Origin of the sequence: Amycolatopsis samaneae (assembly GCF_039541975.1) — a bacterium.
In the GTDB taxonomy this organism is placed as follows: Bacteria; Actinomycetota; Actinomycetes; order Mycobacteriales; family Pseudonocardiaceae; genus Amycolatopsis; species Amycolatopsis samaneae.
This window is the reverse complement of sequence record NZ_BAABHG010000013.1, coordinates 57,672-171,481: the sequence shown is the minus strand read 5'-3', so window position 1 is coordinate 171,481 and position 113,810 is coordinate 57,672. Positions and strand designations below refer to the sequence as shown.

Below are 113,810 nucleotides of genomic sequence, written 5' to 3'. Positions count from 1 at the left end.
GGTCACCCAGCCGATGAGCACGTCCGCGGCCGGAACCGCGAGCGGCAGGCCAATCGCCAGTGCGAGCAGGGAGACACCCAGCGCCTCCCCACCGACCAGCCATCGCACCTGCCGCGCGCTCGCGCCGATCGCACGCAACAGCGCGAACTCACGCCGTCTCCTGCTCACCGCCAGCGCGAGTATCGCGCTCACAACGAAAACCGCGGCGACAAGCGCGAAGCCACCCAGGCTGCTGGCCAACCCACCTACCGCGTCGGCCGGCTTCGCGCTCATCCCGGCCAGCACCCGATCCTTGGCCAGGCCGGTGAGTACTTCGGCGTGCGCGCCGCGCACTCGTTCGGCGATCCGCTCGGCCACCCCCGGATCCGCGGCGCGCACCGCCAGCCGATCGATCCATCGGGGGCCGAGGAGGCGTTCGACCTCAGGCGGGGTGAAGAGCAACTTCGGCCCCTTGTCCGAGGTCAGCCCGACCACCCGGAACCGCTTCGCCTGGTCGCGTGCCGCGACCACGTCCAGGAAGCCGCCCGCCCCGGCACCGAGCCGGGTCGCCGAACCGACATCCGCCACCAGCTCGTCGGGAGCCACTGGTGCCCGACCGGACACGAGGTGCCCCGAGTCCGCCGGTGCCCAGACACCCCCCAGGTCAGCGGGTAGCCGCCCGGCCGGCGCTCCCACCGGCACCGCGGTGAAACCCGTTTCGGCCGTCACCGACAGCACCCCGGAAACCCCGGCCACGGCGGCCAGGACGTCCGCGCCCAGCCTCGGCGGAGACGCCAGCGGGAGCGTCGCCACGCCGTTCGGCGTGTCGGGGACGGGCAGGCTCAACTCGCTTTTCGCCTGCACGACCAGATCCGCCGCCTCACCGCGGGAAGGCCCCGCCGGCTGCCGAAACGTGGACTCGAACAGGATGCCGCACGCGCCGACCAGGACGGTCGCCAGTACCGCCGTGCACAACGCTCCCACCGTCGCCGGGAGGCGGCTCCGCAGCGAGGCCAGCACCAGCCGCAGCATCAGGTGCCCAGACGGGTGAGCCACGAGCTCACCCGTTCGGTGTCCGGGGCCCGCTCGTCACCGGCGATCCGGCCGTCGGCGAGGAACACCACACGATCGGCGTACGCGGCGGCACGCGGGTCGTGGGTGACCATGACCACGGTTTGCCTGCGGGAGTCGACGGCCGCGCGGAGCAACGCGAGTACCTGCCCGCCGCCGCGGGTGTCGAGGGCGCCGGTCGGCTCGTCCGCGAAGAGGACGTCCGGCCGGTGCATCAGCGCCCTGGCGATGGCGACCCGTTGCTGCTGCCCACCGGACAGTTCGCCGGGCCGATGGCCGATCCGATCGGCGAGCCCCACGTCGGCGAGCAGTTCCCGGGCCCGGTCACCGTCCGTACGGCGACCGGCGAGCCTGCCGGGCAGGAGAACGTTGTCCAGCGCGGTCAACGCGGGAACGAGGTTGAAGTCCTGGAAGATCACCGCGGTCCTGGCGCGGCGCACGGCCAGCAGCGCCCGGTCGCTGAGCGCGGTGAATTCGGCGTCGCCGAGTCGCACCGTACCGCTGTCCGGCCGGTCCAATCCGGCCGCACAGTGCAGCAGGGTGCTCTTGCCGGAGCCGGACGGGCCCATGAGCGCGGTGAAACTCGCCGCCGCGAACTCCACGGTCACCCCGTCCAACGCGTGAACCGCGGCGTTGCCGCGCCCGTAGGTCCGAGTGACTCCGATCAGTGAGACCAGTGACCCACCACCGCGCTGTCCGGAAATGACCGTGGCCGGATTTCCCCCTGAACTACGCACCGGCCCAGATTAGCAAGAATCTTTTCGAGATGTCTATCTCCGTTCCGCCGATCACGGTTCAAGAGAAATGCAGAAACTAAATGCCCGTAGACGATCCGAAAGAATCTGAAACGCGAAACTTTCGATTCATCATCCCGTCGAAAAGGTAGCGATCCCCGACTCGTAGGCGACGATCGCCGCCTGCACCCGGTTGTTCAGGCCGAGCTTGCCCAGCAGCCGGGCGACCCGGCTCTTCACCGCCGGTTCGCTGAGCCCGAGCCGCGTCGCGATTTCCTGGTTCGACTGACCCAGCGCGATCAGGTGCAGCACCGCCAGCTCGCGCTCGGTCAGTTCGGTCAGCCGTTCACGGGCCGCCGTGACGGCCGAGTCGGAGTGCTTCTCGCCGCCCGCGGCCGCGGTGTAGGAACCCGCGACCGGTGGCGCCGCGCCGACGTACTGCCGGATGACCCGCCGGGTAATGCGTGGCGTGAGAATGGATTCGCCGGCGGCGACCACGCGGATACCCGTCGCGAGCTCGTCCGGGGTACTCGTCTTCAGGAGAAACCCGTCTGCGCCGGCGCGCAGTGCCGCGGACACGTAGGAATCGAGGTCGAACGCCGTGAGCACGAGGACGGCGGGACACGGCCCGAGATCGCCCGGCCACCGGGTTCGCAGTCTGCCGATCGCGTCCACACCGTCGATCGCCGGCATCCGGACATCCATCACGATCACGTCCGGCCGGTGCCGGATCGCGGTCTCGAGCACCTCCTGGCCGTCCGTCGCCTCGGCGACGACCTCCAACTCTCCCCTGCCGTTCAGCAGCAGGCGCAGTCCCGCGCGCACCACGTCCTGGTCATCGACGAGCATCACGCGCACAGTCACGGTTCCTCCACCTCCAGGACGGCTTTGACCCGGTACCCGCCGTCGGGCAGCGGGCCGGCGTCGAGCGTGCCGGAGAAGAGCGCCGCGCGTTCTCGCATCCCGACCAGCCCGCGCCCCGCTTTCGCATCCCGGCGCGCCCGGGTCGCGCCCCGGGCGTTGACGACTTCGACACGCAACTCGCCGCCCGACCGCTCCACCGTGACGCGCACCCGCACCGGGCCGACGTGCTTGACGACGTTCGTCAACGCCTCCTGCAGGATGCGGTACACCGCGGTCTGCGCCGTTTCCGGCAGGCGCAGCGCGGCCGGGGCGACCGTGATCGTGACCTCACCGCCGATAGCGCGGATCGGCTCGGTCAGCCGGTCGACCTCGCGCAGGGACGGCTGAACACGATGGTCGTCCTCGCTGTCGAGCAACCCGACTATCCATCTGGCTTCCGAAATCACGGCCCTGCTCGCGGCGCCGACATGTCCGAGACTGGCCTTGGCGACCGCCGAGTCACGGTCGAGCGCCTCGCTCGCCGCGTAGGCGTGCACACTGATCGCGCTGATGTGATGTGCCACCGCGTCGTGCAGGTCCCTGGCAATGCGGCTGCGCTCGGAGATGACCGCTCGTTGTGCGTTCATCTCCTGCTCGAGCCGCAATTGGCCGGTCAACTGGCGAGTACGGCGGTGCTGCGCGCCGAGCAGCCAGGCGGTACCGAACAACAGCAGACCACCGACGAACGGACTCGCGGTCCCGGTCTGCCCCTGCAGGAGCGGGATCGACTGGCTCCATGCCAAAGTGAGCAGCCCGGTAGCGGCCTGAGGACGCCCCGCGAGATGGTTACCCGCGCTGTACACCGCGAGCAAGGTGGGGATGTCGCCCACCGCGTTCGACACGTTCCACCAGGCCACGACCATCGCCGCCACCAGAACCACCGCCCACGACAGCAGCGGCGCGCGGCGGCGGAGAGCCAGCGGCAACGTGCAGGCCCCGGCGACGGCCATCCTCAAGGGCAGGTCGTTCTCCGCGTGGCCGGACAGCAGCCAGACCCACCACGCCGCGCACAGCAGCGCGGCGAGCATGCTGTCCTGCACCAAGGGCACGCTCAGTGGCCCCGGCACCCGGGGCCACGACCACCGTCTGTTGGGCGCAGTCACCTTCCACCCCCTTCCCACCAGCATATTGCGCGGGCAGGGGGAATGGGTGCCCGGATTCCGGCGACGGGTCCGCCAGGGGAACCGGGTGACCGGCGGTCGTCGCGCGGGGCTACCGCCGGTCGGCGGAGGCGATCAGGGCGCGGTCCCGTGCCGAGCGGCCCGCCCTGCGGTCGAACCCGACCTTGTGCAGGGGCAGGGCGACGAGCACCACCACGACGACCGCCGACACCGCGGCGAGCACCATCGCGGCCACGAACCGGGCGGATTCGGAGGTCGCGCTGCTCAGCACGGCGTAGCCGCCGAGCACCAGCAGTACCGGGGTGACGAGCCCGAGCGCCACCGGGACGACGGGGATCCGGCTGCCGTCCGGGCGGCGCGAGGAGATCAGCGCGCCCCCGGCGCAGAAGGCGGTGGCGACGAGCGCGCAGCCACCGAGCGTGTCGCTGAGCCGGTGCCAGCCCAGCGCGATCGTCGCCGCGGCGACCCAGCCGACGCCGAGCGCGCCGGTCAGCAGCATCGGGAGCCGGGCCCGGCGCGGCAGCACGACGGCGACCGCGAGGAGCACGGCCATGGCGGCGCTGACGTGCCCGCTCGGGAAGCTGTTGTGCCCGGCGACGCCGAACCCGTCGCGGATCTCCGGCCGTTCGAGCACGTACAGCTTGAGCAGCTGGGCCACCATCAACGGGGCGGAGAGCAGGAGCAGCGCGGACACCCCGAGGGTGAACCGGCCGCGCGCCAGCGCCGCCACGACGAGGACGATGGCGGCGGCCCCCAGCCCCACGACGAGGTCGGCCGACCGCAGCGGCGCCGCCCAGTCCACAGTGGACTTGACGACGGACTGCGCGCTGTGCACGACGCCGTTCTCGGCGCGTTGCCCGGCGTCGGTGCGGACGAACAGCAGGTACGCCACCACGAAGGCGGCGGCGAACCCGACCGCGTTCGCCACGAGCACGGCGGTGCGTGACGCGGCACGCACCGCCAGTGCGTGCCGCGCCGCCGCGGGCCGGGTGGTCGGGAGGGCCTCGAAGAACGTCACTGCCATGTCCCCGAGTCTCGGCGCGGCTTTTCGTGGTTTCGTCAGCGTGATGTCATGGTTTCGCTACAAGATCCCGCGCGGTCGCGCACCCGGCGCGTTTTCCGAATAATGGCCGGGGTGGCGAAGGTGTTGGTGATCGAGGACGACGCGTCCGTCCGGGAAGGACTGGAGCTCGCCCTGCGCAGGCAGGGACACGAGGTGCGCACCGGCGAGTCCGGTGAGCGCGGGCTCGAGGTGCTCACGCAGTGGCGGCCGGATCTGGTGGTCCTCGACCTCATGCTGCCCGGGATGGACGGTTTCGAGACCTGCCGCCGGATCCGCGCGGTGGGTGAGCTCCCGATCATCATGCTCACCGCGCGCAGCGACGACATCGACATCGTCGCCGGGCTGGAGGCGGGCGCGGACGACTACGTGACCAAGCCGGTCGAACCGCGGGTGCTCGACGCGCGGATCCGCGCGGTGCTGCGCCGCGTGGCAGGCGAGCGGACCGGCGGCGGATCCGCCGAGCGCCACGGTGACCTGGTGATCGACCGCGCCGCCATGGAGGTCACCAAGCGCGGCGAGCGGGTCTCGCTGACCCCGACCGAGCTGAAGCTGCTGCTGGAGCTGTCCCGCACCCCCGGCCAGGTGTACAGCCGCCAGCAGATCCTCTCCGCGGTGTGGGACCACGACTACCTCGGCGACTCGCGGCTGGTCGACGCGTGTGTGCAACGGCTGCGCGCCAAGATCGAGGACGTGCCGGCCAGGCCCGATCACGTGCAGACCGTGCGCGGGTTCGGCTACCGGTTCGGCCGTACGTGAAACGGCCGCCGCTCCCGACCTGGCTGGCCGGGCTCCGGCCACGGCTGGCCGCCGCGTTCGCGCTGGTGACCATCCTCGGCGCGGCGGCGGCGTCCGGCGCGACCTACGTCACGAGCCGCACCACGATCCTCGGGGGAGTGCAGAACCCGGCCATGGACACCCTGGTCGAGCGGGTCAAGGCGAACATGGTCCTGCTGGCCACACCGCCGACGCAGTCCTCGCTGGACACGTTCGCGTCCGCGCTGGACGGCGCAGTGGTGGTGTACGGGCAGATGCGCTCCTCGACCGGCACCTCCCTGAGCCAGATCCCGCCGGAGTTGCGCACCGCGGTCGCCGGCGCGGACTCCGTCCAGTTCCAGCGGGTCGTCGACGACGGCATCCCACGGTTCGCGTTCGGGCTGCCGTTGCTGACGAGGACCGCCGACGGCCGGACCACGCACAGCGGCGTCGAGGTCTACGCGACGGTGTCGCTGTACCAGCAGCAGGCCGCCATCGACGAACTCGCGAAGTCGGCCTGGCAGACCACCCTGCTGGCCCTGCCGTTCGCGATCGCGCTGGCCCTGCTCGCCGCGCGCCAGGTGCTCCGGCCGGTCCGCGCGCTGAACACGGCCGCGAGCCAGCTCGGGCACGGCCAGCTCGACGTCCGGCTGAAGGCCAAGGGCTCCGACGAGCTGGCCCAGCTGGTCACCACCTTCAACAACACCGCGGCGGAACTGGAGCGCACGGTCGGCACGCTGCGGGAGATGGAGGCCGACGCGCGCCGCTTCGTCGCGGACGTCTCCCACGAACTGCGGACGCCCCTGGCGGCGATGAACGCGGTGACCGATGTGCTCGACGAGGACGCCGGTCAGCTGCCCGCCGACACCGCGGTGGCCGCCCGGCTGGTCTCCGCGGAGACCAAGCGGCTGACCCGGCTGGTGCAGGACCTGGTCGAGATCTCCCGGTTCGACGCGGGCCGCGCGGAACTGCGGCTGGAGGAGTGGGATCTGGCCACCGCGGTCACCGACTGCCTGGCCGCGCGCGGCTGGCGGGTGGGCGAGGGCCTGGCCGTCGACCTGCCCGAAGGGCGTACGGCGATCTTCGACCGGCGGCGGTTCGACATCGTCGTGGCGAACCTCGTGGGCAACGCGCTGCGGCACGGGGCGCCGCCGGTCGAGGTGCGCGTGCGCACCGGGGAGGACACAGTGGACGGTGCGGGGCGCGAGGTCGTCGTGCTCACCGTCGAGGACCACGGCCCTGGCATCCCCGAGGAGACGCTGCCCCGGGTGTTCGACCGGTTCACCAAGGCGGACACCTCCCGCGCGCGTTCGGAGGGCAGCGGGCTCGGGCTGGCCATCGCCCGCGAGAACGCCCGGCTGCACGGTGGCGACCTCACCGCGTCGAACACCCCGGACGGCGCCCGGTTCACCTTCTCGCTCCCCCGGTACCCGGCGGCGGGGGCGCGGCCGTGAAGCGCTTGGCGAAACTGGGCGCGCTCGCCGCCCTGCTGTCGGTCGGCGCGTGTGGCGTACAGCCGACCGAGGGCGCGGTACCGGCGGGGACCGCACCGTTCCTGCCCGCCACGGGCACCGAGTCCGACACCCTGGTCCTGTACTTCGTCCTCGACGGCCGGGTGACCTCGGTGACGCGCCCGGCGAGCGGCCCGGTGCCGGTCGGCAAGGCGTTGTCGGTCCTGTTGCGGGGCCCCGATTTCGAGGCCCGTGCCAACGGGTACGGCACCGAGCTGCCCTGGGCGAACGGCCAGATCGGCAGCGACGACCAGGACCCCCGCCGGATGGCGATCAGCGTCCCCTTCCCGGTGCGGACGCTGTCGGCCAACGCGGTCAACCAGCTCACCTGTACCGCCACGACCGCGGCGACCCGGCTCAACCGGGTCAGCTATTACGTGGCCGATTTCCGGCTGAACGGTTCCGACGGCTCGATCGCCTCGAAGGGCTGTCTGACGAACTGAGCGGGAAACCGGCCACGACGTACTCCGCCGCGCGGGTCACGACGTCGGCCAGCGGTTCCCCGCCGGAATAGGCGCCGAACCCGCCCTGCAGGGCACCCATCACCGCGCCGGTCAGCGTCGCGGCGGTGGCCTCGGTGAGCACACCGGGGTAGGTCTCGCACAGCGCGCGGGCCCAGCTGTCGGCGAAGACGGCGTTGCGGAGCAGGAATCCCGCCCGCAGCGCGGGGACCGACGCGATGAGCCGGGCGCGGACGGCGGTCAGCGGGTCGTCGAGCGGGAAGCTCCACGCCGGGGCCGTCGCCAGCGCCCGCACCGTGCGCGGTACGAACTCGGCGATCGGCTCGGTGCCGTCCGCGGCCGCGAAGACCTCGCGCAGTATCTCGTCGTAGAGGTGCTGGTCGGCGAATACGACGTCCTCCTTCGTGGCGAAGTAGTTGAAGAAGGTCGCGGGCGAAACCCCCGCCTGTTCGGCGATTTCGGCGACCGTGGTCCGTTCGTAGCCGTGCTCGCCGAACAGCTCCAACGCCGCCCCGACGAGCGCACGCCGCGTCTGTGCCTTCTTCGCTTCACGCAGTCCCGCCATGTCCGCCAGGTTACTACGGTCACTCTAAACTTAGAGAGACTCTAAGTTTGTGCTAGCGTCGGCGGCATGACGGAACGCGTGCGCTGCTGTGTCGCCGGAGGTGGCCCCGCCGGCGTGATGCTGGGACTGTTGCTCGCCCGCGCGGGCGTCGACGTCGTGGTGCTGGAGAAGCACCGGGACTTCCTGCGCGACTTCCGCGGTGACACCGTGCATCCCTCCACCCTGCGGCTGCTCGACGAGCTGGGCCTCGGCGAGCGGTTCGCCCGGCTGCCCCGCGGCGTCCTCGAACAGATGCACCTGCGGATCGGCGGCACCGAGATCGCCGAGGTCACGATGGCCGACTTCCGCCGGATTCCCGGGCGTCACAAGCACATCGCGATGGTCCCGCAGGCGGACCTGCTCGGGCTGCTCGCCGGCGCCGGGCGCGCCGAGCCCACGTTCGACCTGCGGATGGGCTGCGCGGTGGTGGGCCTGCTGCGCGAGCACGGCCGGGTCACCGGCGTGCGCTACCGCGATCAGCACAGCGGGATCCACGAACTGCGCGCGACGCTCACGGTCGGCTGCGACGGCCGGTGGTCCACCGTGCGCGAGGCGCTGGGCCTGCGGCTGCGCGAGTTCGCCGTGCCGATGGACGTGTGGCAGGTCCGGGTGCCGAAGGGCGCGGACCCGAAGCAGGACAAGGGGGTCTTCGGGCGGTTCGGCGGCGGGCAGGCCGCCGTCACGATGGACCGCGACGACTACTACCAGACCTCGTACCTGATCCCGAAGGGCCAGGACGCCGTGCTGCGCAAGGAAAGCCTGGCGGAGTTCCGGGCCCGGCTCGGCGACCTGTTCGGCTGGGACACGGCGCAACTGGCCGCGATCACCTCGTGGGAGGACGTGAAGTTCCTCGACGTGCGCATGGGGCGGCTGGACCGCTGGCACGCGGACGGGGCGCTGTGCGTCGGCGACGCGGCGCATCCGATGTCACCGGTGGGCGGGGTCGGGGTCAACCTCGCGATCCAGGACGCCGTCGCGACCGCGGCGCTGCTCGCGGAACCGCTGCGACGCGGCCGGGTCACCACCGGCGAACTCGCCGCCGTCCGGCGTCGCCGGTGGCTGCCGATGGCCGCGGTGCAGCGGTCCCAGCTCGGCGAGCACGCGATGCTGATCAAGCCCGCGCTCGAAGGAACCCTGCACGCGGACCGGCTGCCGGTGCCGCTGCGCCTGGTGCGCCGGATGCCGTTCCTGCGCGGGGTCGCGGCCTACCTCGGCGGTGTCGGGCTGCGGCCGGAACACGCCCCGCCGTTCGCCAGGCGGTCACCGTCCTCACTGGACAGTCCACTGTAGATCAGACCGGCTCGGCACCGGTCAGCTCGGCGCTGGCCGCCCACAGCCGGGCCGCGACCGCGGGGTCACCGAGGTTGTCCCAGACGGGTTCGAGCCGCGGCAGGCCGCGCAGCCCGAACACCCGGGGGCCCCACAGCTGCCCGCCGGTGACCGCCGGGTCGAGCACCGCCCTGACCGCGGGCCACGCGCCGGATTCCTTGCCCTGCACCACCGCGGCCAGCGGCAGGCCGCGCAGCCGCTCCCCCGCCGTCCGCGTGTGGACCGGCGGGCGGGACGGGGTGAGCGAGTCGAGCGCGCCGCCGGGATGGCACACCACGCTCGAAACCGTGCTCCCCGCCGCGCGCAGGCGCCGGTCGAGTTCGAGGCCGAAACACATCTGCGCCAGCTTGGACCGCGCGTAGGCGCGTTTCGGCCGGTAGTCCAGGGTGCTCTGCGGGTCGTCGAGGTCCAGGTGCTCGGACTTGGCCGCGAAGCTGCCGGTGGTGACGACCCGGGCGGCCGGCGCGGCCGCCAGCACCGGCAGCAGCAGTCCGGTCAGCGCGAAGTGGCCGAGGTGGTTGGTGCCGAACATCAGCTCGTGCCCGGCCGCGGTTTCCCGGCGCGGCGGTTCGTCGAGCAGCACCCCGGCGTTGAGCACCACGGCGTCGAGCGCGGCCTGTTCCAGCGCGTCCACGGTGGCCTTCAGCGCGGACAGATCGGCCAGGTCCAGCGGGACGTGGCCGACCCGCGCGCCGGGCACCCGGTGCCGGATGGACGCCCGCGCGGCCTCCGCCTTCGCCGCGCTCCGGCAGCCGAGCACCACGGTGGCGCCGGCGCCGGCCAGCTGTTCGGCGACGAAGTACCCGATCCCCGCGTTGCCCCCGGTGATCAGGATGGTCTTCCCCTCGGCGCGGGGCAGCCGATGTACGTCCCATGTCATGACCCCAGATTGCCAGAGTAACTACAAAGTCGCAATGACTCCGATTTCGGAGTGATTTCCGCTCCAGGTAGACTCCCCGGCATGACAACCGGACGGAGGGAGCGCAAGAAGGCCGCCACCCGCAAGGCGCTGTCCGACGCGGCACTGGAGCTCTTCCTGGCGCGCGGGTTCGACAAGGTCACGGTCGCGGAGATCGCCGAAGCCGCGGACACGGCGGTGTCGACCCTGTTCGCGCACTTCCCCGGCGGCAAGGAAGCCCTCGTCCTCGGCGACGGCGGCGAGCGCGGGGCGGCGCTGACCGCGGCGGTACGGGAGCGCGCGGACGGGACGTCGGTCCTCGACGCGCTCCGCGAGTTCCTCGCCACCCGCGGCCCCTTCGCCACCGATCTCCCGCGGGAGTTCCGGCGCCGGACCGAACTCGTGCTCGCCACCCCCGCGCTGCGCGCCCACGCGAGGGCGTTGTGGGCGAGCAACGAATCCGCGCTCGCCCACGCCCTCGCGGAGGAGACCGGACGCGCGGAGGACGACCTCTCGCTGCGGGTACTGGCCCGCTTCGTGCTGGAGATCCCCGACCTCGCGAGCCGGGAGCCGGATCCGCTCGCGGCGCTGGACACCGCCTTCGCGCACCTGCGGCGCGGCTGGCCCGACCTCTGACTCGGGCACCGACGGTCTCTGAAGGCCACCTTGAGGGACCTCAACGCCCTCAAGGTGGCCTTCAGAGACTCCTCAGGCGGGGTAGGCCCGTTCGGCACGGCCCGCCGACAGCGTCCTCGCCCACCACTCCAGCTGGTCGAGAAGAGCCTTCGCGGCCACCGAAGTCGCCTCGGCGTCCTTCGGCTTCCCGTCGGGCCCGAACCGGGTGTGCGCGCCGTGGAAGCTGACGGTTTCGCGGATCGTCATCGCGTTCAGTTCGGCGAAGACGCCACGCAGGTGCTCGACCGCGCGCAACCCGCCGGACATCCCGCCGTAGGAGACGAACCCGACCGGCTTGGCGTGCCATTCGGGGTTGTGCCAGTCGATGGCGTTCTTCAGTGACGCCGGATAACTGTGGTTGTACTCGGGGGTGACGACCACGAACGCGTCCGCCCCGGCGAGCCGGGGCGTCACCTTGGCGACCTCGGCGAGCACCGCCGGGCCGGGCGTGGCGCCGAACGCGGGCAGCACCATGGGCAGCTCCGGCTCGGCCAGGTCGACGACGTCGACCTCGAACCGGCCGTGCGCGGCCGCCTCACCGGCGAACCAGTCGGCGACCACCGGGGCGAACCGTCCTTCCCGGACACTGCCGACGACGACGGCGAGCCGGACGGGAACCTCGGACACACGAACCTCCATAATCTGTGCGGAAATCGATCTGCGTACCAGCGTGGAACTTCAAGCTCGCTTGAAGTCAAGACCCGGTTTCCGGCTATCCTGTCCGCATGGCGACCACGACCACCGAGCTGCCGGACCTCAGCGTCGGCGAGCTCTCCCGGCGCAGCGGCGTCCCGGCGTCCGCGCTGCGGTTCTACGAGGACGAAGGGCTCATCCGCAGCAAGCGGACGGCGGGCAACCAGCGCCGCTACCGCCGGGACACGCTGCGCCGGGTCACCTTCATCCGGATGTCCCAGCGGGTGGGCATGCCACTGTCGGCCATCCGGGAGGTGCTCGGCCTGCTGCCCGAGGACCGCACGCCGAACCGCGCCGACTGGGCGCGGATCTCCCGGTGCTGGCAGAAGGATCTGACCGCGCGGATCCGGGCGATGGAGCAGCTGCGCGACCAGCTGACCGACTGCATCGGCTGCGGCTGCATGTCGCTGAACCGCTGCCGCCTCGCCAACCGCGGCGACGAACTCGGCGTGCGGGGCCCGGGACCGCAGCGGCTGCCCGACCACCGCACCGACGGCTACCCGCGATAGTCCACAGTGGACCGCGAGTCGCGTCGTTGACTTACATAAGCGCGAGCTTTTAGAATTACCGGGTGCACGCGTTCGACGTCCTCGGCGACCCGGTCCGGCGCCGGATCCTCGATCTGCTCGCCGACGGCGAGCGGAGTTCCGGCGACGTCACCGCGGTGGTACGCGCCGAGTTCGGGATCTCCCAGCCCGCGGTGTCGCAGCACCTGCGCGTGCTGCGGGAGAACGGCTTCACCACCGTCCGGGCCGAGGGCACCCGGCGGCTGTACGCGGTCGACCCCGCGCCGCTGCGGGAGATCGACGGCTGGCTGGACCGCTACCGGCGGTTCTGGACCGGCCCGCTCGACGCGCTGGCGACCGAACTGGCCAGGGGCAAACGCGAGCGCAGGCTGGCCGACGAGGCCGGCTGACCCGTCACAACCGGACGAACCGGGTGAGGATCACGTGGTCCTTCGCCGGTCCGGTCACGGTCCACTCCTGCTGCCAGCGCGCGTCGTCGAGGACCCGGAACTCGCCGTGGTAGCGATCAGCCCGGCACGGGTGGTCGGTCGACCACCGGCCCGCGCCCAGGTCGAGGTCGTGGAAGAACCCGCCGTGGTCGAAGTGCACCTCGGCCCGGTCCAGCCCGGTGAGGCGGTAGTGCAGCGTGCGGCTCATCGGGCCGACGTAGCCACCGAGCCGCAGTTCGCCCTCCTCCACGTAGACCAGGACGTCTTCGGCCGGGGTGAACGTCGCCGTGCCGGTGACCGCGCCGGCGTCCCCGCCGCCAGTGGTGACGATGTCCCGCGTCAGCCGCCAGGTACCGGTGAAGTAGGCGGCCAGATCCGGGACCGGGAGATAGGTGTCCACCCGGCCATTGTGCGGGGTGGGCCCGCGCGGCATAGTCGGTGCCCATGCGCAGGGGGCAGGGCAGGGCCGTCGTGGTGGTCGTCGCGAGCCTGGTGATCGCGGGCGGGCTCGGGTACGCGGTGCTACGCCGGGATTCGAGCTGGCACGCGTCCGGGATGACACGGGCGATGCTGGTCCCCGGGGGTTCGTACGCGAGCGCGAGCGCGCGGCCGATGCCACCCTCGCGGTACGCCTCCAGCGGGGTGCCGACGGCGCCGATCCCGGCGCCGCCGAGTGGCGCCCCGGTGGACACCGGCTGCCGTCCGGGGCAGGGCCCGGACCGGCTGCCCGACGTCTCCACCGCGGTGTCGGCACGGGTGGACGCCGCGTGGGCGCGTATCGAACGCTGGCTCGTCGCGCACGCTCCCGGATCCCGGCTCGGCCCGCCCGCCGACCCCGCCCGCGTCGCCGCCGCGCAACGGGAGATCGGGGTGCCGTTCCCCGCGGAACTCGTCGCTTCACTGCGCCGGCACAGCGGTTTCGATCAAATCGGCGGTAACGGCTTCACCTTTCCTCCGTTCTATCAGCCCATTTCGATCGACGGGATCGCCCGCGAGGCGAAATCGCTCTGCACCGTGCTCGGCGAACCGGTCATCGGTTCCGGTACCGGTTCGTGGTGGCACGGCCAATGGCTGCCCTTCGCCGTGGACGGCAGCGGGGAGAACCTGTTCCTCGACCAGCGGCAGGGGCGCGACGGACGGCTCGGCGAACACGACAACGAGGGTGACGCGAACTTCGACCGCTGGCCCACCGGCCTGACCGACCTGCTCGAACAGACCGCCACCGCGCTCGAAACCGGGCGGCCCGCGTTCGGCCGTTACCCGCCGAAAGTGGAAAAAGGCGTGCTGGACTGGGAAATCCGGCGCTGACCGCACCCGGGCGAGCCGCCCTGTCGTACCCCGGGCCTAGAATCTGCCGGGTGGCTCTCCCCGAGACGGCTCCCCCGAGTGAAGCGCTGGACACCCTGCACCGGGTGTTCGGCTACGACGCGTTCCGCGGCGACCAGTCCGCGATCGTCGAGCACGTGGTCGCCGGCGGCGACGCGCTCGTCCTGATGCCCACCGGCGGCGGGAAGTCGCTGTGCTACCAGATCCCCGCGCTGGTGCGTCCCGGGGTCGGCGTGGTGGTCTCCCCGCTCATCGCGCTGATGCAGGACCAGGTCGACGCGCTGCGCAACCTCGGCGTGCGCGCGGGATTCCTCAACTCCACCCAGGACTTCACCCAGCGTCAGCAGGTCGAGGACGCGTTCGTCACCGGCGAGCTCGACCTGCTGTACCTGGCGCCGGAGCGGCTGGCGATGGAGTCGACGGCGCGGCTGTTCGACCGCGGCAAGATCTCGCTGTTCGCCATCGACGAGGCGCACTGCGTGTCCCAGTGGGGCCACGACTTCCGCCCGGAGTACCTGTCGCTCTCGGCGCTGCACGAACGCTGGCCGGACGTGCCGCGCATCGCGCTGACCGCCACCGCGACCGAGGCCACGCACCGGGAGATCTCCACCCGGCTCAAGCTCGACGAGGCTCGGCACTTCGTCGCGAGCTTCGACCGGCCCAACATCCAGTACCGCATCGTCGGGAAGAACTCGCCCCAGCGGCAGCTGCTCGAATTCCTGCGCACCGAGCATCCCGGCGACGCCGGGATCGTGTACTGCCTGTCCCGTAACTCCGTGGAGAAGACCGCGGAATTCCTGTCGGGCAACGGAATTCCCGCGGTCCCCTACCACGCCGGGCTGGACGCGCGCACCCGCGAGCGGCACCAGTCGCGGTTCCTGCGCGAGGACGGGCTGGTCGTGGTCGCGACCATCGCGTTCGGCATGGGGATCGACAAACCGGACGTCCGGTTCGTCGCGCACCTCGACCTGCCGAAGTCGGTCGAGGGCTACTACCAGGAGACCGGCCGCGCCGGGCGCGACGGGCAGCCGTCCACCGCGTGGCTGGCCTACGGCCTGCAGGACGTCGTCCAGCAGCGCAAGATGATCGACACCTCCGAGGGCGACGACGCGCATCGGCGCAAGCTCGGCGCCCACCTCAACGCGATGCTGGCGCTGTGCGAGACGGTGGAATGCCGCCGGACGCAGATCCTCGGCTATTTCGGGGAAAAGGCCGAGCCGTGCGGCAACTGCGACACTTGTCTCGCGCCGCCGGAGAAGTGGGACGGCACGATTCCCGCGCAGAAACTGCTGTCCACGGTGGTGCGGCTGCGCAACGAGCGGCGGCAGAAGTTCGGCGCCGGGCAGATCATCGACATCCTGCTGGGCAAGGAAACCCCGAAGGTCCAGCAGTTCCAGCACAACACCCTGAAGGTGTTCGGGATCGGCACCGAGCTGAAGGAGCCGGAGTGGCGCGCGGTCGTGCGGCAGCTGCTGGCCCAGGGCATGCTCGCGGTCGAGGGCGACTACGGTTCGCTGGTGCTCACCGAGGACAGCGCCTCGGTGCTGAACAGCGAGCGCCAGGTCATGCTGCGCCGGGAACCGGAGCGCGCGGCGAAGGCCGCGAAACCGGCTCGCCGCGCGGCCGCGGCCGTCGAGATGCCCGCCGAGGCCGCTCCGCTGTTCGAGCGGCTGCGGGCCTGGCGGGCCGCGACCGCGAAGGAGCAGGGTGTGCCCGCCTACGTCGTGTTCCACGACGCGACCCTGCGTCAGATCGCCACCGACCGCCCGGCCACCCTCGCCCAGCTCGGCACCGTCAACGGCGTCGGCGAGAACAAGCTCGTCAAATACGGCCAGCAGGTCCTCGACGCCCTCGCCGACTGACCCGGACGGTCGGCTCGCGTACCCCGGCGGTCGGCTCGCCGTCCGACCCTCCGGGTACGCGAGCCGACCCTTCCGGTACGCGAGCCGACGCTCCGGGTACGGCGCTCAGGCCTCGCGCGGGGGTTTGCCGGTGACGTCGCCGACCTTGCGGACGGCGCCGCCGATCTGCTCGCGGTACTTGCCGTTGGTCTTCTTGTCGACGAAACTCGCGGCCTTGCCGACGAACTCGTTCACCTTTTCCGGGTTCTTCTTCGCGTACGCGCGCGCCGCGGTGGCCGCGCCCGCGACCACGGTCAGCTTCTTCAGAAATCCCACTGGACTCGTCTCCTCCTGCATCGCGTCTCACCTCTCCAACGCGAAGCGGGGTGCCCGGGGTTCCCGCCCACCGGGTGACGGGCACTGAAAGCGTCCCTCAGCACCAGCGGCTCAGCCGGACTCGGCGATCCGCTTGATGGCCGCCAACCGGCCCGCCCAGCGCGCGGCGAGGTGGTCGAGCCAGCGGGCGGTGTCCGCGAGCGCCTCCGGCCGCACCCGGTACCGACGTTCCCGGCCGTCGCGCCACCCGCTGACGAGCCCGGCCCGGTCGAGCACCGCCAGGTGCTTGACCACGGCCTGACGGCTCACCGGGAGTTCCCCGGCCAGCTGCGTCGCCGTCGCGGAGGGGTGCGCGGCGAGCCGGTCGAGCAGCTGCCGCCGGGTGGGGTCGGCGAGCGCCGCGAGCACCTCCTCGGCCGGGCCGGGACCAGTCGTCATACCGTCAGTTTCTCGGATCGCTCCCGCACCGCGACGAGGACCTTCGACCAGCCGTCTTCGTGGCTCTCGTAGCTGTCGTCCCGCGACGAGCCCGGCGGCCGGGTGGCGAACCCGCTTTCCACCACGCTCAGCCGGGTCCCGCCGGCCTCCGGCACCAGGGTGAACTCCACGAGCGTCGAGTTCGCCTCGGTCGCCACCTCGCCGGGGAACCCGCTCGCCCACCGGTAGGACAGGTAACGCGGCGGCTCGACCTCGACGAACACCGTCGGGAACTCGCCGTGCTCGCCGTGGTCCAGCCGCATGACGCCGCCGGGGCGCAGGTCGATCGGCGGGGGCTCGCCGTGGCCGAACCACTGTCCGACGTGCTCGGGCTCGGTCAGCACCGCCCACACCCGCTCCACGGGCGCGTCGATGACGATCTCCTGCTCGATCCGGTCCTTCGTCATGGTCGTCCTTCCGTAGCCGGTCGATGTGCAACCCCAGGGTTGCACACAGGTCGATGACGCGCAACTTCCGGGTTGCACCCGAAAACTCCGCGCGCCCGGCCACCCCGGTCCGGCAGGATCACGGTCATGCGGGATCTCACGACCTTGCCCAAGGCTCATCTGCACATCCACCTCGAAAGCACGATCCGGCAGAAGACCCTGCGGGAGATCGGCGAGGCCAACGGGATCGACGTGCCGCCCGGGGCACCGGAGTTCACCGGTTTCCGGGATTTCGCCGACTACAACGCGCTGCTCCGCGAATGCCTGCGCCGCCCGGAGGACTTCGAGCGCGTCGCGCGCGAGTTCTGCGCGGACGAAGTCGCTCAGGGCACCCGCTACGCCGAGGTGACGTTCACCGCCGCCTCGCACGCCGAACGGCTCGGCGAGCCGGACATGCCGCTCGTGTCCGTCCTCAAAGGACTCTCCGAGGGCGGCGCCGAGCACGGCCTGGAGTGGCGGGTCCTGCTGGACCACTCGCGTCGCCGCTCGGTCGAACGCGCCGAACGCACGCTCGGCCTCGCCCTGCGCCACCACGACGAGGGCGTGCTCGGCATCGGCATGGCCGGCGAGGAACGCCATCCCCTCGCCCCGTTCGCCGAGGTGTGTGAACGCGCCCACGCCGCCGGGCTGCACCTGGTGCACCACGCGGGCGAGGACGCCGGGCCGGAGAGCATCCGCGAAGCACTCGACGTCGGCCGCTCCGAACGGCTCGGTCACGGCATCCGGATCCTCGAGGATCCCGAGCTGGTCGCCCGTGTCCGGGACGAGGGCATCGCGCTGGAGGTGTGCCCGTCCTCGAACGTGACGCTCGGGCTCGTCCCGTCGCTGGCCGAGCACCCGCTCCCCCGGCTGATCGACGCCGGTCTCGCGGTCACGCTCAACACCGACGTCCCCTCGGTCACCGGCACCACGCTCACCGACGAGTACGCCCGTGCCCGCGCCACGTTCGGCTACGACGACGTCGCGCTGGCGGACCTGGCACGGGCGAGCGTCGACGCCTCGTTCGCCCCCGCGGCAACGAAAAAGGCCGTCCACGCGGACATCGACGCCTGGCTCGGCGAATAGCCACTCCACCGCATCGGCGACACCGTCCCAGCCGAAGCCCGCGTCCCGAACGGAGTGTGGGGGACGGTGAGCGATGCTGGTGGCTTTCCCGGGGTGGGCGGGGGTGCTGAAGGACGCTTTCAGTGCGTTGGCCGCGCTGAAGGACGCCTTCAGTGCACTGAGCGCACCGAAGGCGTCCTTCAGCACACCCCCACCGCGAGACCACACCGCTCCTAGTGAGGCCCTGAATGTGGCATTCACGGACCGCGCCGCCCCCAGGACGGCGCGGGCGGCGCTACTTGTCCGCGGTGAGCTTCCCGCCGATCCCCCAGCTGTCGGCAGGCACCTCCTGGATCCACACCTGCACGCTGTCGGCCGGGACCTTCAGCGCGTCGACGAACGCGTCGGTGACGCGGCGGACCAGCTCCCGCTTGAGTTCGACGTCGCGGGGTCCCTGCTGCACGGTCACGATGGGCATGATCGGGTCACTTCCTGGTCGTTTCCCCGGTCTCCGCCGGGCTGACCCCAGTCCACCGGAAACCCGGCGCGCGACCAAGATCCGTTCCGTACGCGCAGCGATCAGTGATCGTGATCGTCCAGCGCGGCGCAGGCCGCGAGCAGCACGTCCAGGTGCGGGGTGGGGTCCTCCGCCCGCACCGCCAGCGACGTCGGCAGCACCAGCCGCGCGTCGCGCACCGGCCGGAACGCCACCCGCGCGGTGGCCAGCTGCCGCGCGTGCGCGGCGTAGCTGACCGTCCACAGTGGCTCTCCGGCGCCGATCGCGGCGTGGGTGTCCTGCAGGCTGCCCGTCTTCCCGTCGAAGGCCGGGGTGAACCCGGCTTCGTGGCAGGCGGAAACGACGAGGTCGACGAGCGGGGCGTTGTCCCGCCGCGACACCAGCCGCAGCGGCAGCCCGGCGAGGTCGGCCAGCGCGATGTCCCGCCCCTCGGCGAGGGGATGCCGGGCGGAGATCACCACCACCAGCGGGTCCGCCCACACCGGGAACAGCCGCACCCCGGGGTGTTCCCACGCGCCGCGGACCAGCGCCGCGTCGAGCTGCCCGTTCGCGACCCGGTCGAGACGGGTCCGCGTCGCCGCCGAGACCAGTTCGACGCCGGTGCCCGGCGCCAGCCCGGCGAGCGCGTCCAGCACCCGGTCCAGGTGATCACCGAGTCCGGTGCTCGTGCCGAGCCGGATCGTCGCGATGCGCCCGCCGGTGAACTCCGCGACGACCGCCTTCGCGCGCTCCTCGGCCGCGAGCACCGCCCGCGCCTCGGGCAGGAACACCCGCCCCGCCTCGGTGAGCCGCACGCGCCGCGGCGAGCGGTCCAGCAGCTCGGCGCCGAGTTCCCGTTCCAGCCGCCGGATCTGCTGGCTCACCGCGGGCTGGACGACGTGCAACCGTTCCGCGGCCCGGCCGAAGTGCAGTTCCTCGGCGACCGTGACGAAGTACCTGAGCTGACGCAGCTCCACCGGGCGCCGCCTAGACCGGCAGCAGCCGGGTGACCACAGTGGACAGTTGCCGCACGTTCCGGCACTCGTGCATTTCCACCAGCTCCGCGTACTCCAGCGCCGCCGAGTCCCCGGTGGACCACAGCGCCCGCCGTTCCGGGTTGAGCCAGAACACCTGCCGCGCGCGGCCGCGGATCCGGCGGAGCGCGTCGAGGTTCGGGTCACCGCCGTTGGTGCGGGCGTCACCGAGGATCAGCACCGACGTCCGCGGCCCGACGGCGTCGGCCCAGTCCTCGTCGAACTGTCCCAGCGCGTCGCCGTAGTCACTGTGCCCGTCCCAACGGGACACCTCGGCCTCGGTGAGGATGCGCGCGCCGAGCCGTTCCGGATCGGCGTCGCCGCCGTCGACCAGCCCGGTGACCTCCTCGGTTTGGTTGACGAAGGCGAACACGCGGACCTTGCCGAACTGGTCACGCAGCGCCTGCACGAGCAGCATGGTGAAGTTCGCGAACCCGGCGACCGACCCGGAGATGTCGCACAGCAGCACGATTTCCGGCCGCGACGGGCGCCGGTGCCGGTACGCCGGGCGCACCGGCACTCCCCCGGTCGAGAGCGAACGGCGCAGCGTGCGCCGCAGATCGATCCGGCCCCTGGCGGACGCGCGCCGCCGCGCGGCGAGCCGGGTCGCGAGCTTGCGGGACAACGGCTGGATCGTGCGGCGCAGCTCGGCGAGCTGGCTCCGGCTCGCGATGAGGAAGTCGACGCGGTCGGCGGCGGGCGGGATCGCGTGCTTCGCCACCCGCTCCGCGCCGCGGACCTCCGCCGCGCGCCGCCGCGCCTCGGTGCGGACCCGCCCGCGGAACCCCTCGACCCGCCGCCGGACCTCGTCGCGCTCCAGGCGGTCGGTGAACGCGTCGCCGGGCGGCGTGCCCGCGCGGATCGCGGCGAGCACCCGCACGATCAGGGTCTGCGGCTGGAGCCGGTCCAGCGTCTGGTGCGCCGACCAGCCGCCACCGGGGCCGGAGGCGGTGCCGTAGGAACCCAGCAGGTCGACCGCGACCCCGGCCAGCTGCGCCAGCGCCTGCCGGTCGTCCTCGGCGAGCGCGGCGGCGAGCTGGTCACGCAGCTGTTCGAGGTTCTCCGGCCGGTCCTCCCTTGCCCGCTCGGGCGCGCCGACCCCGGCCGGGAAATAGACGTCGAAGGCCGCGTCGAACACCGAGCGCTGCCCGCCCCGGCGCACCAGCGCGGCCGCGAGGCCCTCCCGCATCAGCTCGCGGTCGGCGAAGCCGAGCACCTCCAGCGCGGCGGCCGCGTCGACCGTCTCGCTGGGCCCCGCCGGGATGCCCTGCACCCGCAGCGCCCGCACGAACGCCGTCAGCCGCTCCGGAACCGCCGAGGTCACGAGGCGTCCAGTACCTCGTCGAGCCGCAGGCCCACCCCCGCCTTCGCGATGTCGTCCTGGTGCTTGAGCACCACACCGAGACTCTCGCGGACGACCTGCTCGTCCAGCACGTCGGCGCCGAGCGCGAGCAGCGTGCGCGCCCAGTCGATCGTCTCGGCCACCGAGGGCAGTTTGCGCAGGTCCATCGCCCGCAGCGCGGCGACGACGCGGACCACCGAGTCCGCGAGGACCGCGTCGATCCCCGGCACCTTGCGCCGGACGATCTCGCGCTCCAGATCCTCGTCCGGGAAGTCGATGTGCAGGAACAGGCACCGCCGCCGCAGCGCCTCGGACAGCTCGCGGGTGGCGTTGGAGGTCAGCACGGCGAACGGGTGCCGGGCCGCGGTGATCGTGCCCAGTTCGGGGACGGTGACCTGGAAGTCGCCCAGCACCTCCAGCAGCAGGCCCTCGACCTCCATGTCGGCCTTGTCGGTCTCGTCGATGAGCAGCACCGTCGGCTCGTCGGAGGAGATCGCGGTCAGCAGCGGGCGGCGGAGCAGGAACTCCTCGCCGAAGATGTCCGTGCGGGCCTGCTCCCAGGTCTCGTCCCGGCCCGCGGTGATCCGCAGCAGCTGCTTGGCGTGGTTCCACTCGTAGAGCGCGCGGGCCTCGTCGATGCCCTCGTAGCACTGCAGCCGCACCAGCCGCGAGCCGCTGACCCGCGCGACGGCCTTGGCCAGCTCCGTCTTGCCCACCCCGGCCGGGCCCTCGACCAGCAACGGCTTGCCGAGCCGGTCGGCGAGGAACACCGTGGTCGCCACGGCGGGCGAGGCCAGGTAGCCCACCTCGGCGAGCTTCGCCGACACGTCGTCGACGGAGGAGAAGAATCCGGTGCCCACGCGACCTCCCTAAGCGCTTGCTCACCCCGGACTGTACCGGACCGCCGGGCAGGCGCCCGCGAGTTAGCATCGGCCGCGTGACCTACGTTGCGGCGGCCAGCCGATACGAGACCATCCCCTACCGACGGTGCGGACGCTCCGGGCTGAAGCTGCCCGCGATCTCGCTCGGCCTGTGGCACAACTTCGGCCACGACCGGCCGCTCCGGGTCCAGCGCGACATCACCCGGCGCGCGTTCGACCTCGGCATCACGCACTTCGACCTGGCGAACAACTACGGCCCGCCCTACGGCTCGGCGGAGGAGAACTTCGGGCGGCTGCTGGCGAGTGACTTCAAGCCGTACCGCGACGAGCTGGTGATCTCCACCAAGGCCGGGTACGACATGTGGCCCGGCCCGTACGGCGAATGGGGTTCGCGCAAGTACCTCCTTGCCTCGCTCGACCAGTCGCTGGGCAGGCTGGGGCTGGACTACGTCGACATCTTCTACTCGCACCGCTTCGACCCGGAAACGCCGCTGGAGGAGACCGTCGGCGCGCTGGACCACGCCGTCCGCTCGGGCAAGGCGCTCTACGTCGGCATCTCCTCCTACAACTCCGAGCGGACCGCCGAGGCCGCGCGGCTGCTGCGCGAGCTGGGCACGCCGCTGCTCATCCACCAGCCCTCGTACTCGATGCTCAACCGCTGGATCGAACGGGACAAGCTGCTCGACACGCTGGAGACCGCGGGCGCCGGGTGCATCGCGTTCTCGCCGCTCGCCCAGGGCGTGCTCACCAGCCGCTACCTCGACGGCGTCCCGGCGGATTCCCGTGCCGCGCAAGGCAAATCCCTCAGGCCGGACACGCTGACCGACGAGTCGCTGGCCAAGGTGCGGGCGCTGCACGAGATCGCCGTCCAACGTGGACAGACGCTCGCCCAGCTCGCGCTGGCCTGGGCGCTGCGGGACCCGCGGCTGACGTCGGTGCTGATCGGCGCGAGCAGCGTCAAGCAGCTGGAGGACAACGTCGGGGCGCTCGCGAACCCGGAGTTCACCGAGGCGGAGCTGGCCGAGATCGACCGCTACGCCACCGAAAGCGGCATCAACCTGTGGAAGCGCTCCAGCGACGCCTGAGAAACCGTTTGCGAGTGATCGCCGGGGCACCGACGATGTCCGGTATGGGTACGACGTTCGACGAACTCCTCGCCGAGGGAGCCGCGCAGCCGACCGAGGGCTGGGACTTCTCCTGGTTCGCCGGCCGGGCCACCGAGGAACGGCCGCCGTGGGGATACTCCCGGCTGCTCGGCGAACGGATGGCCCGCGCCTCGGCGGGGCTCGACCTGCAGACCGGCGGCGGCGAGGTGCTCGCCGGGATCCCGGCGCCACCGCCGGTACTGGCGGCCACCGAGGGCTGGGCGCCGAACATCGCGACGGCCAGGGAGACGCTGGCCCCGCTCGGCGCCGAGGTGCACGAACTCCCCGCCGACGCGCCGCTGCCGTTCCCCGACGCCACCTTCGACCTCGTCACGGCGCGCCATCCGACGTACGTCCCGTGGCCCGAGGTGGCCAGGGCGCTCGCCCCCGGCGGGACCTACCTCGCCCAGCACGTCGGCGGGCCCTCCGCCGCCGAGCTGACGGCGTTCATGATGGGTTCCTGCCCGCCCGCGGACCCCGCCGACCCGACCTTCGGCGCCGAGGGCGCCCGTGCCGCCGCCGAGGCCGCGGGGCTGACCGTGACCGAACTGCGGACCGCGGTCTGCCGCGTGGAGTTCTTCGACGTCGCCGCGGTGGTCCACTACCTGCGCAAGGTGATCTGGATGGTGCCGGACTTCGACGTCGAGCGGTATCGCGAACGGCTCGCCGCGATGCACGAGCTGATCCTCGCCGACGGCGGCTGGTCCATGAACCACCACCGCTTCCTGCTCGAAGCCCGCAGGCCCTGACCCGGGTTCTCCGTCCCGTCACACGAGGTCTCCACGCAATCACGCGAGATCTCCCCACAATCACGCGGGATCTCCGTGCGCGCACACGAGGTCACCGGGATAGGTCGCGCGATCTCACGTGTTCAGGTGGAGACCTCATGTGATCAGGTGGAGATCTCGCGTGATCCGGCGGTCGATCTCACGGATCACGGCCAGCCCGCCGGTGGTGAGGTTCGACAGCATCGCGACGTCGAGGCCCGCCGCCGGGTAGTGCCGCGCGAGCGCACAGGCCCCGGTGTTGCCCCCGTCCTTGTAGTGGTTCCGCACCTCGCCGTCCGCGCCGAGGGTGAACTCCAGGCCGAAGCCGTACCAGACGTCGCCGTCGGCGCTTTCGTGGTGCGGCACCTGCGGAGTGAGGAACCGCGAGGTGCTTTCGGCGGACAGCAGCTCACCGCCGCGTACCGCGCGCAGGAACCGCACCAGATCGTCCACAGTGGAGTGTGCACCGCCGTCGGGTGAGCCGATGGGCGGATAGCTGAAGATGTTCTGCTGCCAGCCGGTGATCCGGCCTTCGGTACCGACAACCGGGTCCCAGCCCTCGGCGACGTCGGGGGCTGGGTCGCGCCGGTCGAAGAAGTCCGAGTCCGCCATGCCCGCGCGGGCGAACACGGCCTCGCGGACGTGGTCCCGGTACCCGGTACCGGTGACCTCCTCGATCGCCATGCCCACGAGCAGATAGCCGGCGTTGCAGTACCGGCAGCCCGTGCCGGGCGCGAACATCGGCTTCTTGTAGGCGAAATTCGGCAGGTGATCACGCGTGCGCGTGACCGAGTACACCGGTTTGGCTTCCCACAGGGCTTCGTAGCTCTCCCCGGCCTCCTCGTCCGCGTCGTCGGCGATGCCCGAGGTGTGCGTGAGCAGGTGCCGCACCGTCACCTCCGGCGAGATCGTGGTGCCACGCAGATCGACGAGCCCGGCGATCGGCGCGTCCAGTTCCAGCCGTCCCTCGTCGGCCAGCCGGAACGCCGCCACGGCGGTGAACAGCTTCGTGACGGACGCGGTGTCGAAGCGCGTGGCAAGCGTGTTCGGCACGCGCCAGCGACGGCTCGCCCACCCGTAGGAACCCGAGAACACCGTCTCGGTACCACGGCGGATCAGCACCACCCCGGAGAACAGGTCCTCGGCGGCGCGGGCGGCGAGCCAGGTGTCGAAACCGGTGAACGACATGAGCCGACGGTAGCCGCGCGCGCTGATCCCGTCCCCTGGAATACGCCGTGCTGACGTTTGACCAAATTTCGCATTTGGTCATATGCTCGTTCGCATGAGCCCTGCCGAGTCCCGGGCGGACCGTGCCGAACGCATCCTCGACGCCGCCGCCGACCTCCTGACGCGCGTCGGCTACCGGCGTACCACCGTGGAAGACGTCGCGGACCACGCCGACGTCGGCAAGGGCACGCTCTATCTGCACTGGAAGACGCGCGAGGCGCTGTTCCTCGCCGTGCTGCGCCGCGAGGGGGCGCGGACGATGGAAGACCTGGTGCACGCGCTCGAAGCCGACCCGCAGGTGGCGCTGCTGCCGCGGCTGACCGAGGTCCAGTTCACCAACGTCGTCAACCGGCCGCTGCTGTACGCGGGCTACGCCGCCGACGCCGACCTGCTCGGCAAGCTGCTGCCCAAGCTCCACGGCGATCTGAACCCGCGTCACGACGAGCTGTTCGAGGACTACCTGCGCCTGCTCGCCGGGCACCGGCTCCTGCGGACGGACCGGCCGGTCGGGGAGATCGCCGTCGCGTACCGCGCGATGATGCACGGTTTCCTGCTCTCCCCGCGGACCGGGGACCCCGCCGCGGCCGCCGCGCTGCTGGCCGACACCGTCGCCCACGCCTTCACCCCGCCGGGCAGGCCCCCGGCGGCGAAGGTCCGCGCGATCGCGCCCCGCGCCGTCGCGATCTTCACCGAAGCCGCCGAACTCGACCGCGCCCACCTGCGGCGTGCCTACAGCTAGGAGAAACGCGATGCGCACCGGAATCCTCCTCGACGAACTCGGCGTGTCCTTCGCGGACCTGCGGACGCAGGCACGCACCGCCGCCGAACTCGGCTACCGCTCGATCTGGCTGGCCCAGCGCGGGAGCTGGGACGCGCTCACCGCGCTGGCCGCGATCGGCACCAGCGTCCCCGGCGTCACGCTGGGCACGTCGGTGGTGCCGACCTACTCCCGGCATCCGCTCACCCTCGCGGCGCAGGCGCGGACGCTCCAGGCCACCACCGGAGCACCGGTCGACCTCGGCGTCGGCGTCAGCCACCGGCCCATCGTCGAGGGCGAGTTCGGCTACTCGTTCGACCGGCCGATCCGGCACCTGCGCGAGTACCTCCAGGCGCTGGATCCGGTGCTGCGCGGGGAAAAGGCGGACTTCCACGGCGAGACACTCACCGCCGCGGGCGAGGTCGGGATCCCGAACGACGAGCCGCCGTCGGTGGTCGTCGGCGCGGTCAGCCCGGTGTCACTGCGGGTCAGCGGCGCGTACGCGGACGGCGCGACCACCGTGTGGGCCGGGCCGCGTTCGCTGGCGGAGTTCGTCGTGCCGACGCTCACGAAGGCGGCGGCCGGGGCCGGACGCCCGGCACCGCGGGTGATCTCCACCCAGCTGATCTGCGTCACGAGCGATCCCGGAGCGCGGCGCGACTGGGTCCAGGACCGCTACGGCCCCGCGGCCGGGGTCCCCGCCTACCGCGCGATCCTGGACCGTGACGGCCATGCCGGGGTGCCCGACGCGGTGCTGGCCGGCGACGAGGAGCACGTGCTGGCTCGCGTTCGCGAGCTGGAAAGCGCTGGTGCCACCGAGCTGCTGGTCATCCCCTTCGGGGAACCGTCCGAACAGGATCGGACGCGCGCGCTGCTCGCCCGCCTCTGACCGTCCGAACAGGACCGGACGCACGCGCTGTTATTCTGCCTCTGACCGTCCGAAAAGGACAGAACTCAGCCGACGTCGTGCCCGCGCTCGCGGGCGGCGTCGAGCAGGTCGTCCCTGGCCCGCGCGACCCGGGAGCGCACGGTGCCGACCGGGCAGCCGCAGACGTCGGCGGCCTCGGCGTAGCTCAGCCCGAGCACCTGGGTCAGCACGAGCACCTCGCGCCGCTCCGGGTCGAGGCCGTCGAGCAGCATCCGCAGTTCGACCAGGTCCTCGAACCCGGCCGCGGCGGCGCGGGTACCCCGGCGTTCGACGGCGCTTTCCCAGTCCGTGTCGGCGATCCGTGGCCGGGCCCCCGCCGAACGCAGCTGGTCGACGACGACGCGGCGGGCGATGGACAGCAGCCAGGTGCGTGAGGACGAGCGGCCGGCGAACCGGCGCAGGCTGCCGAAGGCCCGCAGGTAGGTCTCCTGGGTGAGGTCGTCGGCGGCACCGGCGTCGGCGAGGTGGGCGAGGAAGCGCCACACGTCGGCCTGGGTGGCCCGCACCCACTCCTCCAGCGCGCGCCGGTCGCCGCGGCCGGCGGCCAGCGCCAGCGCGGTGATCCGTTCGTCGTCTTCGCTGCTGCGCGCACCGGGCATGCCCAGAAATGTACAGCGGGAGCGCAGCTCCTCGTTTGAGGGTGGCGGCGGGGGCATGGATGGAGTACAGCGGGAGCGCGGGGAACCGTCCGGCCTCGTCGTCCGACTACTGGGAGGTGAGGTGCGAAGAATGCCGTGAAGGGCTGTCGGCGAGGATCGACGGCGAAACCGAGCCGGGCGCGCCCGGTGCCCTCGACCGTCATCTGTCCGGGTGCGCGGCCTGCCGGACGTGGTTCGCCGCCGCCGAACGGCTGAACCGCGGCCTGCTGCTGCGCCCGGCGCCGCCGGTCCCGGACCTCACCGAGGCGATCCTCGACCGCGCGCCCGCGCCCAGCGCGGAGGGCTGGCCGGTGCGGATCGCGCTGGGCGTGGTGGCGGTCGCCCAACTGGGGCTGGCCTTCGCTCAGCTGCTCGGCAGCGGCGGCGCGCATCATCTGGACCCGGTCGAGCTGGCCGGGCACCTCGCGCACGAAAGCGGCGCGTGGAACCTCGCGGTGGGTGTCGGCCTGTTGTGGGCGACCTTCCGGCCGAAGACGGCGTCGGGCCAGCTGCCGCTGCTCACCGGCTTCGTCCTCGTGCTGTCCGGGGTCTCCGCCGGTGACCTGCTCGGCGGGCAGGTGACCGCGGGCCGGGTGCTCACGCACACGTTGGTGGTCCTCGGTCTGGCCCTGCTCTACGCCGTGCACCGGCAGCACCGCGAGCGGCACAGCCCCTCGCCCACCGTGGTGCGGGACGGCGCGGACGGGGTCACCGCCTCCACCGCGGGGGCCGGGCCGGTGGCACGTCCCCGGCACCGGCCCGGGTCCCGCCGCCGCGCCAGTGGCCGGCACGCCGCCTGAGCGCCGTCAGGCGAGCTGCTCCGGGGCTCCGAAAGTCCGTGAATGCCACATTGAGGGACTCTGAGTCCCTCAATGTGGCATTCACGGACCGCTTGGTGCAGGGGGCGGCACTCAGGCGAACTTCGTCCGAGGCCGTTCCTGGAGAACGCCGTCGACGTGGACGTCCACGCGTTCGTCGGTGAAGGCGATCAGCCCGGCGATCCTGGCACTCTCCGGCAACGGGTCCGGATAGCTCCAGGCGAGGTCGGTGTGCAGCTCGCCACCGGCGCGGACGGACCAGTACCCCGCCGCGCCCTTGTAGGGGCAGTGCGTGACCGTGTCCGTCGGTTCGAGCAGGTCGAGCCGGACGTCGGTGCGCGGCAGGTAGTACCGGGTGGGCAGGCCGGTCTCGAACAGCAGCGAGGGGCGGACGCTGTTCGCGACGGTCACGCCGCCGACCTCGACCCGGACGTGCCGGGAGCTGGGCAGGATGTCCACCCGGACCCCGGGGTCCCGGGGGTGGGTGAAGATCTCCTCGTTCTCCTCGAACCACGCGTCCATCGCCGCGAACTCGATCCGGACGTGGTCCCGGAGCTCGGGGATCGGGGATTCCGGGTACTCCAGCGCGGCGTCCACCGCTTCGGCACCACCGGCCCTTATCGTCGACAGAACGCCTTCCCCCCGGCTCGGCGAGCGCACCGTGTTCCCGGTGGGGGTGAGCGCGGTGGGCACGACGTCGGCGCGAGGGAAGTAATACGTTGGGTAGTAAGGAACTTCCCACACCAGCAACGGGTGGACGGTGTCCGCGACCACCTGCCCGCCGAGGCGGGCCCGGACCCGTTTCGCGCCGCGTGCCACGCGGACCCGGCCGCGTCCCGGAGTACTCATACGGCCTTCAACGACCCGCCGGCGGTGTCTGTTCCCTCACCCGCCGCGGGTCGATAGGAAGGTTTCTTACCCAAGAGGCGGCGCCTCCGGATAACTTGGGAGTACCTATACCTTCGACAGGAAGCGGGCTCTGGTGGTTGGCGTAGACACTCCGCCGGTCGGCACGCCCGCCGGGATGCGCAAGATCAACCAGCGGGCGGTGCTGGATCTGCTGCGCCGCGGCGGTCCGGCGACCCGGCCCCAGGTGGCCAAGGACACCGGGCTGTCCAAGCCGACGGTGAGCCAGGCGCTGCTCGCGCTCGAGGCCGCGGGGCTGGCGCGCCCGACCGGGCACACCTCCACCGGCACCGGCCGGTCCGCGGTGCTCTACGAGGCGGACCCGACCGCGGGCTACGTGCTGGGCGTGGACATCGGCCGCGAGCACCTCCGGGTGGCCGTGTCGGACCTCGGCCGCACGATGGTCGCGCGGCGGGACGAGCGGAACACCGCCCGGTCGGGCAACGCGCTGGTCTCGGCGGTCGGCACGATCGCGGCCGCCACGATCTCCGACGCGGGCCTCGCCCAGGAGGACATCGTGGTGCGCGTGCTCGGCTCGCCCGGCGTCGCCGATCCGGCGCGGCGCTGCTTCCGGCACGCGCCGAACCTGCCCGGCTGGGGACGCGCCGGGCTGCTCGACGACCTGGAGGCCGCGGTCGGCCCCGACCTGATGGTGGAGAACGACGCGAACCTCACCGCCGTCGGCGAATGGGAAAGCGGCGCGGCGCGCGGCGCGTCCGTGTTCGGCTGCATCACGATCGGCACCGGCGTCGGCATGGGCCTGATGGTCGACGGCCGTGTCTTCCGCGGTGCCACCGGCGCCGCCGGGGAGATCGGCTACCTGCCCTACGGACAGCTCCGCTCGGCCGACGAACCGGGCGAGCCACCGGCGCGCGGGCACCTGGAGGAGGCCACCGCGGCCCAGTCCGTCGTCCAGGGGGCGCGGGAACTCGGCCTCGGCTCGGCGAAATCGGCACGCGAGGTGTTCCGTCTCGCCCGCGAGGGCGACGAACTGGCGCAGCGGGCCGTCGAGGCCGAGGCGGACCGGCTGGCCTACACGGTGGCGTCGGTCGCGGCCGTGCTCGACCCCGAGCTGATCGTGCTCGGCGGCGGGATGGGCACGGCGGCGGACCTGCTGCTCGAACCGATCGACCGGGCGCTGCGCGCGTTCACCCCGCTCGTCCCGGCGGTCGTGCAGGGTGAGCTCGGCGAGGACGGTGTGCTGGCCGGCGCGATCAGTGTCGGTCTCCGTGCCGCCGAGGGCCTGGTGTTCGAACGGCGCGTCGGCGCGGCCTGAGCCGCGGCGTTCAGCCCGCCGCCCGCCAGGCCCGGCCGCCGGTGCCTCCCGGGCAGGCGAGCCGCCACGGCGTCAGCCGCAGGACCCGGATCGCCGGGTCCCGGTGGTCCCGCGCGCCGAGGATCTTCGGGTCGTAGCCGAGCGGTTCCGGCGCGGTGGCGAAGAGCTCCCAGACGTGCTCGCGGGCGGGCTCGTCGTCGAGCAGTTCCGCGGCGCATTCGGCGACGGCGACCTCGTGCGCCGGGTCCCAGTAGGTGCAGGAGACGAACGGCGTCCGCGCCAGGTGCGCGAGCTTGAGCGGCGTCGGCCGGGTGAAGACCCAGCCGGTCACGCCGTCACCTGTCCGTTCCCAGATCGGGTGCACGACCCGCGACCGGGGACGTCCGCGCCGGTCCACCGTGGTCAGCGCGCACCACACGATCCGGTGCGCGATCCGGACGAACTCGTCGAGCAGCTCCGCCGGCGCCGTGCGAGAATCCACAACCATGGTTGTGGATAATACGGCACCCGGGCTCGACCTGTCACTCGCCGCGTTGTTCGCCGGCTGGACGATGACCGACGAACTCGGGCGGCGGCTGGCCGCGCGGGGTTTCGGGGAACCGCGGTTCAACGACGGCGTGGTGTTCCAGCACGTGCTCGCCGCTCCCCTGTCGATCTCCGCCCTCGCCGAACGGATGGGCGTGACGCAGCAGGCCGCGTCGAAGGCCGTCGCCGATCTCGAACGGCGCGGGCTGCTGCGCCGGGAGCCCGCGCCAGGGGACGCGCGCACGCGCCTGCTGCACCTCACCGAGCAGGCGCGGAACGCGATCGAGGAGACCCGCGCACTGCGGAAGTCGCTCGAACGCGAACTGATCGACGAGTTCGGGGCGGCTCGCGTCGCCGACGCGCGGGCACTGCTCACGGCGATCATCGGCCGTTTCGGCGGCGACGAGGCCGTCCGCAACCGGCGTGTCCGCCCGCCGCGCTAGTCCCTCACCGTCCGAAGTGGACGCGGATCCCGGCGGCGCCTCAGTTCCCCCCGCGCGCGTTCGTGAGATGGGCGAGGACGAGGTCTTCCAGTGTCACCGGACGCGGGGCCCAGCACGGCTCCGTTTCCGGCGCGACGGTGCCCAGCGGGACCCGGAGCAGGAATTCGGACCGCCCGCCCGCGTGCCGGGCCTCGACGACCTCGCCGGGCACCGGCGCGGTGGCCGACCGGGGACCGGCGTACCGCAGGTGCGCGGCCAGCAGGTCGTCGATGTCGCCCTCGACGCGCAGCCGGCCGCGTTCGAGCAGGAGCAGGTAGTCGGCGACCCCGTCGAGTTCGGCGACGGCGTGGGTGGACACCAGCACGGTCATGCCCGTGTCGGCGACCTCGGTGAGCAGTTCCCTGGTGACCTCGCGCCGGGCCAGCGGGTCCAGTTCGGACAGTGGTTCGTCCAGGAGCAGCACGGAAGGACAGGACCCCGCGGCGAGCGCGAGGGCGACCTGGGCCCGCTCGCCGCCGGACAGCTTCCCGCACGCGCGGCCGAGCGGGACACCGAACCGCTCCAGCCAGCGTTCCGCCCGCCCCTGGTCCCACACCCGGTTCAGGGCCCGCCCCAGCCGCAGCATCTCCCGGACGCTGAAGTGCGGGTAGAGCGGCTTGTCCTGGGCGACGAACGCGACGCGCGCCCCGTCCGCGACCCGCACCTCCCCGGTGTCCGGCGCGAGCACCCCGGCCAGCGCGCCGAGCAGGGTGGACTTGCCCGCGCCGTTGCCGCCCACCAGCGCGGCCACCCGCCCGGCCGGCACCAGGAACGCGCAGTCGCGCAGCACCCACCGGCCGCGGTGGACCTTGCCGAGGCCCCGCGCCGCGAGCGCGACGCCGTCCGGACTCACCTCGTACGGTCCACAGTGGACTCGGCGAGGACGTCGCCGACCAGCGCCTGGATGTCCTCGTCCTCCATCCCGGCCTCCCGCGCGTCGCCGGTCCAGCGCGCGAGCCGCACCCGCAGCCGCGCCATGGCCTCGGGGTCCACCGAGCCGAGCGACCGCTTGACGAAGGTCCCGGACCCCTGCCGCGCCTCGATCAGCCCTTCGAGCTCCAGCTGCCGGTAGGCCTTGAGGACGGTGTTGGGATTCACCCCGCTCGAGGAGACCACGTCCCGCACGGTGGGCAGCCGGTCACCGGGTCGCAGCCAGCCCAGGCGCAGTGCCTCCCGGACCTGGTTGCCCAGCTGCACGTAGGCGGGCACCCCGCCGCCGCGGTCGACGCGGAACTCCACGGCCACACCTCCATTGTGTCACTTGACTAACACAATAGCTGACAAACCCGCCTCGGCACGTGTAACACTTAAGCAGTGTACTAGTTAAGTAGAACACTTGAGAGGCAGCGCGATGCACCGTCTTGCCAGTACCCTCGGCCGCCTGCCGCTTTCGCGGCTCGGCCCGCTCGTGGCGTTGTGCGGCCTCGTCGCGATCGCCGTCGCGGCGTACCCGGTCCACTCCTACGGCGGGTGGGTCGCCGACCTGCAGGCCTACCGCGAGGGCAGCCGGGCCTGGTGGCACGGCGGGGACCTCTACGGCCCGCTGCCGGGCACGCCGGGCGGGGCGACGCCGCCGTTCCTCTACCCGCCGTTCGCGCTGTTCGCGCTGACGCCGTTCACGGTGCCCCCGCTGCCGTCGGCCATCGTCGTGACCGTCGTGGTCACGGTCGCGGCGCTCGCGGTCACCGCCTACGTCGTGGCCCGGTGGGCGTGGCCGGACGCCGGGCGCCGGGGCGCGGCCGGGATCGCGGCGCTCACCACGCCGGTGTTCCTGCTGTTCGATCCCCTGCGCGAGAACCTCGGGCTCGGCCAGGTCAACGTGTGGCTCATGGCGCTCGTCGCGGTGGACTGCCTGAGCCCGCGCACCCGCTGGCCGCGCGGGCTGCTGGTCGGCCTCGCCGCGGCGATCAAGGTGACCCCGGCGGCGTTCCTGCTGTTCTTCTTGCTGCGCAAGGATTTCCGGGCGGCGGGCACCGCCGCGATCGCCGGGTCCCTGGCGACCGGACTCGGCTTTCTCGTGGCCCCGACGGAATCGGCGCGTTTCTTCTTCGGCGGGGTGCTCGCCGACGGCACCCGCGGCAACCTCGGCCGCGAAACCAACCAGTCCCTCACCGGCGCGCTGACGCGGCTCGGCCTGCCGGGCGGCTGGCACTGGGCGCTCCTGATCATCCTGATCGCGGCCGTCCTCGTGGCCGCGGTGCTCGTCACGCGGCGGGCCTCCCCACCGCTCGCCCTCGTCGTCAACGCCGTGGCCGCGCTGCTGTGCTGCCCGCTGTCGTGGTCGGCGCACTGGGTGTGGATCATCCCGGCACTGCTGATTCTCGCGAGCCACGCGACGAACCTCGCGCACCGCCTCGGCGTACTGGGATCGGCCGCGCTCTTCGCCGGCGGACCACAGCGGGCCTTCGCCCCCCGGCGGCACCTGGACCGGCTGGCAGTATGTCGCCGGGAACGCCTACGTGCTCGTCGCCCTGCTCGCGCTGCTCGGCGCCGCGTGCTTCACCCTGGCCCGCACCCGGGTGCGGGCCATCCCCTCACGACGGGATGATCAGGCAGGTGCTGGACGCGGTGGCCAGCACGCGGCCCGCCGCGTCCCGCACGTCGCCTTCGGCGAAGGCCACCCGTGACCCGGCCTTCACGACCCAGCCGTGCGCGCGGATCTCGCCCATGCCGCCGTGGATCGGGCGCACGAAGCTGACCTTCAGCTCGACCGAGGTGTACCCGACCCCGGCGGGCAGCGTCGAGTGCACCGCGCACGCGACGGCGGAGTCCAGCATCGTGGCCGCCACCCCGCCGTGCACCGTGCCGATCGGGTTGTACAGCGACTCGTCCGGCTCGGCCGCCAGCACGACGTCCCCCTCAGTGACGCTGACCCAGCGCAGCCCGAAGTGGGCGGAGATCGGCGGCGGCGGGACGCTCCCGTCGGCGATCCCGCGCAGATAGTCCACACCGGACAGTTTCGCGCCGAGTTCCGCCGTGGGCAACGGATCCCGCCACGAAATGGTCTTCTCACGCAGCTGTCCCACGTGCACGTCTCCGACGGTCATGCCGCCTCCGCTCGCCGAGATACCAGGACGGTCGTCCTAGTGATCAGGATAGGCACAGGACGATCGTCCTAGTCAAGGACTAGACTGGGAACGTGCCCGACACCACCACCCGGGAGCGGATGATCTCCACGGCGATGACCCTGTTCCGCCGCGAGGGCTACCCGGCGACGTCCTGGCGGCGGCTGGTCGAGGAGGCCGGCACGCCATGGGGCTCGGCCTACCACCATTTTCCCGGCGGCAAGGAGCAGCTCGGGGTCGCCGCGATCGAGCTGGGCACCGAACTCGTCGCCAAGACGGTGCGGCGTGCCTTCGAGCGCACCGAGACCGTCGAGGACGCCGTGCGCTGGTGGTACCGCAAGGCGGGCCAGGCGCTCGCCGCCGACGGGTACCGCGGCGGCTGCCCGCTCGCCACGGTTTCGCTGGAGATGGCCAACGTCTCCCCCACGCTGACCGAGGCGTGCCGCACGGCGTTCGCCACCTGGCACCGGCTGCTGGCCGGGCTGATCGCCGGGCGCGGGTACGACGCCGAGCGCGCGGAGGACCTCGCCTTCGCCGCGGTGGAACTCCTGGAGGGCGCGCTGCTGCTCTGCCGCGTCCGCCGGTCCACCGCCCCGCTCGACCGCGCCGCCACGCACTTCGCCCGGCTGGCACGGGAGGAAAGCTGAGCTGGTCCGGCCGCGGCCGGGGTGCCATCATCGGCGCGTGAGCACCGAGCCGGAACCCCGCCTCATCGACCCCGACCGCGCCGCCGCGGCCAGCGCCGGGCTGGGCGACCGCGCGGTGATCGACGAGTGGGCACGGCGGTTCTCCGCCGTCGCCGACCCGTCCCGGCTCGCGCTGCTGGTGTCCATCCACTACGCCCGCGAAATCAGCGTCACCGACCTCGCGGCGGTGACCGGGATGACCGACACCGCCGTGTCCCAGGCGCTGCGGCTGCTGCGCGCGCACGGGCTCGTCGCGGCCAGGCGTGCCGGGCGGGTGGTGCGCTACCGCCTCGCCGACGAGGACGTGCACGAACTGATCCACCGCGTCCGCCCGCATCCGGCGCGCACCGGCGAGGCGGGCTGAGTCCCGGTACCGTCGCAGGCATGCTCGGACTGCCGGAGACCATCACCGCCTGTCTGTTCGACCTCGACGGCGTCCTGACCGGGACGGCCGTGCTCCACCGCGAGGCGTGGAAACGGACCTTCGACGAGTTCCTCCTCGCACGCGACGGCGCGGATTTCACTCCGTTCACCGACCACGACTACGCCGCCTACGTGGACGGCAGGCCACGCGCCGACGGCGTCCGCGAGTTCCTGCGCTCGCGCGGGATCACGCTCCCCGAAGGGGAACCGGACGATCCGGTCGACGCGGCGACGGTCAACGGCGTGGGCAACCGCAAGAACGAACTGGTCCTGAAGATCATCGAGGAACGCGGGGTGAACCCCTATCCCGGTTCGGTGCGGTACCTCGAGGCCGCGCGGGACGCCGGGCTGCGGATCGCGGTCGTGACCTCCTCGGCCAACGGCGCCAAGGTGCTCGACGCCGCGGACCTGACGCGGTTCGTGGAGGCCAGGATCGACGGGCTGGTGATCGGGCGGGACCACCTGAAGGGCAAGCCCGCGCCGGACTCGTTCCTCGCCGGTGCCCGGGCGCTGGACGTCGAACCCGCGCACGCGGCGGTGTTCGAGGACGCGCAGTCCGGGGTCCAGGCCGGCCGGGCCGGGGGCTTCGGGTTCGTCGTCGGCGTCAACCGCGCGCACCAGGCCGGTGAGCTGCGCGCGCACGGCGCCGACGTGGTGGTGGACGATCTCGCCGAACTGCTGGAGGCACCGTGAGCTTTCCTGGCCAGGGCACGATGCCGGGGCACGGGTACGAATGCGCGCCGTGGGAGCTGCGCTGGCGTGGGATGGACATCGGGGCCCTGCAGCGCACCGAATCCGCGTTCGCGTTGTCCAACGGGCACATCGGGCTGCGCGGCACGCTGGAGGAGGCGGAGCCGCGCGGGTTGCCGGGCACCTACCTCAACGGGTTCTACGAGCAGCACGAGCTGCCCTACGCCGAGGGCGGGTACGGCTACCCCGAGGAGGGCCAGACCGTCGTCAACGTGACCGACGGCAAGATCATCCGGCTGCTCGTCGAGGACGAACCGCTCGACATGCGGTACGGCACCGCGACCGCGCACGACCGGGTGCTCGACTTCCGCGCGGGCACGCTGACCCGCGCCACCGAATGGTCCTCGCCGACCGGGCGCCGGGTCCGCGTGCGCACCGAACGGCTGGTGTCGTTCACCCAGCGCGCGGTGGCGGCGATCCGCTACGAGGTCGAGCCGCTCGACGACGACCTCCAGCTGGTGGCGCAGTCGGATCTGCTGGCCAACGAGCCGATCGAGTCCGACACCCGTGACCCGCGTGTCGCCGCGGCGCTGGAGTCCCCGCTGGTCTCGCTGTTCAGCCACGCCGAGCAGTACAACGCCGTGCTGGTGCACCGGACCCGGGTGTCCGGGCTGCGGATGGCCGCGGCGATGGACCACGAGATCGAGGTCGACGACGGCGTCCGCACCCGGATCCACGCCGAGGACGATCTCGCGCGGCTCACCGTGGCCGTCGACGTCCCGAAGGGCGGGCGGCTGCGGATCACGAAGTACCTCGCCTACGGCTGGTCGGCGCAGCGGTCGGTGCCCGCGCTGCGCGCGCAGGTCGACGCCGCGCTCGCCGGGGCTCGGCAGACCGGCTGGGCGGGGCTGCTCGCCGAGCAGCGGGCGTTCCTCGACGACTTCTGGGCCACCTCGGACATCGAGCTCGACGGCGATCCCGAGCTCCAGCAGGCGGTCCGGTTCGCGCTGTTCCACCTGTTGCAGGCCGGGGCCCGCGGGGAGAGCAGGGCGATCGCGGGCAAGGGCCTGACCGGGCCGGGGTATGACGGGCACGCGTTCTGGGACACCGAATCGTTCGTGCTGCCGGTGCTGACCTACACGATGCCGGACGCCGCCCGCGACGCGCTCCGCTGGCGACACTCCACAATGGACAAAGCGAAGGACCGCGCCGGTCAGCTCGGGCTGCGCGGCGCGGCGTTCCCGTGGCGGTCCATCACCGGCGCGGAGTGCTCGGCGTACTGGCCGGCGGGCACCGCCGCGTTCCATGTCAGCGCGGACATCGCGGACGCGGTGCTGCGCTACCTCGGCGCCACCGGCGACGAGGAGTTCGAGCGCGAGTGCGGCGCCGAACTGCTCGTGGAGACCGCGCGGCTGTGGGCCTCGCTCGGCCACCACGACCGGCGTGGCGCGTTCCGCATCGACGGGGTGACCGGGCCGGACGAGTACTCCGCGGTGGCGGACAACAACGTCTACACGAACCTCATGGCCCGGCGGAACCTGCTCGGCGCGGTCTCGACGTGTGAACGGCATCCCGACCTCGCCGAGCGGTTCGGCGTGGACGCCCCAGAACTCGACTCCTGGCGCGCGGCGGCCGCGGCGATGTACCTGCCCTACGACGCCGAACTCGGCGTGCACCCGCAGTCCGAGGGTTTCCTCGACCACGACGAATGGGACTACGCGGGCACCGCCGCCGAGCACTACCCGCTGCTGCTGCATTACCCGTACTTCGACCTCTACCGCAAACAGGTCGTCAAGCAGGCCGACCTCGTGCTGGCACTGCACCTGTGCGGGGATTCGTTCAGCCTCGCGGAAAAGGCCCGCGACTTCGCCTACTACGAGGCGCGGACCGTGCGGGACTCCTCGCTCTCGGCGGGGACGCAGGCCGTCGTCGCGGCCGAGGTCGGGCACCTGGCGCTCGCCTACGACTACCTCGCCGAGGCGGCGCTCACCGACCTGAACGACGTGCACAACAACGTCCGCAACGGCATTCACATGGCGTCGCTGGCCGGGGCGTGGCAGGGCGCGGTCGCCGGGTTCGGCGGGCTGCGCGATCACGGCGGCGAGCTGACGTTCGCGCCCCGGCTGCCGCCCGCGCTGAACCGGCTCACCTTCCGGTTGTGCTTCCGCGGCACGCGGTTCCAGGTCGAGATCGACCGCGACGAGGCCACCTACCACGTGCTGATGGGCGAGCCGCTCGCGCTGCGCCACCACGGCGAGGCGATCACCGTGACCGCCGAACCGGTGCGGCTGCCGATCCCGCCGATCGATCCCGGCGAGGCGCCCGTGCAGCCACTGGGCCGGGAACCCGTGCGACGCGTCCGCGGCCCCGGCGGCTGAGGCCTCAGTCCGGCGGCTCGCCGGGCTGATCCTCGGTGCCGGGCGGCGGATCGACGTCACGGGTCCGGCCCGGAGTCAGGTCCGGGCCCGGCGCGGTGGGGACGTCACCGGGCAGCTGGGGATCGGGCAGCTTCGGCTGCTGCTCGTCCTCTTCCCCGAAAGGCTCGTTCATCCTTTCTGGGTACCCGGTTTTCCGTCCCCGCACCAGGGGCGGGGCTACGCGACGCGGCGCCCGCCGCGCGCGGGCGATCCGCCGAGCCGGTCGAGCAGGGTGAGCAGCAGGCCGTCCCTGGTCGACCACGGGCAGATCGCCACCCGGCCGCCGGACACGGTGAGCAGCGCCTCCGCGACGATCGCGCCGGCCAGCGCCTGCCGGGCGCGGACCCGCGAGATGCCGGGCAGCTCGGCCCGGCGGGCGGACGGGAGCGCGGCCAGCCGGGGGATCCACGCGCGCAGGTCCTCCAGCCGCAGCTCGCGTGCCTTGCCCGGCCGGTCACCCGCGAGCCGGGCGAGCTGGCGCAGCACCTTCGAGCAGCCGACCACCCGGTGGTCGGCGATCTCGGGCAGCACGTCGCCGAGCGCCTCGGTGACCTCTTCGAGCGCGTGTTCGCGCAGCGCGGCGGCCCGCTCGCCCGACACGGGTTCGACGGGCAGCCAGTCCCGGGTCATCGACCGCGCGCCCAGCCGCAGCGACCGCGCGAACGCGGCCCGCTCGCCCCGGCCGGCGGCCAGTTCGACGGTGCCGCCGCCGATGTCGAGCACCAGCAGCGGCCCCGCCCCGGCGCCGTACCAGCGACGGGCACCGAGGTAGGCCAGCTCGGCCTCCCGGCGCCCGGAGAGGAACCGCAGCTCGACGCCGGTTTCGGCGGCGATCCGGTGGACCACCTCCCGCGCGTTGCGCGCGTCCCGGATCGACGAGGTCGCGAGCGGGTACACGTCGGTGACCCCGTGCTTGGCGGCCATGGTCATCCCGGCCGACACCGCGGCGGTCACCGCCGCGATCCCGCGTTCGGTCAGGCGTCCCGCCGGGTCGAGTTCGCGGTCGAGCCGGAGCCGGGTCTGGTGGGACAGGGCCGGGTCGAGCGGTGTCCCGCCGGGCTCCAGCACCACCAGGCGCGCGCTGAACGATCCGACGTCCAGCACGCCCACCGCGGGCTTCTCCGTGGTCGACGCGATCTTCGGCACAGCCGGGCACACCTCACTTCCGCTGCGGATGATCCTCCGGGGTCTTACCGTGTCCGGGATTCAACCCCCTGTTCACCTGATCTTGGCCGAACTCCCCCGTAAGTCACGTGGTTTTGACAACTTCCTGGCGCTTCGCTCACGCCGTGATATCACCACAGATTACCGAAGGTAACCCGACTGAGTGATTCAGGGCGAGTTAAGACTCAATTCGGTAACGACGACGGGGGCCCGGGACGATGTCTGGGCATCAGACCGGGGTGGAGCGGCAGGTGAACGTGATCCGACGACCCGAGCGGCGCGGCGAGCTCGTCCCGCTGCTCGCCGCGGCGACCGCGGTCGTCCTCGGCCTGGGCGGGGTACTGCTGGGTGTCTCGTTCGCGCTCGCGCCCGCCGCGGTCACCCCGGCCACGGCCGGGGCCGCCCCCGTGCCCGCGGGCCGCGGCTCGCCCGCGAGCGGGCACACCACCCCGAAACCGGCGGTGCTCGAAATCCCGACGCTCGGGCTGACCAGCGGAAAGCTCGTCGAACTCGGGCACACCCCGGAGGGCCGCCGGGAGCTGCCCGGCACCGCTACGAGCGTCGGCTGGTTCGCCGACGGCCCCGCGCCCGGCGAGAGCGGGGTCGCCGTCGTGGCCGGGAACGCGGGCTTCGGATACGCGCACGGCGCTTTCGGCAGGCTCGCCGGGTTGCGGCCGGGCGACCAGATCACGGTGCGTGACGCCGCCGGGCTGGCCGGGCGGTTCGTCGTCCGCCGGGTGGCCGTCTTCCCGCCGGACACCCCGGACAACGCCCTCGTCGCGCCGGACGCGGGCGGGCCGGAGCTGCGGCTGATCACCTGCCACGGGACCTACGACGCCACCGCGGGCGTGGGCCACCGGACGGCGGTGTTCGCCGCCCCGGCGCCCTGACACCCCGCCTCAGCCGAGGAGTTCCCGCAACTTGGCCACGGCCTCGACCCGCGCCTCACGGCCGGGCAGCAACGGATTGACGACCAGCGTGGTCGCCCCGGCCTCCTCGAACGCGGCGAGCCGCTCCTTGACGTAGCCCGCGGGGCCCACCAGCGAAATCGCGCGGAGCAGCTCGGCGGGCACGGCGGCCGCGGCCTCCTCCTTCTTGCCGTCCAGGTAGAGGTCCTGGATCTGCTTCGCCTCGGCCTCGTAGCCGTAGCGGCAGGCGAGGTCGTTGTAGAAGTTCTTGCCCCGCGCGCCCATCCCGCCGATGTAGAGGGCCAGCATGCCCCGCAGGTGATCCAGCAGGTGATCGACGTCGTCCCCGATCGCGAGCGCGGCGCCGACGAAGGTGTCCAGCTCCGGCAGCGACGGGTCACGCCTGGCCTTGCCCTCCGCGAGCGACGCGCCCCAGACGTCGGCGGCCTTCTCGGGGTGGAAAAAGATCGGCTCCCAGCCCTCGGCGAGCTCCGCGGTGAGCGCGACGTTCTTCGGGCCGATCGAGGCGAGCAGGATCGGGATGCGCTCGCGGACCGGGTGGTTGATCAGCTTGAGCGGCTTGCCGAGCCCGGTGCCCCGCTCCGGCGGCAACGGGATCGTGTAGTGCTTCCCGTCGTGCACGACGCGCTCGCGGCGCCACACCTGGCGGCAGATGTCGATGATCTCGCGGGTCCGGCCGAGCGGCGCGTCGTACTTCACGCCGTGGAAACCCTCGATCACCTGTGGCCCGGACGCGCCCAGCCCCAGGGTGAACCGGCCGTCGGAGACGAAGTCGAGCCCGGCCGCGGTCATCGCGGTCAGCGTCGGCGTGCGGGTGTAGATCTGGAAGATGCCCGAGGCGATCTCCACCCGTTCGGTCTTCGCGGCGACGTAGCCGAGCTGGCTGACGGCGTCGAACGAGTAGGCCTCCGGCACGAAGACGATGTCGAGCCCGACCTTCTCCAGCTCGACGATGTCCGCGACGCTCTCGGCGAAACCGCCCGCGTAGCTGATCTGGGTCCCGATCCGCATCCGTTACTCCTTCTGCTCGGCTGGCCCCAGTCTACTGAGCGCCCGCTTAGGTCGGCAGCTCAGGGGAGATCGCCCGGCTTGGCTACGATTCACCCAGGACGGTGGGGAGAAGACGTGACACAGGGATCTGAGCGGCCCATACCGGGAGTGGACCTGGAGCGCCCCAGCGTGGCGCGGATCTACGACTGGTACCTCGGCGGTACGGCCAACTGGGCCGTCGATCGTGAGTTCGGCAAGAAGGTTTTGTCGACGTTTCCGGCCGGGGCGCAGTGCGCCAAAGCCAACCGGGCCTTCCTGCACCGCGCGGTGCGGCACCTGGTGCGGCTGGGTGTGCGTCAGTTCGTCGACATCGGCTCCGGTGTCCCCACGATGGGCAACGTGCACCAGGTCGCCGACGAGGTGGCGCCGGACTCCCGCGTGGTCTACATCGACCACGAACCCGTGGCGGTCGCGCACTCCCGGATCCTGCTGGAGCGCCACGGCGATCCCGGCCGCCACGCGGTGATCCACGGCGATCTCCGCGAGCCCGACCGGCTCTGGCACGCCATCGCGGACACCGGCGTGGTCGACCTCGACGCACCGCTGGCCCTGCTGGTCACCGCCGTGATGCACATCCAGCAGCTCGGCCCGGACGGCCGGGACCTGGGGCCGGAGGCCATCGCGCGGTATCGCGGGATGCTCCCCCCGGGTTCCTACCTGGCCCTGTCCCAGCTCACCCACGAGGGACTGCCCGAGGACATCGCCGGGCAGCTGCACGCGGTCATCCGGATGTACGACTCGGACGTCAGCAAGCACGTGCTGCGGTCGAACGCGGAGATCACCGCCCTGTTCGGTGACTTCGCGCTGCTGGAACCGGGTGTCACCTGGACGGCGGCCTGGCGCCCCGAGGAAAGCGGGCCCGACACACCCGTCATCGACTTCGCGGACCCCAGCGAGGCCGCGATGCTCGCCGGGGTCGCCCGCAAACCCTGAGGCTCGGCGCGTCCGGTCGCCGGGGTACGCGCGGTCGCCGGCTCTTCGGCCGGGCACGGACCTTGACGTCGTACGACAGCGACGAGGGCGCGAAACACGTCCACGCCGGTACTGACCGGGCCGGACCGGCACCGTGCCGGTCCCGTCCCGTCCGGCGTCGTCCACGGCACCCGGGCCACGCCGCCACGACCGGCGCCGGGCGGCCGGCCGGTGTTTCGGTGCCCGCCCGTACCACGCCGGCCCTCGCGTCCACCGGCACGCCAGCGCGGCCGCGCAGTACGCCGCACCGGCCAGCGCGGCGGAGCCGATCGCGTCGCTGGGGCGGTGCCAGCCCGCGATCACCGCGGCGAGCCCGGCCACCAGTGTCCAGACGGCCTCGGCCACCGCCAGCCCTCGGCGGGCACTCCGCGGCGCCACCAGCAGCAGGGCGAGCCCGATCGAGATGGCGGCGGTGGCGTGCCCGCTGGGAAAACTGTTGTGTGCCAGCCACACCACGTCCATGCCCCGTTCCGGACGCTCCAGCACGACCAGCTTGAGTGCCCGGGAGGCGCCGATCGAGCAGGGGATCACCGCCGCGGCGGCGAGCCCCACCCCCGGCCTGCGCCGCACGGCACCGACCAGCACCACCACGAGGACGGCGCCGAACAGCACCGGGACGTGCCCGATCGCCTCCAGCAGCCACCACGAGCCGTCCTGGACCGTCCCCGGGGCCTGGGTGGTCAGCCGCAGGAAGACCGCGTGGTCCCACCGCTGCCCCGCCGGGGTGACCACGAGACCGAAATAGCTGACGACGAACAGCCCGGCGCAGGCACCGAGGCCGATCGCCAGGCATCGTGCCTCGATGACCCGGCGGGCGGAGTCATGGGCCGGCCTTTCCTCGAGCACGGCTCCCCCGAACTATTCCTCGTGACACGGAATGCGGAGTTCGCGACTCTTCACTCGCCGAATCCGGAAATGCCGGCGCCGCACAATTCCGAGGGTCACCCGGCGGCACCGAATCTCGGCGAATGTGGCGAAACCGTGCGCTTACCAGGCATCGGCGGTGGCCGTTCCCGGCCGGTTTCCCTCATCCGGCAGGTACGTTACTAACCAACGAACCGGCAGACAAGGCATAACCTGCCCGGATTTCCCCCGCGCTCGAATGTGGTCATGATTTTGTCACCACGATACGAGTCGCGCCTATTCCCGCGTTGTCGAGATTGTCATTTTCGCGACGGCGGGATCGGCGGTACGGCGGACATACCGCTCGCTCACAGTGCCGCGCCGGCGTCGCCGGTGTCGCCGACGTGCGAGACGCCGTGATCGCCGAGGCGGTCCTGCACATCGCGCAGCAACAGGCGCAACAGCTCGGCGAGCTGCCGGCGCTGTCCGGCGTCCAGACCGGCGAGCAGTTCGAGTTCCCGCTCCAGCACCCGGGTGACGGTGCTCTCGACCAGGGCGTGCCCGGCCGGGGTCAGCTGGACCCACACGCTGCGATCGCCGGGGTCGGACCAGCGCCGCACCAGCCCGTCGCGTTCGGCCCTGGCCACCCGCTGGGAAATCGCTCCCGCGGTGACCAGGGTGAGCCGGGCCAGTTCGCGGGTGGTCAGCGCGTAGGGATCGGAGCCGCGGCGGAGCGTGCTGAGCAGGTCAAGGGTCGCCGAGTCGACTCCGGACTCGGCGAGCACCCGCCTGCGGTCCTCCCCGAACAGCTTGGCCAGCCGCCACGTCCTGGTGACGATGCCGATCGACTCGGTCGGCGTGCCCGGCCGCTCCCGCTGCCAGGCCGCCGCGATCTCGTCCGCGGCGTCCGGATCGTTCGCGCGATCGGGATCCGTCATCTCCACACTCCCGCCGTCGGTTGTCACGAGCGCTCTGATCATCCTAAGATTTAGGTCTAAACGATACTCGAAGGGAATCCAGATGACTCGAACGGCTCTCGTCACCGGCGGCGGCACCGGGATCGGCCGCGCGGTGGCCGCCCGCTTCACCGCCGCCGGCGACCGGGTCTATCTCACCGGCCGCCGCGAGAAACCCTTGCGGGAAGCCACAACCGCGCTCGGGGAGCTGGCGCACGCCCTGCCGTGCGACAACACGGACCCGGACCGGTTGGCCGCCGCCGTGGCCGAGCTGCCGGACACGATCGACGTGCTGGTGAACAACGCCGGCGGCAACACCGACTTCGACCTGCCGGAGCCCGACGGACTGGCCGCGCTCGCCCGGCGGTGGCAGGCCAACGTGAACGCGAACCTGATCAGCGCCGTGCTGACCACGCACGCGGTCGGCGACCGGCTGGCCACCGGCGGCGCGGTGGTCCACATCGGTTCGATCGCGGCCGATCAGGGCGCCGGTTCCTACGGTGCCGCCAAGGCCGCCCTCGCCGCGTGGAACGTGGACCTGGCCAAGCAGCTCGGCGCGCGCGGGATCACGTCCAACGTGGTCTCGCCGGGCTATGTCGAGGAAACGGAGTTCTTCCGCGACCGGCTCACCGGCGACCGCGTCGGCCGGCTCGTCGACGCGACGCTCACCGGCCGCGCCGGGACACCCGCCGACATCGCGGAGACCGTGTTCTTCCTGGCCTCTCCCGGCGCACGGCACCTCACCGGGCAGGCGATCAACGTCAACGGCGGCGCCCACACCAGCCGGTAGCAAGTCGATTGACGACAGCCACCGTACTCACGTTCACCTCCGCGGCCGTCCTCATCGTGATCGTCCCGGGGCCGGATCAGGCGCTGCTGCTCCAGATCAGTGCCGCCGCCGGGCGTCCCGCGGCGATGCGCACCGCCGGCGGGATCCTGCTCGGCATCGTGCTCTGGGGCCTCGCCTCGGTGCTGGGCCTCTCGGCGGCGATGGCCGGCGGCGGCGTCGCCTTTCGCGTCATTTCCGTGGCGGGGGCGGCCTATCTGATCTGGCTCGGGGTTCAGGCCTTGCGTTCCGCGAGGTCGGCCGCGGTCGTCATTTCCGAGCAGCACGACGTTCACCGGAACAGAGCCTTCTTCGGGCGGGGGTTGCTCACCAATCTGCTGAACCCGAAGATCGGCCTGTTCTACCTGTCGATCCTGCCGGAGTTCCTCCCCCACCCGTCGACGCCGGCCATCGGTGACGAGATGGTGCTCTACGCCATCTACGTGACGGTGAGCGCCCTCTGGCTGCTGGGGTTCGCGTTCGCGGCCGGGAGCCTGCACCCGGTACTGAACCGGCCGCGAGTCAGGCGGTCACTGGATTCGGTCCTCGGCGTGGTCCTGGTCGGGCTCGGAGTCACCGTGCTGCTGGGGACGTGACCGCTTCCCCGCCGGCCGCCGGCAGGGCCGGGCCCGCGCCACCGGGTGGACCGGGGGCCGGGCCCGGTCACAGGCGGATGGACTTCCTGTTCATGAATTCCTCGATGCCGAGCGTGCCGAGTTCGCGGCCCATGCCCGAGCGTTTGATCCCGCCGAAGGGCAGGTCGGCCTGGGAGCCACCCGCCCGGTTCAGGTAGACCATGCCCGACTCGATCCGCCCGGCGACCCGCCGCAGGCGGGCGGCTTCGGTGCCGAACACGCTGGCGCCGAGCCCGAACGGCGAGTCGTTGGCGATCGCGACGGCCTCGTCCTCGGAGCCCGCGCGGAAGATCAGCGCGACCGGGCCGAAGATCTCCTCCCGGTAAGCGTCCATGCCGGGGGTGACGTCCGTCAGCACGGTGGCTTCGAGATAGGCGCCGGGGCCGAGACGCTTTCCGCCGGTGCGCAGCGTCGCGCCCTGGCCGACCGCGGTCCGGACCTGGGCGGCCACCTCCTCGGCCGCGGCGATCGACGCCAGCGGCGGGAGGGTGGTCGCCGGGTCGGCGGGGTCGCCCGCCACGTAGTACTCGGCGACCCGCTTGGTGAAGCCGCTGACGAACTCGTCGTAGATCTCGTCCAGCACGATGATCCGCTTCGGGGCGTTGCAGGACTGGCCGCAGTTGCGCATCCGCGCGGTCGCGGTGGCCTTCACGGTTTCGTCCATGTCCGCGGTGTCCAGCACGATCAGCGGATCGGAGCCGCCCAGTTCCAGCACGCACCGCTTGAGGTTCCGGCCCGCGTCGGCGGCCACCGCGACACCCGCTTGTTCGCTCCCGGTCAGGGAAACGCCCTGCACGCGCGGATCGGCGAGGATACCGGGGACCTGCCTGCTGGACGCGTAGGTGTTGACGTACACGTCCTCGGGCACGCCCGCCTCGTGCAGGATCTCCTCGATCGCCTTCGCCGACCGCGGGCAGATCGAGGCGTGCTTGAGCAGGATCGTGTTGCCCAGCACGAGATTCGGCGCGACGAAGCGGGCCACCTGGTAGCAGGGGAAGTTCCACGGCATGACGCCGAGCAGCGCGCCGAGCGGTTCCCTGGTGAGGACCGCTTCCCCGCCCTTGATCGCCAGTGGCTCGTCGGCAAGCAGGGCGGGCCCGCGCTCGCCGTAGTAGGTGAAGATGTCGACGACGACGCCGACCTCGCCGCGGCCCTCGTTGATCCGCTTGCCCATCTCCAGCGTCATGATCGCGGCCAGTTCGTCGGCGCGTTCGGCGAACAGTTCGGCGGCACGCAGCACGACGGCCGCGCGTTCGGCCACCGGGCGGCGCCGCCAGGACCCGTACCCCCGGTGCACCCGCCCGACGGCCGCCTCGACCTGTTCGTCGGTGGCGTTCGGGATCTCCTCGACCAGTTCCCCGGTGGCCGGGTTGGTGACTGAGTACATGCGCGGACCTCCGCTGGCTTGCCCGGTGACGCCTGACCACTCCTGACGATTGTATACCGCATACAGACGACAGTCAGCAGCAGGCGTGCGGCATCGCCCCACCGGATACCGGCAGGTGTCAGATCGCGGGGAGCACCCGCCCGCGCACGTCCCCGAAGCCGACGCGCGTCCCATCCGGACCGGGCGCGGTCCCGCTGATCACGACCTCGTCCCCGTCGAGCAGGAACTTCCGGGTCTCGCCGCCGGGCAGGTCGAACGGCTCGCGGCCGCCCCAGCTCAGCTCCAGCAGCGATCCACGCTGCTCCCGCTCGGGCCCGGTGACCGTGCCCGAGGCGTAGAGGTCACCGGTGCGCAGGCTCGCGCCGTTGACCGTCAGGTGCGCGAGCTGCTGGGCGCCGGTCCAGTACTGCGTCGCGAACGGCGGGCTGGAGACCAGGTGCCCGTTAAGCCGGATCTCCAGCGCGAGGTCGATCCCCCACGGCTCGCGGCCGCGCAGGTAGTCGAACGGTTCCGGGTCCTGGACCGGCGGGGCGACCCTCGCGTGCTCCAGCGCTTCGAGTGGCACGATCCACGCGGACATCGACGTCGCGAAGGACTTGCCGAGGAACGGCCCCAGCGGCTGCGACTCCCAGCCCTGGATGTCCCGCGCCGACCAGTCGTTGACCAGGCACATCCCGAACACGTGCTCGGCGAAGTCGTCGACCGGCACCGGAGTGCCCACAGTGGACGGTGTGCCGACGACGAATCCGACCTCGGCCTCGATGTCGAGCAGTCGTGACGGGCCGAAGCTCGGTTCGGCCGCGCCGCGCGGTTTGCGCTGCCCGCTGGGCCGGGTCACCGGCGTCCCGGACACCACCACGGTGCCCGCCCGGCCGTGGTAGCCGACCGGGAGCCGCTTCCAGTTCGGTGCCAGCTCGCCCTCGGCGCCCAGCAGGATCCGCCCGGCGTTGAGCGCGTGCTGCTCGCTCGAATAGAAGTCGACGTAGTCCGCCACCTCGATCGGCAGGTGCGTGGTGACCTCGTCCCGTGCCACCAGATGCGGGGCGATCCGGTCCGCGTGCTGCTTCCCGGTGAGCCACTCCCGCACTCGTGCCCGCACCTCCCGCCAGACCGGCCGTCCGGCGGCCAGGAACGGGTTGAGCACGCCCGCGCCGAACAACGGCGCGAGCGCGGTGTCCTCCGTCGCTGCCGAAAGGTCCAGTACCTGGTCGCCGACCGCGACCCCGGCCCGGCGACGGGTGTCGCCGGGCCGGGAGAACACGCCGTAGGGCAGGTTGTCCAGGCCGAACGCGGTGTGCTCGGCCAGGTCGAGCCAGGTCACGCGGTACTCCTTCGGTCAAGCGTTGAGCGTCCTCGACGACGCTCGACACATCCTCGCCCCAGCGTGTGTCCCGGACCCCATGCGGTGCTGGCTGTGGTCAGGACGCGCGAGCGGAGATCCAGTCGGTGACGATCGTGTCCAGCACGGTGAGCGGCACCGAACCGTGGCTCAGCACGACCTCGTGGAACTCGCGGATGTCGAACCGCTCCCCGAGCGCCCGTTCGGCTTCGGCGCGGAGACGCTGGATTTCCAGGCGCCCCACCATGTAGCCCAGCGCCTGCCCCGGGATCGAGGCGTACCGGTCGATCTCGGACTCGATCTCCAGCGATGCCATCGGCGTGTTCTCCCGCAGGTAGTCCACCGCCCGCTGCCTGCTCCAGCCGAGCGCGTGCAGTCCGGTGTCGACCACCAGCCGCGCGGCCCGCAGGGAGTCCTGGATGAGCATCCCGAACCGGGCCAGGTCGTCGGAGTACAGCCCCATTTCGTCGGCCAGCCGTTCGGCGTAGAGACCCCAGCCCTCGGCGTAGGCGTTGAAGTCGCAGACGCGGCGCAGCAGCGGCAAATCGGTGAGGCCCTGCGCGAAGCTCAGCTGGAAGTGGTGACCGGGAACGGCCTCGTGGAAGGCGATCGCCTCGCTCGTGCACCGGGGCCTGCTGCTCGCCTCGTGGATGTTGGCGTAGTAGGTGCCCGGCCGGGAACCGTCCAAAGAGGCCTCGAGGTAGTACGCGATGGTCCCGCTCGTCGCCTCCGCCTCGGGCACCGCCGCCACCGCGCACCGGTTCGACGGGACCGTGGAGAACCATTGCGGCGCAACGGCTTCCGCGCGGGTGATGGCCGCACGGGCGGCGTCGAGCAGCTCCTCGCCGTCCCGCCAGCGCAGCTGGGGATCGGTGCGCAGCCGCTCGAAGATCTCCGCGAGATCGTTGGTGCCGAACACGCGCGAGCCCACCTCGCGGTACTCGTCGGCGAGCTTCGCGATCACCTCCAGGCCGGTGTCGTGCAGTTCCCGGGCCGTCCGCGAGGTGGTGGTCTCCGCCCGGATCATGCCCGCGTACTTCTCCTGCCCGCCGGGCAGGTGCCCGAGGCCCGGCTCGCTTTCGGGCCTGGCGCGCGGGGTGACCTCGTCCACGAGGAAGGCGCGGTACCGCTCGTAGGCCGGCCGGACGACCTCGGCGAGCAGCCGGTCCCGCTCGGCCTCGAAGCCTTCGACGGTGACGCCCGGCGTGACGCGCAGCGGGTCGTTCTCCGGGGCGCCGAGATAGCGGTCGACGTAGCCGACGCCGATCCGCACCAGGAAGTCCGCCGGGGCGAACCCCTCTTCCAGCGCGGCGCGCTGCCGCACGATCAGCGCGTCGAGATAGGTGCCGAACGCGCCGAGCCGCGCGAGGTAGCCACGGGCCTTCGCCTCGTCGTCCAGCACGGTGTTGGGCAGCTGGAGCAGTACCGAGAGCGCGGGTGCGCTGAGCCCGTCGCTGACGGAGAACTCGAACAGCCGGGAATCGTGGGAATCCACGACATTGCGTGCCCGGGAGATCACGACGTCGCGCGTGATCGCCTCTTCTTCGGTGAGCGAGCCGCGGTCGAGTGCCTCGGCCCGGACCGCGATGCCGAGACAGGCCGCGCGGTGCCGCGCCGCGGCCTCCGCGCCCGGGTCGGCGAGCCGGTCGTGCTCGCCCGGCAGCCCGAGCACCGACGGCCACAGCGGCTCGTGCCGGAACAGCTCGGCGGTGAGTTCCTCGGCGAGCCCGTTGGCGGTGTCGCCGTGCCCGGCGACCCACTCGGCCACCACACCGTCCAGCACCGACAGCGGCAGCGCGCCACCGGAGAGCACGACGTCGTGGAAGGCGCGGACGTCGAACCGCGACCCGAGCCGGCGCTCCGCCTCGGCGCGGATCCGCTGGATCTCCAGCCGCCCCACCATGTACGACAGCGCCTGGCCCGGGTAGGCGATGTACCGGTCGATCTCCGACTCGATCTCGACCTGTGCCATCGGCGTGTGCTCGACGAGGTAGTCCACCGCCTGCTGCCTGCTCCAGCCGAGCGCGTGCAGCCCGGTGTCGACCACCAGCCGCCCGGCGCGCATCGACTCCACGGTCAGCAGGCCGAGCAGCGCGACGTCGTCGGAGTAGAGCCCCATCTCCTCGGCGAGCCGCTCGGTGTAGAGGCCCCAGCCCTCGATGTAGGCGTTGAAGTCGCCGATGCGGCGCAGCAGCGGCAGGTCGGTGAGGTTCTGCGCGAGGCTCAGCTGGAAGTGGTGACCGGGGATGGCCTCGTGGAACGCGGTCGCCTCGGACGCCTGGCGGAACCGGTCGGTCGCCTTGTGCGTGTTGGCGAAGTACGTGCCCGGCCGTGAGCCGTCGGCGGCGGGCTGCATGTAGTACGCGGGCGGTGCCCCGGGCGCCACCTCCTCCGGGATCGGCTCGACGACCCACGGCTGCTCGGGGATCGTGCCGAACCACTTCGGCGCCTCCGCCTCGGCGCGGGAGATGGCGTCACGGGCGCTCTGCAGCAGTTCCTCCGCGCTCGACCAGCGCAGCGACGGGTCGGTGCGCAGCTTGGCGAAGATCTCCGGCAGCTCGCGGGTGCCGAAGACCCGCTCCCCCAGCGTCCGGTACTCCTCGGCCTGCGCGGCGATCAGCGCCAGGCCCGTCTCGTGCAGCTCGCGCGGGCCGCGGTCGGTGGTGGTGTGCTTGCGCGCGACGCGGGCGTAGATCTGCTCGCCGTCGGGCAGCCAGCACACGCCGGGCTTGTCGTCGGGCCTGCCGTGCGGGGCGATCTCGGTGGCGAGCACCTCGCGGTACTCGGCGAACGCGGGCCGCACGACCGTACGCAGCAGTTCTTCGCGGCGGGCCGCGAAGAACTCGTCGGGGGCGGGCTGGCGCAGCAGCGGATCCGCCTGGGGATCGGCGAGATAGCGGTCCAGGTGCGCGACGGCGGCCTCCACCAGCCGCGCCACCGGGACCCGCCCGGCGGCGATGCCGTCACGGTGGCGTTGTGCCGCCTGCCGGAGGTACTCCGGGACGGCGGCGAGCCTGCCCAGGTGTGCCTCGGCCGCGGCGCCCGCGGTGACCGACACCATCGGCAGCGCGGTGAGCAGGCCCGACGCCGGGGCGATGAACAGGTCGCTCACGGTGAACTCGGCGGTGTGGCTGTCGATCAGGTCGATCCGGCCCCGCGCGGAGCTGATCAGCACGTCCCGGGTGACCCGGTCGGTGGCGCTCAGTTCCGCGTCTTCGAGTGCCTGCGCCCGCTCGACGAACTCGGCGAGCTTCGCCCGGTGGGCCTGCTCGGCCGCCTCGCCGAGATCACCGAGGCCCGCCGCGTCCGACCGCAGGCCCAGCAGGGCGGGCGTCAGCGGATCGACGGTGAACAGTTCCTCGACGAACTCGTCGGCGAGGTCGGCGACTGCGGTCATACGGGGACCCCCAGGGGTGTGTGGACGATGTGTCTCCGACCCTAACCGCAACCCCGGCACCACCGCCGCTGTCCGGCACGAACGGGCCGTTCGTGCCGGACCCGCCGGGAGCGGGCGGCCTTGGGCGCGTCCGCCGGGGCGAGGCGGTAGCGTTCCGGGAGTGGCCGTGACAGATCCCGTCGATACCCGCTTGCTCGCCGCACTGGCCGACCTGGGCAAGGCGGCCGTGCACGAGCTCGCGGCGAAGGTCGGCATGGATCCGCGCGAGGTCGCCTATCGGCTGGTCGCGTTGTCCGGCAGCGGACTGCCCCTGCTGGTGGGGGTGGAGAGTGACCCGCAGGGGCTGCGCGCCGCCATCGCGGGCGCCCCGCCGTCGTGGGCGAACCGGCAGGGGCAGCCCCCGTCCGGCCAGCCCCTGCCCGCGCAGCCACCGTCCGCCCAGCCGCCGGCCGCGCAGCCGCCCGTGCCGCCTCGGCCGCCGCAGGGCCCACCGCCGCAAGGTCCGCCCCCGCAGGGCCCGCCGCATCCGGTACAGGGCGTACCCTCGGGCGCCTACACCGTCCAAGGGGTTCCGTCGGGCGCCTACACCGTGCAGGGCGCGCCGTCCGGTCCGTACGCGGTCCAGGGCACGCCGTCGGGCGCGTACGCGGTGCAGGGGACGCCCTCGGGCCGCTACCCCGGACCGCCGCCCGCGGCCCCGCCTCGTCCGCCCATGCCGCCGCAGCAGCAGTTCGCGCCCGGCCCCCCACCCGCCGCGGTCGACCCGGCGTTCAGTACCTGGGGCCTGCCGCAGACCTCGTCGTGGGCACGGGGTGACGAACCCGCCCCCGCCGCGCGGCAGGCGGCCGGGAAGCAGGGCAGGACCGGGGACGTGCTGGAGACCCAGGGGCTGGAGGGCGAGCAGCTCGCGGTGCAGCTGCTGGAGGTTCAGGATCCGGCGGACTATCTCTTCGGCGCCGCGGGTTACCGGCTCGAAGAGGGGGAACGCTCGGTCGTCGTGCACACCGAGATCACCAACCGCGGGAACATCCCGTTCGTCTCGCTGCCGGACAACTACCTCGAACTGCTCGCCGCGGACGGCACCGCGATCGGCAAGGCGCCGGTGTCGCTGACCTCGCGGCCGCCGCACAAGATCGGCGTGCGCCCCGGCGAGACCCTGGGCGGGCACACGGTCTACGTGCTGCCGGACGCGACGCGAGTGGTGTCGGTGCGGTGGAGCCCCCGGCCGGAGCCGGACGAACGCAGCCTCACCTGGTCCATCGACGACTGAGGTCGGCCCATCCGTGCCGTGAAGGACTCCTTACCGGCGCTGAGTGCTGGCAAGGAGTCCTTCACAGCGTCTCGCCCCTGGGACCGGGCCGGGGAGAGCGTCTTGGCGTCGTGTGGCGGTGTTCTGTCGGGCCCCGCTCGTACTGTGTTCGGCAAGGGGGCCTTGGGGTGTCCTGAATCTTCCGTTCATTCCTTCGGCGGTCCGTGAATGCCACATTGAGGGACTCAGAGTCCCTCAATGTGGCATTCACGGACCTTGTACGCGGCGGCCGTCCGCACCTCACGCGCTCCGCGGCGAACGCCGAGCCGGACCACACGGACTTCGGTCAGTGCGACAGAAGACAGAAGACAGAAGTCAGTTCTCGTCGCGGAGAATCTTCAGCGCGCTCGCGAGGTCGTCCGGGTACTCGGCCTCGAACTCGACCCAGCGGCCGTCCGAAGGGTGTGCGAAGGCGAGTGTCCTGGCGTGCAGCCACTGCCGCGAGAGTCCCAGCTTCCGCGCCAGCACCGGGTCCGCACCATAGGTCAGGTCGCCGGCACACGGGTGCCGCAGCGCGGAGAAGTGCACGCGGATCTGGTGCGTCCGCCCGGTCTCCAGCTTGATCTGGGCGAACGACGCCGCCCGGAAAGCCTCGGTGACCTCGTAGTGCGTGACACTGGGACGACCGCCCGCGACGACGGCGAACTTGTAGTCGTGCCGGGGATGCCGGTCGATCGGGGCGTCGATGGTGCCACGGGTGGGATCCGGGTGGCCCTGCACGACCGCGTGATAACCCTTGTCGACGGTCCGTTCCTTGAACGCGCGCTTCAGCACGGTGTAGGCGTGCTCGCTCTTGGCCACCACCATCACGCCGCTGGTGCCCGCGTCGAGGCGGTGCACGACGCCCTGGCGTTCGGCGGCCCCCGACGTCGAGATCCGCAGCCCGGCGGCGGCCAGTCCGCCGACCACGGTCGGGCCGGTCCAGCCCGGGCTGGGGTGCACGGCGACGCCGACCGGTTTCGCGATGACGACGATGTCCTCGTCGTCGTGCAGGATGCGCATGCCCTCGACGGGTTCGGCGACGACCTCGACCGGCCGGTCCGGTTCGGGCAGCGTCACCTCCAGCAGGCCCCCGGCCGCGAGGCGGTCCGACTTGCCCGCGGGGCGCCCGTCGAGCAGGACGTCCCCCGACTCGGCCAGCTCCGCGATGACCGTGCGGGACAGTCCGAGCAGCTTCGCCAGCCCGGCGTCGACCCGCATGCCGTCGAGCCCGTCCGGAACGGGCAGCATCCGCGCGCTCACGCCTTGTCCTCGGAGGTCCCGGCTGCCTCGGACGTCCCGACCGTCTCGGCCTTTTCGTCCTTCTTACCGCGCGTCGAGGTCCCGTCGTAGTCCTTGCCGAGCAGCGACAGCAGCACGATCAGCACCCCGCCGACGCAGATCGCGGAGTCGGCGATGTTGAAGATCGCCCAGCCCTGTCCGTTCGGGGCGAAGGCGGAGATGAAGTCGACGACGTGGCCCTGCAGCGGGCCGGGCGCGCGGAAGATCCGGTCGGTCAGGTTGCCCAGCGCCCCGGAGAGCACCAGGCCGAGCCCGATCGCCCAGCCCACCGAGCGCAGCCGCCGGGAAAGCCACACGATCGCGACGACGACCGCGGCCGCGACCAGCGCGAGCACCCAGGTCATGCCGGTGGCCATGGAGAACGCCGCGCCGGGGTTGCGCACCAGCTGCAGGTAGACGAGCCCGCCGAGGATCCGGACCGGCTCCTTGCCCTCCAGGTTCGCCGCGGCGAGGTTCTTGGTAATCAGGTCGACCGCCCAGATCACCACCGCGACGGCGAACACGATGCCGACGGTGCGCCTCGGCAGCGCCTTCGACGGCTCGGGAGCCGCGGACTCGCTGGTCGCGGCCGGGTCCGGCGTGTCGTCGGCGGCCGGGGTGGTGCCTTGCTCGGGCGGGGAGGGCTCGGTGCTCACCGGTCCATTGTCCACGTCACGCGTTCAGGCCGTGTCAGCGGCGGTCCCCGGGTCCGGCCCGGCCGGTGCGACGAGCGCCGCGAACGCCCCGGCCAGCAACGCCACGGCCGAGACCAGGACCCCGGGCAAACCCGGCAGGAACACCACCGCGACCAGCACGAACACCGCCGTCACCACCAGCACGAGCGCGCTGCGCTCGAACCAGGCGAGCAGGACGAGAGCGAGCGTGGTGATCATCGGGCCCCGCACGTCGGCGTCCAGCCGGAACTGCAGGAACCCGAGGAGATCGAGCAGCGGCACGGCCACGAGCGCGCCCAGTACGAGGAGCACGAACCGGCCGGTGCGCGGCGGGGTGCCCGCCCGCCGCGCCAGGACGAAGTACCAGGCCGCGACGCCGAGCACGGCCACGGCCAGCACCCACAGCCAGCCGTAGCCGACACTCGACGTGACGTGCGGCGAGACCTCCAGCGCGGTCACGAGCTCCCTGGACATCTGGACGCCCTGCAGGTTCGTGAACCCGCTGACAGCGCTTGAAGACACGCGGGACGGCCAGAGCAGCTCGACCGCGACGAGGACCAGCTGCGCGAAACCCAGCAGCGCCAAGGGAAACCAGTATCGTCGCCGTGTTCCGCCCACCGCGCCACGATAGCGAAATCAGGCAGGGAAATCAGGCGCAGAACGGGGGCAGTGCGCGCGGATCGCCGACCGGGGCCCAGCGGCCGTCCTGCTTCGTGTACTCCCACCGGGCGCCACGGGCGACGATCTGCCGCAGCGCGAGCACGAGCCGGTCGACGTGTTCGGTGGTGCTGCCGAGCCCGAGGCTGACCCGCACCGCCTGCCGGCCCGCTCCCCCGGCGACGCCGATGAGCCGCTTCGTCGCCACGTGCGCGCAGAAGGCGCCGTCGCGCACGCCGATGCCGTACTCGGCCGACAGCACCGCCGCCAGCCAGCCGGGTTCGAACCCGTCGACCACGAAGCTGACCGTGCCGACGCGGTCCACCGGCGCGTCGAACAGCCGCAGCTCGGCGCAGCCCGGAATCGCGGCGAGACCCTTGCGCAGCCGGGAAAGCAGGATCTCCTCGTGCGCGCCGACCGCGTCCCAGTGGGCGGCGAGCTGCTCGCACGCCACGCCCAGCGCGTACACGCCGACGGTGTTGGGCGAACCGGCCTCGTGCCGTTCCGGCCCGTCGTTCCAGACGACGGCGAGTTCGTCGGCCTCGCCCGTGACGAGCTTGGTCGCGCCCCCGCCGGCGAGGTACGGCTGCGCGGCGCGCAGCCAGTCCGCGCGGCCGATCAGCGCGCCGGCGCCGAACGGGGCGTACAGCTTGTGGCCGGACAGCGCGACGTAGTCGACGTCCAGCTCCCGCAGGGAAATCCGGCGGTGCGGGGCGAGTTGCGCGGCGTCGAGCGCGATCCGGGCGCCGTGCCGGCGGGCCACCGCGGCGATCTCCGCCACCGGCAACAGCTCACCGGTCACATTGGACGCTCCGGTGACGACCACCAGACGCGGTCCCTGCGGGCACTCCGCGAGCGCTTCGTCCACAGCGGACACCGCGGCGAGCCGGGTACGCGGGGCGGGGATCCGCCGGACGTTCGGGCCACGCCACGGCAGTAGCGCGGCGTGGTGCTCGGTGTCGAACACGACCACCGAGGTGTGCCGGGGCAGGCTGCGGGCGAGCAGGTTGAAGGAATCGGTGGTGTTGCGGGTGAACACCACGGTGTCGGTGGCGCGCGCGTCGACGAACCGGCGCAGGATGTCGCGCGTGCGCTCGTAAAGCCGCGTCGAGACCTGCGAAGCGAATCCGGCGCCGCGGTGCACGCTCGCGTACCAGGGCAGGAACTCGTCCACCGCGCGGCGCACGGCGTCCAGACAGGGCGCGCTCGCGGCGTGGTCGAGGTTCGCGTAGCCGATCTCGCCACCGGTGACGAGCGGAACGCTCAGCCCGGCACCGGCGACCGCCGGAATTCCTTGCGGCGCAACGGTAACCGGGGTTTCGGTGGTGTTCTGGTGATTGACGGCGAGTGTCATCGGGTGCCTCCTCGGCGGTCCGGGGGACCCCCGGCGAGGGGCCCGCGCTTGCCCGCCGCACCTCGCGACAGGCCCGGTCCTCACCCGGGGCACCCCACCGCGGTTGGAGGGTTGCCGGCCAGCAAGCCGGGGCTTAGCGCTGGCACTCATGACCTGACGACGAAGATAGCCGACATCCCGGGCGCCGAGCCAGCCCCGTCCGGGTGACTGAGACAGCCGTCACTCTCGCAGGTCGCCGTGACGTGCTTCACACGGAAAGGGTGACAGGAGGTTGTCGCGAACGGCTGCGAAAGTCGGCGACATGACGATCATCGATCAGGACTGCCTCGCCGAAACCTTGGCGTTCAACGAGAAATTCGCCGCCACCGCCGCGAGCCGCCCGGCACGCGGGCGGACGCCGGACGCGGCCAAGCTGGCGCGCCTGCGCCGCAACCGGCTCGGCGGTGACACGCCGCCGGTCCGGCTGCCACAGGGAGAAGACCGTGTCGTCGACGGCGTGCGGGTGCGGGTCTTCGTGCCGGATCACGCCGACGGCGTCTACCTGCACCTCCACGGCGGCGGCTGGGCGTTCGGCTCCGCGGACGGGCAGGACGAACGGCTCTGGGGGCTCGCCGTGCGGGCGCGGCTGGCCGTGGTGAGCGTGGACTACCGCCTCGCCCCGGAACACCCGTTCCCCGCCGGACCGGACGACTGCGAAGCGGCCGCCCGCTGGCTGGTGCGGCACGCCGCCGCGGAGTTCGGGACCGAACGACTGCTGATCGGCGGCGAGTCGGCCGGGGCGCATCTCAGTGTCCTGACGCTGCTGCGGCTGCGGGACCGGCACGGCGTCACCGGCGCGTTCCGGTCGGCTCACCTGCTTTTCGGCGCGTACGACCTGTCGATGACGCCGAGCCAGCGGAGGTTCGGCTCGCGGCCGCTGCTGAGCAACACCGACTCCCTTCGCGGCGGCTACGAGCTGTGCACGCCGGGGCTGACCGAAGAACAGCGCCGCGACCCGGAGATCTCTCCGCTGTTCGCGGACCTGACCGGGCTGCCGCCCGCCCGGATCGCCGTCGGTACCGAGGATCCGCTGCTGGACGACTCGCTGTTCCTGGCCGCGCGCTGGCAGGCCGCGGGCGCGCCCGTTCGGCTCGACGTCGTCGCGGGCGCGATGCACGGCTTCACGCTGTTCCCGCTGACCGTCACCGAGCGGGAACTGAAGCGGGCACAGGACTTCCTGGCCACCGCGGGCCGGTAGCGTCGGCGCCATGAACCGGACCGCCCGGCTGTACGCGCTGGTGGAGGAGTTGCGCGCGGCGGCGCCGCGGCCACTGACGGTCGCGGCGCTCGCCACGCGGTTCGAGGTCAGCGCCCGCACGGTGCAACGCGATCTCCAGACCCTGATGGCGGCCGACGTCCCGGTGCGCGCGGTCCCCGGGCGCGGGGGTGGCTGGGCGATCGACCCGGAGACGACGCTGCCCCCGATCCACCTCACCGCGGGCGAGGCCTCGGCGCTGACCGCGGTGCTCGCCGCGGCGGGCGCCACCACCCCGTACGCCGGCGCGGCCCGGACGGCGGCGCAGAAGATCGCCGCCGCGATGACCGGCCCCGCCTCGGCCGCGGCCCGCGACCTCGCCGCCCGCGTCCTCGCCCTGCCCGCGCCCGGCGACCGGGCGGTCCGCGACGCGGTGGAACGGGCCGTCACCGGGCACGGCGTGCTCCGGCTGTCCTACACGGACGCGTCCGGGCGCGAGAGCGTCCGCGTCGTGGAACCGGCCGGGCTCCTCACCGCCCGCGGGCAGTGGTACCTCGTCGCCTGGTGCCGCGAACGCCGCGCGGGCCGGGGTTTCCGGCTGGACCGGATCGTGGCGGCGGCGCCGACCGGGGAACGCGCGCGGCCCCACGACCTGGCCGAGCTCCTGCGCGGCTCGGCAGGCGCCGGGGCCGTGCCACCCGCCGCGCTCGCGCCGCTGCGCTAGTGCCCGGACTCGCCCTTCCAGCGGGCGAGCCGCCCGGCGCGGTCGACCGCGCGCAACCGGCGTTCGGTGGCGGCGCGGGCCCGCTCGGTGGTGACCACCAGCAACTGGTCGTGTTCCTGGAGCCGGCTGGTCTTCTGCGGGGTGAACCCGGCGCCGTCGCGCACCACGAGGCTCACCGTCGCGTCGACCGGCAGCCGCAGCTCCGACAGGTACACGCCGTGCAGCCGTGATCCGGCCTGGATGCGGACCTGCAACAGCTCGGCACCCAGCTCGTCGAGCGGCGCGGAGTCGACCTCGATCTCCTTCGGTTCGGTGCCCCTGGTCAGCCCCAGCACCCGAGCGAGCGGGCTCAACGTCGCGCCCTGTAACAGGGTCAGCACGATGACCAGCACGAACACCGCGTCCACCAGCCGTTGCGCGCCCGGCACGCCCTGGGACAGCGGGATCATCGCGAGCACGATCGGTACCGCGCCGCGCAGTCCTGCCCAGGACAGGAACACCTGTTCCCGCCAGGGCACGCGGAACGGGAGCATCGAAAGCAGCACCGAGAGGGGACGCGCGAGCAGCAGGACGACCGCGCCCGCGACCAGGCCCGGCACCAGCGTCTCCAGCAGCCTGCTCGGCGAGGCGAACAGGCCGAGCAGCACGAACAGCCCGATCTGGGCGAGCCAGCCGAGTCCTTCGGCGAACGAGAGCGTGTCGGAACGGTGCGGCAGCCGGGAATTGCCCAGCACCAGCCCGGCGACGTAGGTCGCGAGCAGGCCGGAGGCGTGCGCGAGCTGACCGCTGGAGAAGGCCAGGACACACACCGACACCGTGGCGAGCGGATACAGACCGGTGGCGGGCAGCGCGGCTCTTCGCAGCGCGAGCGCCCCGAGCCAGCCGAGCAGCAGGCCGATCACCAGCCCGGCGGCCAGTTCGTAGACCACCAGCAGCGGCAGCGTCCAGTCCACTGTGGACCCGGCGGCGAGCACGACGACGGCGATGTAGGCGGGCGCGTCGTTGAGGCCGGACTCCAGCTCCAGCATGCCGACCAGCCGTTTGCCGACCCCGGCCGTGCGCAGCACGGAAAACACCGCGGCCGCGTCGGTCGAGGCGAGCACCGCGCCCCACAGCAGCGCGAGCTGCCAGTCGAGGCCGAGCAGCCAGTGCAGCGCCGAACCGGTGACCGCCACGCTCACCACCACGGCCACAGTGGACAGTGCGAGTCCGGGCCCCAGCGCGGGTTTCACCGCCTGCCACCGCGTGGTGAGCCCGCCCTCGGTGAGGATCAGGACCAGCGCGGCGATGCCGAGCGACTGCGTCAGCTCGGGGTTCTCGAAGCGGATGCCGAAGCCGGCTTCGCCCAGCAGGACACCGATTCCCAGGTACAGCAGCAACGAGGGCAGCCCGAGCCGGACCGACACGCGCACCGCCACCACCGAGGCGAGCAGCACGATCCCGCCGACGCCGAGCAGCACGGGAAGCTGATCCATGTCGCCTCCCTTCCCGGCCGCCGTGGGCTCTCAGGATAAAGAGGCGGGGTGGTTACCCGATCGTGTACCGATGCCGAGCGACGCCCACCGGGTGTGTTAAAGAAATATCAAAATGCCGGTTCTTCCAGCGTGTCGAGGTCGACACCGAGCGCGCCGAACGGTTCGGCCGCGGCGGGCAGCACCCGGATCGCGCGCGGCTGGTGACCCCGCTCGACCCAGCCCGCGGCCAGCGCCCGCGCCAGCAGCGCCGCGGGTGCCCCGCCGCCGAGGTGCTCGCGCCGCTCCGTCCAATCCAGACAGTCGCGCAGCAGCGGCCGCCGCTCCCGGACACCGAGCTCGACGCCGAGCCCGGTCAGCACCTCGCGACCGCGGCCGGTGAGGGTGAGCCCGGCCCCGGTGTCGACCAGTCCGCGCGCGACCATCCCCGTACGCAGCGCGACACCGAGGCGCCCGGCCAGATGGTCGTAACAGGTGCGGGCGAACTCCAGCTTGCGGACGCGCACCGAGGAACGCAGCCCGGTGGGCGCGCGGCGGTCGGCGTGCTGCGCGAGGTGCTCGATCAGCTCCGCCACCCGGGGGTCGGCGATCCGGACGTAGGCGTGCCGCCCCTGTTTCAGCCGCTCCACGAACCCGGCGTCCACCAGCCGGGTGACGTGCTCGCTCGCCGTCGACACCGCGATCCGCGCGGTCGCGGCCAGCTCGCCGATGGTCCACGCCCGGCCGTCGAGCAACGCCAGGCACATCGCCGCCCGGCTCGGGTCGGCGAGCACCGCGGCCACCTCGGCCAGCGCGATGGTCTCCATGCCCCTCACCGTAGAAGGCGGATCGTTCGGCCGCCGCCGAAACGTGCGCCGCCACCGAGGGACGTCCACGTCACACGCCAGCGAATAAGGGTTGCCTAACTCCGGGCGGCTCGTTACCGTTCAAGTCCTCAGATGACATGAGGAGTTGACATGACAGACCTGACACTCGTGGAGCAGGCCGCGGCGGTGCGGGCACGCGAGGTGTCCCCGGTGGAGCTGACCGAGGAGTACCTGCGCCGGATCGACCGCGACAACGACAAGGTGGGCGCCTACCTCACCGTGGACCACGAGGGCGCGCTGGCCGCTGCCCGCGAGGCGGAAGCGCTGGTGCGGTCCGGTACGGGAGAACCGCCGGTGCTGTGCGGCGTGCCGATCTCGGTGAAGGACACCTGGCCGGTCGCGGGCCTGCGGTACACCTCGGGCTCGCAGGTCTTCGCCGACCGGGTCGCCGAGGTGGACGCGGCGGTCGTGGAACAGCTGCGGCGGGCGGGCATGGTGGTGCTGGGCAAGACCAACGCGCCCGAGTTCGGGCTCTCCTCCTACACCGAGACGGTGTTCGGCCCGGCCCGCAATCCGCACGACCTCACCCGCACCGCCGGTGGGTCCAGCGGCGGGGCCGCCGCCTCGGTGGCGGCCGGGCTGGCCCCGGCGGCGCAGGGCAGCGACGGTGGCGGTTCGATCCGCATCCCGGCCGCGTGTTGCGGACTGGTGGGGATCAAGCCGAGCAGGGGACGGGTGAGCCCGACCCCCGGGGCGGACCCGGCGGGCCTGGTGACCGCCGGACCGCTCGCGCGCACCGTCGCGGACGCCGCGCTGCTGCTGGACGTCATGAGCACCGGACGGCCCGGCGACGCCCACCGGTTGCCACCGGCTCCGGCGGGGCACTTCCTGAACAGCGCCATGAGCACGCCGGACCCGCTGCGGATCGGCGTGATCCGGGGCCCGGCGACCGACGACCCGTGGTGCCGTCAGGCCTGTGACGACACCGCCGAACTGCTCGCCGAACTGGGCCATCACGTCGAGGACGCCCCCTCGGCAGGCCCCGACGACTACCGCGCGGAGTTCACGATCGTGTGGTCGCTGCTCGCCGGGGCGGCGCCGGTCCCCGCCGAGCGGGAGCGGGAACTGCTCCCGCTGACCCGGTGGCTGCGCGAGAAGGCCCGTGGCTACGACGCGGTGACCTTCCTGTCCACGCTGATGTCGATGCAGGCCACCGCGCGCCGGATCGCCGGCCGCTACGACCGGTTCGACGTGGTCGTCAGCTCCACCCTGGCCAAGCTCCCGCCGCTGGTGGGCGCCCTCGCCGACGTCGATCCCTCGCGGACCTTCGAGAACATGCTGGAGTTCCACCCGCTCACACCGCTGGCGAACATCACCGGCCAGCCGTCGATGTCGGTTCCCGCGCGGCGGACTCCCGGCGGCCTGCCGACCGGTGTGCAGCTCACCGGGCGCCACGGCGCCGAGACGACCCTCGTTTCCGTCGCGGCACAGCTGGAGCGGGCCCAGTCATGAGAAAGGTCCAACTGGGTTTCCTGACCGGTACCCATGTCGTCAACGACCTGTACCAGGGTTCGGTGCCGGCGTTGCTGCCGTTCATGATGAGCGAACGACACTACAGTTACGCGGCCGTGTCCGGGATCGCACTGGCCGCGACGGGTTTGTCCAGTGTGGTGCAGCCGGTGTTCGGCATGATCGTGGACCGGGCCCACCGCGGCTGGCTGGCGCCCGTGGGCTTTCTCGTGGCCGCCGCCGGGATCGCCGGCGCCGGTTTCGCGGACGGCTACCTGCTCACCTGGATCTGCGTCGCCGTGGCGGGAATCGGGGTGGCCGCCTACCACCCGCCCGCCACGAACCAGGCTCGCGCGGCGGGCGGCAGGTCCCAGAAGGCGATGAGCCTGTTCTCGGTGGGCGGCACACTGGGCAGCTCGCTCGCCCCCGCACTGGTCACCGCGGTCGTCGGATCGCTCGGCCTGTCGGGAAGTTACCTGCTGGCCGTCCCCGCGGTGGTGATGGCGGTGCTGTGGCTGCTCAATCACCGCAACGCCCGCGCGCTGGTCCGCGACGGGAACACGGCCACCGAGTCCACTGTGGACGTCCAGGACGACTGGCGGGCCTTCGGCAGGCTGGTGGCCGCCACCGTCGGCTGGTCGATCCCTTATGTGACAGTCAGTTCGCTGCTGTCGTTGTACGTGGTCGGCGAACTGCACGCCTCCACCGCGTCCGCGGCGGTCACGCTGACCTCGTTCACGCTCGCCGGCGCCGCAGGCACCGTGCTGGGTGGCTGGCTGGGTGACCGGCACGGCCGCATGGTGCCGATCCGGACCGGCTATCTGCTGGGCGTTCCGGCACTGGCGGGGATCGTGTTCGCGCCCAGCTACCCCGCGCTCGAGCTGAGCGCGGTGCTGTTCGGGCTGGCCATGTTCCTGCCGTTCGCCAACCAGGTGACGCTCGCCCAGGACTACCTGCCCAGCCGTCCCGGTACCGCCAGCGGGCTGACACTCGGCCTCGCGATGTCGGTCGGCGGGCTGAGCTCGCCGTTGTTCGGCTGGCTGGCCGACGACCAGGGCCTGCGGTTCACGCTCGGGGTCGTGCTCGCGGTGTTCGCCGTCGCCGTGGTGTTCGGCGTGCGGCTGCGCGACCGCGTCCCGGCGCCGGAGAAGCCATCTGAGGAGCTGGTGACCTGATAGTTTGCCCGGGCGGCCCTCGCGCGATCGACCGCGCGCCCGGTGAGGAGAGGAACACGAAATGACGGTCCGGGCGGTTCGCCGAACCTCACTGGTCGACGCGGCGACAGCGGAACTGCGCCGGCTGATCGGCGAGGGCGAATGGCCGGTCGGCAGCAAGCTGCCCAACGAGATCGAGCTGAGCAGGATGCTGGGGGTCGGACGGTCCACCGCGAGGGAGGCCGTCCGCGCCCTGATCTCCGCCGGGCAACTGCACTCCCATCAGGGCTCGGGCACCTACGTGGCCTCCACGACCCCACTGTCCGATTTGGACCGTAAGCTGCGCAGGGCCGCGGTGATCGACGTGTACGAGGTCCGCGTGGCGCTGGAGGTCGAGGCCGGCAGGCTCGCCGCGACCCGCCGCACCGCCGACGACGTCAGTGCGCTGCGGGCGGCGCTGGCCGCCCGCGATCGGGCCGGTTCCCCGTCCGCGCTGGTCGACGCCGACATCGCGCTGCATCGAGCGGTCGTGGCGGCGTCGCACAACCCGGTGCTGACCGATGTGTTCGACTCCTTCCTGGACGCCATCCGCGCGGTGGCCGCCAACGTCGTCACCCTGGACACCCCCCGGGAACGCGCGGACGAGATCCACCAGGCCCACCACGACCTCGTCGCGGCGATCGAAGCCGGCGATGCGGGCGCCGCCGCGCAGGCGACCCGCCGCAACGTCGAGCACACCTTGTCCCAGCTCCGCGAGCCCGCCCCCTGACGCCTGCCCTGCCGGCCGTGGGCCGGTCAGTGGATGGCGGTGAGGAACTTCGCGGCGAGGGAGACCGCCGGGTCCGAGTCGTTGGCGCCCTCCAGCAGCACCGCGAACGCGACGTCGCCCCGATAGCCGACGAACCAGCCGTTGGCCTGGCCGTCGGCACCGAACTCCGCGGTGCCGGACTTGCCGTACACCGGCCCGGCCCCGGCGGCGGCCTTCCCGGTGCCCGTGGTGACCACCTCCCGCATCATCGACCGCACCGCGCCCAGCACCGCGGCGGGCGGCGGCGAGTACGGCTTGGCGACCGTGGTGTCCAGCCCGTGCCACAGCCGCGGTGTCACGGCCTTGCCCGAGGCCACCGTCGCGGCCATAAGCGCCGCGCCGAACGGGCTGACCTGCACATCACCCTGGCCGATGCCGTCCTCGACCAGCCGGTCGTTGCCGCTCGCCGGCTCCACCTTCCCCGCTTCGGTCGGCAGGCCGGGGATGTCGAAGTCGGCGTTGAGCCCGTACTGGTCGGCGGCCTTGACGAGACCGTCCGCGGGCAGCCGCGAAGCCAGCCGCCCGAACGTCGTGTTGCACGAGAACGCGAACGCCTGGCGCAGCGTGATCGTGCCCTTGTCGAAATGGTTCTCGTTGGGGATCGTCCGGGTGCCGATCTGGTCGCTGCCCGGGCACGGCACCGCCGTGTCGGCGGTCGCGAGCCCCTGTTCGAGCGCCGCGGTGGCCGTCGCGATCTTGAACGTCGAGCCCGGCGCGTACAGCCCGCTGAACGCCTTGGGCTCGGTACCCGCCGCCGCGTTCTGCGCCACCGCGAGCAGATCACCGCTGGAGGGCTGGAGCACGACCATGACCGCCTTGCCCCGGTAACCGTCCACAGCGGACTGTGCGGCGCCCTGCATCGCGAGGCTCAGCGACGCGGTGAGCGGTTTGCCGTCCTTGCCCTCGTCCTGGCCGTACAACGTCTCGAGATTCTTCCCCGACGCGTCGACCCGCCGCACCGCGAACCCATCCGACTTCGCCGTCGTGGCCTGCGAGGCGAACGCGTTCTGCAGCAACGGAGCCGAGCCGTCCCCGGCCGGCCTGGCCCCCGCCGGTCCCGCCAGCACCAGCGACTTGCCGTCCCGGTCGACCACCGCGGGCCGGTCCCCGCCGTCGGTGCCGACGACGAGCCGCTCACCCGGTTCGAGCTTCGGGTGCAGCAGCGTGGGCGTCCAGTGCACCCGCCAGCCCGCCGCCGTCTTCACCAGCTCGAACGGGACGTCGTAGGTCCAGACCTTGCCCGGCCGCAACGTCCAGGACACCGCGAAGCCGCCACCGGCCCGCGCCGCGCTCGCGGGCACCGGGTCGACCCTGCTCAACGTCCCCGTGACCTTGACCGGCAGCAGCGCGTTGCGCGCGTCCCGCAGCGCCACCGCGGCCGCCGCCGGATCGTCGGTCAGCCCGCCCGCGGCGTCGGTGTTCGTCTCGGCGAGATCCCGCAGGTACTCCGTCACCACCGCCGCGGGATCCACCGGCCCCCGCGGCGCCGCCGCCTCCCCGACGGGCGGCGTGCCCCCACTGGTCAGGACCACCACCGCGGCGGTGACGATCGCGACCACCCCGACCGCGCCACCGATCAGCACATTCCGTCTCCCGGCAGGACCCACTTCTCCCCCTCCCCCCGTCGGCGCGACCCCCGCGCACGATCGCCAAGCCTGCCCATGGTCGACCACCCGGTCACGGTTCCCGGTGGGAAAGCGACCTACCCGAATCCTTTTCGTGATCAACCGACAGCGCGGCGCCGACCAGCACGAGCCGCAGGACCCGCGAACGCCTCGATCCCCCGTGCCGTAGATGTCCCGCGCCCCCGGCCGATCGTCCCCGCGAGCGCGGAGTCCAGGCCGGTGTGGCCGCCGTCGGCGCCCGGCTCGTGAGCACATGCGCGCCCGCACCGGTCACCGCCGGGAACGGCAGGGCCGGCGCGCGGACGAGTGTCCGGTGCCCGGCAAGGGTTTTCGCCAGCGCCACGAACACCGGCAACGCGAGCGCGGCGCGTACGGACGTGGCCGGGACCGCGACCGCCGTGCCGATCAGGACCAGGGTGTTCATCTCACCGGGCGAACGCTTCGGTACACATCGGATCGTCACACGGAAGGGCCACTGGGCTCGGGCTCCGTCCGGAGGACGCGGTGCCAGGTGCCTTCCCTTCCCTCGACGGCCGCGTATCCGGCGGCGGGACGCCACCCCGACGGCCAGGCCGTGCCTTCCGGCGCCGGATGGGCGGCCACCGCGCCCGTGAACCTGGGCTCCGTCGTGAACGTCGCGCCGTCGAACGAGGTTTCCCCGGCGAACGCCGCCCCTTCGAACCAGACGCGCCCGGTGAACCTCGCCCCGTCGAACCGGGCCTTCCCGGCGAACGTCGTCCCGTCGAACCAGGCGGCCCCGGTGAACGCCGCCTGGACGCACCACGTCTCCCCGGTCAGCGTCGCCCCGCCGAACCGGACGGTCCGGACCCGGCAGTGGCTCAGGTTGAGGTCGACGAGCACGGCACCGGTGAGGTCGAGATCGGTGTCGGGCCAGAAGGTGCCGACCGGCCGGTCCGGATCGGTGCCGGGACGGAGGTGGCTTTCGAGAATGCCCAGCGCGGTGAGCCGGACCTCGCGTTCCTGCACACGGTCGCCGTAGCGGGCCAGGGCCGTCTCGCCGGCGTCGTCGGCGGGTGGGTCGCCGGGCTGGGGATACGGCATCCGCAGGTAGGCGCACAGGACGTTGACGACGGTCGGCCGTTGCCCCTCGTTGTCCTGTGCGAGGCGTTCCAGCGCGTAGAGCCCGGCCAGCCGCACCGGCGCCTTGTCCGATCCGAGTTGTTCACTGGCCTTGATGTACAGCTCGGTGATCCGACGGGCTTCGGCGTCGAACCGGGCGTCGACGGCGACCCGTTCGGCGTGCAGCCGGTTGGTCTCCGCCACCCGCTCGGTGTGGGCCTGGACCCGGTCGCGCTGGGCGAGTTCGGCGTACCGGGCCGCCAACTCGAACTCCTGGGTCCGCTGCCGCCGCGCCGCCAGGTACAGCGCGAACACCCCGCCGCCGCCCACCGCGATCGACGCCGCGATCTTCACCGCGTCCAGGTGCGCGGTCGCCTTCTTCTCCGCGTCGGCCAGTGCCAGGCCGTCGACCCACCGCCACAGCAGGACGAGCACCACGATGGTGGTCAGCAGCACCACCACCGCGGCCACCGGCACCGTCCACCGCGGCAACGGCGGCCGTGCCGTGCCGCCGGGTACGGACCGGGGCTGCGCGGAATCGTCGGTCATCCCTCGATGATCGCGTGCACGGCGGCTCGGCGACAGCCCGGATCGGCGGACGGGGTCAGCTCAGGCGGTAGCCCATGCCCCGCACCGTCTCGATCCGCGACTGGCCGAGCTTGCGGCGCAGGGTACGGACGTACACGTCGACCACATTGGATCCCGGGTCGAAGTCGTACCCCCACACGTGCGCGAGGATCTGCTCCCGCGCCAGCACCTGGCCCGGATGCCGCAGGAACAGCTCCAGCAGCGCGAACTCGCGCGCCGTCAGGTCCACAGTGGACTCCGGGAGCGAGGCGCGGCGGGTCCGCAGGTCCAGCGACAGCGACCCGTGCCGCAGCACCCCGGCCTCGGGCCTGGCCTCCCCGGTCCGCAACCGCAGCCGGACCCTGGCCAGCAGTTCCTCGAACCGGAACGGCTTGGTCATGTAGTCGTCGGCGCCGCCCTCCAGCCCGGCGACGGTGTCCCGCACCGAGTCCCGCGCGGTCAGGATGATCACCGGCGTCTCGATCTTCGCCGCGCGCATCGAGTGCAACACCGCGAACCCGTCCCGCAGCGGCAGTCCCAGATCGAGGATCACCAGATCGAACCCGCCGACGATCGCGGTGGCGAGCGCGGCGTCCCCGTCCCCCACGACGGTGGTGGCGAAACCGTTGGCACGTAACCCCTTTTCGACGAACGAGGCTATCCGCTGCTCATCCTCCGCGATCAGGATCCGCCCCATCACGTCACCTCCGACTGGTCCTCGACGGCTCCCACCGGCAGCGCGACACCGAAGGTCGCGCCCACGCCCGGCGCCGAGCGGAACCAGGCACGGCCGTGGTGCGCCTCGGCGATCGCCTTCCCGATGGCCAGGCCGAGACCGGCCCCGCTCCGCTCGCCCGCCTCGCCGCGGACGAACCGTTCGAAGATCCGCTCGGCGTGCCCGGCCGGCACGCCAGGGCCGGTGTCGGCGACCCAGAACGACACCGTATCGCCCGCCACCGAGGAGCCGACGCGGATGAGCGCGCCCGCCCCCGTCTGCTGCACCGCGTTCTGCGCCAGTTGCAGTACCGCCTGGGTCGCCCGTTGCGGGTCGAGCACCGCGTCGCCCTCCCCGACCGATTCCAGTGTCCACCGCCGATCGGCGATCGCACGGGCCTTGGCGTCGACGTCGCTGGTCAGCTCCGGCACCGAAACCCGTTCCGGGCGCAGGAAATCCGGTTGTTCGGCCTTCGCGAGCAGCAGCAGGTCGTCGACGATCCTCGCCATCCGGTCGAGTTCGTCGGTACACAACCGGACGACCTCGGCGCGCTCGGCCGGATCGTCGCCCATCACCTCCAGGTGCCCGCGGATGATCCCCACGAACACCGCGATACGAGAAATCCGACGCATGCCCCGACTCTCGCGGGCCTCGGCGAAGGCCGGATGAGACGAAGATGAGGACATCTTCATCATCCGGCCCTCGCCGGGAGGTCAGGCCTTCGCGACCGCGACGGTCACCTTCACCCCGTCGCCCACCGCGCCGGTGGACCCCTCGCTCACCGCGCCGTAGGACACCTTCACCGCGAGGGTCTCCGCGGCGAGGAACTCCTCGTGCTCGCGGGCCGCCGCGGTGACCTCGTCCGGCGCGTCCACGACCAGCGCGATCCGGTCGGCCACGTCGAGACCCGCGTCGCGGCGGGCCTGCTGGACGACGCGGACGAGGTCGCGCGCCACGCCCTCGGCGGCCAGCGCCGGGGTGACCTCGGTGTCGAGCAGCACCAGCCCGGACCCGCCGGGCAGCTCCGCCGCCGCGCCGCCGCCCCTGGCCACCAGCCGCCGGTCGTACTCACCCTCGACGAGCTCGATCCCGGCGGCCACCACGGCACCCTCCGGCGTCGTGCTCCAGTCGCCGGCCTTGACGGCCTTGATCACCTTCTGGACGTCCTTGCCCAGCCGCGGACCGGCGGCCCGCGCGTTGACCGCGACCTCGAACGCGCCGTGCGCGGCGACGTCGGTGGTCAGCTCGACCCCCTTGACGTTCACCTCGTCCCGCAGGATGTCGGTGAACGGGCGGAGCGCCTCGACCCCGGCGTCCTCGCCCAGCGCCACCGTCAGTTTCGCCAGCGGCAGCCGCACGCGCAGCTTGTTCGCCTTGCGCAGCGACAGCGCCGAGGACGCGACCTGCCGGACCCGGTCCATCGCCGTCACCAGCGCCGCGTCGGCAGGCAGGTCGAGCGCGTTCGGCCAGTCGGTCAGGTGCACCGAACGGCCGCCGGTCAGCCCGCGCCACACCACCTCCGCGGTCAGCGGCAGCAGCGGCGCCACCACCCGCGAGGTCACCTCCAGCACGGTGTGCAGGGTGTCGATCGCGTCGCGCTCCCCCGCCCAGAACCGGTCGCGCGAGCGCCGCACGTACCAGTTGGTGAGCACTTCGAGGAACTCACGCACGGTCGAACAGGCGCCCGCGACGTCGTAGTGGTCCATCGCGTACTCGACGTCGGTGACCAGTTCGTGCGTCTTCGCCAGGACGTACCGGTCGAGCACGTGCGGCGAATCCGTGCGCCACCGCCCGTCCACGCCCTCGGCGTTCGCGTAGAGCGCGAGGAAGTAGTACGAGTTCCACAGCGGCAGCACCGCCTGGCGCACCGCGTCGCGGATGCCCTTGTCGGTGACGACCAGGTTGCCGCCGCGCAGGATCGGGCTCGCCATCAGGTACCAGCGCATGGCGTCCGAGCCGTCCCGCTCGAAGACCTCGTTGACGTCCGGGTAGTTCCGCAGCGACTTCGACATCTTCTGCCCGTCCGAGCCGAGCACGATGCCGTGCGAGACACACGTCCGGAACGCCGGCCGGTCGAACAGCGCGGTGGCCAGCACGTGCAGCAGGTAGAACCAGCCGCGGGTCTGACCGATGTACTCGACGATGAAGTCGCTCGGGTAGTGGTGCTCGAACCACTCGGCGTTCTCGAACGGGTAATGCACCTGCGCGTAGGGCATCGAACCCGAGTCGAACCACACGTCGAGTACGTCCGGCACCCGGCGCATGGTCGAGCGGCCGGTCGGGTCGTCCGGGTTCGGCCGGGTCAGCTCGTCGATGTGGGGCCGGTGCAGGTTGTCCAGCCGCACCCCGAAGTCGGCCTCCAGCTCGTCGAGCGAACCGTAGACGTCGATCCGGGGGTAGGCCGGGTCGTCCGAGCGCCACACCGGGATCGGCGTGCCCCAGTACCGGTTGCGGGAGATCGACCAGTCGATGGCGTTCTCCAGCCACTTCCCGAACTGGCCGTCCTTGACGTTCTCCGGGTACCAGGTGATCTGCTGGTTCAGCTCGACCATCCGGTCCTTGAACTGCGTCACCGCGACGAACCACGACGACACCGCGCGGTAGATCAGCGGGTTCCGGCAGCGCCAGCAGTGCGGGTAGGAGTGGTCGTAGGTCTCGTGCCGCAGCAGTACCGCGCCCTGGCGCTCCGCGCCGCCGGTGCCGTTCTTGAGGTCCCGCACGATGTTCGGGTTCGCGTCGAACACCTGCTGGCCTTCGTAGTCCGGCACGGTGGCGTCGAACCTGCCGTGCGCGTCGACCGGCGTCACCGGGGTGATCTCGGCCGCGTCGGTGACCACCTTGTCCTCGGCGCCGTAAGCCGGCGCGATGTGCACGACACCGGTGCCGTCCTCGGTGGTGACGTAGTCGGCGGACAGCACCCGGTGCGCGTTCTCCGTGCCGACGAAGTACGGGAACGGTGGTGCGTAACGGGTTCCGAGCAGTTCCGCGCCGGTGTAGTGCGCGACGACAGCCGGTTCCTCGCCGAGTTCGCGGGCGTACGCGGCCACGCGCGCCTCGGCGAGCAGAAACCGCTTGCCCTCGCTCTCCACCACGACGTACTCCACGTCCGGGTGCACCGCGGTGGCCAGGTTGGCCGGCAGCGTCCACGGCGTGGTGGTCCAGATCAGCAGGTAGGTGCCGTCGAGCTCGTTGTCGTTGCCCTCGACGCGGAACCCGACCGTGACGGCCGGGTCCTGGCGGTTGCGGTAGACGTCGGCGTCCATGCCCAGCTCGTGGTTGGACAGCGGCGTCGCGTCCCGCCAGCAGTAGGGCAGGACCCGGTAGCCCTCGTAGACGAGACCCTTGTCCCACAACCGCTTGAACGCCCAGAGCACCGACTCCATGTAGGTGACGTCGAGCGTCTTGTAGTCGTTGTCGAAGTCCACCCAGCGCGCCTGCCGGGTGACGTAGTCGCGCCACTCGGCGGTGTAGCGCAGCACCGAGGCGCGCGAAGCCTCGTTGAACCGCGCGATCCCCATCTCCTCGATCTGGGTGGTCTCGGTGATGCCGAGCTGGCGCATCGCCTCGAGCTCCGCGGGCAGGCCGTGGGTGTCCCAGCCGAACCGCCGCTCGACCCGGCGGCCCTTCATCGTCTGGTAGCGCGGGACGAGGTCCTTGACGTACCCGGTGAGCAGGTGGCCGTAGTGCGGCAGGCCATTGGCGAAGGGCGGGCCGTCGTAGAAGACGTACTCGTTCTCGCCGTGTTCCCCGGCTTCACGGGCGTCGATCGTGGCCTGGAACGTCCGGTCGGTCTCCCAGTAGGCGAGGACCTGCTTCTCCAGCGCCGGGAAGGACGGCTGGGACGGGACGCCGCGCTCGCCGTCCAGCTGGGCCTGGGGGTACATCGGGTGCTCCTCGGGTCGTCGCTCGCGTACGGACGACCGGCACGGACCGATCGTCCACACGGGGACGAGACGCCGCCGTTCCCGGCGCGTTCCGCGGTACCACCCCGCTTGCCCGGCACACCGCTCCCGGGCCACTCGTTACACGGCTGTGACGGGCCGCACCCGTCCGGTTCTACTGGGAGCGCGCTCGGCGCCCCGTTCTTCCGGAGGCTCCCCGGTGATGGCCGGATCGACACCCTGCTGAGTCCAGGTTAGCCCGGGGGCGCAACCGCCTTTGCGCGGACCCCGGCGGCGCGGCGGCCGCGACGGGCACGAGAAGGGGCACGAAATGCCCCCTCGACATTTCGTGCCCACCACCGCGGCAGCACCGGGAAAGCCCATTTCCCACATTTCCGCGAGAAAGGTGGTCACCCGATGCTTCCCTTTCACCGGAACCAACCGAACGAGGGAATCCGATCGCACCGGCGGTCCTGGTGTTTCCAGTTTCGACCGGCGGCCGCACCACGTCAACCTTCGTCCACGACACCGTCGTCCCCACCCGGGACAACCCTGGCACCGACTGCGGCACACTCCGTGACGTCGTCACAGCGCTCAGCACGTCACCGCTGGTCAGCGGCGAGATCAGAATTTTCCGGTCCGGATTTCGCGCCCCTCCGGACGCCCGCCGGAGACCCGGCCCGCGCCGCGCCGCCCCCAATTCGTTCACCCGATTGAAAGCGGGCGCGACACCGCTTCCCCGGATCGGGTGAATTCCAGTATGGTCCGTCCATGCCTCTGCTCCGTGGACTCTCCAGCCTGCGCGCGGTCCTCACCGCACTCACCGGAATAACCGCTCTGTACATCGGCCTGGTGGCTTTCGGGAACATCACCGACTTCGGCACGAACAAGGAATTCGTGGAACACGTGCTCGCGATGGACACCACATTCCGGTCGCCGCACACGATGTGGCGCGCGGTCACCAGCCCCGGCGCGGTCACCACCGCCTACGTCGCGATCATCGCCTGGGAAACGCTGACCGCGCTGGTCCTCGCCGCCGGATTCGTCGCCTGGCTGCGGAAACGGACCACCGGCACCGCGCTGCGGCTGGCCAGGATCGGCTGGCTCATGCAGGTCCTGCTGTTCGCCTGCGGGTTCCTGGTGATCGGCGGCGAATGGTTCCAGATGTGGCAGTCGGGCAAGTGGAACGGCCTCCAGCCCGCCTTCCAGAACACCGTCATCGCCGCGGTGGGCCTCGTACTGGCCCACCTGCCGGAGCGCCGCGCGCCGGAGGAGCCCGTCCCGGCGGCACCGTGAACCGCCGGACACCGCGCGCCCCGCGCTGATAGCCTCGGCATCCTTGTCCACGCCGGAGGCGACGCCGGGGCCGCGGGACGAGGTTCCGGCGCGAACGCGCGCCGGGTGGTACCTGGGGGAGGAAGGTACCGGTGTATGCGCACGACCGGCCCGGTCCTGGGCCCGCGAGGAGTCTTCGCGGAACGCTTCGCACTGCTCTACGCCGAAGCCGGCGACCCGCCGCTGAAGCGGGTGGCGGAGTCGGTCAACCGGAAGAACCTGGCCGACAAGCGGGGCAGGCCGCTCCGGGTCACCCCGCAGCGGGTCAGTGACTGGCGGCGGGGCCGCAACGTCCCGGCCCGGTTCGCCGCGCTCGCCGCGGTGCTGGAGGTGCTCATCGGCCAGGCGCGCAAGGCGCGGCCGTACCCGCCGCTGGAGAGCCTCTACGACCTGGCCGCCTGGCAGACCCTGTGGGAAAGCGCTCTCGCCGCCCCCTCCGGGACCTCCGACGAGCACCCCGCCGACGACGCGCCGCCCGTCGGCGACGGGGTGTGTCCCTACCAGGGCCTCGCGGCGTTCACCCAGGCGGACGCGGGCTGGTTCTTCGGCCGGACCCGCAGCACGGCCGCGCTGGTCAAACGGCTGGAATCGGCCGCCGAGACCGGTGGCGTCGTCATGCTGGTCGGCGCGTCCGGCGCCGGGAAGTCCTCGCTGCTGCGCGCGGGACTGATCCCGGCGCTGGCCAGGGGGACGCTCCAGGCGGACGGCTCGGCCCGCTGGCCCTCGGTGGTGCTGACCCCGCGGGACAACCCGATGAAGGAGCTGGTGGCCCGCGTCCCGGAACTCGCCGACCTCGCGGAGGAGGTGGGCGCGGCGTCCCACGACGGCGAGGACGGGAACGTCCCCGGCGGGCCGGCGGACGACGGGTTCGACGACCGGGTCCGCGCGGCGTTCGCCGCGTGCGCGGAACGCGAGGCGGGCCGGGACGCCCGGCTGGTCCTGGTGGTGGACCAGTTCGAGGAGACCTTCACCCTGTGCGCGAACGAGACGCAGCGCTCGGCGTTCATCCGCACCGTCCACGCGGCCTGTACTCCCCCGCACCCCGGCGGCACCGCCCCGGCGGTGGCGATCTGCGGGCTGCGCGCCGACTTCTACGGCCCGTGCCTCGACTTCCCCGAACTCGCCGAGGCGCTACAGGAGCGCCAGGCCACGCTCGGCGCGATGACGGCAGGCGAAGTCCGGGAGGCGGTGACCGGGCCGGCGAAGGCGGTCGGGCTGCAGCTCGAAGCCGGTCTGGTGGACCTGGTACTGCGTGATCTGGCCACGACCGGCGCCCGCGGCGCGTCCGACACCGGCCGCGCCGCCTACGACGCGGGCGCCCTGCCCCTGCTGTCGCACGCGCTGCTGGCGACCTGGCAACGCCGTCAGGCCGGGAAGCTGACGATCGCGGGATACCGCGCCGCGGGCGGGATCCAGGGCGCGGTGGCGGCCACCGCCGAACGCGCCTGGGCCCAGCTCGACGGCACCGGCCAGTCGGTCGCCCACGCGATGCTGCTCCGGCTGGTGCGGATCGGCGACGACATGCGCGACACCCGCCGCCGCTCCACCAAAGAGGAACTGGTCGAGTTCACCGACGACGCCGCGACGGCCGAGGAGGCGCTGGAGGTACTGGCCGCGGAGCGGCTGGTGACCCTGGACGCCGAGTCGGCCGAGATCACCCACGAGGCGCTGCTGCAGGCGTGGCCCCGGCTCCGCGACTGGATCGATCAGGACCGGGCGGGCAACCTCGTCCGGCAGCGGCTCGACGAGGACGCGGCCGCCTGGCAGGACCAGGGCCGCGACGCCTCCGCGCTCTACCGCGGCGCGCGCCTGGAGACCGCGCGGCACGCGGCCGCCGCCCGCCCCGCCCATCTGACCGGCGCGGCGCGGGAGTTCCTGGCGACCTCGGAACGGCACCGCAGGCGCAGCAGCTGGGGCCGCCGGGCCGGCGTCGCGCTGGTGGCGGTGTTCGCGCTCATCGCGGCCTCGACCGCGATCGTGGCGCTGCGCCAGCGGGACGACGCGGAGTTCCGCCAGGTCGTCGCGGAGGCGGACCGCCTGGCCGACACCGACCCTTCGCTGTCCGCGCGGCTGACACTGGTGGCCCACCGGCTGCGTCCCGAGGACCAGTCCGTCACCGCGAAACTGCTGTCCACCCAGCAGATCCCGCTCGCGACGCCGTTGCCGGGCCACCGCGGCTCGGTGTACGAGACCTCCTTCAGCCCGGACGGCACCGTGCTCGCCACCGCGGGCTACGACGGCGAGGTCCGGCTGTGGGACCTGCGCGACCGCGGCGCCCCGAAACCCCTCGGCGCCCCGATCACCGACCACACCAGCTGGGTCACCTCGGCGGTGTTCACCCCCGACGGCCGGACGCTGGTGACCGCGGGCGACGACCACACCCTCCGGCTCTGGAACATCGCCGACCCCGCCAAGCCCACCCCGCTCGGCCGCGCGACCTCGACCGGCGGCACGATCTACTGCGTCGCGATCGCCCCGGACGGCCGGACCCTCGCGACCGCCGACGACGACCACACCGTCCGGCTCTGGAACATCGCCGACCCCGCCAAGCCCACCCCGCTCGGCGAACCCCTCACCGGACACACCGAGCGGGTCCGCACGGTGGCGTTCGGCCCGGACGGCCGGACCCTCGCGTCGGCGGGCAACGACCACACCGTCCGGCTCTGGAACGTCACCGACCCCGCCAAGCCCACCCCGCTCGGCGAACCCCTCACCGGACACACCGACACCGTCCACTGGGTCGTGTTCGCCCCGGACGGGCGCACCCTCGCCACCGCCAGCGACGACCGGACGCTGCGGCTGTGGAACGTCGCCGACCCGGCCCGCCCCGCCCCGATCGGCCAGCCGATCACCGGGCACACCGGCGGGATCTGGCAGGCGGAGTTCAGCCCGGACGGCCGCGTGCTCGCCTCGGCGGGCGACAGCACGGTCCGGCTCTGGAACCTGGCCGACCCCGCCAAGCCCGTCGCCGTCGGGAAACCGCTCAACGGCAACAACGGCAACACCTTCACCGTCGCGTTCTCGCCCGACGGCCGGTCCCTCTCGACCGGCAACGAGAACGGGGTGACCCAGCTGTGGTCGCTCCCGGAGACCGCGCTGGACGGGCACGCCGGGCCGGTGACCACCGTCGCCACGCGCCCGGACGGGCGGCTGCTGGCGACCGGGTCCACCGACCGCACCGTCCGGCTGTGGGACCTCGCCGACCCGAAGCGCCCGGTGGCCACCGGGCCACCGCTGACCGGCCACACCGCGCCGGTCATCTCGACCACGTTCAGCCCCGACGGCGGGACACTGGCCACCGCGAGCGACGACAACACCCTCCGGTTCTGGAACGTCACCGACCCGGCCCGGCCCCGGCCGCTCGGGCCGCCGAGGGAGACGGCCGCGCGGTACGGCAGCGTGGCGGTGTTCGCCCCGGACGGCCGGACGCTGGCCGCGGGCGACGACGACGAGTCCGTCCGGCTGTGGAACACCGCCGACCCCGCCCGGCCCGAGCCGGCGGGGCCGCGGCTGACGGCGCATCCGTCCTACGTCAACTCCACGGTGTTCCGTCCCGACGGCGGGCTGCTCGCCACGAGCAGCGGCACCAGCGCCGTCCAGCTCTGGGACGTCACCGACCCCGCGCGGGCGAAGCCGCTCGGCGAGCCGTTCACCCGGCACAGCGCGCCGATCCGGTCGATCGCCTTCAGCCCCGACGGCAAGGTGCTCGCCTCGGGCAGCGACGATCACACCGTGGCACTGTGGGACGTGGCCGATCCGGCCCGGCCCCGGCCGCTCGGCACACCGCTGACCGGCTACTCCAAGGCCGTGTTCTCCGCGGTGTTCAGCGCCGACGGCCGGACGCTGGCCACCAGCAGCGGCACCAGCGCCGTGCGGCTGTGGGACGTCACCGACCCGGCCCGGCCCCGGTCACTCGGCACGCTGGACACCGACGCCGACGTCGGCTACGCCGTCCGGTTCGGCCCGGCGAGCCGGACACTGCTCACCGGCCAGGCCGACGGGACGACCCGGAGCTGGGACCTGAACGCCGACCACGCCGCCGCACGCGTCTGCGGTGCCACCCACGGCGTGCTGACCCCGGAGCAGTGGCAGCAGCACCTCCCGCAGATCTCCCCGCTGTCCCCCTGCGGCTGAGCACGCCGCCCGGACGCCGGTTCCCGCGCCGAGGTCCGTTGTGGACGGTCCACCGGGACGCGTGGCGCGCACATCGGCGCCCGAAACCGCGAAACTCGGTGACGAGGAACGGCCCGTTCTCGATACGATGACGCCGATGTGCTCCGTCTCCGGCGTGCCGAGGCCACGCCGAGCCGACGTCACACCACACCTTGGGGGAACATTCACGGTGAGCCGTAGTTTTCAGGTAGACCTTCGCGGGGTCGTCGACCTGCTGAGCCAGCACCTCTATTCCAGTCCGCGCGTCTATGTGCGGGAGCTGCTCCAGAACGCCGTCGACGCCGTGACGGCGCGGCGCGCGGCGGACCCGTCGGCGCCCGCCGGCATCGCGATCGACGTCCACAGTGCCGATGGCGGGACACTGCGGATCACCGACACCGGGATCGGCCTGTCCGAGGCACAGGTGCACGAGCTGCTCGCGACCATCGGCCGCAGTTCCAAACGGGACGAACTCGGATACGGACGGCACGAGTTCCTCGGCCAGTTCGGGATCGGGCTGCTGTCCACCTTCCTGGTCGCCGACGAGGCCCGTGTCGTCACCCGCTCCGCCGGCGGCGGTCCCGCGGTCACCTGGACCGGCCGCGCCGACGGCACCTACGCCATCGGCCCCGGCGAACGGGACGCGGCGGGCACCACCGTCACCCTCACCGCGCGGCCCGGCGCGGAACAGTGGTTCGTCCCGGAGACCGTCACCGACCTCGCGGCGCTGTACGGCTCGATGCTGCCGTTCGAGATCACCGTGAACGGCAAGGCGATCAGCGGCACCGGCACCCCGTGGCGGGCCGACGACCGCTCCGCCGGGCACCGCGCCGCGGACCTCGTCGGCTACGCGCAGGAAGTCCTCGGCTTCACCCCGTTCGACGTCGTCGAGCTCGATGTCCCCGAAGCCGGGCTCACCGGTGTCGCCTACGTGCTGCCGTTCCCGGCGAACCCCGCCGAACACGCCGGGCACCGCGTGTACCTCAAGCGGATGCTGCTCGCGGAGAACGCGCCGGGCCTGCTGCCGGACTGGGCCTTCTTCGCCCGCTGCGTCGTGGACACCGGCGAGCTGCGGCCCACCGCGAGCCGGGAAGCGCTCTACGACGACGAACAGCTCGCGGTCACCCGCGAAGCGCTCGGCGACCGGCTGCGCGGCTGGCTCGTCGGGCTCGCCGGCACCAGCCCCGAGCGGCTGAACCGCTTCCTCGCCGTCCACCACCTCGGGGTCAAGGCACTCGCGCTGCACGACGACGAGATGCTGCGGCTGGTCGACGAGTGGTGGCCACTGGAGACGAACGTCGGCCGCATGACGCTCGCCGAGTTCCGCGCGCGGTACGGCGTGCTGCGCTACTGCGCGACCGCCGAGGAGTTCGGCCAGCTGGCCGGTGTCGCGGCCGCGCAGGACGTGCCGGTGATCAACGGCGGGTACACCTACGACAGCGAACTCGTCGAGCGCGTGCGCGCGCTCGAACCGGACCTGCTCGTCGAACGGCTCGACCCGAGCGACATCGCCACCGTCTTCGCCGAGCTCGACTCCGCGACCGCGCTGGCCACCCGGCCGTTCGTCGCGGCGGCACAGCGTTGTGTCGACCGGCTCGGCTGCGAGGTCGTGCTGCGCGAGTTCGAGCCCGCGTCCCTGCCGGTGCTCTACCTCGTCGACCGCGCCGCCGCGTTCGCCGGCGAGCTGCGCGCGACCAAGGACAAAGTGGACGATCTGTGGGCCGGGGTGTTGTCGGCCTTCGAAAAACCGGAGCAGGATCGCCCGCAGCTCGTGCTCAACTACCGGAATCCCTTGGTACAGCGGGTTTCCCGGCTCCGGGACGCGGATCTGACCGCGCTCGCCGTCGAATCGCTCTACGGCCAGGCGCTGCTGCTGGGCCACCACCCGATCCGGCCCGCGGACTCCGCCCTGCTGAACCGCTCGTTCCTCGGCCTGCTCGACCACGCCCTCCCCGCTTCGGAGCAACGATGACCACCACCGACGAAGCCCTGTGGGACCAGCTGTGGTCCGCGCAGCGGCTGCCCAGGGGCAAGGGCCAGATCACCGCGCTGGAGGGTGTGCTCCGGACCGCCGAGGGCGAGGGCTCGCTGGAACTGCGTTACGCCACGCGGATCTTCCTCATCAGCGCCTACCAGCAGGGCGGTGAGCCCGCCAAGGCGTTCGTGCCGTTTTCCTGGTGCCTCCAGGTGTACGACCGCGGCGAAGCCGATCCGCGCTGGGACGACCATCTCTACTGGGCCTTCAAGTTCCTGGTCAGTTCCATGACCCGGTTCCCGGAGATGCCGCTGGAGCGCACGTACGCGGTGCTCGACGACATGGAGCGCCGCTACCGCGTCGCCGGGCACACGATGAACCCGGTGCACCAGCACCGGGAACTCGTCGCCCGGCACGTCGGCGAGCACGAGAAGGCCGCCGAGCAGTACCGGCTCTGGTGTGCCGCGCCCCGGGGCGAGATGTCGGACTGCGTCGGCTGCGAACCGAGCGGCAAGGTCTGGCACCTGAGCCGCTACGGCCGGTTCGAGGAGGCCATCGCGATCGCCGAACCAGTGCTGGACGGTGTCTTCACCTGTGTCGAGCAGCCGCACACCATCCTGACCTCGCTGCTGCTCCCGTATGTCCACACCGGACGGACGGCGGAGGCGGCGCGGGCGCACCGGGCGGCCTACCGCGCGATCCGGCACGATCCGACACAGCTGGGCGACGTCAGCGACCACCTCGAGTTCTGCGCGCTCACCGGAAACCACGTCCGCGGGCTGGAACTGGTCGAACGGCACCTCGGCTGGCTCGCCGAGGTGTCCAGCCCGCACACCGAGATGGAGTTCTGCGCCACCGCGGCGCTGAACCTGCGGCTGGTCGCCGACTCCGGGCACGGCGACGCGCCGGTGCGCCGGGCCGGCGGCGAGATCTCCGTCAAGGCGCTGCACGAAGAGCTTTCCGAACGCGCGCTGGACATCGTGGCCCGCTTCGACGCCCGCAACGGGACGCGCGAGCAGGGCGACCGGATCCGTTCGGTACTGGCCGCCGAACCGCTCGTCGAGCACCTCCCGCTGTCCGGGCCGGTGCCGACCCCCGCCGCGACCCCGGAGCCGCTGCCCGCCGGACCGTCCTTTCCGGACACTCCGGCGGAGCTGGCCGAACTCGCCGAAGAGCACTACCTGCTCGACGACGGCGTCGCCCCGGCCGTATGGGCCGAATTCGACGCGGTGTGCCCGGAACCGGACGGCGTCCTGCTGGCACGGCGGCTGTCCGGGGCGGCGGCCATGATCGTGGACGAGGACGCCGAAGCCGCCGAACGCGCCCTGCTGCGCGCGGCCGACCTGTTCGCGGACGCGGGTGACGAAGTCGCCCGGCACGCCGCTTCGAGCAGGGCCGGGATCGCCCGCTGCCGGGCCGGGGACAACGACGCGGGCCTGGCCGCGCTCAGTGCCGCGGTGGACGCGCTCGCCGCGCTCGGTGACCAGGACCAGTACGCCCGATCGCTGCTGCGGTTGTCGCTGGGCCTCCTCGGCTCCGGCGACACCGAGGCCGCGCTCGGCGCCCTCGACCGGGCAGAGGACGCCGTTGCCGCGGTGGGCTCCGCCGAGCTGACCGCGCGGATCCTGGTGCAGCGGGCCGATCTCCTCGCCCGGATCGACCCCGAAAACCTCGGTGCGGCAAGAGAACTCGCGAAGCGCGGGGCGGCGCGGTTCACCGAGGCCCGCTCACCCGACCACGCCGCGCGGGCGGCGCTCGCCGCGGCGCGGATGAGCGCCGCGCTCGGCGACCTGGAGGACGCCTACACCCTCGCGGCGGAGGCCGAAGCCGCCACCGGCCCGGAACTGCGTGCCCAGGCGCGGTTCACGCGCGGCAGGCTCGCCGCCGACCTCGACCGGACCGCCGACGCGGTGGAGCACTACCGCGCCACGATCGCCGACCTGACCACCGCGGAGAACCCGACCGGCGCCGCCTACGCCCGGCTGGAACTGGCGGCCGCGTGCGACCGGCTCGGCCGTCCGGAGGAGGTCGCGGACGCGGCCGAGGACGCGATCGACGTCCTGGAACGCGTCGGCGACGAGGACGAACTGGCCAGGGCGCGGTACCTGCTGGCCGGGGCCCACCGCGCGCTCGGGCAGCGGGAGCAGGCCCGCGTGCTGCTGGAACCGGTGATCGCGCACTTCGTGGCCACCGGGAACCCGCCCGCGGCCGGGCAGGCCACCGAAACCGCCGCGGACGTCCTCGACGAACTCGACCACGACGCCGAGGCCGCCGAGCACTACGCCCGCGCCGCGGACCACTTCCGCGCGGGAGACCTCCCCCTCGACACCGTGCGCGCCCTCCGCTGCGCGGCCCTGTCGTGGTTGTGGGCAGGGGAAACGGACCGGGCGGTCGCGGTGCTCGCGGACGCCGAACGGGCCGCGGCCGCGCTCGAAGGCGACGAACCGCACGTCCGGTGGGAGCGGGCGATGGTCGGCTACCACGGCGCCCGCCTGCTGGCGAACCGCGGCCGACCGGAGGACGCGCTGGAGCGGGCGGCCACCGCCGCCGGGCTGTTGCGCGGCATCGGCGCGGTCACCGAAGCCGCCTTCGCCGACGCCCTTCGCGGGCGTCTGCTCGGCGAGCTCGGCCGGACGGCGGAAGCGCGGGAGGCGGTGGAAACCGCGCTCGCGGGTCTCCCACCGGAGGCGGAGCGTCAGCGGGAGGACCTCGAAGCACTGCTCGCCGAGCTCACCGGGCGGGAACCGTCACCAGAGTGACCCCGAGGGCGGCCACCCACAGCACCGCGGCGGCGAGACCGGCGGTGCGCGCTGATTCCGCTGGGCCAGTCCGGCGAGCATGAGCGTCACCACGAGAATGCTGCCGTGGTTCTGGCGCCCGGATACGACCGCGTTTCTCCGTGACAACCGACCGCACCCGATGCCCGACGCGGGCACGCTCCGCGTGACGACTACCAGGCCGTCCGGAAATGCCGATTATCGGGTGCTTCTGGGGATCGGTGTCAGGTCTGGCTTGGGTGTGCGGTGTTGGATCGCCGTGCGACTGCACAGGAATCGCGGGAAGGATAGGCGTTCGGGGGTCTTCGGGCCGCGGCCGATCCCGGCGCCACCTTCCGCAACTTCCAGCGCCACAACCTCCGCCACGCCGCCGGTCACTTCGACGCCACTCTTACCGCCTACAGCCCCCACCCCACGATCACCGAACGCCTCCACGCCCTGCTCGACACCCCCACCGGGCACACGCACCTGCCGCAAGAGGGGCGGAGGCGCGACGGTGCTGCCGACCTGCTGGGCGGATGGCAACTCGAAGAACCGCTCCGGCGCGGGGGATGTCGGCCACCACGCGAGCCCGGCGGAGGCCGTGACCGGGCATGGCGAGCGTCTCATTGCATTAGCGCGCGTGCGCAATTATTGTCAACGCTTGTAATCAGCTAGCGCAAGGTTCCGGGAGGTTGTGGGCGGCCAGATCCGCGCTCAGGCCGTCCGTCCCACCCTTGCCGCACGCACCGCGTGACGCGTCGCGCCGGCACCACAGAGAGAAGAAAGTCATGACGCTCAACGAAATCCTTTCCGGGCGGCTCGGCTTCGGAACCGCTCCGCTCGGAAACATGTTCCGTGCCATTCCCGAGGACGAGGCCTTTGCCACCGTCGAGGCCGCCTGGGAGCGGGGCATCCGTTACTACGACACCGCGCCGTTCTACGGGGCCGGGCTGGCCGAATCGCGGCTCGGCCAGGTGCTGTCGGCCAAACCCCGCGACTCCTACGTCCTCTCGACCAAAGTCGGCCGCGTCATCCTCGACGAGCACGAGGAAGCCGCACGCGACCTCGGCGAGAAGGGCGGCCTGTTCGAGCACGGCAACCCGAACAAGATACTCCACGAGTGGACCGCCGACGCGACCGAACGTTCCATTGAGGACAGTCTGAAGCGGCTCGGCACCGACCGTCTTGACGTCGTCTGGGTGCACGACATCGCTCAGGACTTCCACGGCGACCTGTGGCTGGGGAAGTTCGAGGAGGCCCGCACCGGCGCCTTCCGGGTGCTGTCGCGGCTGCGCGACGAAGGCGTCATCAAGGCCTGGGGCCTCGGCGTCAACAAGACCGAGCCGATCGAACTGACCCTCGCCCTGGACGAGCCGCGGCCGGACGGGTTCCTGCTGGCCGGCCGCTACACGCTCCTCGACCACGAGCACGCCCTGCAACGACTGCTGCCGATGGCGCAGGAACAGAACGTCGGCATGGTCGTCGGCGGGCCGTACAGTTCCGGTGTCCTGGCCGGCGGTACCCACTTCGAGTACCAGCAGGCGCCGCCGCGGATCGTCGAGCGCGTCGACCGGCTCAAGACGCTCGCCGCACGCCACGGCATCAGTATCAAGGCCGCCGCGCTGCAGTTCTCCCTCGCTCACCCCGTGGCAGCCGCCGTCATCCCCGGCGCCACCCGGCCCAGCCGGATCGCCGAGGACACCGCCGCCCTCGTCGAGACCGTTCCGGCCGAGTTCTGGCACGACCTGCGTGCCGCCGGCCTCGTCCACTCTGCCGCGCCGCTCCCCCACAACGCCTGACCCATTTCACGAACAGGAGCACCACCATGGCATCCACCTCGGTCAGCCGTACCGTGCCCGCCTCGCCCCAGCAAGTCTGGGACCGCATCGGCGGATTCCATTCCCTGCCCGACTGGCTTCCCTATATTCCCGACAGCACCGCGCTCGACGGCGGCCGTGTCCGCCGGCTCACCAACCCCGACGGCGAGACCATCGTCGAACGCCTCGTAGGCTTCAGTGAGACCGAACGCCACTACACCTACGCCATCCTCGAAGCGCCCTTCCCTGTCACCGGCTACCTTTCCACGCTGCGCGTCCACACCGTCCCCGGCCAGGAGAACGCGGCCGAGGTGCAATGGTCCGGTAGCTTCACCCCCGACGGTGTCAGCGAAAGCGAGGCGGTCTCCCTGTTCACGGGGATCTACCGCGAGGGCCTCGAAGCCCTGCACAACGCGCTGACGGACTGAAGCCGCCAAGCTGGAGTGCCGACACCCGACGGTCAGCGACGACGCAGGAACAGCCTGAGCGCACCGGACACGTTCTCCCGCACGAACTCCTCCGGTTCGGCGGCCAGCAGGGCACGCATCGGCTCGATGCTGACTTCGGCGCCGGGCAGGTCGAACACCGCACAACCCGCGGCGTTGCGGACATCCCAGTCCTCGTCCTCGCCGGCGAGCCGGAACAGCGCCTCCCGGCACGTTACGACAAGGTCCGGATCGGCGAAGTCGAGCAGCGGAATCGCCCGGATCGCCTCGACCCGCACCAAATCGTCCTCGGCGACGTCCTGGGCGGTCGCGAGCAGGAAGGGGCCGAGCACCGGAGAATCGGCCTCGCCGGGAACCAGCAGCCGCAACGTCTGGAAGCGCTCGTCCGCGTTCGACCGGCCGAACCGGTCGACCAGTTCCTGGGCCGTCATACACCCGACGATAGCGGCGACGCGCGGAAAACGCGGCGGCGCGTCCTCTTCGTCCACCGGCTGGTCGCGGCACGAGCGCGGCCGGGCCGGTGACGGTCGTGGATCTGTGCTGCTCCTATGGCATCAACGCCGCGCTGCCCAACCATCGGCTGACCTTCGTACACCGCCGTGGGTTGCCGCGTTCGTCCTGTGTACCTGCTCCCTACCAGCCCATCGCCGACGCACTGACCGAACACGGACTGGTCACCACAGTCAACACGGTCCCGAACACCGTCAGTCCGATGTGGACGATCCGGCGGTGACCGAAGGCGTCGCCCTGCGTCTCCGGTGAGCAGGAACGCCGTCACGACAACGGAATACCCATCGACGGCCCGCTGCTGCGCGCGGAGCCCGGCGCAAACATCCGTACGCGCCGGGCTCCCACGCCGAGCAGGTGTTCGGCGAGCGGGGAACCAACCTCGACGGGGGAACCGGCGGGGTTGTCCGATTTACTGGGCGTCCGGCTTTCCTGACGGCTCAGCGGTGTGCGGCCGCCAGTGACGCGTCGGGCTTGCAGCGCCCGCACGGCGTGAAACCGAGCTGACGTGCCTCGCCGACCGCGATCGGGATGGTGTCGCGTCCGTCGAGCCAGCCGCAGTCGGTCAGGTGGTACCGCGGGTACTCGTCGACGACCACGACCTCGTCCTCGAGTTCCGACACGACGGCGAGGTCCTCGGGCAAGGTCTGTTCCTCCACCGGGTCACCGTCACGGGCCGCGGGAGCGGCGGTGATCTTCGTGGTTTCGGTGGCGGAGGAATCGTCGCCGGGGACATCCGGCTCGGCGGTGTCACTCTTCTCGTCGAGTTCGCCGGTCTTGGGGAGCAGAGCGGTCTGCTCGCCGTCCTTGTTCTCCGCCGCGTCGTCGGCGGAGTCGTCCGCGGCTTCGTCCTCTTCGGCGTTTTTCCCGGCGGGCTCTGCGGTTTCCGCTTCGGCGGCCTTGGCCCGGCGGCGCCTGCGCAGCCAGTCCAGGACGAGCAGCAGCCCGGCGAGTACCGAAAGCCCGATGGAAATCCAGGCCCAGAGCGAGGTGGCGGTGATGAGTGCCGCGACGAGCAGGCCCAGTGCGGCCAGGACGAGAACCAGGACGATGTAAAGCACGCTGAATTACAGCACGAACCGGTGGCCGGTCCGGTCACGACCCGCCCACAACACGTAATCGATGCCACAAACCCATTACGCCGCAACGACCCGCAGGCACCGGACAATCCCGATACCCACGGGCCGCGCAACACAACCAGTCAAGCCAGTCCCCACCAACGACCACCACCGGGGTCAGAGGCTGCCCCTCAGAGGTGACCACAGCTGGGGGTCCAGGGGGCTCGCCCCCTGGCGGGGGTTTGGGGGTTCGACCCCCAAAGACACCGAGCCGAGGGCCGGGGTGAGCGCATTCCGCGAACACACCCCACCCAACCCTCTCGGTTAACCCGCCTCGGCCCGCGGCCCGAACGAGTAGCCCTGGCCGCCGCCGGAAGCTCCCGCCCCCTGGGACGAGTTCGAGGACGCCGACGCCGGCGCGGCCGAACCGCGGTCGTCGAGCTCCCGCAGCTGGGACTCCAGGAATCCGCGCAGTCGCGTGCGGTACTCCCGCTCGATCGTGCGGAGCTCCTCGATCTTCTTGCCCAGCGCGCCCTTTTCGGCGTTGAGGTTGTTCATCACCTCGGTGTACTTGCGCTGCGACTCGCGTTCCATCGTGGTCGCCTTGTCGCGCGCCTGGCGTTCCAGCGTCTCGGCGCGCGTGCGCGCGTCGTTCAGCATCGTCTCGGCACGCGTGCGTGCCTCGTTCACCATCGAGTCCGACTTCGCCCTGGCGTCCGAAAGCAGCTGCTCGGACTTCGTCCTGGCCTCGGCCAGCATCCCGTCCGACTCGGTCTTGGCCTCGGCGGTGAGCCGGTCGGCCATTTCCTGGGCCAGCCCGAGGACCTTGGCGGCCTGCACGTTGGGCTCGCCGTTGTCGCCCACCATCGGGTGTGCCTGGGTCTGCTCCATCGGCGAGGTCGGCGGCGGCACCGGGGCCAGCCGCCGCGACGGCTCGTCCCGCACCGGCGGCGGTCCGCTGACCGCGTTCACCTTCGCGTTCTCGAGCTCACCGCGCGTGGATTCGAGCTCGTTGTCGAGCTGCTCCACCTGCTGCCGCAGCTCGTTGTTGTCCTCGATCAACCGGGCAAGCTCGGTTTCCACCAGGTCGAGGAACGCGTCCACCTCGTCCTCGTTGTAGCCCCTCTTGCCGATGGGCGGCTTGCTGAACGCGACGTTATGCACGTCAGCGGGGGTCAACGACATCAGATCACCTCACGCACTCCATGGCCTGCAGGGTCACCCAAGTCTCCCCGACTACCTGGGATTCGCCAGTTGCATCGCGAAGAACACAACCAACAGCAGCACCATAATCGATAAGTCCAGCCCGACGCCGCCGATCCGCACCATCGGGATGATGCGGCGGAACAGGCGAACCGGCGGGTCCGTCACTGTGTAGATGGTCTCGAGCGTGACCGCAACCCCGCCGGCGGGGCGCCACTCGCGCGCAAAGGTGCGCACGAGCTCGATCACGATACGCGCCGTCAGCAACAACCAAAACGCGAACAGCACGTACCAGAGGACCAGCCACACAGCTTCCACGTTCACCACTGTAGCCGGGAGGGCCGACCGAACCGGCCGTTACCGGCGCCGACGCGGAGATGAGTCGACAAAATCACGTCTGCTTGCGCCCAGCGGTTCACCCGACTTCAGCCGCGCAGGAACAATCCGCCCTCGGCAATCCGCCGACGGTCCTCCGCGGTCACGTCGATGTCCGGCGGTGAGAGAAGGAACACCTTGTTGGTCACCTTGTCCATCGAACCGCGCACCGCGAACGCGAGCCCCGCCGCGAAGTCGACGATCCGCTTCGCGTCCGAGTTCTCCAGCTCGGTGAGATTGATGATGACCGGGTTGCCCTCACGGAAGTGCTCGCCGATCGTGCGCGCTTCGGTGTAGCTCGACGGGTGCACGGTGATGATGCGGCTGAGGGCGTCCCGGTAGGCGCTGCGCGCCTCCTGCACCGGACGCAGCCGGGCCACCGGTTCCGGCTCCCGATCGACGGCCAGCGCCCCGTGAACCTGGGGCTCCGAAGCCATCACGGAACGTGACCGACTGGGGGCGACCGGCTCCTCGTAGGCGTCCGCTTCGTCTCGGTACCGGCCCCGGGACCGGGGCTGTTCGTACGAGTCGTACTCCGCGGCCCGATCGTCGCGCCGGTAGTCCTCTTCGTAGTACTGGTCCTCTTCTGCGGGCACCATCCCGAAGTAGGCCTTCAGCTTCTGCAGCGCGCTCATGCCTCTCCCTAGCCTTAGCCGCTCCCGCACCGTGCGACCCCGCCCGGCGGACACTCACCGTGACCATCGGGCGGATTCCCTACGGCGAGGCTAAACCGCGCCCACCGAGCAACGCGGTTCCGACACGCACACAGGTCGAGCCGTGCGCGATCGCCTGCTCGAGATCATGGCTCATTCCGGCGGACAGCACGGTGGCATTCGGGTGATCTTCCCGCAGTCGCTCCCCCGCGCGGGCGAGCCGCGCGAAGGCCTCCGCCGGGTCGGCGGCGAGCGGCGCCACCGCCATCAGGCCGCGTAACCGCAGGTCGTCGGCCCGCGCGAGGTGATCCGCCAGCCGGCCGAGCTCGTCCAGCGGGCAGCCGCCACGCGCGGGATCGTCGTCGAGGCTCACCTGGATCAGCACGTCGAGCGGGTGTTCCCGGACACCGGTGTCCCTCGCCACGTGGACCGCCTTGGCGAGCGCGTCCGCGAGCCGATCCGAGTCGACAGACTGGACCTCGTCGGCCCACCGCACGACCGAGCGGGCCTTGTTGCGCTGCAACCGGCCGACCATGTGCCAGCGCAGCGCCGCCTCCGGGCGCAGTTCGGCGACCTCGGCGCGTTTCGGCCCCGCGTCCTGGTCGCGGTTCTCGCCCACGTCGGTGACGCCGAGGTCGGCCAGCACCGCGGCGTCCAGCGCCGGAAAGGTCTTCGTGACGGCGATCAGGCGGACCTCGTCCCGTGCGCGCCCGGCGGCGGCGCAGGCCGCGGCGATCCGCTTTTCCAGCTCCGCCAAGGAGTTCGCGAGCTCGGCCCTTCTCGGCTCGACAGTATTCATGCCGCCTCCGCGGGAAAAAGTACGTCGGCGGTGGTCACGACGGATCGACCCAGGTGATCCCGGCGATCCGGCCGGTGGTGCCGTCGCGGCGGAAGCTGAACAACGTCTTGTCCTCGGCGGTGCAGCGCGGGTCGACACCGATCCGGCCGACGCCGTGGTCGGCGAGCTGGCGCCACAGCCCCGCCCGCAGGTCGAGCCCCGGGGTGCCCTTGCGGGTCCTGCAGGCGCTGCCCGGTACGTGCTTGTCGACGTCGGCGGCCATGTCGGCGGGGACCTCGTAGCAGTCGCCGCAGATCGCGGGACCGAGCAGTGCCTCGACGCGGTGTGCCTCGGCACCGAGCTCCCGCATCTTCTCCAGCGCGGCGGGCACGACCCCGACCCGTGTACCCACCCGTCCGGCGTGCACCGCGGCCACGACACCGGCTTCGGCGTCGGCGAGCAGCACGGGAACGCAGTCCGCGACGAGCACGATGAGCGCCAGCCCCGCCTCGGCGGTCACGAGCGCGTCGGTGGCTTCGGCCGCCTTCGTCTCGGAGCCGTCGACGATCGTCGCCGTGCGGCCGTGCACCTGTTCCATCCAGGCCAGGCGATCCTCGGTGAGCCCGAGTTCGGCGGCGAGGCGCTTGCGGTTGGCGAAGACGTTCCCGCTCTCGTCGCCGACGTGGTCACCGAGGTTGAAGCTGTCGTAGGGCGGTGCCGAAGCGCCGCCCGCCCTGGTCGTGACCACCCGCCGGATCCGCAAGTCCGCTCCTCTTTCTCACCCGGAACTGTCCTGTCGCCAAGCCTAGTGCCGTCCGCGCGGTGCCCGTCGGCGACCGGCCGGGTGCCGAAGGACGCCTTCAGTGCGTCCAACGCAGTGAAGGACGCCTTCAGTGCGCTGAGCGCACCGAAGGCGTCCTTCGGGAAGAGCCGGAAATCAGCGCCGCATGAACGGCGGCACGTCGACCTCGTCGTCGGACGGGTCGTCGTGCACCGGGGCGGCGCGGGGCGGCAGGCTGCCCTGCCCCGAGCCCGACCCCAGCGGCGAATAGCCGCGCGAGCCGCCGCCCGGCTGCGGGAGGCCGCCCGGGGTGCCGCCGTGCGGCGAGGATCCGTTGCCCGCGGGCGGGATCGGCGTGTGCGTACGGGTCGGGGGCACCGGGTAGCCGCCCGCGCCGGTGGACGACGGGACCGGGGTCGCCCCCGAGGGCGGCGTGGCGCCGGTGGCCGGGGCGGCTCCGCCACCGACCTGGCCCGCCGAGGCCGAGGCCGTGGCCCCGCCCTGCCGCGCCGAGCCGAACGTCGACGGGTCGAGCTTCTTGTGGGTCGGCGCGCCCGCGTCGAAGCCGGCGGCGATCACGGTGACCCGGACCTCGTCGCCGAGCGAGTCGTCGATGATCGTCCCGAAGATGATGTTCGCGTCGGGGTGCGCGGACTCCTGCACCAGCGACGCGGCCTCGTTGATCTCGAACAGCCCCAGGTCCGAGCCGCCCGCGATGGACAGCAGCGCACCGTGGGCGCCGTCCATCGACGCCTCCAGCAGCGGCGAGTTGATCGCCTTCTCCGCGGCCTGGATCGCCCGGCCCTCACCGCGCGCGGAGCCGATGCCCATGAGCGCGGAGCCCGCGCCGGACATGACGCTCTTGACGTCGGCGAAGTCCAGGTTGATCAGACCGGGCGTGGTGATGAGGTCGGTGATGCCCTGGACACCGGACAGCAGCACCTCGTCGGCCGAGCGGAACGCGTCCATCAGGGACACGCCGATGTCGCCGAGCTGCAGCAGCCGGTCGTTCGGGATGACGATCAGCGTGTCGCACTCGTTGCGCAGCGCCTGGATGCCCTCCTCGGCCTGCTTGCCGCGGCGCTTGCCCTCGAAGGTGAACGGCCGGGTCACCACGCCGATGGTCAGCGCGCCGAGCTTGCGCGCGATCTGGGCCACCACGGGCGCGCCACCGGTACCGGTGCCACCGCCCTCGCCCGCGGTCACGAACACCATGTCGGCGCCCTTGATGACCTCTTCGATCTCTTCGCGGTGGTCCTCGGCGGCCTTCTGGCCGACCTCGGGGGCGGCGCCCGCGCCGAGGCCACGGGTGAGTTCGCGGCCGATGTCCAGCTTGACGTCGGCGTCGGACATGAGCAGAGCCTGCGCGTCGGTGTTCACCGCGATGAACTCGACACCCTTGAGGCCGACCTCGATCATGCGGTTCACGGCGTTCACTCCGCCGCCGCCGATACCGACGACCTTGATCACCGCAAGGTAGTTGTGCGGGGGCGTCATCGGGTCCGCCTTCCTGATCGTTGTGCCCGTGCTGCCCGCCGGCCCGACCGAACCCTCAACCTCAACTCAAGAATGAGAGTTATGTCAACTGCCGACGTTGAGCAGGACGGTAGGCACCACGCGGGCCGGAATCCAGTAGCCACGCCGAGCGGAGCAAAGGTGTTTTCCCACAACGCGTTCCCCGGCGCAAGGGCACACCCCCGCCCGGCGGCTACTCGCCGGTGCTGCCGTCGAGCAGTTCCCGCAGCAGATCGAGGTGACCGGCGTGCCGGGCGGTCTCCTCGATCAGGTGCGTGATCACCCAGCGGACGGTGAGCCGTCCGCCGCGGAACGGGAACTCGTCGGAGAATCCCAGCCCGGCGGCGACTTCGCGGCTGTTGCGGCATTCCGCCTCGTAGGCCGTGACGAGCGCGGCGAGCGGGACGTCCGGGTCGAGCCGGAAGTCGGCGTCGCGGTCCTCGGCGAGGATCGCCGCCCAGGTGTCGGGCTCGCCGCCGAGCACGACGCGGAACCAGTACTGCTCGACGTAGGCCAGGTGCCGGACGAGCCCGGCGACCGTGGTCAGCTCGCTGGGCACCAGCGAGCGCCGGGCCTGCTCTTCGCTCAGCCCGGACGCCTTCAGCACCACGGTGGCGCGCAGGTGGTCGAGGAACCCGGTGAGCTGCGCGCGCTCGTCGCCCAGCAGCGGCGGTTCCGGCCGTCCGTCTTCGGTCACCGGGACAGTTTCCCCGATCGCCACCGGCATTAGGCGCGTGCGCCCGATCGTCGGTACCGCGGCCACGGAACGGGGCTATACCTCGGATGTATGAAACGTTCCGTAGTAGCTCTGCTGACGTCAGGATTTCTCGTGCTGTCCGCGGTCCCGGCCAGTGCCTCGGTGCTCTGGGACGGCGACGCCGCGAAGGGGACCGGGGTGTTCGGCAACATCAACGGCGAATGCGCCAAGCCCGGCAGCGTGTCGACGGTCAAGGACCCGGCGAAGGGGACGGTGTTCCGCTACGCGAAACCCAGCGGGAGCAACCGGTGCGAGAGCCGGGGGATCAAGGTCGACGGAAGCAAGTACACCTTCCGCAATGATCAGACCTTTTACCTCGGATGGTCCTTCAAGCTCTCCGACACCGTGAACAACAACGCGGTCTTCCAGTGGAAGTCCTACGGCCACCACATCCAGAACTACCCCGTGGTACTCAAGATGATCGACGGCAAACTCTCGCTGCTGCAACGCCAGCCCGACGTCACCAGGGTCATCTGGGACAAGCCGATCGCCGCGAACGAGTGGCACAAAATCGTCCTCGGCCTGCACCTGTCGGACCAGACCACCGGCGGCTGGGTCGAACTCTACGTCGACGGCGCGCAGCAGACCTTCACCGGCGGCGGGAAACGGTGGGCCTGCCGCACTTTCGACAGCGTCAACGATCCGAAGTGGGGCGTCTACGGCGCGAAGGACACCACGGTCGAGAACTACGTCGGCGGGCTCAAGATCGGAACCACCTACGCCGACGTCTCGGGCTGAGAGGTCCGTGGGGGCCTCCTTGAGGGAGCCCAGGTCCCTCAAGGAGGCCCCCACGGACATGCGCGGGTTACCGGAACGCGTCGGCGTTCTCGACCGCCCATTCCGCGTAGGTCATCCCTGGCCTGCCGGTGATCCGCTCGACCTCGCCGGTCGGAACCTGCGGGGCCGCCGCGACCCGGCCGAAACCCTCCACCAGCCAGTCGGCGATCCCCGCGGGCATGCCCTGCGCGGCCCACTCCCGCCGGTGCTCGTCCGGGGTCAGTTCCACGAACGCGATCTCCCTGCCCAGGGCGGCCCCGATCGCCGCGACCTGCTCGCGCTGGCTGACCGCCGCCGGGCCGCTCAGCTCGTAGGTCCGGCCGACGTGCCCGTCGGACACCAGCGTCCGCGCGGCCACCGCGGCGATGTCCCCGAGGTCGATCGGCGTGATCCTCGCGTCGCCGTGGCTCGTCCGGACCTCGCTCTCGCGCACCATTCCGGCCCAGCCCAGCGTGTTCATCATGAACGCGCCGGGCCGCAGGAAGGTCCAGTCCAGCTCCGCCGCCCGCACCGCCTTCTCGACGGCCTCGAACTCGTGGCCGCTCGACATCTCGTGCGTGTCCCCCACACTGCTCCCCGACAGCGCCACCACCCGGCGGACGCCTTCTTCGCGCACCAGCCGGGTGAAGGCCGACACGGTGCGCGCCATCGGCGCGAGATAGACCGCGTCCACCCCCTTCAGCGCCACGGGCAACGTCGAGGGCTTCGCCAGCGAGCCCACCACCACCTCGGCCTCGGGCGGCAGCGCCGCCCGCACCGGATCCACGGTGAGCGCCCGGACCCGCGCACCGGCCGCCAGCAGCTCGTCGACCACCAGCCTGCCCACGTTTCCGGTCGCGCCCGTCACCAGGATCGTCACGTGAGTTCCCCCTTGTCGTATGCCGTACGAAATCGGAGTCGATGGTACGCCATACGGAAACCGCCTCGCCAGTGAAATCCGTGCCAAAGCCGTTCCGATGTGGCGGCGTCGAGCGCGATGCCCGAGGGACGCCTTGGGTCCGTTGGATGCACCAAGGGCGTCCCTCGCTGCGCTGGATGCACCGAAGGCGTCCCTCGGCACGGTCGGGCACAGCCGCAGGAGACTCGGTGTCCCGAATGTGGCTTTTGAGACGTTCAACGTCGCGAATGTCGCATTCGTGGCATCGCCCCAGCCGAAGTCCGTGCCCCGGACGGGGCGTAGGGGACGGTGAGCGATGCTGGGGGCTTCCCCCGGGGCGCGTGGAGTGCTGAAGGACGCTTTCAGTGCGTTGGCCGCGCTGAAGGACGCCTTCAGTGCACTGAGCGCACCGAAGGCGTCCTTCAGCACTCGCCCACTAGGAGATGGTGGGCAGTTCCGGCGCGGAGACGTCGTAGACCTTGCCCGGCTGGGTCAGCAGCGCCGCGAGCACCTTCGCCTTGCGATCGGACTGCTCGGCGTTGCCCCAGCGCACGGTCTTCCCGTCGGCCAGCGCGAACTCAACACTGCCCGGCGTCTTCGCCGACGCGCTGGTGACCTGTTTCTGCAGCGGCTGCGGGATCTTCCCGAGCACCGCGGTCACCGCGCGGGTCACCGGATCGTCGACGGACACCTTCGGCAGCTTCAGCTGCGGTATCCCGGCCGGACGGACCTTCACCGTCTTGAACACGACGCCGCCGCCGTCGACGAGGTGGAACCCGTCCCCGCCGGGACCGCTGTCGAAGTAGGCGATCGCGGTCCGTTCGGTGACCGCGATCTCGACGGTGCCCGGCCACGACCGGGAGACCTCGACGGTCGCGATGCCGGACAGTTCGGCGACGCTGTCCCGGATCGCGTCGGTGTCGACCCGCAGCATCGGCTTCCCGTCGGGAACGGCGGCGGCCGCGCGGATCTGGTCGGCCGAGACCGTCTTGGCGCCCACCACGTCGACGGTGCTGACACCGAGCAGCGAGCTGAAGAACAGCAGGTACACCCCGCCGACGATGGCGAGCACCGTCAGCAGCGCGACCCACCGGCGCCGGATCTCCTTGCGCCGGTTGGGCCGGGGCCGGGTACGGCGGCGCTCGGCCTCCGTGCGCCGCCCGCGCCTGCTGCGGTCCGGCGGCGCGCTCGCGCGCCCGGCCTCTCCGACCGGGCGGCGCCGCTCCCGCGTCGGACTCACCCCTGCCCGCCCCGCCGATCCAGCTCGGCCAGGATCTCCGGGCCGAGCTGCGTGACGTCCCCGGCGCCCATGGTGACCACCAGGTCGGCCGGACGCACCAGATCGGCGACGAGCTTCGCCGCGACGTCGAAGGCGGGCTGGTAGTGCACCGGCACGCTCACCCGGTCGGCGATCAGCGCGCCGGTGACCCCGGGCTCCGGTTCCTCGCGGGCACCGTAGACGTCCAGCACGACGACCTCGTCGGCCAGCGACAGCGCCGCGGCGAACTCCTTCGCGAACGTCTTCGTCCGCGAGTACAGGTGCGGCTGGAACACCACGACGACCCGCCCCGCGCCCGCGGCGTGCCGCACGGCGCGCAGCTGGGCGTCGACCTCGGTGGGGTGATGGGCGTAGTCGTCGTAGACCCGGACGTCGCCGGAGCGGCCCTTGAACTCGAACCGGCGGCGCACGCCACCGAACACCGCGAGGCCCGCGAGCAGCCCGTCGACCGGGGCGCCCAGCTCGATCCCGGCCAGCAGCGCGGCGATCGTGTTGAGCGCCATGTGCTCGCCGGGCACCGCGACCCGGACGTCGATCTCCTCGCCCCGCAGGGAAATCCGCACCACGCCGCCGTCGGCGGCCGGGGTGTGGGACAGCACCTTGGCGTCGTCGTCCCCGGTCACCGAGTGCCCGTAACGCAGCACCCGGACGCCGGCGGCCTCCGCGTCGTCGCCGAGCGCCGCCGCGCCGGGATCGTCCGCGCACACGATGAGCACGCCGCCGGGCTCGATCCGCCGCACGAACTCGGCGAACACCGCCACGTACGCCTCGGCGGTGCCGTGGTGGTCCAGGTGGTCCGGCTCGACGTTGGTCACCACCGCGACCGACGGGGTGTAGGTCAGGAACGAGCCGTCACTCTCGTCGGCCTCCGCGACGAAGACGCCCCCGGAGCCGTGGTGCGCGTTCGCCCCGGACTCGTTGAGGTCACCGCCGATCGCGAAGGACGGGTCGAGACGGCAGTTCTGCAGCGCCACGGTCAGCATCGACGTCGTCGAGGTCTTCCCGTGCGTCCCCGCGATGCAGGCGACCCGGTGCCCGGTCATCAGCCCGGCCAGCGCCTGCGCGCGGTGCAGCACGGGGATCCCGCGTTCCCGCGCGGCGGCGAGTTCCGGGTTGTCCTCCCTGATCGCCGTCGAGACGACGACCGCGGACGGCCCCTCGGGAAAGGCGTCGAGGTTCTCGGCACGCTGGCCGACGAACAACTCGGCGCCCTGCGTACGCAGCGAAAGCAGCGCGCGCGACTCCTTGGCGTCCGACCCGGACACCCGCGCGCCGCGGGCGAGCAGGATCCGCGCGATCCCGGACATCCCGGCCCCGCCGATCCCGATCAGGTGCGCCCGGCGCAGTTCTTCCGGCAACGACTCGTCAGGCACCGGCGGCCTCCAGAACGATCTTGGCGAGGGTCTCGTCGGCCTCGCGGTGGCCCATGCCGACCGCGGACGCGCTCATCTTCGCGATCCGGTCGGCGTCGGTGACCAGCGGGATCACCAGGTCGGCGACCTTCGCCGGGGACAACTCGGCATCCACCACCATCAGCGCCGCGCCCGCGTCGACCGCGGGCTGGGCGTTGCCGGCCTGCTCGCCGTTGCCGTAGGGCAGCGGCACGAACACCGCGGGCAGCCCGACGGCGGACACCTCGGCCACGGTCATCGCGCCGGACCGGCAGACGACCGCGTCGGCCGCGGCGTAGGCGAGGTCCATCCGCTCCAGGTACGGCACCGGAACGTAGAACGGTTTGCCGGGGAACTCCTGGACCACCAGCGTGTTCTTCGGGCCGTGCGCGTGCAGCACGCCGACACCCGCGTCGGCGAGTTCCTTCGCCGCGCCGGACACCGCCGCGTTGATCGACCGCGCGCCCTGCGAACCGCCGAACACCAGCAGCGTCGGGACGTCGGGGTCCAGCCCGAAGTGCGCGCGGGCCTCGGCCCGCAGCGCCGCCCGGTCCAGCGAGGTGATCGACCGCCGCAGCGGGATGCCGACGACCTCGGCCTTCGGTAGCGGGGTGCCGGGCACGGCGACCGCGACCCTGGCCGCGAACCGCGCGCCGACCCGGTTCGCCAGGCCCGCCGACTTGTTGGCCTCGTGCACCACGATCGGGGTCCGGCCGCGGGCGGCCAGGTACGCCGGGAGCGCGACGTACCCGCCGAACCCGACCACCACGTCCGCGCCGACCCGCTCCAGCACCGCGCGGGTCCGCTTGACCGCGTCCCGCACCTTCAGCGGCAGCCGCAGCAGCTCCGGGGTCGGCTTGCGCGGCATCGGGACCGGCGGGATCAGTTCGAGCTCGTACCCGCGCGCGGGTACGAGCGTGTTCTCCAGCCCGCGCTCGGTGCCCAGCGCGACGACCTTCGCGTCCGGGCGCAGCCGCCGGACCGCGTCGGCGAGCGCGAGCGCGGGTTCGATGTGTCCTGCGGTGCCGCCGCCGGCGACCACGACCGTCGGCGCCTTGCCTGCGGCGGAACGCTCGGTTCCCTTGACGGGCTTACTCACCTATGACCTCTCCGGTTCACGGCACCCCGGGTGCCGCGGTTCGCTGTTGTCCGAGCCGTTTTCCGTGCCACTGCCCGCCTGGCCGGATCCCGGACCGAGGCGCGGCGCCGTTCCTGCGCCGGCGCCGGACGAGCCGTGCGGGGCGCGGGCCTGGCGGCCTTCGTCCCCCCGCGCGCCGCACCCGCCTTGCGGGCGGCCGGCGGGCGGTACGGATCGGGTGCGGGCAGCCGCAACAGGCGTCCGAACTTACCCGGGCCCTGTGACCGCAGCGCGGCCACCGCCTCGGGTTCGTGCCGGGCGGCGTTCGCGAGCACGCCCATCATGAGCATGGTGATCACCAGTGACGTGCCGCCGTAGGAGATCAGCGGCAAGGTGACCCCGGTGACCGGCAGGAGGCCGACCACGTAGCCGATGTTGATCCCCGCCTGCGCGACGATGGACACCGTCAGCGTGCCGGCGACGATCCGGATCCACGGGTCGATGTTGCGGGTGGCGATGCGCAGGCCGACCACGGCGATCCCGGCGAACAGCGCCAGCACCACCGCGCAGCCGACGAAGCCCAGCTCCTCCCCGATCAGGGCGAAGATGAAGTCGTTCTGCACTTCCGGCAGGTAACCCCAGTTGGACGCGCCCTGGCCGAGTCCCTTGCCGAACAGGCCGCCGTCGGCGAGCGCGAGCTTGGCCTGGTTCGCCTGGAACCCCTCGCCGCTGGTGTCCGCGTTGGGCGAGAGGAACGACATCACCCGCGCCAGCCGGTAGGGCGCGATGATCGCCAGCACCAGCACCCCGGCGAGGCCGCCCGCGAGGATGACTCCGACGAGCCGCTTCGGCGCGCCCGCGAACCACAGCAGCGACAGCAGCACGACCGCCAGCGTCACCGTGCCGCCGAGGTCGGGCTGCAGCATCACCAGCGCGAACATCAGCAGCGCGATCGGCACGACCGGGACGAGCAGATGGCGCCACTGGTGCAGCACGTTGTACTTGATCACCAGGATGTGCGCGCCCCAGAAGGCCAGCGCGACCTTGGCGACCTCGACCGGCTGGAAGGAGAACCCGCCGATCTGGAACCAGCCGCTCGACCCGTTGACCTCGGCGCCGATACCGGGCACCAGCACGAGCACGAGCATGCCGAGGCAGAGCACCACCGCGGTGGCCGACAGCCTGCGGACGCGCTCCAGCCTGATCCGCAGGCCGATCCAGAACACCGTCGAGCCGATCGCGACAAAGATCAGGTGCTTGACGAACAGCGAGTACACCCCGCTGCCGGTCTTCGGGTCGTAGGAGGCCACCGAGGACGCCGACAGGACCATCACGATCCCGATCACGACCAGCAGCCCGGTCAGCGCGAGCACCAGGTGGAACGAGGCCAGCGGGCGCGAAAGCCAGGCCGTCAGCGCGGAGTTGAACGCCGCGGTCCCGCGCTCGCGGCGCGGGGCTCTCGCGGGCTTGGCCTTCGCGCGGCCCTTGGCCGGGCCGTCGGATCCGGCGCGTCGCCCGGTGTCAACCACCGCCATGGGACGACTCCCCCGCACCGTCACGCAGGACACGGACCGCGGCGGCGAACGCGTCGCCGCGCTCGCCGTAGTTGCGGAACATGTCCAGCGAGGCGGCGGCGGGAGCGAGCAGCACGACATCGCCAGGGCGCGCCATGGCGCTGGCCGCACTCACCGCCGTAGTCATGGGCTCATCGTCACCCGGGACGAGGCTGTTCACCGGGACATCCGGCGCGTGTCGCGCAAGAGCGGCCGCGATCACCGGCGAATCGGCCCCGAGGAGCACCACTCCACGTAGCCTGCCGGCGACCGAGGACACGAGTTCGTCGACCGAGGCGCCCTTGAGCAGGCCTCCGGCGATCCAGACGACGCTGGGGTGCGCGCGCAGCGAGCCCGCCGCGGCGTGCGGGTTGGTGGCCTTGGAGTCGTTGACGTACCGGACACCGCCGACCTCGGCGACCTCGGCCGCGCGGTGCGGCGCGGGCTGGTAGTCCCGCAGGCCCTTGGCGATCGCCCCGGCGTCGACGCCGTACGCGCGGGCCAGCGCGGCGGCCGCGAGCGCGTTGGCGACGTTGTGCGGTCCGGACGGGCGGACGTCGGCCAGCGTCGCCAACTCCTCGGCACTGCTCGCCGGATCGGCCACGAACGCCCGATCCACCAGCAACTCCTCGACGACGCCGAGTTCCCCCGCGCGGGGGACGTCGAGCTGGAAACCGACGCGGCGTGCCTCCGCCGGGGCGTGTTCTCCGGCGATGGCGGCCGACCACGCGTCGTCGGCGTTGTGCACCACGACCGCGGACCGGTGGTGCGCGCGGCCCTTGGCAGCGGCGTACTCCGCCATCGAGCCGTGCCAGTCGATGTGGTCCTCGGCGAGGTTCAGCACCACCGACGCGGCGGGCGCGAGCGTCGAAGACCAGTGCAGCTGGAAGCTGGACAGCTCGACGGCCAGCACCTCGTGCCCGGCCCGGACCGCGTCGAGCACCGCGTAGCCGACGTTCCCGCAGGCCACCGCGTCGAGCCCGGCGGCACGCAGGATCGACTCCAGCATCCCGACGGTGGTCGTCTTGCCGTTGGTGCCGGTCACCACCAGCCACACCGGCGGCCGCTCGCGCAGCCGCCCCACCCGCCAGGCCAGCTCGACGTCGCCGATCACCTCGACGCCCGCCGCGGCCGCGGCGGCCAGCAGCGGGGACGCCGGGCGCCAGCCGGGACTGGTCACGACGAGATCGGTGCCCGCGGGCGGCTCGGCCAGCCCCGGCACCAGCTCGGCGCCGAGACCGTCGAGCTCGGCCAGCCGCTCGGCGTTCCCGTCCGTGACGGTGACCCGCGCGCCCAGCTCCCGCAGCACCGGGACCACCGACTTCCCGGTGACCCCGGCCCCGGCGACCAGCACGTGGCGACCCGCGAGGTCAATCATTCCGCTCAGCTCCCGAAGCCCAGCTGCTCGCTGTAGAACAGGCCGAGGCCGAACATGCAGCAGATCGCCGAGAGCAGCCAGAACCGGATGATCACCGTGGTTTCGGCCCAGCCGGCGAGTTCGAAGTGGTGATGGAACGGCGCCATCCGGAACAGCCTTCGCCGCGTCGTGCGGAAGACCGCGATCTGCGCGACCACCGAGATCATCTCGACCATGAACAGCCCGCCGATGACGATGGCGAGCAGCTCGGTGCGGGTCGTCATGGACAGCCCGGCGACCAGGCCGCCCAGCGCCAGCGAGCCCGTGTCACCCATGAAGATCTTCGCCGGGGCCGCGTTCCACCAGAGGAAGCCGACGCACGCGCCGGTGGCCGCGGCGGCGACCACGGCGAGATCCAGCGGGTCGCGGACGTCGTAGCAGGAGGCCTGCGGCGGGAAGTTGGCGCAGGACAGGCGCTCCTGCCAGAACGAGATCACCACGTAGGTCGCGAGCACCATGGCGGCGGCGCCACCGGCGAGACCGTCGAGGCCGTCGGTGAAGTTGACCGCGTTCGACCAGCCCGAGATCACGATGTAGCAGAAGATCACGAAGATGACCGACGGGAACGTGATCAGCGCGAGGTCACGGACGTAGGACAGGTTCTGCGACGCCGGGGTCAGCCCCCGCGCGTCGGCGAACTGCAGCGACAGCACAGCGAACACCACGGTCACCACGAGCTGGCCGACCAGCTTCGCGGTCTTGTTCAGGCCGAGGTTGCGCTGCTTGCGGATCTTGATGAAGTCGTCGAGGAACCCGACCACGCCGAGTCCCACCGCAAGCAGCAGCACCAGCAGCCCGGACGCCGAGGGCATCGCGCCCTTCGAGCTGAGCATCCAGCTGATCAGATGCGCGACGAAGTAGCCGACGACCATCGCGATGATGATCGCGACGCCACCCATCGTCGGGGTACCGCGCTTGGACTTGTGTCCCTGCGGGCCCTCCTCCCGGATCTCCTGCCCGAACCCCTGCCGGGAAAAGACCCGGATGAGGTAGGGCGTGAGGAGGATGGAGACCAGCAGACCCGCCGCGGCCGCGATCAGAATGCTGATCACGCGTCACCACCGTTCGAGCGTTCTTGGGCAGGGGCTTGTTGTCCTCCGGCAAGCGGAGCTTCGGCGAGGACAGCGTCGGCGACCCGCCACAGAGCGGCGGACTTGGAGGCCTTCACGAGCACGAGGTCGCCGGCGCGGAGCTGATCATGCAGCAACGCCGTGGCGGCCTCGACATCGGGTACCAGCACCGACTCCTCGCCCCAGGACCCCTCGTGCTGCGCGCCGTGGTGCATCGCCGCGGCGCGCTCCCCGATGACGATCAGCCGGGAGATGTTGAGCCGGACCGCGAGCCTGCCGATCTCGTCGTGCGCGCGGACGCTCTCGTCGCCGAGCTCGGCCATCTCGCCGAGCACGGCCCAGGTCCGGCGGTCCCGTCCCATCGAGGCCAGTGTCTTGAGCCCGGCGCGGACGGACTCGGGATTCGCGTTGTACGAGTCGTTGAGCACGACCACGCCGTCCGCACGGGTGGAGACCTCCATCCGGCGGTCCGAGCGTCGCTGGACCGCCGACAGCCGCGCGGCGACGTCCGCCACGGACGTGCCCAGCTCCAGCGCCACGGCCGCCGCGGCGAGCGCGTTGCCCACGTGGTGCTCGCCGAACAGCGGGAGCCGGACCTCGGCCTCGCCGTCGGGGGTGACCAGCCGGAACGACGCCCGTGCCTGCTCGTCCAGCGTCACGTCCACCGCGCGCACCCGGGCGTTCGGGCTCTCGCCGACCCCGACGACCCTGGCCTTCGTGCGGTCCGCCATGGCCGCGACCAGCGGATCGTCGAAGTTCAGGATCGCGGCCCCGTCCGCGGGCAGCGCCTCGACCAGCTCGCCCTTGGCCTTCGCGGTGACCTCCCGCGAGCCGAACTCGCTGGCGTGCGCGCTGCCGACGTTGAGCACGACGCCGATCTTCGGCGGGGTGACCGTGGCCGCCGAGGCGATGTGGCCGATCCCGCGCGCGGACATCTCCAGCACCAGGTACCGGGTCGCGGCGTCCGCCCGCAGCGCCGTCCACGGGTGGCCCAGCTCGTTGTTGAACGAACCGGGCGGCGCGACCGTGGGCCCGAGCGGTTCGAGCAGCTGCGCGATGAGGTCCTTGGTCGAGGTCTTGCCCGAGGAGCCGGTGACCCCGACGACGGTCAGACCGTCCGCGGCGAGCCGCTCGACGACGTGCCGGGCGAGCTTGGCCAGCGCGACGAGCACGGCGGCGCCCGAGCCGTCGGTGTCGCTGGCCAGTACGAAGGCGCGCTCGTAGGCGTGGCCCTCGGCCAGTGGCGGGACGACGATCGCCGGCGCGTCCACCTCGCGGGCGGCCAGCACGGCCACGGCGCCCGCCTCGACGGCCGCGGCGGCGAGGTCGTGCCCGTCGACGCGGGCGCCGGGCAGTGCCACGTACAACCCGCCCGCCCCGAGCTCACGGGTGTCGAATTCGACGCTGCCGGTCACCGTGGCACTGCCCTCGGCCCGGTGCAGCCTGCCGCCGACGACGGCGGCGATCTCGGCGAGACTGAGCACGATCACGAAGTCACCTCGAGTTGTTTTCTGATGGCCGCTTCGAGCTCGTCGCGGTCGGAGAACGGATGGACGACCCCCTTGGCCTCCTGGCCGGTTTCGTGGCCCTTGCCCGCGACGAACACGATGTCGCCGGGCCGGGCGAGCGCGACGGCCTCGGTGATGGCCTCCCGGCGGTCGCCGATCTCCAGCACCTCACCGCCCTGCGCGGGACCGACGCCGCGGGCGCCCGCGAGCATCGCGGCGCGGATCGCGGCCGGATCCTCCGAACGCGGGTTGTCGTCGGTCACGATGAGCACGTCACTGCGGCGGGCCGCCGCCTCGCCCATCAGCGGGCGCTTGCCGGTGTCCCGGTCGCCGCCGCAGCCGAGCACCGTGATGATCCGGCCCTCGGTCCGCGCCCGCAGCGCGTCGAGCCCCTGGGAGACCGCGGCGGGCTTGTGCGCGTAGTCGACGACCGCGGTGAACGGCTGGCCGAGGTAGACCCGCTCCATCCGGCCCGGCACCTCCACCGCGGCGAGCCCCGCCACGATGTCGTCGAGCCCGACACCGGCGTTGGCCAGTATCGCGGCGGCGAGCACGGCGTTGGCGACGTTGAACTCGCCCGGCAGGGGTATTCGCGCCCGCGCGGTCAGACCGCCGGGACCGTGCAGGGTGAACGACTGCTCCCCGGCCGAGGTGGCCGCCAGGTCGGTGGCCCGCCAGGCGGCCTCCGTGCCCGGTTCGGTGGACACCGTCACCGTCTGCGGCGTCAGCAGCGCCTGGCCCCACGCGCTGTCCACGACGACGACCTCGGTGGTCGAGCGCCCGTCGAACAGCAGCGACTTGGCGGCGAAGTACTCCTCCATGTCGCGGTGGAAGTCCAGGTGGTCCTGGGAGAGGTTGGTGAACGCGCCGACCGCGAACCGGGTGCCGTTGACCCGGCCCAGCGCGAGCGCGTGGCTGGAGACCTCCATCGGCACGTGCGTGACGCCGCTTTCGAGCATCACCGCGAGCAGCGCCTGCAGGTCCGGGGCCTCCGGGGTGGTGAAACCGCTGGCCAGCCGCTCCCCCGCGATCCGGGTCTCCACGGTACCGATCAGCCCGGTGGTGATCCCCGCGGCCTTGAGGCCCGCGTCGACCAGGTACGACGTCGTCGTCTTGCCGGAGGTCCCGGTGACGCCGAGGACCGACAGCCCCAGCGACGGCTCGCCGTAGATCCACGCGGCGATCGCGCCGAGCACCGCCCTCGGGTCGGGGTGCACCAGCACCGGCACACCGGCGTCGCGCAGGACGGGCCGCTCGGCGCCCGCCTCGTCGGTGAGGACCGCGGCGGCGCCGGCGGCGACCGCCTGGTCGCTGAAGTCCGCGCCGTGGGCGCGGGCGCCGGGCAGCGCGGCGAACAGGTCACCGGGCAGCACGTGCTGGGCGCGCAGGGTGGTCCCGGTGACGGTCAGCTCGGCCGCTTCGGGACCACCGGCGATCAGCCGCGCGTCCGCGCGGGCGAGCAACGTGGCCAGCGGGACCGGCTCGATCCGCGCGGGCCGTGGGGGCGCGGCGACCGCCTTGACCGGACTGGCGGGCAAAGGCGCCGCGGCCCCTGGGGAGGCACTGTGAGAACTGGACGAGGACACCGACACGGCAGGAAGGCTACTGGTGTGCCGCTCCGGTTCGTTCAGGCGGTACGCCATTTCCCGCGCCCCGGCTCGGGCATGCTATGAGGCTCGCCCGCAAAGCGTTGCCCCGCAAAGGATTCCCAGTTCGGGTACCGATTCATGTGGACACCCGCGGTTATTGATCACGCCGGTGCGGAACGTTTTCCGCCCCGCGCGCGCACGAGCCGCGAAAAGGTTGCTTTCCTGTGCGAATTCCCGCCCACACCGGGGATGCCCACACACCGTCAAGGCCACCTTACGAGCGTCTGACGCTCGTAAGGTGGCCTTGACGGCACTTCGCCGCGTGGGGTCTCAGGGCAGGACGAGCGGGACGACCGGGGCGGGGCCGTCGGAGACCGGGATCTGGTACCGCTGGCTCAGGTAGGACGCGATCGTGTGGAACAACGGCCCGGCCGAGTTGCCCGCGGGCAGCGTGGTGTCCGGCGCGTCGAGCCGGATCCCCACCACGAACCGCGGGTGATCGGCGGGCAGGATCCCGGCGAAGGTGATGTTGCTCAGCGTGTCGCTGTACGCGTTCGTCTTCGGGTCGATCTGCTGGCCGGTGCCGGTCTTGCCGGAGACCTGGTAGCCCTCCAGGCCCGCGCTGGGCGCCGTCCCGCTGTCCTGCCCCTTGCCCTTCTGCACGACCGCGCGCATCATGTCGCGCACCGTTTTCGCGGTCTGCGGGCTGACCACCTGGGTGGTCTTCGGCGCCGCTTCCGGTACCACCGTCCCGTCCGGACTGACCTTCGCCTTCACGATGCGCGGTTCGACACGCAGGCCGTCGTTGGCGATCGCCTGGTACATGCCGGTCATCTGCAGGATGGTCATCGACAGGCCCTGCCCGATCGGCAGGTTCCCGAAGGTCGAGGCGTACCACTGGCTGCGCGGCGGCACGACCCCGCCGCTCTCGCCGGGCAGGCCGATCCCGGTCTTCTGGCCGAGGCCGAACTTCTTCAGCGTGTCGACGAAGTGGTCCTCGCCGACCTTCTGCGCCAGCAGCAGCGTCCCGACGTTGGACGACTTCGCGAAGACACCGGTGGTGGTGAACGTCTGCGTACCGTGCCCCCACGCGTCCCGGACGACGCGGTCGGCGACCTTGATGCTGCCTGGGACGGCCAGGGTGGACTCCGGCGTGGCCACGCCCTGGTCGATCGCCGCGGTCGCGGTGACGATCTTGTTCACCGAACCGGGTTCGAACGGCGTGGTCACCGGCCGGTCGTTGAGGTTGTCCTCGTCCTGCAGCGTCGCCGGGTCGTTGGGGTTGAACGTCTTCGCGTCGGCCAGGCCGTACACCTCGCCGGTCTTCGCGTCCATGACCACGGCCTGGCCGCCCTTGGCGCGCGACTTCGCGACGTAGTCGGCCAGCTGCCGCTGCAGCTCGTACTGGACGTCGGAGTCGAGGGTCAGTTCCAGGTCCGACCCCGGGATGGCGGCGCGGACGTCGCGCTCGGTACCGGGGATGACGACGTTGTCGGTGCCGTTCTTGGTGTTCACCATCCGGCGCCCCGGGGTACCGGCGAGGTCGTCGTCACGCGAGGACTCCAGCCCGAAGACACCGTGGATGTTGTGCTTGGACACGTCCGGGTCTTCCATGCGCCAGTTGGCGAGCCCGACCACGTTCGAGGCCAGCGTGTCACCCGGGTACTCGCGCTTGGCGCGCTTCTCCACCCCGATCCACGCGTACTTCTTGACGATGTCCGCGGCCACCGACGGCTCGATGTCCTTGACGAGATAGGTGAACGCGTCGGGCTTGTGGAACAACGCCAGCAGCTGCTGCTCGCTGATCACGCCCGGCAGCTTCGCCGCGATGTACTTCGCCGCCTCGGCGGTCTCCGCGTCGAAGGTGCGTGCGGTGCCCGGGTTCTTCGCGGCGAACTCGTCCATGCTCTTGTGCAGCGCCTTGAGGTTCACCGACAGGGTCCGGGTCTCCACGCTGAACGCGAGCTTCGCGCCGTTGCGGTCCACAATGGACCCGCGCTGCGCCGGGATGTCGATGGACAGCGTGCGCTGCCGCTCGGCGGCGGCCGAGAGCGTGCCCGCCTCGAACCACTGCACCTGCACGAGCTTCGCGCCCGCGGCGATCATGACCGCGACCAGGATGATCCGCACCGCGGAGAACCGGCCGCGCTGGCCGCCGTTGCCCCGCTTGGCCACCGCCCGCCGGGTCCCCGCGGCGTAGGTCCGCCGGGCACTGCCCGCGGCGCGGGCGCGTGCCTGGCCCGGCCCGGCCGCCATCAGTGTCCCTCCTGCCCCGCGGGCGGCGCGGTGACGTCGCCCTCGGTGCGCTCGCCGGACGGGGCCGGGACGCGGTGCTCGGACGCGGCGGCGGGCGGCGCGGGCGGCGCCACCTCCTTGGCCTTCTTCGGCTCGCCCGAAAGGGTGGTCTTGCCGTCGGGCCCGACGATGATGCGGGCCGGGTCGTCACTGGAGACCAGTCCGCCCTGCTGCGCCGCCGGGGCCAGCGAGGCGGGCGAAGAGGCCTTGGCGACCTCGCGCTCCAGCTTCGCCTTGGTCTCGGCCAGGCTCGCGTTGGTGGTGCGCAGCTGCTCCAGGCGGTAGGAGTCGGCGATCGCCTGCGTGGTCAGCCAGAGCGTGGTCGCCACGCCGATGGCGAGCAGGCCCATCATCGCGAGCACGAACGACGCACGCGACTTCGGCCAGCTCAGCTTGAACTTGCGCGGCTGGGCCTTCTTGGCCTCGGGCCGCGGTTCCGGCCGGGGCGCGCGCTGGGACAGCAGATCGGCACGCTGCGCGCGGCGCGCGTAGGCGCGCTCGGCCGCGGTGGTGCGGCCCCGCGAAGCGCGCCGGGGCGCGGCGTCCGGCTGCGCCGTGGTGGTCCCGGGTTCCTGCTCGGCCGTGCTCCGGCTGGTGGCACGCTGGCGCGTCGCCTGCGTGCGGCGGCCGCGGGACTTCGTGGGAGCGGTCATCGTCGCGCTGCCTCTCCGATCCGTTCGGCGGCCCGCAACCGCACCGAAGCGGCCCGCGGGTTCTGCTCGATCTCCGTGTCCGAGGCCTTCTCGGCCCCTCTCGTCAGTAGCTTCAGCTCCGGGCCGTGCCCGGGCAGTTCGACCGGAAGTCCTTCCGGCGTACGGGATTTCGCCAGTTCCGCGAGCGCCTGCTTGACCAGTCTGTCCTCAAGGGACTGATACGACTCCACGACGATCCGGCCGCCCATGGCGAGCGCGGACAACGCCGAGGGCATCGCCCGCCGCAGCACCTCCAGCTCGCCGTTGACCTCGATCCGCAGTGCCTGGAAGGTCCGCTTCGCGGGGTGCCCGCCGGTGCGCCTGCTCGCCGCGGGCACGGCGTCGTAGAGCAGCTCGACCAGCCGCGCGCTGCGCGTGAACGGCTCCTTTTCGCGTTCGGCCACCACGGCCCTGACGATCCGCTGGGCGAACCGTTCCTCGCCGTAGTCGCGCAGGATGCGCACCAGCTCGCCGGGCGCGTAGGTGTTGAGCACGTCCGCGGCGGTGAAGCCGGTGGTCGGGTCCATCCGCATGTCCAGCGGCGCGTCGCGGGCGTAGGCGAACCCGCGCTCGGCGCGGTCCAGCTGCATCGAGGAGACACCGAGGTCGAACAGGATGCCGTCCACACGGGACAGTCCGAGCCCGGCGAGCGCGCCGGGCAGTCCGTCGTAGACGGTGTGGACCAGCTCGACCCGGTCCCCGTGCCGGGCCAGCCGCTCCCCGGAACGCTCCAGCGCGGCGGGGTCCCGGTCCAGCGCCACCAGGCGCACGCGGGGAAAAGCCGTCAACAGGGCGTCGGAGTGGCCGCCGAGGCCGACGGTCGCGTCGACCAGTACCGCGTCGCGATCGGCGAGAGCGGGCGCGAACAGCTCGAGGATCCGGTCGAGCAGCACCGGTACGTGCTCGTGTGCGGCTGTCATGACCTTCCCCCTTTCGCCTGCCGTGCAACCCGGGTAATACGGCGGATGCCGTCAGGTCCCTGTCCGCCCGCTTCGGACCTGGTGCCGGGGAAGGTGCACCAGGGCTGTTGAGCGGACAGAGGCCTCACGGCATCCACGCGGACGCTTTTCGGTGGCGACCGCCGGAGAACCCCCGTCCCCCGACGACTGGGGTGCTCCCTGCGCGGCCACGCGCCTAAAAGACGCCCGGCAACACTTCCTCTCGAGCCTTCGCGTAGCTGTCTTCGTGTTCGTCCAGGTAGCCCTGCCACGCCTGGGCGTCCCAGATCTCCAACCTGGTGATCGCGCCGATCACCACGCACTCCTTGTTGAGCCCCGCGTAGCGGCGGAGCTCGGACGCGATGGCGATGCGCCCCTGCCCGTCCGGGCGTTGTTCGTCCGTCCCGGCGAAGAGATAGCGCTGGTAGGCCCGGACCGCCTCGTTGGTGAACGGGGCTTCGGCGACCTTGCGTGCCATCTGCTCGAACTCCGCGCGGGGGAAGACGAAGAGGCAGTGGTCCTGCCCCTTGGTGACCATCAGCCCACCGGCGAGCGCGTCGCGGAACTTCGCGGGCAGCGTGAGCCGCCCCTTGTCGTCCAGCTTCGGGGTGTGGGTGCCGAGGAACACCGGCCTCCACCTCCCTACCGAAGCCGATGGCGAACCATCGAAATCGGCTACGGGGCTCCCTTCCGCCCCACTGCGCACCACCGTACCCCACTTTTCACCACAGTCAACGCGACCGGCGGCGTCACCACTCCGTCGTGTCAGACGTTTGTGCTGGTCAGCAGGGTGGGGTCGAGTGGGGGGTGACGTGGGGGACCGTGGCCAAGATCCCCCGCACCGGGGTCACACGGAACCGGAACGGGGCCTCGGGCGTCCGGATAACGGCCGCGAAAAGACCAGGCGGATGCTCCGTGGGGAGCAGTGGGGCGCCCCGGTGGGGCGCGGTGGGGACGCGGGTGGCGCGCGGTGGGGACGGCGGTGGGGTCCGGTGGGGAGCGGCGCCCGAACGCCCCAATGTGGCGTTCGGTGCGTTGGACGCGCCGAACGCCACATTGGGGCGCATCCGGGCGATGCGAGACCGCCGGAGGGAATGGTGCGGTGCCGGAGAGAAAGGTGTGGCTACGCGTCGACGCTCAGCAGCCCGCCGATCCGGTCGACGAGGCGCTGACTGTCCACAGGGGACACCGTGACCCACTCCTGGCCACCCCGCCCCGAAGAGGTCGCCGCGCAGTAGGCGCCGACGTCGGTGTCGAACCAGGTGAGCCCGCCCGCGCGCCGGACCCGGCCGTCCCGATCCCGCACGGACACGCTGAACTGCCCGGCGCCGTACACCGGACGCGCCTGGATCGCGAGCACCTCGCGCAGCTGCGCCGCCGACGCGGCCGACCGCGCGCCCCGTTCCCCGTACACCGGGTCCCCGGCCCCGCCGAGGCTCGACGCGGGCAAGGTGACGCCGTAGCCGGGCCCCGCGGTCAGTTCCGGCAGGATGTCGACGATCGCCGAACACCATTCGGCCGCGCCGATCCCGGACAGCGCGATGGTCTGCTCCGGCTGGGTCGCCAGCACCCCCTCCTCACCCCGCACGGCGGACACCGCGCGGAACGGCGTCTCGGCGGTCATGTCCGCGAGCGCCTCGCAGGCGAGGTAGACCTCTCCCCCGGCCAGCAGGCCGAGCCGGTCCTCCAGCGCGGGGTCGAGGCGGCCGCCGTCGCGCAGACCGCGGTCGCCGAGGTTCCGGTACACCTCGGCGCGGACCCGCGCGCGTTCCTCTTCGGTGCCGCCGACGCTGCGCACGGACAACGGGTCCGGCGGCCGCGCGAAGCCGAGGTCGGTCCAGAGGATGTCGAACGCGGACGCCGAGACCCGGATCAAGCCGGGCCCTTCGCCGGGTTCCCCAGCGAGGGCGGCGCCGCGAAACCCTGCCGGGGGACGAGCCCGTGCAGCGCGACGTCACGCGCGTTCATGACGTCGACGGCCTTCTGCCGCGCGGCCTCCGCGCGGGCGCGCTGCGCCGCCATCGCGCCCGACAGCCCGGCCAGCTGCGCGAGGTTCCCACTCGCGGCGGCCTCGCGGATCATCGCGGCGGGGTCGAACCCGACCGGCGGCGGCATCTCGGCCCTGGCCCGCGCGGCGACGTCGGCCTGCCCTGCCACCGACTCGCCGAGCGCGGTGGAGACGGTGGCCTGCTCGGTGAGCCAGCGCGTCGCCGTCCCCAGCACCTCGCGCACCGCGTCCCCGGCCTGGCCCCGCCACTTCTCGTGCGTGGTGCCGACGAGCGCGTCCAGTTCCGCGGTGGAATCGGCGAACCGGCGGGCCAGCTCCTGCCACCGCGCGCCGACCTGTCCGGCGGCCACCGGATCGTTGTCCCTGGTCACCTCGGCGGCGAGCGCCTCGTGACTGTAGGACTCGTACCGGGCCGACGGGGCCGGGACCTGCGCGGCCGCCTGTTCCGTTCCGGGCACGGGGCACACCTTCCTTTTCCGCTGACTCAGGGCAGTTTCGGCTCGACGAGCCCGGCCACCGTGTCCGCCCGGCGGCAGGCCTGCGCGGTGTCCGAGAAGGTGGTGTTGGCGACGTCGATCTGGACGCTGCCGCCGGCGCCGATCCCGAGCAGCACCGCGCAGGTGCCGTCGCCCGCCTTCCGGTCGGCCACCCGCAGCGCCTGGTGCGAGCCGACCACGGTCTTCGTCCCGGTCGCGCGCGCGACCTCGAGGTCGGCGACGCCGTTCTTCGGGTCCACCGTCACGGTGACCCCGAAGGTGGCGGGCACCGTCCAGTCGCACGCCTTCGCCGCGCCGATCGTCTTCGGCTTCCCGACCACGGTCACCCCCGCCGTCGACCGGTCGGCGGGCGACAGCAGCGCGCACGGGTCGAGATCGGCCAGCGATGGCGGTCCGGAGGGCGCGGCCGAGGTGGCAGGTGGTGGCGTGGCGGACGTTCCCGGCACGCGCGCGGCGTCGCCGGGCTGCCCCTGGGCGTGGCCGCACGCCACGAGCGCGAGACCGAGGGCGGCGAGCAGCGCCGGGCGGGAGTACCTCTTCACCGGCTCAGCCACCGACGCAGTCCACGCCGTCGGCCGCGGCCTCGTCCTGACGCTGGTAGCGCCCGAGCGCCTCGGCCATCCGGTTCTTGAGGTTCTCGAGTTCCTTGCCGAACGCGGTCAGCGACTGCACGGCCGAGCCCTTGCCGCCGATGCCGTACTCGGCCATGAACCGGCCGACCTCGGTGGCGTACCCGCCGCCGAGGGGGATCGTGCGGCCGAGCACCTTCGCCTCGCGCACCATCTCGCCGACCACGTCCTGCAACGCGCTGATCTTCGCGTAGGCGTCGTTCGCCAGCTCCGGGGCGACCGCGAAACCACGGACGTCGAACGGTGGCTTGGTCCCCAGCTCGCTCATGTGCGGTAACGCCTCTCCGTAGTCGCGCGACCTCGAATCGGAGCATACGACAAAACAGCAGGTCAGCGGGAGCACCCAGAATCGGGTGAACCATCCCTCGAACGGAGTAAGTTCCTTGCCTGCACAGCGTCACCAACCAGGCTTCCTGGGGTTCTCACCCCGAGTTCGCCCGAGTTTGACACACTGAATGGAATGCTGCTCGCCGTGCGCACGAGCGAACGGCGAGGGGGCCGGTGAACCCCGGCGGGAAAACAAGCACAGCCATGCGGCACCAGGAGGTCGAGTGACGTCGAGAATCCAGTCTGCGACGCCCGCGGAGCAGCAGGGCGAGCAGGCGGCGGGGCGGACGGGCCCGGCGGCCCACCCCGCGGAGGCCAGCGCCGACGACAGCCGGAACGGCCGGCCAGGGCACGCCTCGCTTGACGAACTGCACGAGACGGCGCGGCGGATCGCCGCGAACGTCGAGCGGGTCCTCGTCGGCAAACCCGACGTCATCCGCGTCGCCCTCGTCACGCTCCTCGCCGAGGGGCACCTCCTGGTGGAGGACGTGCCCGGCGTCGGGAAGACCTCGCTGGCGAAGGCGCTCGCCCGGTCGATCGACTGCACGGTGAGCCGGATCCAGTTCACCCCGGACCTGCTGCCCAGCGACGTCACCGGCGTGTCCATCTACAACCGGCAGACCGGCGAGTTCGAGTTCCGCCCCGGCCCGGTGTTCGCGAACATCGTGGTGGGCGACGAGATCAACCGCGCCTCGCCGAAGACGCAGTCCGCGTTGCTGGAGTG

Annotated in this window: 108 protein-coding genes, 1 pseudogene and 1 riboswitch (2 of these 110 cut by a window edge); of the genes and pseudogenes, 40 read left to right on the top strand and 69 right to left on the bottom strand. The window is 72.1% G+C overall.

Annotated features, from left to right (window positions below; genetic code table 11):
* The 5 genes from ABD987_RS31365 to ABD987_RS31345 all read right to left on the bottom strand — a co-directional run.
* Positions 1–1,035 carry the 5' portion of an FtsX-like permease family protein gene (locus tag ABD987_RS31365; protein WP_345402156.1) on the bottom strand. Its footprint begins 1,503 nt before the window's first position, so the window shows 1,035 of its 2,538 coding nt (coding positions 1–1,035); the start codon lies at positions 1,033–1,035; its stop codon lies off the left edge, out of view.
* On the bottom strand, positions 1,011–1,787 hold the full coding sequence (locus ABD987_RS31360; RefSeq protein WP_378214120.1) for an ABC transporter ATP-binding protein: 777 nt from the start codon (positions 1,785–1,787) through the stop codon (positions 1,011–1,013). The genes ABD987_RS31365 and ABD987_RS31360 overlap by 25 nt, the downstream gene beginning before the upstream one ends.
* 129 nt (positions 1,788–1,916) lie before the next feature.
* The gene (locus ABD987_RS31355) at positions 1,917–2,648 is read right to left on the bottom strand and encodes a response regulator (protein WP_345402154.1); all 732 of its coding nucleotides are present in this window, start codon (positions 2,646–2,648) and stop codon (positions 1,917–1,919) included.
* Positions 2,645–3,727, bottom strand: a complete 1,083-nt coding sequence (locus ABD987_RS31350; RefSeq protein ID WP_345402151.1) for a sensor histidine kinase — start codon at positions 3,725–3,727, stop codon at positions 2,645–2,647. The genes ABD987_RS31355 and ABD987_RS31350 overlap by 4 nt, the downstream gene beginning before the upstream one ends.
* A 172-nt stretch (positions 3,728–3,899) precedes the next feature.
* On the bottom strand, positions 3,900–4,832 hold the full coding sequence (locus ABD987_RS31345; RefSeq protein WP_345402148.1) for a phosphatase PAP2 family protein: 933 nt from the start codon (positions 4,830–4,832) through the stop codon (positions 3,900–3,902).
* 111 nt (positions 4,833–4,943) lie between these two features.
* Between ABD987_RS31345 and ABD987_RS31340 the strand changes: the two genes are divergently transcribed.
* The 3 genes from ABD987_RS31340 to ABD987_RS31330 are packed head-to-tail and all read left to right on the top strand — an operon-like array spanning position 4,944 to position 7,578.
* Entirely contained in the window at positions 4,944–5,627 is a 684-nt protein-coding gene (locus ABD987_RS31340; protein ID WP_345402145.1) for a response regulator, read from the top strand.
* A complete protein-coding gene (locus ABD987_RS31335) occupies positions 5,624–7,078 on the top strand; it encodes an ATP-binding protein (protein WP_345402142.1) in 1,455 nt (484 codons plus the stop codon). Before ABD987_RS31340 ends, ABD987_RS31335 begins: the two co-directional genes overlap by 4 nt.
* The gene (locus tag ABD987_RS31330) at positions 7,075–7,578 is read left to right on the top strand and encodes a hypothetical protein (protein ID WP_345402139.1); all 504 of its coding nucleotides are present in this window, start codon (positions 7,075–7,077) and stop codon (positions 7,576–7,578) included. Before ABD987_RS31335 ends, ABD987_RS31330 begins: the two co-directional genes overlap by 4 nt.
* Here the strand turns inward: ABD987_RS31330 and ABD987_RS31325 are convergent.
* Positions 7,502–8,161, bottom strand: coding sequence for a TetR/AcrR family transcriptional regulator (locus ABD987_RS31325; RefSeq protein WP_345402136.1), 660 nt, complete (start codon positions 8,159–8,161; stop codon positions 7,502–7,504). The two genes, ABD987_RS31330 and ABD987_RS31325, sit on opposite strands and share 77 nt — an antisense overlap.
* Positions 8,162–8,227: 66 nt before the next feature.
* Here ABD987_RS31325 and ABD987_RS31320 point away from each other — a divergent pair, with 66 nt between their 5' ends.
* Positions 8,228–9,490, top strand: coding sequence for an FAD-dependent oxidoreductase (locus ABD987_RS31320; protein ID WP_345402133.1), 1,263 nt, complete (start codon positions 8,228–8,230; stop codon positions 9,488–9,490).
* 1 nt (position 9,491) lies between these two features.
* Here ABD987_RS31320 and ABD987_RS31315 read toward each other — a convergent pair whose 3' ends face one another.
* Positions 9,492–10,409, bottom strand: coding sequence for an SDR family NAD(P)-dependent oxidoreductase (locus ABD987_RS31315; RefSeq protein WP_345402130.1), 918 nt, complete (start codon positions 10,407–10,409; stop codon positions 9,492–9,494).
* Positions 10,410–10,490: 81 nt separating this feature from the next.
* On the opposite strand from ABD987_RS31315, the gene ABD987_RS31310 reads away from it, so the two are divergent.
* A complete protein-coding gene (locus tag ABD987_RS31310; protein ID WP_345402128.1) occupies positions 10,491–11,063 on the top strand; it encodes a TetR/AcrR family transcriptional regulator in 573 nt (190 codons plus the stop codon).
* Positions 11,064–11,135: 72 nt separating this feature from the next.
* Here ABD987_RS31310 and ABD987_RS31305 read toward each other — a convergent pair whose 3' ends face one another.
* The gene (locus ABD987_RS31305; RefSeq protein WP_345402126.1) at positions 11,136–11,729 is read right to left on the bottom strand and encodes an NADPH-dependent FMN reductase; all 594 of its coding nucleotides are present in this window, start codon (positions 11,727–11,729) and stop codon (positions 11,136–11,138) included.
* 98 nt (positions 11,730–11,827) lie between these two features.
* Between ABD987_RS31305 and soxR the strand changes: the two genes are divergently transcribed.
* Together soxR and ABD987_RS31295 are read left to right on the top strand one after the other, a co-directional pair.
* Positions 11,828–12,304, top strand: coding sequence for a redox-sensitive transcriptional activator SoxR (gene soxR, locus ABD987_RS31300; protein WP_345402124.1), 477 nt, complete (start codon positions 11,828–11,830; stop codon positions 12,302–12,304).
* Positions 12,305–12,366: 62 nt separating this feature from the next.
* Entirely contained in the window at positions 12,367–12,711 is a 345-nt protein-coding gene (locus ABD987_RS31295; protein WP_345402121.1) for an ArsR/SmtB family transcription factor, read from the top strand.
* 4 nt (positions 12,712–12,715) lie between these two features.
* On the opposite strand, the gene ABD987_RS31290 is transcribed toward ABD987_RS31295, so the two are convergent.
* Positions 12,716–13,150 carry a DUF6314 family protein gene (locus tag ABD987_RS31290; protein ID WP_345402118.1) on the bottom strand — a complete coding sequence of 145 codons (435 nt, stop codon included), beginning with the start codon at positions 13,148–13,150 and terminating at the stop codon, positions 12,716–12,718.
* A 44-nt stretch (positions 13,151–13,194) separates the two neighbouring features.
* Here ABD987_RS31290 and ABD987_RS31285 point away from each other — a divergent pair, with 44 nt between their 5' ends.
* Positions 13,195–14,058, top strand: a complete 864-nt coding sequence (locus ABD987_RS31285; protein ID WP_345402115.1) for an SMI1/KNR4 family protein — start codon at positions 13,195–13,197, stop codon at positions 14,056–14,058.
* 50 nt (positions 14,059–14,108) lie between these two features.
* A complete protein-coding gene (gene recQ, locus ABD987_RS31280) occupies positions 14,109–15,938 on the top strand; it encodes a DNA helicase RecQ (RefSeq protein WP_345402113.1) in 1,830 nt (609 codons plus the stop codon).
* A 105-nt stretch (positions 15,939–16,043) separates the two neighbouring features.
* Here the strand turns inward: recQ and ABD987_RS31275 are convergent, their stop codons facing one another.
* The 3 genes from ABD987_RS31275 to ABD987_RS31265 form a co-directional block, all read right to left on the bottom strand.
* Positions 16,044–16,253 carry an antitoxin gene (locus ABD987_RS31275; protein WP_345402110.1) on the bottom strand — a complete coding sequence of 70 codons (210 nt, stop codon included), beginning with the start codon at positions 16,251–16,253 and terminating at the stop codon, positions 16,044–16,046.
* A 111-nt stretch (positions 16,254–16,364) separates the two neighbouring features.
* Entirely contained in the window at positions 16,365–16,691 is a 327-nt protein-coding gene (locus tag ABD987_RS31270; protein WP_345402107.1) for an ArsR/SmtB family transcription factor, read from the bottom strand.
* On the bottom strand, positions 16,688–17,137 hold the full coding sequence (locus ABD987_RS31265; RefSeq protein ID WP_345402104.1) for an SRPBCC family protein: 450 nt from the start codon (positions 17,135–17,137) through the stop codon (positions 16,688–16,690). Before ABD987_RS31265 ends, ABD987_RS31270 begins: the two co-directional genes overlap by 4 nt.
* A 126-nt stretch (positions 17,138–17,263) precedes the next feature.
* On the opposite strand from ABD987_RS31265, the gene add reads away from it, so the two are divergent.
* Positions 17,264–18,241: an adenosine deaminase gene (gene add, locus ABD987_RS31260; protein WP_345402101.1), complete on the top strand. Its 978-nt coding sequence runs from the start codon at positions 17,264–17,266 to the stop codon at positions 18,239–18,241.
* Positions 18,242–18,515: 274 nt separating this feature from the next.
* Here add and dmpI read toward each other — a convergent pair whose 3' ends face one another.
* The 4 genes from dmpI to ABD987_RS31240 form a co-directional block, all read right to left on the bottom strand.
* The gene (gene dmpI / locus ABD987_RS31255; protein ID WP_345402098.1) at positions 18,516–18,698 is read right to left on the bottom strand and encodes a 4-oxalocrotonate tautomerase DmpI; all 183 of its coding nucleotides are present in this window, start codon (positions 18,696–18,698) and stop codon (positions 18,516–18,518) included.
* Positions 18,699–18,799: 101 nt separating this feature from the next.
* Positions 18,800–19,693 carry a LysR family transcriptional regulator gene (locus ABD987_RS31250; RefSeq protein ID WP_345402096.1) on the bottom strand — a complete coding sequence of 298 codons (894 nt, stop codon included), beginning with the start codon at positions 19,691–19,693 and terminating at the stop codon, positions 18,800–18,802.
* A gap of 10 nt (positions 19,694–19,703) precedes the next feature.
* On the bottom strand, positions 19,704–21,074 hold the full coding sequence (locus ABD987_RS31245) for a vWA domain-containing protein (RefSeq protein WP_345402093.1): 1,371 nt from the start codon (positions 21,072–21,074) through the stop codon (positions 19,704–19,706).
* Complete coding sequence (locus tag ABD987_RS31240) at positions 21,071–21,952, bottom strand: AAA family ATPase (protein ID WP_345402090.1); 882 nt, start codon at positions 21,950–21,952, stop codon at positions 21,071–21,073. The genes ABD987_RS31245 and ABD987_RS31240 overlap by 4 nt, the downstream gene beginning before the upstream one ends.
* 77 nt (positions 21,953–22,029) lie before the next feature.
* On the opposite strand from ABD987_RS31240, the gene mgrA reads away from it, so the two are divergent.
* A complete protein-coding gene (gene mgrA / locus ABD987_RS31235; RefSeq protein ID WP_345402087.1) occupies positions 22,030–23,058 on the top strand; it encodes an L-glyceraldehyde 3-phosphate reductase in 1,029 nt (342 codons plus the stop codon).
* Positions 23,059–23,102: 44 nt separating this feature from the next.
* Positions 23,103–23,867: a class I SAM-dependent methyltransferase gene (locus ABD987_RS31230; RefSeq protein ID WP_345402085.1), complete on the top strand. Its 765-nt coding sequence runs from the start codon at positions 23,103–23,105 to the stop codon at positions 23,865–23,867.
* Positions 23,868–24,002: 135 nt separating this feature from the next.
* Here ABD987_RS31230 and ABD987_RS31225 read toward each other — a convergent pair whose 3' ends face one another.
* Positions 24,003–25,073 (bottom strand): serine hydrolase domain-containing protein, encoded by a 1,071-nt coding sequence (locus ABD987_RS31225; RefSeq protein WP_345402083.1) that lies wholly within the window; start codon positions 25,071–25,073, stop codon positions 24,003–24,005.
* A gap of 94 nt (positions 25,074–25,167) precedes the next feature.
* Between ABD987_RS31225 and ABD987_RS31220 the strand changes: the two genes are divergently transcribed.
* Complete coding sequence (locus tag ABD987_RS31220) at positions 25,168–25,851, top strand: TetR/AcrR family transcriptional regulator (protein WP_345402080.1); 684 nt, start codon at positions 25,168–25,170, stop codon at positions 25,849–25,851.
* Positions 25,852–25,861: 10 nt separating this feature from the next.
* Positions 25,862–26,758 (top strand): TIGR03564 family F420-dependent LLM class oxidoreductase, encoded by an 897-nt coding sequence (locus tag ABD987_RS31215; RefSeq protein ID WP_345402077.1) that lies wholly within the window; start codon positions 25,862–25,864, stop codon positions 26,756–26,758.
* Between the two features lie 65 nt (positions 26,759–26,823).
* On the opposite strand, the gene sigC is transcribed toward ABD987_RS31215, so the two are convergent.
* Positions 26,824–27,396: an RNA polymerase sigma factor SigC gene (sigC, locus tag ABD987_RS31210; protein ID WP_345402074.1), complete on the bottom strand. Its 573-nt coding sequence runs from the start codon at positions 27,394–27,396 to the stop codon at positions 26,824–26,826.
* 59 nt (positions 27,397–27,455) lie between these two features.
* Between sigC and ABD987_RS31205 the strand changes: the two genes are divergently transcribed.
* Positions 27,456–28,235, top strand: coding sequence for a zf-HC2 domain-containing protein (locus tag ABD987_RS31205; protein WP_345402071.1), 780 nt, complete (start codon positions 27,456–27,458; stop codon positions 28,233–28,235).
* A gap of 111 nt (positions 28,236–28,346) precedes the next feature.
* On the opposite strand, the gene ABD987_RS31200 is transcribed toward ABD987_RS31205, so the two are convergent.
* On the bottom strand, positions 28,347–29,102 hold the full coding sequence (locus ABD987_RS31200; RefSeq protein WP_345402068.1) for a DUF427 domain-containing protein: 756 nt from the start codon (positions 29,100–29,102) through the stop codon (positions 28,347–28,349).
* A gap of 133 nt (positions 29,103–29,235) precedes the next feature.
* Here ABD987_RS31200 and ABD987_RS31195 point away from each other — a divergent pair, with 133 nt between their 5' ends.
* Entirely contained in the window at positions 29,236–30,435 is a 1,200-nt protein-coding gene (locus ABD987_RS31195) for an ROK family transcriptional regulator (RefSeq protein WP_345402065.1), read from the top strand.
* Between the two features lie 10 nt (positions 30,436–30,445).
* Here the strand turns inward: ABD987_RS31195 and ABD987_RS31190 are convergent, their stop codons facing one another.
* Positions 30,446–30,922 (bottom strand): pyridoxamine 5'-phosphate oxidase family protein, encoded by a 477-nt coding sequence (locus ABD987_RS31190; protein ID WP_345402062.1) that lies wholly within the window; start codon positions 30,920–30,922, stop codon positions 30,446–30,448.
* Here ABD987_RS31190 and ABD987_RS31185 point away from each other — a divergent pair.
* Complete coding sequence (locus ABD987_RS31185) at positions 30,921–31,403, top strand: MarR family winged helix-turn-helix transcriptional regulator (RefSeq protein ID WP_345402059.1); 483 nt, start codon at positions 30,921–30,923, stop codon at positions 31,401–31,403. The genes ABD987_RS31190 and ABD987_RS31185 overlap by 2 nt on opposite strands.
* Before the next feature lie 40 nt (positions 31,404–31,443).
* Here the strand turns inward: ABD987_RS31185 and ABD987_RS31180 are convergent, their stop codons facing one another.
* Positions 31,444–32,295 carry an ATP-binding cassette domain-containing protein gene (locus ABD987_RS31180; protein WP_345402056.1) on the bottom strand — a complete coding sequence of 284 codons (852 nt, stop codon included), beginning with the start codon at positions 32,293–32,295 and terminating at the stop codon, positions 31,444–31,446.
* Positions 32,292–32,687, bottom strand: a complete 396-nt coding sequence (locus tag ABD987_RS31175; RefSeq protein WP_345402053.1) for a GntR family transcriptional regulator — start codon at positions 32,685–32,687, stop codon at positions 32,292–32,294. The genes ABD987_RS31180 and ABD987_RS31175 overlap by 4 nt, the downstream gene beginning before the upstream one ends.
* Before the next feature lie 106 nt (positions 32,688–32,793).
* Between ABD987_RS31175 and ABD987_RS31170 the strand changes: the two genes are divergently transcribed.
* On the top strand, positions 32,794–33,990 hold the full coding sequence (locus tag ABD987_RS31170) for a glycosyltransferase 87 family protein (protein ID WP_345402050.1): 1,197 nt from the start codon (positions 32,794–32,796) through the stop codon (positions 33,988–33,990).
* On the opposite strand, the gene ABD987_RS31165 is transcribed toward ABD987_RS31170, so the two are convergent.
* Positions 33,977–34,489, bottom strand: a complete 513-nt coding sequence (locus ABD987_RS31165) for a PaaI family thioesterase (protein ID WP_345402047.1) — start codon at positions 34,487–34,489, stop codon at positions 33,977–33,979. The genes ABD987_RS31170 and ABD987_RS31165 overlap by 14 nt on opposite strands.
* Positions 34,490–34,581: 92 nt before the next feature.
* Here ABD987_RS31165 and ABD987_RS31160 point away from each other — a divergent pair, with 92 nt between their 5' ends.
* Genes ABD987_RS31160 through ABD987_RS31145 form a run of 4 tightly spaced genes read left to right on the top strand, consistent with a single transcriptional unit; the run spans position 34,582 to position 38,684 of the window.
* Positions 34,582–35,154 (top strand): TetR/AcrR family transcriptional regulator, encoded by a 573-nt coding sequence (locus ABD987_RS31160; protein WP_345402044.1) that lies wholly within the window; start codon positions 34,582–34,584, stop codon positions 35,152–35,154.
* Between the two features lie 37 nt (positions 35,155–35,191).
* Positions 35,192–35,557 (top strand): ArsR/SmtB family transcription factor, encoded by a 366-nt coding sequence (locus ABD987_RS31155; protein WP_345402041.1) that lies wholly within the window; start codon positions 35,192–35,194, stop codon positions 35,555–35,557.
* Positions 35,558–35,577: 20 nt separating this feature from the next.
* Entirely contained in the window at positions 35,578–36,309 is a 732-nt protein-coding gene (locus ABD987_RS31150) for an HAD family hydrolase (RefSeq protein ID WP_345402038.1), read from the top strand.
* 20 nt (positions 36,310–36,329) lie between these two features.
* Positions 36,330–38,684 carry a glycoside hydrolase family 65 protein gene (locus tag ABD987_RS31145; protein ID WP_345402461.1) on the top strand — a complete coding sequence of 785 codons (2,355 nt, stop codon included), beginning with the start codon at positions 36,330–36,332 and terminating at the stop codon, positions 38,682–38,684.
* A gap of 4 nt (positions 38,685–38,688) precedes the next feature.
* Here ABD987_RS31145 and ABD987_RS31140 read toward each other — a convergent pair whose 3' ends face one another.
* Both ABD987_RS31140 and ABD987_RS31135 read right to left on the bottom strand, forming a co-directional pair.
* Positions 38,689–38,856, bottom strand: a complete 168-nt coding sequence (locus ABD987_RS31140) for a hypothetical protein (RefSeq protein ID WP_345402035.1) — start codon at positions 38,854–38,856, stop codon at positions 38,689–38,691.
* 44 nt (positions 38,857–38,900) lie between these two features.
* Complete coding sequence (locus tag ABD987_RS31135) at positions 38,901–39,860, bottom strand: Ppx/GppA phosphatase family protein (protein WP_345402458.1); 960 nt, start codon at positions 39,858–39,860, stop codon at positions 38,901–38,903.
* A gap of 278 nt (positions 39,861–40,138) precedes the next feature.
* On the opposite strand from ABD987_RS31135, the gene ABD987_RS31130 reads away from it, so the two are divergent.
* Positions 40,139–40,777: a class F sortase gene (locus ABD987_RS31130; RefSeq protein ID WP_345402033.1), complete on the top strand. Its 639-nt coding sequence runs from the start codon at positions 40,139–40,141 to the stop codon at positions 40,775–40,777.
* 9 nt (positions 40,778–40,786) lie between these two features.
* Here ABD987_RS31130 and ABD987_RS31125 read toward each other — a convergent pair whose 3' ends face one another.
* A complete protein-coding gene (locus ABD987_RS31125; RefSeq protein WP_345402030.1) occupies positions 40,787–41,827 on the bottom strand; it encodes an LLM class F420-dependent oxidoreductase in 1,041 nt (346 codons plus the stop codon).
* A gap of 147 nt (positions 41,828–41,974) precedes the next feature.
* On the opposite strand from ABD987_RS31125, the gene ABD987_RS31120 reads away from it, so the two are divergent.
* Positions 41,975–42,799, top strand: a complete 825-nt coding sequence (locus ABD987_RS31120; RefSeq protein ID WP_345402455.1) for an SAM-dependent methyltransferase — start codon at positions 41,975–41,977, stop codon at positions 42,797–42,799.
* 303 nt (positions 42,800–43,102) lie between these two features.
* Here ABD987_RS31120 and ABD987_RS44630 read toward each other — a convergent pair.
* Both ABD987_RS44630 and ABD987_RS31110 read right to left on the bottom strand, forming a co-directional pair.
* A pseudogene (locus tag ABD987_RS44630) lies at positions 43,103–43,300 on the bottom strand (phosphatase PAP2 family protein); the annotation flags it as partial.
* Between the two features lie 749 nt (positions 43,301–44,049).
* Positions 44,050–44,619: a MarR family winged helix-turn-helix transcriptional regulator gene (locus tag ABD987_RS31110; protein ID WP_345402024.1), complete on the bottom strand. Its 570-nt coding sequence runs from the start codon at positions 44,617–44,619 to the stop codon at positions 44,050–44,052.
* An 82-nt stretch (positions 44,620–44,701) separates the two neighbouring features.
* Between ABD987_RS31110 and ABD987_RS31105 the strand changes: the two genes are divergently transcribed.
* On the top strand, positions 44,702–45,427 hold the full coding sequence (locus tag ABD987_RS31105) for an SDR family NAD(P)-dependent oxidoreductase (protein ID WP_345402021.1): 726 nt from the start codon (positions 44,702–44,704) through the stop codon (positions 45,425–45,427).
* A gap of 8 nt (positions 45,428–45,435) precedes the next feature.
* Positions 45,436–46,059 carry a LysE family translocator gene (locus tag ABD987_RS31100; protein ID WP_345402018.1) on the top strand — a complete coding sequence of 208 codons (624 nt, stop codon included), beginning with the start codon at positions 45,436–45,438 and terminating at the stop codon, positions 46,057–46,059.
* 67 nt (positions 46,060–46,126) lie between these two features.
* Here the strand turns inward: ABD987_RS31100 and ABD987_RS31095 are convergent, their stop codons facing one another.
* From ABD987_RS31095 to ABD987_RS31085, 3 genes are all read right to left on the bottom strand, one after another.
* Positions 46,127–47,485: an NAD-dependent succinate-semialdehyde dehydrogenase gene (locus ABD987_RS31095; RefSeq protein ID WP_345402015.1), complete on the bottom strand. Its 1,359-nt coding sequence runs from the start codon at positions 47,483–47,485 to the stop codon at positions 46,127–46,129.
* 118 nt (positions 47,486–47,603) lie between these two features.
* Positions 47,604–48,806 carry a fumarylacetoacetase gene (gene fahA, locus ABD987_RS31090; protein ID WP_345402012.1) on the bottom strand — a complete coding sequence of 401 codons (1,203 nt, stop codon included), beginning with the start codon at positions 48,804–48,806 and terminating at the stop codon, positions 47,604–47,606.
* Positions 48,807–48,903: 97 nt separating this feature from the next.
* Positions 48,904–52,221, bottom strand: coding sequence for a DUF885 domain-containing protein (locus ABD987_RS31085; RefSeq protein WP_345402009.1), 3,318 nt, complete (start codon positions 52,219–52,221; stop codon positions 48,904–48,906).
* A 160-nt stretch (positions 52,222–52,381) separates the two neighbouring features.
* On the opposite strand from ABD987_RS31085, the gene ABD987_RS31080 reads away from it, so the two are divergent.
* Positions 52,382–53,491, top strand: coding sequence for an AsnC family protein (locus ABD987_RS31080; RefSeq protein ID WP_345402006.1), 1,110 nt, complete (start codon positions 52,382–52,384; stop codon positions 53,489–53,491).
* 354 nt (positions 53,492–53,845) lie between these two features.
* Here ABD987_RS31080 and ABD987_RS31075 read toward each other — a convergent pair whose 3' ends face one another.
* From ABD987_RS31075 to ABD987_RS31060, 4 genes are all read right to left on the bottom strand, one after another.
* Entirely contained in the window at positions 53,846–54,772 is a 927-nt protein-coding gene (locus tag ABD987_RS31075; RefSeq protein WP_345402003.1) for an RluA family pseudouridine synthase, read from the bottom strand.
* Positions 54,769–55,338, bottom strand: coding sequence for a signal peptidase II (lspA, locus tag ABD987_RS31070; protein ID WP_378214129.1), 570 nt, complete (start codon positions 55,336–55,338; stop codon positions 54,769–54,771). The genes ABD987_RS31075 and lspA overlap by 4 nt, the downstream gene beginning before the upstream one ends.
* 132 nt (positions 55,339–55,470) lie before the next feature.
* A complete protein-coding gene (locus ABD987_RS31065; RefSeq protein WP_345401997.1) occupies positions 55,471–56,082 on the bottom strand; it encodes a hypothetical protein in 612 nt (203 codons plus the stop codon).
* 31 nt (positions 56,083–56,113) lie between these two features.
* Entirely contained in the window at positions 56,114–57,475 is a 1,362-nt protein-coding gene (locus ABD987_RS31060) for an aminotransferase class V-fold PLP-dependent enzyme (RefSeq protein ID WP_345401994.1), read from the bottom strand.
* Positions 57,476–57,514: 39 nt separating this feature from the next.
* A riboswitch (SAM riboswitch) is annotated at positions 57,515–57,629 on the bottom strand.
* A 147-nt stretch (positions 57,630–57,776) separates the two neighbouring features.
* Between ABD987_RS31060 and ABD987_RS31055 the strand changes: the two genes are divergently transcribed.
* Together ABD987_RS31055 and ABD987_RS31050 are read left to right on the top strand one after the other, a co-directional pair.
* Positions 57,777–58,712, top strand: coding sequence for an alpha/beta hydrolase (locus tag ABD987_RS31055; protein WP_345401991.1), 936 nt, complete (start codon positions 57,777–57,779; stop codon positions 58,710–58,712).
* Positions 58,713–58,722: 10 nt separating this feature from the next.
* Complete coding sequence (locus ABD987_RS31050) at positions 58,723–59,433, top strand: helix-turn-helix transcriptional regulator (protein ID WP_345401988.1); 711 nt, start codon at positions 58,723–58,725, stop codon at positions 59,431–59,433.
* Here the strand turns inward: ABD987_RS31050 and ABD987_RS31045 are convergent.
* Together ABD987_RS31045 and ABD987_RS31040 are read right to left on the bottom strand one after the other, a co-directional pair.
* Positions 59,430–60,908: a potassium/proton antiporter gene (locus ABD987_RS31045; RefSeq protein ID WP_345401985.1), complete on the bottom strand. Its 1,479-nt coding sequence runs from the start codon at positions 60,906–60,908 to the stop codon at positions 59,430–59,432. The genes ABD987_RS31050 and ABD987_RS31045 overlap by 4 nt on opposite strands.
* A gap of 107 nt (positions 60,909–61,015) precedes the next feature.
* Positions 61,016–61,711, bottom strand: a complete 696-nt coding sequence (locus ABD987_RS31040) for an ArsR/SmtB family transcription factor (protein ID WP_345401982.1) — start codon at positions 61,709–61,711, stop codon at positions 61,016–61,018.
* Positions 61,712–61,861: 150 nt separating this feature from the next.
* Between ABD987_RS31040 and ABD987_RS31035 the strand changes: the two genes are divergently transcribed.
* The 3 genes from ABD987_RS31035 (at position 61,862) to ABD987_RS31025 (ending at position 65,143) form a co-directional block, all read left to right on the top strand.
* Positions 61,862–63,223, top strand: coding sequence for an amidase (locus tag ABD987_RS31035; protein WP_345401979.1), 1,362 nt, complete (start codon positions 61,862–61,864; stop codon positions 63,221–63,223).
* On the top strand, positions 63,220–64,395 hold the full coding sequence (locus tag ABD987_RS31030) for an MFS transporter (protein ID WP_345401976.1): 1,176 nt from the start codon (positions 63,220–63,222) through the stop codon (positions 64,393–64,395). Before ABD987_RS31035 ends, ABD987_RS31030 begins: the two co-directional genes overlap by 4 nt.
* Before the next feature lie 61 nt (positions 64,396–64,456).
* A complete protein-coding gene (locus ABD987_RS31025; RefSeq protein WP_345401973.1) occupies positions 64,457–65,143 on the top strand; it encodes a FadR/GntR family transcriptional regulator in 687 nt (228 codons plus the stop codon).
* Positions 65,144–65,169: 26 nt separating this feature from the next.
* Here the strand turns inward: ABD987_RS31025 and ABD987_RS31020 are convergent, their stop codons facing one another.
* The 6 genes from ABD987_RS31020 to ileS all read right to left on the bottom strand — a co-directional run bounded on the left by ABD987_RS31020 (position 65,170) and on the right by ileS (position 73,053).
* A complete protein-coding gene (locus ABD987_RS31020) occupies positions 65,170–66,765 on the bottom strand; it encodes a penicillin-binding transpeptidase domain-containing protein (protein WP_345401970.1) in 1,596 nt (531 codons plus the stop codon).
* Between the two features lie 94 nt (positions 66,766–66,859).
* Positions 66,860–67,231 carry a hypothetical protein gene (locus ABD987_RS31015; protein ID WP_345401967.1) on the bottom strand — a complete coding sequence of 124 codons (372 nt, stop codon included), beginning with the start codon at positions 67,229–67,231 and terminating at the stop codon, positions 66,860–66,862.
* A gap of 35 nt (positions 67,232–67,266) precedes the next feature.
* Complete coding sequence (locus tag ABD987_RS31010; protein ID WP_345401964.1) at positions 67,267–68,436, bottom strand: pentapeptide repeat-containing protein; 1,170 nt, start codon at positions 68,434–68,436, stop codon at positions 67,267–67,269.
* Between the two features lie 55 nt (positions 68,437–68,491).
* Entirely contained in the window at positions 68,492–69,151 is a 660-nt protein-coding gene (locus ABD987_RS31005; protein ID WP_345401961.1) for a response regulator transcription factor, read from the bottom strand.
* Positions 69,151–69,801 carry a sensor histidine kinase gene (locus ABD987_RS31000; protein WP_345401958.1) on the bottom strand — a complete coding sequence of 217 codons (651 nt, stop codon included), beginning with the start codon at positions 69,799–69,801 and terminating at the stop codon, positions 69,151–69,153. The genes ABD987_RS31005 and ABD987_RS31000 overlap by 1 nt, the downstream gene beginning before the upstream one ends.
* A gap of 81 nt (positions 69,802–69,882) precedes the next feature.
* The gene (gene ileS / locus ABD987_RS30995) at positions 69,883–73,053 is read right to left on the bottom strand and encodes an isoleucine--tRNA ligase (protein WP_345401955.1); all 3,171 of its coding nucleotides are present in this window, start codon (positions 73,051–73,053) and stop codon (positions 69,883–69,885) included.
* A gap of 768 nt (positions 73,054–73,821) precedes the next feature.
* Here ileS and ABD987_RS30990 point away from each other — a divergent pair.
* From ABD987_RS30990 to ABD987_RS30965, 6 genes are all read left to right on the top strand, one after another.
* Positions 73,822–74,346 carry a DUF2165 domain-containing protein gene (locus tag ABD987_RS30990; protein WP_345401952.1) on the top strand — a complete coding sequence of 175 codons (525 nt, stop codon included), beginning with the start codon at positions 73,822–73,824 and terminating at the stop codon, positions 74,344–74,346.
* Positions 74,347–74,481: 135 nt separating this feature from the next.
* Positions 74,482–78,519: an nSTAND1 domain-containing NTPase gene (locus tag ABD987_RS30985; RefSeq protein WP_345401949.1), complete on the top strand. Its 4,038-nt coding sequence runs from the start codon at positions 74,482–74,484 to the stop codon at positions 78,517–78,519.
* A 208-nt stretch (positions 78,520–78,727) separates the two neighbouring features.
* Positions 78,728–80,509 carry an HSP90 family protein gene (locus ABD987_RS30980; protein ID WP_345401946.1) on the top strand — a complete coding sequence of 594 codons (1,782 nt, stop codon included), beginning with the start codon at positions 78,728–78,730 and terminating at the stop codon, positions 80,507–80,509.
* Positions 80,506–83,271, top strand: a complete 2,766-nt coding sequence (locus ABD987_RS30975) for an ATP-binding protein (RefSeq protein ID WP_345401943.1) — start codon at positions 80,506–80,508, stop codon at positions 83,269–83,271. Before ABD987_RS30980 ends, ABD987_RS30975 begins: the two co-directional genes overlap by 4 nt.
* A 788-nt stretch (positions 83,272–84,059) precedes the next feature.
* On the top strand, positions 84,060–85,070 hold the full coding sequence (locus ABD987_RS30970; protein WP_345401940.1) for an aldo/keto reductase: 1,011 nt from the start codon (positions 84,060–84,062) through the stop codon (positions 85,068–85,070).
* A gap of 26 nt (positions 85,071–85,096) precedes the next feature.
* A complete protein-coding gene (locus ABD987_RS30965; protein ID WP_345401937.1) occupies positions 85,097–85,516 on the top strand; it encodes an SRPBCC family protein in 420 nt (139 codons plus the stop codon).
* 32 nt (positions 85,517–85,548) lie between these two features.
* Here ABD987_RS30965 and ABD987_RS30960 read toward each other — a convergent pair whose 3' ends face one another.
* The 9 genes from ABD987_RS30960 to ABD987_RS30920 all read right to left on the bottom strand — a co-directional run bounded on the left by ABD987_RS30960 (position 85,549) and on the right by ABD987_RS30920 (position 93,131).
* A complete protein-coding gene (locus tag ABD987_RS30960) occupies positions 85,549–85,965 on the bottom strand; it encodes a HEAT repeat domain-containing protein (RefSeq protein ID WP_345401934.1) in 417 nt (138 codons plus the stop codon).
* 516 nt (positions 85,966–86,481) lie between these two features.
* The gene (locus tag ABD987_RS30955; protein WP_345401931.1) at positions 86,482–87,102 is read right to left on the bottom strand and encodes a hypothetical protein; all 621 of its coding nucleotides are present in this window, start codon (positions 87,100–87,102) and stop codon (positions 86,482–86,484) included.
* Positions 87,103–87,423: 321 nt separating this feature from the next.
* A complete protein-coding gene (gene wag31 / locus ABD987_RS30950; protein WP_345401928.1) occupies positions 87,424–88,284 on the bottom strand; it encodes a DivIVA-like cell division protein Wag31 in 861 nt (286 codons plus the stop codon).
* A 51-nt stretch (positions 88,285–88,335) separates the two neighbouring features.
* Positions 88,336–88,611: a YggT family protein gene (locus tag ABD987_RS30945; RefSeq protein ID WP_345402452.1), complete on the bottom strand. Its 276-nt coding sequence runs from the start codon at positions 88,609–88,611 to the stop codon at positions 88,336–88,338.
* 116 nt (positions 88,612–88,727) lie between these two features.
* Positions 88,728–89,312 carry a cell division protein SepF gene (locus ABD987_RS30940; protein ID WP_345401925.1) on the bottom strand — a complete coding sequence of 195 codons (585 nt, stop codon included), beginning with the start codon at positions 89,310–89,312 and terminating at the stop codon, positions 88,728–88,730.
* 79 nt (positions 89,313–89,391) lie between these two features.
* A complete protein-coding gene (locus tag ABD987_RS30935; RefSeq protein ID WP_345401922.1) occupies positions 89,392–90,129 on the bottom strand; it encodes a YggS family pyridoxal phosphate-dependent enzyme in 738 nt (245 codons plus the stop codon).
* Positions 90,130–90,163: 34 nt separating this feature from the next.
* Entirely contained in the window at positions 90,164–90,871 is a 708-nt protein-coding gene (pgeF, locus tag ABD987_RS30930) for a peptidoglycan editing factor PgeF (protein ID WP_345401919.1), read from the bottom strand.
* 174 nt (positions 90,872–91,045) lie between these two features.
* Positions 91,046–92,386: a cell division protein FtsZ gene (gene ftsZ / locus ABD987_RS30925; protein WP_345401916.1), complete on the bottom strand. Its 1,341-nt coding sequence runs from the start codon at positions 92,384–92,386 to the stop codon at positions 91,046–91,048.
* A gap of 211 nt (positions 92,387–92,597) precedes the next feature.
* On the bottom strand, positions 92,598–93,131 hold the full coding sequence (locus ABD987_RS30920) for a DinB family protein (protein WP_345401913.1): 534 nt from the start codon (positions 93,129–93,131) through the stop codon (positions 92,598–92,600).
* 60 nt (positions 93,132–93,191) lie between these two features.
* On the opposite strand from ABD987_RS30920, the gene ABD987_RS30915 reads away from it, so the two are divergent.
* Positions 93,192–93,899: a heparin lyase I family protein gene (locus ABD987_RS30915; RefSeq protein ID WP_345401910.1), complete on the top strand. Its 708-nt coding sequence runs from the start codon at positions 93,192–93,194 to the stop codon at positions 93,897–93,899.
* A 67-nt stretch (positions 93,900–93,966) separates the two neighbouring features.
* On the opposite strand, the gene ABD987_RS30910 is transcribed toward ABD987_RS30915, so the two are convergent.
* From ABD987_RS30910 to ABD987_RS30830, 17 genes are all read right to left on the bottom strand, one after another.
* A complete protein-coding gene (locus tag ABD987_RS30910) occupies positions 93,967–94,797 on the bottom strand; it encodes an NAD(P)H-binding protein (protein ID WP_345401907.1) in 831 nt (276 codons plus the stop codon).
* Between the two features lie 454 nt (positions 94,798–95,251).
* Entirely contained in the window at positions 95,252–96,055 is an 804-nt protein-coding gene (locus ABD987_RS30905; RefSeq protein WP_345401904.1) for a cell division protein FtsQ/DivIB, read from the bottom strand.
* Entirely contained in the window at positions 96,052–97,467 is a 1,416-nt protein-coding gene (gene murC / locus ABD987_RS30900; RefSeq protein ID WP_345401901.1) for a UDP-N-acetylmuramate--L-alanine ligase, read from the bottom strand. Before murC ends, ABD987_RS30905 begins: the two co-directional genes overlap by 4 nt.
* Positions 97,460–98,584, bottom strand: a complete 1,125-nt coding sequence (gene murG / locus ABD987_RS30895; protein WP_345401898.1) for an undecaprenyldiphospho-muramoylpentapeptide beta-N-acetylglucosaminyltransferase — start codon at positions 98,582–98,584, stop codon at positions 97,460–97,462. The genes murC and murG overlap by 8 nt, the downstream gene beginning before the upstream one ends.
* The gene (ftsW, locus tag ABD987_RS30890; RefSeq protein WP_345401895.1) at positions 98,581–100,098 is read right to left on the bottom strand and encodes a putative lipid II flippase FtsW; all 1,518 of its coding nucleotides are present in this window, start codon (positions 100,096–100,098) and stop codon (positions 98,581–98,583) included. Before ftsW ends, murG begins: the two co-directional genes overlap by 4 nt.
* A complete protein-coding gene (gene murD, locus ABD987_RS30885) occupies positions 100,085–101,491 on the bottom strand; it encodes a UDP-N-acetylmuramoyl-L-alanine--D-glutamate ligase (protein ID WP_345402449.1) in 1,407 nt (468 codons plus the stop codon). The genes ftsW and murD overlap by 14 nt, the downstream gene beginning before the upstream one ends.
* Positions 101,492–101,499: 8 nt before the next feature.
* On the bottom strand, positions 101,500–102,585 hold the full coding sequence (gene mraY / locus ABD987_RS30880) for a phospho-N-acetylmuramoyl-pentapeptide-transferase (protein ID WP_345401892.1): 1,086 nt from the start codon (positions 102,583–102,585) through the stop codon (positions 101,500–101,502).
* Positions 102,582–104,093 carry a UDP-N-acetylmuramoyl-tripeptide--D-alanyl-D-alanine ligase gene (locus ABD987_RS30875; protein WP_345401889.1) on the bottom strand — a complete coding sequence of 504 codons (1,512 nt, stop codon included), beginning with the start codon at positions 104,091–104,093 and terminating at the stop codon, positions 102,582–102,584. The genes mraY and ABD987_RS30875 overlap by 4 nt, the downstream gene beginning before the upstream one ends.
* On the bottom strand, positions 104,090–105,649 hold the full coding sequence (locus tag ABD987_RS30870; protein WP_345401887.1) for a UDP-N-acetylmuramoyl-L-alanyl-D-glutamate--2,6-diaminopimelate ligase: 1,560 nt from the start codon (positions 105,647–105,649) through the stop codon (positions 104,090–104,092). Before ABD987_RS30870 ends, ABD987_RS30875 begins: the two co-directional genes overlap by 4 nt.
* A 381-nt stretch (positions 105,650–106,030) precedes the next feature.
* Positions 106,031–107,956, bottom strand: coding sequence for a peptidoglycan D,D-transpeptidase FtsI family protein (locus ABD987_RS30865; RefSeq protein WP_345401884.1), 1,926 nt, complete (start codon positions 107,954–107,956; stop codon positions 106,031–106,033).
* Complete coding sequence (gene ftsL / locus ABD987_RS30860; protein WP_345401881.1) at positions 107,956–108,648, bottom strand: cell division protein FtsL; 693 nt, start codon at positions 108,646–108,648, stop codon at positions 107,956–107,958. The genes ABD987_RS30865 and ftsL overlap by 1 nt, the downstream gene beginning before the upstream one ends.
* Positions 108,645–109,607 carry a 16S rRNA (cytosine(1402)-N(4))-methyltransferase RsmH gene (gene rsmH / locus ABD987_RS30855; protein WP_345401878.1) on the bottom strand — a complete coding sequence of 321 codons (963 nt, stop codon included), beginning with the start codon at positions 109,605–109,607 and terminating at the stop codon, positions 108,645–108,647. Before rsmH ends, ftsL begins: the two co-directional genes overlap by 4 nt.
* A gap of 214 nt (positions 109,608–109,821) precedes the next feature.
* Positions 109,822–110,253, bottom strand: coding sequence for a division/cell wall cluster transcriptional repressor MraZ (gene mraZ / locus ABD987_RS30850; protein WP_345401875.1), 432 nt, complete (start codon positions 110,251–110,253; stop codon positions 109,822–109,824).
* 495 nt (positions 110,254–110,748) lie between these two features.
* Positions 110,749–111,501, bottom strand: coding sequence for an ESX secretion-associated protein EspG (locus tag ABD987_RS30845; RefSeq protein ID WP_345401872.1), 753 nt, complete (start codon positions 111,499–111,501; stop codon positions 110,749–110,751).
* Complete coding sequence (locus tag ABD987_RS30840) at positions 111,498–112,091, bottom strand: PPE domain-containing protein (RefSeq protein ID WP_345401869.1); 594 nt, start codon at positions 112,089–112,091, stop codon at positions 111,498–111,500. Before ABD987_RS30840 ends, ABD987_RS30845 begins: the two co-directional genes overlap by 4 nt.
* A 26-nt stretch (positions 112,092–112,117) precedes the next feature.
* A complete protein-coding gene (locus ABD987_RS30835; protein ID WP_345401866.1) occupies positions 112,118–112,684 on the bottom strand; it encodes a DUF3558 domain-containing protein in 567 nt (188 codons plus the stop codon).
* Positions 112,677–113,027 carry a hypothetical protein gene (locus ABD987_RS30830; RefSeq protein WP_345401863.1) on the bottom strand — a complete coding sequence of 117 codons (351 nt, stop codon included), beginning with the start codon at positions 113,025–113,027 and terminating at the stop codon, positions 112,677–112,679. Before ABD987_RS30830 ends, ABD987_RS30835 begins: the two co-directional genes overlap by 8 nt.
* Positions 113,028–113,310: 283 nt before the next feature.
* Here ABD987_RS30830 and ABD987_RS30825 point away from each other — a divergent pair, with 283 nt between their 5' ends.
* Positions 113,311–113,810 carry the beginning of an AAA family ATPase gene (locus ABD987_RS30825; protein ID WP_345401861.1) on the top strand. The gene runs 586 nt beyond the window's last position, so 500 of the gene's 1,086 nt are visible here — the first part of the coding sequence; its start codon is at positions 113,311–113,313; the stop codon falls past the right edge of the window.

What these genes read in the sequence shown, in the direction of transcription:
- rsmH (WP_345401878.1), bottom strand. Translation starts at nt 109,607, where the DNA reads ATGACAGCCGCACACGAGCACGTACCGGTGCTGCTCGACCGGATCCTC.
- ABD987_RS30975 (WP_345401943.1), top strand. Translation starts at nt 80,506, where the DNA reads ATGACCACCACCGACGAAGCCCTGTGGGACCAGCTGTGGTCCGCGCAG.
- ABD987_RS31215 (WP_345402077.1), top strand. Translation starts at nt 25,862, where the DNA reads ATGCGCACCGGAATCCTCCTCGACGAACTCGGCGTGTCCTTCGCGGAC.
- ABD987_RS31220 (WP_345402080.1), top strand. Translation starts at nt 25,168, where the DNA reads ATGAGCCCTGCCGAGTCCCGGGCGGACCGTGCCGAACGCATCCTCGAC.
- ABD987_RS31315 (WP_345402130.1), bottom strand. Translation starts at nt 10,409, where the DNA reads ATGACATGGGACGTACATCGGCTGCCCCGCGCCGAGGGGAAGACCATC.
- ABD987_RS31045 (WP_345401985.1), bottom strand. Translation starts at nt 60,908, where the DNA reads ATGGATCAGCTTCCCGTGCTGCTCGGCGTCGGCGGGATCGTGCTGCTC.
- ABD987_RS31110 (WP_345402024.1), bottom strand. Translation starts at nt 44,619, where the DNA reads ATGACGGATCCCGATCGCGCGAACGATCCGGACGCCGCGGACGAGATC.
- ABD987_RS31285 (WP_345402115.1), top strand. Translation starts at nt 13,195, where the DNA reads ATGCGCAGGGGGCAGGGCAGGGCCGTCGTGGTGGTCGTCGCGAGCCTG.
- ftsL (WP_345401881.1), bottom strand. Translation starts at nt 108,648, where the DNA reads ATGACCGCTCCCACGAAGTCCCGCGGCCGCCGCACGCAGGCGACGCGC.
- ABD987_RS30940 (WP_345401925.1), bottom strand. Translation starts at nt 89,312, where the DNA reads ATGAGCGCGCTGCAGAAGCTGAAGGCCTACTTCGGGATGGTGCCCGCA.
- ftsW (WP_345401895.1), bottom strand. Translation starts at nt 100,098, where the DNA reads ATGGCGGTGGTTGACACCGGGCGACGCGCCGGATCCGACGGCCCGGCC.
- ABD987_RS30830 (WP_345401863.1), bottom strand. Translation starts at nt 113,027, where the DNA reads ATGAGCGAGCTGGGGACCAAGCCACCGTTCGACGTCCGTGGTTTCGCG.
- wag31 (WP_345401928.1), bottom strand. Translation starts at nt 88,284, where the DNA reads ATGTCGTTGACCCCCGCTGACGTGCATAACGTCGCGTTCAGCAAGCCG.
- add (WP_345402101.1), top strand. Translation starts at nt 17,264, where the DNA reads ATGCGGGATCTCACGACCTTGCCCAAGGCTCATCTGCACATCCACCTC.
- ABD987_RS30865 (WP_345401884.1), bottom strand. Translation starts at nt 107,956, where the DNA reads ATGGCGGCCGGGCCGGGCCAGGCACGCGCCCGCGCCGCGGGCAGTGCC.
- ABD987_RS30990 (WP_345401952.1), top strand. Translation starts at nt 73,822, where the DNA reads ATGCCTCTGCTCCGTGGACTCTCCAGCCTGCGCGCGGTCCTCACCGCA.
- ABD987_RS30960 (WP_345401934.1), bottom strand. Translation starts at nt 85,965, where the DNA reads ATGACGGCCCAGGAACTGGTCGACCGGTTCGGCCGGTCGAACGCGGAC.
- ABD987_RS31140 (WP_345402035.1), bottom strand. Translation starts at nt 38,856, where the DNA reads ATGAACGAGCCTTTCGGGGAAGAGGACGAGCAGCAGCCGAAGCTGCCC.
- ABD987_RS31030 (WP_345401976.1), top strand. Translation starts at nt 63,220, where the DNA reads ATGAGAAAGGTCCAACTGGGTTTCCTGACCGGTACCCATGTCGTCAAC.
- ABD987_RS31165 (WP_345402047.1), bottom strand. Translation starts at nt 34,489, where the DNA reads ATGACCGTCGGAGACGTGCACGTGGGACAGCTGCGTGAGAAGACCATT.
- ABD987_RS31265 (WP_345402104.1), bottom strand. Translation starts at nt 17,137, where the DNA reads ATGACGAAGGACCGGATCGAGCAGGAGATCGTCATCGACGCGCCCGTG.
- ABD987_RS31225 (WP_345402083.1), bottom strand. Translation starts at nt 25,073, where the DNA reads ATGTCGTTCACCGGTTTCGACACCTGGCTCGCCGCCCGCGCCGCCGAG.
- ABD987_RS31025 (WP_345401973.1), top strand. Translation starts at nt 64,457, where the DNA reads ATGACGGTCCGGGCGGTTCGCCGAACCTCACTGGTCGACGCGGCGACA.
- dmpI (WP_345402098.1), bottom strand. Translation starts at nt 18,698, where the DNA reads ATGCCCATCGTGACCGTGCAGCAGGGACCCCGCGACGTCGAACTCAAG.
- ABD987_RS31200 (WP_345402068.1), bottom strand. Translation starts at nt 29,102, where the DNA reads ATGAGTACTCCGGGACGCGGCCGGGTCCGCGTGGCACGCGGCGCGAAA.
- ABD987_RS31310 (WP_345402128.1), top strand. Translation starts at nt 10,491, where the DNA reads ATGACAACCGGACGGAGGGAGCGCAAGAAGGCCGCCACCCGCAAGGCG.
- ABD987_RS30920 (WP_345401913.1), bottom strand. Translation starts at nt 93,131, where the DNA reads ATGCCGGTGGCGATCGGGGAAACTGTCCCGGTGACCGAAGACGGACGG.
- ABD987_RS31270 (WP_345402107.1), bottom strand. Translation starts at nt 16,691, where the DNA reads ATGACGACTGGTCCCGGCCCGGCCGAGGAGGTGCTCGCGGCGCTCGCC.
- ABD987_RS31105 (WP_345402021.1), top strand. Translation starts at nt 44,702, where the DNA reads ATGACTCGAACGGCTCTCGTCACCGGCGGCGGCACCGGGATCGGCCGC.
- ABD987_RS31345 (WP_345402148.1), bottom strand. Translation starts at nt 4,832, where the DNA reads ATGGCAGTGACGTTCTTCGAGGCCCTCCCGACCACCCGGCCCGCGGCG.
- ABD987_RS30970 (WP_345401940.1), top strand. Translation starts at nt 84,060, where the DNA reads ATGACGCTCAACGAAATCCTTTCCGGGCGGCTCGGCTTCGGAACCGCT.
- ABD987_RS31190 (WP_345402062.1), bottom strand. Translation starts at nt 30,922, where the DNA reads ATGGTTGTGGATTCTCGCACGGCGCCGGCGGAGCTGCTCGACGAGTTC.
- ABD987_RS31145 (WP_345402461.1), top strand. Translation starts at nt 36,330, where the DNA reads ATGCCGGGGCACGGGTACGAATGCGCGCCGTGGGAGCTGCGCTGGCGT.
- ABD987_RS31325 (WP_345402136.1), bottom strand. Translation starts at nt 8,161, where the DNA reads ATGGCGGGACTGCGTGAAGCGAAGAAGGCACAGACGCGGCGTGCGCTC.
- ABD987_RS31185 (WP_345402059.1), top strand. Translation starts at nt 30,921, where the DNA reads ATGGTTGTGGATAATACGGCACCCGGGCTCGACCTGTCACTCGCCGCG.
- ABD987_RS31230 (WP_345402085.1), top strand. Translation starts at nt 23,103, where the DNA reads ATGGGTACGACGTTCGACGAACTCCTCGCCGAGGGAGCCGCGCAGCCG.
- ABD987_RS31010 (WP_345401964.1), bottom strand. Translation starts at nt 68,436, where the DNA reads ATGACCGACGATTCCGCGCAGCCCCGGTCCGTACCCGGCGGCACGGCA.
- ABD987_RS30915 (WP_345401910.1), top strand. Translation starts at nt 93,192, where the DNA reads ATGAAACGTTCCGTAGTAGCTCTGCTGACGTCAGGATTTCTCGTGCTG.
- sigC (WP_345402074.1), bottom strand. Translation starts at nt 27,396, where the DNA reads ATGCCCGGTGCGCGCAGCAGCGAAGACGACGAACGGATCACCGCGCTG.
- soxR (WP_345402124.1), top strand. Translation starts at nt 11,828, where the DNA reads ATGGCGACCACGACCACCGAGCTGCCGGACCTCAGCGTCGGCGAGCTC.
- ABD987_RS31150 (WP_345402038.1), top strand. Translation starts at nt 35,578, where the DNA reads ATGCTCGGACTGCCGGAGACCATCACCGCCTGTCTGTTCGACCTCGAC.
- ABD987_RS31320 (WP_345402133.1), top strand. Translation starts at nt 8,228, where the DNA reads ATGACGGAACGCGTGCGCTGCTGTGTCGCCGGAGGTGGCCCCGCCGGC.
- ABD987_RS31085 (WP_345402009.1), bottom strand. Translation starts at nt 52,221, where the DNA reads ATGACCGCAGTCGCCGACCTCGCCGACGAGTTCGTCGAGGAACTGTTC.
- ABD987_RS30935 (WP_345401922.1), bottom strand. Translation starts at nt 90,129, where the DNA reads ATGAATACTGTCGAGCCGAGAAGGGCCGAGCTCGCGAACTCCTTGGCG.
- ABD987_RS31205 (WP_345402071.1), top strand. Translation starts at nt 27,456, where the DNA reads ATGGAGTACAGCGGGAGCGCGGGGAACCGTCCGGCCTCGTCGTCCGAC.
- ABD987_RS31125 (WP_345402030.1), bottom strand. Translation starts at nt 41,827, where the DNA reads ATGCGGATCGGGACCCAGATCAGCTACGCGGGCGGTTTCGCCGAGAGC.
- ABD987_RS31095 (WP_345402015.1), bottom strand. Translation starts at nt 47,485, where the DNA reads ATGTACTCAGTCACCAACCCGGCCACCGGGGAACTGGTCGAGGAGATC.
- ABD987_RS31015 (WP_345401967.1), bottom strand. Translation starts at nt 67,231, where the DNA reads ATGAACACCCTGGTCCTGATCGGCACGGCGGTCGCGGTCCCGGCCACG.
- ABD987_RS31050 (WP_345401988.1), top strand. Translation starts at nt 58,723, where the DNA reads ATGAACCGGACCGCCCGGCTGTACGCGCTGGTGGAGGAGTTGCGCGCG.
- ABD987_RS31000 (WP_345401958.1), bottom strand. Translation starts at nt 69,801, where the DNA reads ATGCGTCGGATTTCTCGTATCGCGGTGTTCGTGGGGATCATCCGCGGG.
- ABD987_RS30985 (WP_345401949.1), top strand. Translation starts at nt 74,482, where the DNA reads ATGCGCACGACCGGCCCGGTCCTGGGCCCGCGAGGAGTCTTCGCGGAA.
- ftsZ (WP_345401916.1), bottom strand. Translation starts at nt 92,386, where the DNA reads ATGACGCCCCCGCACAACTACCTTGCGGTGATCAAGGTCGTCGGTATC.
- ABD987_RS30965 (WP_345401937.1), top strand. Translation starts at nt 85,097, where the DNA reads ATGGCATCCACCTCGGTCAGCCGTACCGTGCCCGCCTCGCCCCAGCAA.
- ABD987_RS31005 (WP_345401961.1), bottom strand. Translation starts at nt 69,151, where the DNA reads ATGGGGCGGATCCTGATCGCGGAGGATGAGCAGCGGATAGCCTCGTTC.
- ileS (WP_345401955.1), bottom strand. Translation starts at nt 73,053, where the DNA reads ATGTACCCCCAGGCCCAGCTGGACGGCGAGCGCGGCGTCCCGTCCCAG.
- ABD987_RS31170 (WP_345402050.1), top strand. Translation starts at nt 32,794, where the DNA reads ATGCACCGTCTTGCCAGTACCCTCGGCCGCCTGCCGCTTTCGCGGCTC.
- ABD987_RS31040 (WP_345401982.1), bottom strand. Translation starts at nt 61,711, where the DNA reads ATGGAGACCATCGCGCTGGCCGAGGTGGCCGCGGTGCTCGCCGACCCG.
- ABD987_RS31035 (WP_345401979.1), top strand. Translation starts at nt 61,862, where the DNA reads ATGACAGACCTGACACTCGTGGAGCAGGCCGCGGCGGTGCGGGCACGC.
- ABD987_RS31060 (WP_345401994.1), bottom strand. Translation starts at nt 57,475, where the DNA reads ATGACACTCGCCGTCAATCACCAGAACACCACCGAAACCCCGGTTACC.
- ABD987_RS31055 (WP_345401991.1), top strand. Translation starts at nt 57,777, where the DNA reads ATGACGATCATCGATCAGGACTGCCTCGCCGAAACCTTGGCGTTCAAC.